Annotated in this window: 99 protein-coding genes, 1 tRNA gene, 3 pseudogenes and 1 riboswitch (2 of these 104 cut by a window edge); of the genes and pseudogenes, 55 read left to right on the top strand and 48 right to left on the bottom strand. The window is 69.3% G+C overall.

Translation table 11 applies throughout. From position 1 onward, the window contains the following. On the bottom strand, positions 1–792 hold the 5' portion of the coding sequence (locus tag NNW99_RS19280) for a triphosphoribosyl-dephospho-CoA synthase (protein WP_215120378.1). It extends 72 nt beyond the left edge of the window; 792 of the gene's 864 nt are visible here — the first part of the coding sequence; it begins with the start codon at positions 790–792; its stop codon lies off the left edge, out of view. 9 nt (positions 793–801) lie between these two features. Further along, the gene (locus NNW99_RS19275) at positions 802–1,746 is read right to left on the bottom strand and encodes an intradiol ring-cleavage dioxygenase (protein WP_215120377.1); all 945 of its coding nucleotides are present in this window, start codon (positions 1,744–1,746) and stop codon (positions 802–804) included. Positions 1,747–1,929: 183 nt separating this feature from the next. On the opposite strand from NNW99_RS19275, the gene NNW99_RS19270 reads away from it, so the two are divergent. Beyond that, positions 1,930–4,923: a glycine--tRNA ligase gene (locus tag NNW99_RS19270; RefSeq protein ID WP_215120376.1), complete on the top strand. Its 2,994-nt coding sequence runs from the start codon at positions 1,930–1,932 to the stop codon at positions 4,921–4,923. An 89-nt stretch (positions 4,924–5,012) separates the two neighbouring features. Here NNW99_RS19270 and NNW99_RS19265 read toward each other — a convergent pair whose 3' ends face one another. Next, the gene (locus NNW99_RS19265) at positions 5,013–5,483 is read right to left on the bottom strand and encodes an ATP-binding protein (RefSeq protein WP_215120375.1); all 471 of its coding nucleotides are present in this window, start codon (positions 5,481–5,483) and stop codon (positions 5,013–5,015) included. Between the two features lie 243 nt (positions 5,484–5,726). Here NNW99_RS19265 and NNW99_RS19260 point away from each other — a divergent pair, with 243 nt between their 5' ends. From NNW99_RS19260 to NNW99_RS19220, 9 genes are all read left to right on the top strand, one after another. Further along, positions 5,727–6,542 carry a hypothetical protein gene (locus tag NNW99_RS19260; protein ID WP_215120374.1) on the top strand — a complete coding sequence of 272 codons (816 nt, stop codon included), beginning with the start codon at positions 5,727–5,729 and terminating at the stop codon, positions 6,540–6,542. Between the two features lie 130 nt (positions 6,543–6,672). Continuing rightward, positions 6,673–7,416, top strand: a complete 744-nt coding sequence (locus NNW99_RS19255) for a YcnI family protein (protein WP_215120373.1) — start codon at positions 6,673–6,675, stop codon at positions 7,414–7,416. Positions 7,417–7,511: 95 nt separating this feature from the next. Beyond that, positions 7,512–8,165, top strand: coding sequence for an SCO family protein (locus NNW99_RS19250; protein ID WP_215120372.1), 654 nt, complete (start codon positions 7,512–7,514; stop codon positions 8,163–8,165). Continuing rightward, complete coding sequence (locus tag NNW99_RS19245) at positions 8,162–8,635, top strand: copper chaperone PCu(A)C (protein WP_215120371.1); 474 nt, start codon at positions 8,162–8,164, stop codon at positions 8,633–8,635. The genes NNW99_RS19250 and NNW99_RS19245 overlap by 4 nt, the downstream gene beginning before the upstream one ends. Positions 8,636–8,648: 13 nt before the next feature. Continuing rightward, entirely contained in the window at positions 8,649–10,679 is a 2,031-nt protein-coding gene (locus tag NNW99_RS19240; protein WP_215120370.1) for a copper resistance CopC/CopD family protein, read from the top strand. 6 nt (positions 10,680–10,685) lie between these two features. Then, positions 10,686–11,975: an iron uptake transporter deferrochelatase/peroxidase subunit gene (gene efeB, locus NNW99_RS19235; RefSeq protein ID WP_215120369.1), complete on the top strand. Its 1,290-nt coding sequence runs from the start codon at positions 10,686–10,688 to the stop codon at positions 11,973–11,975. Between the two features lie 62 nt (positions 11,976–12,037). After that, positions 12,038–12,970, top strand: coding sequence for a prephenate dehydratase (pheA, locus tag NNW99_RS19230; protein WP_215120368.1), 933 nt, complete (start codon positions 12,038–12,040; stop codon positions 12,968–12,970). A 518-nt stretch (positions 12,971–13,488) separates the two neighbouring features. Beyond that, positions 13,489–14,766, top strand: a complete 1,278-nt coding sequence (gene serS / locus NNW99_RS19225; RefSeq protein ID WP_215120367.1) for a serine--tRNA ligase — start codon at positions 13,489–13,491, stop codon at positions 14,764–14,766. Further along, the gene (locus tag NNW99_RS19220; protein WP_215120366.1) at positions 14,763–15,566 is read left to right on the top strand and encodes an HAD family hydrolase; all 804 of its coding nucleotides are present in this window, start codon (positions 14,763–14,765) and stop codon (positions 15,564–15,566) included. The genes serS and NNW99_RS19220 overlap by 4 nt, the downstream gene beginning before the upstream one ends. A gap of 21 nt (positions 15,567–15,587) precedes the next feature. Here the strand turns inward: NNW99_RS19220 and NNW99_RS19215 are convergent. From NNW99_RS19215 to NNW99_RS19190, 6 genes are all read right to left on the bottom strand, one after another. Continuing rightward, positions 15,588–15,693: transfer RNA gene (locus tag NNW99_RS19215), tRNA-OTHER, on the bottom strand. 268 nt (positions 15,694–15,961) lie between these two features. After that, positions 15,962–16,186 (bottom strand): hypothetical protein, encoded by a 225-nt coding sequence (locus tag NNW99_RS19210; protein WP_215120365.1) that lies wholly within the window; start codon positions 16,184–16,186, stop codon positions 15,962–15,964. A gap of 102 nt (positions 16,187–16,288) precedes the next feature. Continuing rightward, complete coding sequence (locus NNW99_RS19205; RefSeq protein WP_215120364.1) at positions 16,289–17,008, bottom strand: ABC transporter permease; 720 nt, start codon at positions 17,006–17,008, stop codon at positions 16,289–16,291. Positions 17,009–17,017: 9 nt separating this feature from the next. Beyond that, a complete protein-coding gene (locus NNW99_RS19200) occupies positions 17,018–17,929 on the bottom strand; it encodes an ABC transporter ATP-binding protein (RefSeq protein ID WP_184593781.1) in 912 nt (303 codons plus the stop codon). After that, the gene (locus tag NNW99_RS19195; protein WP_215120363.1) at positions 17,926–18,843 is read right to left on the bottom strand and encodes an ABC transporter permease; all 918 of its coding nucleotides are present in this window, start codon (positions 18,841–18,843) and stop codon (positions 17,926–17,928) included. Before NNW99_RS19195 ends, NNW99_RS19200 begins: the two co-directional genes overlap by 4 nt. Continuing rightward, complete coding sequence (locus NNW99_RS19190; protein WP_215124355.1) at positions 18,833–19,801, bottom strand: ABC transporter ATP-binding protein; 969 nt, start codon at positions 19,799–19,801, stop codon at positions 18,833–18,835. Before NNW99_RS19190 ends, NNW99_RS19195 begins: the two co-directional genes overlap by 11 nt. 182 nt (positions 19,802–19,983) lie before the next feature. Here NNW99_RS19190 and NNW99_RS19185 point away from each other — a divergent pair, with 182 nt between their 5' ends. The 4 genes from NNW99_RS19185 (at position 19,984) to NNW99_RS19170 (ending at position 24,424) form a co-directional block, all read left to right on the top strand. After that, positions 19,984–21,741, top strand: coding sequence for an SDR family oxidoreductase (locus NNW99_RS19185; protein WP_215120362.1), 1,758 nt, complete (start codon positions 19,984–19,986; stop codon positions 21,739–21,741). Between the two features lie 160 nt (positions 21,742–21,901). After that, positions 21,902–22,450, top strand: coding sequence for an RNA 2'-phosphotransferase (locus NNW99_RS19180; RefSeq protein ID WP_215120361.1), 549 nt, complete (start codon positions 21,902–21,904; stop codon positions 22,448–22,450). A gap of 84 nt (positions 22,451–22,534) precedes the next feature. Further along, positions 22,535–23,437, top strand: coding sequence for an LLM class flavin-dependent oxidoreductase (locus NNW99_RS19175; protein ID WP_215120360.1), 903 nt, complete (start codon positions 22,535–22,537; stop codon positions 23,435–23,437). A gap of 99 nt (positions 23,438–23,536) precedes the next feature. Beyond that, entirely contained in the window at positions 23,537–24,424 is an 888-nt protein-coding gene (locus NNW99_RS19170) for a Cof-type HAD-IIB family hydrolase (RefSeq protein ID WP_215124354.1), read from the top strand. Positions 24,425–24,462: 38 nt separating this feature from the next. Here NNW99_RS19170 and NNW99_RS19165 read toward each other — a convergent pair whose 3' ends face one another. The 4 genes from NNW99_RS19165 to NNW99_RS19150 all read right to left on the bottom strand — a co-directional run bounded on the left by NNW99_RS19165 (position 24,463) and on the right by NNW99_RS19150 (position 31,662). Further along, a complete protein-coding gene (locus NNW99_RS19165) occupies positions 24,463–25,515 on the bottom strand; it encodes a M23 family metallopeptidase (RefSeq protein ID WP_215120359.1) in 1,053 nt (350 codons plus the stop codon). A 103-nt stretch (positions 25,516–25,618) separates the two neighbouring features. Next, the gene (gene cydD, locus NNW99_RS19160) at positions 25,619–29,116 is read right to left on the bottom strand and encodes a thiol reductant ABC exporter subunit CydD (RefSeq protein WP_215120358.1); all 3,498 of its coding nucleotides are present in this window, start codon (positions 29,114–29,116) and stop codon (positions 25,619–25,621) included. A 12-nt stretch (positions 29,117–29,128) separates the two neighbouring features. Then, on the bottom strand, positions 29,129–30,133 hold the full coding sequence (gene cydB / locus NNW99_RS19155; RefSeq protein WP_215120357.1) for a cytochrome d ubiquinol oxidase subunit II: 1,005 nt from the start codon (positions 30,131–30,133) through the stop codon (positions 29,129–29,131). 20 nt (positions 30,134–30,153) lie between these two features. After that, positions 30,154–31,662 (bottom strand): cytochrome ubiquinol oxidase subunit I, encoded by a 1,509-nt coding sequence (locus tag NNW99_RS19150; RefSeq protein WP_215120356.1) that lies wholly within the window; start codon positions 31,660–31,662, stop codon positions 30,154–30,156. 140 nt (positions 31,663–31,802) lie between these two features. Between NNW99_RS19150 and NNW99_RS19145 the strand changes: the two genes are divergently transcribed. Next, complete coding sequence (locus NNW99_RS19145) at positions 31,803–32,189, top strand: cyclophilin-like fold protein (RefSeq protein ID WP_215120355.1); 387 nt, start codon at positions 31,803–31,805, stop codon at positions 32,187–32,189. Between the two features lie 23 nt (positions 32,190–32,212). Here the strand turns inward: NNW99_RS19145 and hisC are convergent, their stop codons facing one another. Further along, a complete protein-coding gene (gene hisC / locus NNW99_RS19140) occupies positions 32,213–33,292 on the bottom strand; it encodes a histidinol-phosphate transaminase (RefSeq protein WP_215120354.1) in 1,080 nt (359 codons plus the stop codon). Positions 33,293–33,723: 431 nt separating this feature from the next. On the opposite strand from hisC, the gene NNW99_RS19135 reads away from it, so the two are divergent. The 3 genes from NNW99_RS19135 (at position 33,724) to NNW99_RS19125 (ending at position 37,289) form a co-directional block, all read left to right on the top strand. Next, positions 33,724–34,836, top strand: coding sequence for a LacI family DNA-binding transcriptional regulator (locus NNW99_RS19135; protein ID WP_215120353.1), 1,113 nt, complete (start codon positions 33,724–33,726; stop codon positions 34,834–34,836). A gap of 311 nt (positions 34,837–35,147) precedes the next feature. Next, positions 35,148–36,239, top strand: a complete 1,092-nt coding sequence (locus NNW99_RS19130; protein ID WP_251057860.1) for a metallophosphoesterase family protein — start codon at positions 35,148–35,150, stop codon at positions 36,237–36,239. Positions 36,240–36,422: 183 nt separating this feature from the next. Further along, complete coding sequence (locus tag NNW99_RS19125; RefSeq protein ID WP_215120351.1) at positions 36,423–37,289, top strand: hypothetical protein; 867 nt, start codon at positions 36,423–36,425, stop codon at positions 37,287–37,289. 174 nt (positions 37,290–37,463) lie between these two features. Here the strand turns inward: NNW99_RS19125 and NNW99_RS19120 are convergent. Continuing rightward, positions 37,464–37,595 (bottom strand): annotated as a pseudogene (locus NNW99_RS19120) (thiamine biosynthesis protein ThiC); the annotation flags it as partial. A gap of 73 nt (positions 37,596–37,668) precedes the next feature. Here NNW99_RS19120 and NNW99_RS19115 point away from each other — a divergent pair. Further along, positions 37,669–39,234 (top strand): recombinase family protein, encoded by a 1,566-nt coding sequence (locus NNW99_RS19115; RefSeq protein ID WP_251057859.1) that lies wholly within the window; start codon positions 37,669–37,671, stop codon positions 39,232–39,234. A gap of 135 nt (positions 39,235–39,369) precedes the next feature. Here the strand turns inward: NNW99_RS19115 and NNW99_RS19110 are convergent, their stop codons facing one another. The 4 genes from NNW99_RS19110 to NNW99_RS19095 all read right to left on the bottom strand — a co-directional run bounded on the left by NNW99_RS19110 (position 39,370) and on the right by NNW99_RS19095 (position 42,576). Continuing rightward, complete coding sequence (locus NNW99_RS19110) at positions 39,370–40,725, bottom strand: replication initiator (RefSeq protein ID WP_215124352.1); 1,356 nt, start codon at positions 40,723–40,725, stop codon at positions 39,370–39,372. A 299-nt stretch (positions 40,726–41,024) separates the two neighbouring features. Next, positions 41,025–41,222 (bottom strand): hypothetical protein, encoded by a 198-nt coding sequence (locus NNW99_RS19105; RefSeq protein WP_215120350.1) that lies wholly within the window; start codon positions 41,220–41,222, stop codon positions 41,025–41,027. Further along, on the bottom strand, positions 41,219–42,229 hold the full coding sequence (locus NNW99_RS19100) for an FtsK/SpoIIIE domain-containing protein (protein WP_215124351.1): 1,011 nt from the start codon (positions 42,227–42,229) through the stop codon (positions 41,219–41,221). Before NNW99_RS19100 ends, NNW99_RS19105 begins: the two co-directional genes overlap by 4 nt. After that, on the bottom strand, positions 42,229–42,576 hold the full coding sequence (locus NNW99_RS19095) for a hypothetical protein (RefSeq protein ID WP_215120349.1): 348 nt from the start codon (positions 42,574–42,576) through the stop codon (positions 42,229–42,231). The genes NNW99_RS19100 and NNW99_RS19095 overlap by 1 nt, the downstream gene beginning before the upstream one ends. 165 nt (positions 42,577–42,741) lie before the next feature. On the opposite strand from NNW99_RS19095, the gene NNW99_RS19090 reads away from it, so the two are divergent. Next, positions 42,742–43,521: a GntR family transcriptional regulator gene (locus NNW99_RS19090; RefSeq protein ID WP_215120348.1), complete on the top strand. Its 780-nt coding sequence runs from the start codon at positions 42,742–42,744 to the stop codon at positions 43,519–43,521. Between the two features lie 410 nt (positions 43,522–43,931). On the opposite strand, the gene NNW99_RS19085 is transcribed toward NNW99_RS19090, so the two are convergent. Next, positions 43,932–44,228: a hypothetical protein gene (locus tag NNW99_RS19085; protein WP_215120347.1), complete on the bottom strand. Its 297-nt coding sequence runs from the start codon at positions 44,226–44,228 to the stop codon at positions 43,932–43,934. A gap of 321 nt (positions 44,229–44,549) precedes the next feature. Next, a complete protein-coding gene (locus tag NNW99_RS19080) occupies positions 44,550–45,107 on the bottom strand; it encodes an ATP-binding protein (RefSeq protein WP_215120346.1) in 558 nt (185 codons plus the stop codon). 209 nt (positions 45,108–45,316) lie between these two features. Here NNW99_RS19080 and NNW99_RS19075 point away from each other — a divergent pair, with 209 nt between their 5' ends. After that, positions 45,317–46,690 carry a sporulation protein gene (locus NNW99_RS19075; protein ID WP_215120345.1) on the top strand — a complete coding sequence of 458 codons (1,374 nt, stop codon included), beginning with the start codon at positions 45,317–45,319 and terminating at the stop codon, positions 46,688–46,690. A 3-nt stretch (positions 46,691–46,693) separates the two neighbouring features. Here NNW99_RS19075 and NNW99_RS19070 read toward each other — a convergent pair whose 3' ends face one another. After that, entirely contained in the window at positions 46,694–47,608 is a 915-nt protein-coding gene (locus NNW99_RS19070; RefSeq protein ID WP_215120344.1) for a phosphotransferase enzyme family protein, read from the bottom strand. 588 nt (positions 47,609–48,196) lie between these two features. Between NNW99_RS19070 and NNW99_RS19065 the strand changes: the two genes are divergently transcribed. After that, the gene (locus NNW99_RS19065; RefSeq protein WP_215120343.1) at positions 48,197–48,655 is read left to right on the top strand and encodes a lactococcin 972 family bacteriocin; all 459 of its coding nucleotides are present in this window, start codon (positions 48,197–48,199) and stop codon (positions 48,653–48,655) included. 913 nt (positions 48,656–49,568) lie between these two features. Here the strand turns inward: NNW99_RS19065 and thiC are convergent. After that, complete coding sequence (thiC, locus tag NNW99_RS19060) at positions 49,569–51,371, bottom strand: phosphomethylpyrimidine synthase ThiC (RefSeq protein WP_251057858.1); 1,803 nt, start codon at positions 51,369–51,371, stop codon at positions 49,569–49,571. Continuing rightward, a riboswitch (TPP riboswitch) is annotated at positions 51,364–51,553 on the bottom strand. (Overlaps the previous gene by 8 nt.) Before the next feature lie 72 nt (positions 51,554–51,625). Between thiC and NNW99_RS19055 the strand changes: the two genes are divergently transcribed. Further along, entirely contained in the window at positions 51,626–53,356 is a 1,731-nt protein-coding gene (locus NNW99_RS19055) for a YibE/F family protein (RefSeq protein ID WP_215120342.1), read from the top strand. 102 nt (positions 53,357–53,458) lie between these two features. On the opposite strand, the gene NNW99_RS19050 is transcribed toward NNW99_RS19055, so the two are convergent. The 4 genes from NNW99_RS19050 to NNW99_RS19035 form a co-directional block, all read right to left on the bottom strand. Further along, the gene (locus tag NNW99_RS19050; RefSeq protein ID WP_184593809.1) at positions 53,459–53,893 is read right to left on the bottom strand and encodes an SsgA family sporulation/cell division regulator; all 435 of its coding nucleotides are present in this window, start codon (positions 53,891–53,893) and stop codon (positions 53,459–53,461) included. A 97-nt stretch (positions 53,894–53,990) separates the two neighbouring features. Next, complete coding sequence (locus NNW99_RS19045; RefSeq protein WP_370869144.1) at positions 53,991–54,857, bottom strand: IclR family transcriptional regulator; 867 nt, start codon at positions 54,855–54,857, stop codon at positions 53,991–53,993. Between the two features lie 204 nt (positions 54,858–55,061). Continuing rightward, a complete protein-coding gene (locus tag NNW99_RS19040) occupies positions 55,062–55,274 on the bottom strand; it encodes a DUF5326 family protein (RefSeq protein ID WP_020271174.1) in 213 nt (70 codons plus the stop codon). Positions 55,275–55,431: 157 nt separating this feature from the next. After that, positions 55,432–55,749, bottom strand: coding sequence for a cupin domain-containing protein (locus NNW99_RS19035; protein WP_184593813.1), 318 nt, complete (start codon positions 55,747–55,749; stop codon positions 55,432–55,434). Between the two features lie 60 nt (positions 55,750–55,809). On the opposite strand from NNW99_RS19035, the gene NNW99_RS19030 reads away from it, so the two are divergent. From NNW99_RS19030 to NNW99_RS19010, 5 genes are all read left to right on the top strand, one after another. Continuing rightward, the gene (locus NNW99_RS19030; RefSeq protein WP_215120340.1) at positions 55,810–56,187 is read left to right on the top strand and encodes a phage holin family protein; all 378 of its coding nucleotides are present in this window, start codon (positions 55,810–55,812) and stop codon (positions 56,185–56,187) included. 6 nt (positions 56,188–56,193) lie between these two features. Continuing rightward, the gene (locus tag NNW99_RS19025) at positions 56,194–56,685 is read left to right on the top strand and encodes a low molecular weight protein-tyrosine-phosphatase (protein ID WP_215120339.1); all 492 of its coding nucleotides are present in this window, start codon (positions 56,194–56,196) and stop codon (positions 56,683–56,685) included. Next, entirely contained in the window at positions 56,682–57,887 is a 1,206-nt protein-coding gene (locus NNW99_RS19020) for a cystathionine gamma-lyase (protein ID WP_215120338.1), read from the top strand. The genes NNW99_RS19025 and NNW99_RS19020 overlap by 4 nt, the downstream gene beginning before the upstream one ends. A gap of 198 nt (positions 57,888–58,085) precedes the next feature. After that, positions 58,086–58,991: a LysR family transcriptional regulator gene (locus NNW99_RS19015; protein WP_215120337.1), complete on the top strand. Its 906-nt coding sequence runs from the start codon at positions 58,086–58,088 to the stop codon at positions 58,989–58,991. Between the two features lie 88 nt (positions 58,992–59,079). Continuing rightward, positions 59,080–59,562, top strand: coding sequence for an NUDIX domain-containing protein (locus tag NNW99_RS19010; protein WP_215120336.1), 483 nt, complete (start codon positions 59,080–59,082; stop codon positions 59,560–59,562). Positions 59,563–59,575: 13 nt separating this feature from the next. Here the strand turns inward: NNW99_RS19010 and NNW99_RS19005 are convergent, their stop codons facing one another. Further along, on the bottom strand, positions 59,576–61,177 hold the full coding sequence (locus NNW99_RS19005; protein ID WP_215120335.1) for a globin domain-containing protein: 1,602 nt from the start codon (positions 61,175–61,177) through the stop codon (positions 59,576–59,578). A gap of 565 nt (positions 61,178–61,742) precedes the next feature. Between NNW99_RS19005 and NNW99_RS19000 the strand changes: the two genes are divergently transcribed. Then, on the top strand, positions 61,743–62,609 hold the full coding sequence (locus NNW99_RS19000; protein WP_215120334.1) for a GNAT family N-acetyltransferase: 867 nt from the start codon (positions 61,743–61,745) through the stop codon (positions 62,607–62,609). A gap of 95 nt (positions 62,610–62,704) precedes the next feature. On the opposite strand, the gene NNW99_RS18995 is transcribed toward NNW99_RS19000, so the two are convergent. Further along, the gene (locus tag NNW99_RS18995; protein ID WP_215120333.1) at positions 62,705–63,127 is read right to left on the bottom strand and encodes a heme-binding protein; all 423 of its coding nucleotides are present in this window, start codon (positions 63,125–63,127) and stop codon (positions 62,705–62,707) included. Between the two features lie 67 nt (positions 63,128–63,194). Then, complete coding sequence (locus tag NNW99_RS18990; protein ID WP_215120332.1) at positions 63,195–64,403, bottom strand: MFS transporter; 1,209 nt, start codon at positions 64,401–64,403, stop codon at positions 63,195–63,197. 142 nt (positions 64,404–64,545) lie between these two features. Between NNW99_RS18990 and NNW99_RS18985 the strand changes: the two genes are divergently transcribed. Beyond that, the gene (locus NNW99_RS18985; protein ID WP_215120331.1) at positions 64,546–65,010 is read left to right on the top strand and encodes a MarR family winged helix-turn-helix transcriptional regulator; all 465 of its coding nucleotides are present in this window, start codon (positions 64,546–64,548) and stop codon (positions 65,008–65,010) included. Between the two features lie 39 nt (positions 65,011–65,049). After that, complete coding sequence (locus tag NNW99_RS18980) at positions 65,050–65,502, top strand: GNAT family N-acetyltransferase (protein ID WP_215120330.1); 453 nt, start codon at positions 65,050–65,052, stop codon at positions 65,500–65,502. A gap of 85 nt (positions 65,503–65,587) precedes the next feature. Here the strand turns inward: NNW99_RS18980 and NNW99_RS18975 are convergent, their stop codons facing one another. Both NNW99_RS18975 and dnaB read right to left on the bottom strand, forming a co-directional pair. Continuing rightward, the gene (locus NNW99_RS18975) at positions 65,588–66,973 is read right to left on the bottom strand and encodes a serine hydrolase (RefSeq protein ID WP_215120329.1); all 1,386 of its coding nucleotides are present in this window, start codon (positions 66,971–66,973) and stop codon (positions 65,588–65,590) included. A 74-nt stretch (positions 66,974–67,047) separates the two neighbouring features. Beyond that, complete coding sequence (gene dnaB / locus NNW99_RS18970) at positions 67,048–68,529, bottom strand: replicative DNA helicase (RefSeq protein ID WP_215120328.1); 1,482 nt, start codon at positions 68,527–68,529, stop codon at positions 67,048–67,050. A 460-nt stretch (positions 68,530–68,989) separates the two neighbouring features. On the opposite strand from dnaB, the gene NNW99_RS18965 reads away from it, so the two are divergent. Then, positions 68,990–70,327, top strand: a complete 1,338-nt coding sequence (locus tag NNW99_RS18965; protein ID WP_215120327.1) for an MATE family efflux transporter — start codon at positions 68,990–68,992, stop codon at positions 70,325–70,327. A gap of 161 nt (positions 70,328–70,488) precedes the next feature. Here NNW99_RS18965 and rplI read toward each other — a convergent pair whose 3' ends face one another. The 4 genes from rplI to rpsF all read right to left on the bottom strand — a co-directional run bounded on the left by rplI (position 70,489) and on the right by rpsF (position 72,195). Continuing rightward, the gene (rplI, locus tag NNW99_RS18960; RefSeq protein ID WP_215120326.1) at positions 70,489–70,935 is read right to left on the bottom strand and encodes a 50S ribosomal protein L9; all 447 of its coding nucleotides are present in this window, start codon (positions 70,933–70,935) and stop codon (positions 70,489–70,491) included. 18 nt (positions 70,936–70,953) lie between these two features. Continuing rightward, entirely contained in the window at positions 70,954–71,190 is a 237-nt protein-coding gene (rpsR, locus tag NNW99_RS18955) for a 30S ribosomal protein S18 (protein WP_003949403.1), read from the bottom strand. 44 nt (positions 71,191–71,234) lie between these two features. Next, a complete protein-coding gene (locus NNW99_RS18950; RefSeq protein ID WP_215120325.1) occupies positions 71,235–71,828 on the bottom strand; it encodes a single-stranded DNA-binding protein in 594 nt (197 codons plus the stop codon). 76 nt (positions 71,829–71,904) lie between these two features. After that, positions 71,905–72,195, bottom strand: coding sequence for a 30S ribosomal protein S6 (gene rpsF, locus NNW99_RS18945; RefSeq protein ID WP_030847098.1), 291 nt, complete (start codon positions 72,193–72,195; stop codon positions 71,905–71,907). A gap of 263 nt (positions 72,196–72,458) precedes the next feature. On the opposite strand from rpsF, the gene NNW99_RS18940 reads away from it, so the two are divergent. From NNW99_RS18940 to NNW99_RS18930, 3 genes are all read left to right on the top strand, one after another. Then, entirely contained in the window at positions 72,459–72,776 is a 318-nt protein-coding gene (locus tag NNW99_RS18940; protein WP_215120324.1) for a hypothetical protein, read from the top strand. Between the two features lie 166 nt (positions 72,777–72,942). Beyond that, the gene (femX, locus tag NNW99_RS18935; protein ID WP_215120323.1) at positions 72,943–74,064 is read left to right on the top strand and encodes a peptidoglycan bridge formation glycyltransferase FemX; all 1,122 of its coding nucleotides are present in this window, start codon (positions 72,943–72,945) and stop codon (positions 74,062–74,064) included. A 61-nt stretch (positions 74,065–74,125) separates the two neighbouring features. After that, positions 74,126–75,157: an alanine racemase gene (locus NNW99_RS18930; RefSeq protein ID WP_215120322.1), complete on the top strand. Its 1,032-nt coding sequence runs from the start codon at positions 74,126–74,128 to the stop codon at positions 75,155–75,157. A 113-nt stretch (positions 75,158–75,270) separates the two neighbouring features. Here the strand turns inward: NNW99_RS18930 and NNW99_RS18925 are convergent, their stop codons facing one another. After that, positions 75,271–76,782, bottom strand: a complete 1,512-nt coding sequence (locus tag NNW99_RS18925; protein ID WP_215124349.1) for a glycosyltransferase family 87 protein — start codon at positions 76,780–76,782, stop codon at positions 75,271–75,273. Positions 76,783–76,903: 121 nt separating this feature from the next. Continuing rightward, positions 76,904–79,165, bottom strand: a complete 2,262-nt coding sequence (locus NNW99_RS18920; RefSeq protein WP_215124348.1) for a transglycosylase domain-containing protein — start codon at positions 79,163–79,165, stop codon at positions 76,904–76,906. Positions 79,166–79,933: 768 nt separating this feature from the next. On the opposite strand from NNW99_RS18920, the gene NNW99_RS18915 reads away from it, so the two are divergent. The 4 genes from NNW99_RS18915 (at position 79,934) to NNW99_RS18900 (ending at position 83,730) form a co-directional block, all read left to right on the top strand. Further along, on the top strand, positions 79,934–80,617 hold the full coding sequence (locus NNW99_RS18915; RefSeq protein WP_215120321.1) for a PadR family transcriptional regulator: 684 nt from the start codon (positions 79,934–79,936) through the stop codon (positions 80,615–80,617). 45 nt (positions 80,618–80,662) lie between these two features. Beyond that, positions 80,663–81,745, top strand: a complete 1,083-nt coding sequence (locus NNW99_RS18910) for an inositol-3-phosphate synthase (RefSeq protein ID WP_184593856.1) — start codon at positions 80,663–80,665, stop codon at positions 81,743–81,745. Positions 81,746–81,834: 89 nt separating this feature from the next. Then, positions 81,835–83,097, top strand: coding sequence for an MFS transporter (locus tag NNW99_RS18905; RefSeq protein WP_215120320.1), 1,263 nt, complete (start codon positions 81,835–81,837; stop codon positions 83,095–83,097). Positions 83,098–83,220: 123 nt separating this feature from the next. Then, positions 83,221–83,730 carry a hypothetical protein gene (locus NNW99_RS18900; protein ID WP_215120319.1) on the top strand — a complete coding sequence of 170 codons (510 nt, stop codon included), beginning with the start codon at positions 83,221–83,223 and terminating at the stop codon, positions 83,728–83,730. 100 nt (positions 83,731–83,830) lie between these two features. On the opposite strand, the gene NNW99_RS18895 is transcribed toward NNW99_RS18900, so the two are convergent. After that, complete coding sequence (locus NNW99_RS18895) at positions 83,831–85,276, bottom strand: CCA tRNA nucleotidyltransferase (protein WP_215120318.1); 1,446 nt, start codon at positions 85,274–85,276, stop codon at positions 83,831–83,833. Between the two features lie 291 nt (positions 85,277–85,567). On the opposite strand from NNW99_RS18895, the gene NNW99_RS18890 reads away from it, so the two are divergent. From NNW99_RS18890 to trxA, 7 genes are all read left to right on the top strand, one after another. Beyond that, entirely contained in the window at positions 85,568–87,979 is a 2,412-nt protein-coding gene (locus NNW99_RS18890) for a DUF6049 family protein (protein WP_215120317.1), read from the top strand. 42 nt (positions 87,980–88,021) lie between these two features. Next, positions 88,022–90,331: a murein biosynthesis integral membrane protein MurJ gene (gene murJ / locus NNW99_RS18885; protein ID WP_215120316.1), complete on the top strand. Its 2,310-nt coding sequence runs from the start codon at positions 88,022–88,024 to the stop codon at positions 90,329–90,331. A 141-nt stretch (positions 90,332–90,472) separates the two neighbouring features. Continuing rightward, positions 90,473–92,164, top strand: coding sequence for a protein kinase family protein (locus NNW99_RS18880; RefSeq protein WP_215120315.1), 1,692 nt, complete (start codon positions 90,473–90,475; stop codon positions 92,162–92,164). A 27-nt stretch (positions 92,165–92,191) separates the two neighbouring features. After that, positions 92,192–92,917, top strand: a complete 726-nt coding sequence (gene sigM, locus NNW99_RS18875; RefSeq protein WP_215120314.1) for an RNA polymerase sigma factor SigM — start codon at positions 92,192–92,194, stop codon at positions 92,915–92,917. Continuing rightward, on the top strand, positions 92,914–93,885 hold the full coding sequence (locus NNW99_RS18870; protein WP_215120313.1) for an anti-sigma factor: 972 nt from the start codon (positions 92,914–92,916) through the stop codon (positions 93,883–93,885). The genes sigM and NNW99_RS18870 overlap by 4 nt, the downstream gene beginning before the upstream one ends. 167 nt (positions 93,886–94,052) lie before the next feature. Further along, positions 94,053–95,021, top strand: a complete 969-nt coding sequence (trxB, locus tag NNW99_RS18865; protein WP_215120312.1) for a thioredoxin-disulfide reductase — start codon at positions 94,053–94,055, stop codon at positions 95,019–95,021. A 46-nt stretch (positions 95,022–95,067) separates the two neighbouring features. Next, on the top strand, positions 95,068–95,400 hold the full coding sequence (trxA, locus tag NNW99_RS18860) for a thioredoxin (protein ID WP_184593875.1): 333 nt from the start codon (positions 95,068–95,070) through the stop codon (positions 95,398–95,400). Between the two features lie 97 nt (positions 95,401–95,497). Here the strand turns inward: trxA and NNW99_RS18855 are convergent, their stop codons facing one another. From NNW99_RS18855 to rpmH, 9 genes are all read right to left on the bottom strand, one after another. Continuing rightward, positions 95,498–96,115 (bottom strand): GNAT family N-acetyltransferase, encoded by a 618-nt coding sequence (locus NNW99_RS18855; RefSeq protein WP_215120311.1) that lies wholly within the window; start codon positions 96,113–96,115, stop codon positions 95,498–95,500. Positions 96,116–96,434: 319 nt separating this feature from the next. Continuing rightward, a complete protein-coding gene (locus tag NNW99_RS18850; protein WP_215120310.1) occupies positions 96,435–97,535 on the bottom strand; it encodes a ParB/RepB/Spo0J family partition protein in 1,101 nt (366 codons plus the stop codon). Beyond that, entirely contained in the window at positions 97,532–98,608 is a 1,077-nt protein-coding gene (locus NNW99_RS18845; RefSeq protein WP_215124347.1) for a ParA family protein, read from the bottom strand. Before NNW99_RS18845 ends, NNW99_RS18850 begins: the two co-directional genes overlap by 4 nt. A gap of 290 nt (positions 98,609–98,898) precedes the next feature. Further along, positions 98,899–99,615: a 16S rRNA (guanine(527)-N(7))-methyltransferase RsmG gene (gene rsmG / locus NNW99_RS18840; protein WP_215120309.1), complete on the bottom strand. Its 717-nt coding sequence runs from the start codon at positions 99,613–99,615 to the stop codon at positions 98,899–98,901. A 125-nt stretch (positions 99,616–99,740) separates the two neighbouring features. Then, positions 99,741–100,250: a R3H domain-containing nucleic acid-binding protein gene (locus NNW99_RS18835; RefSeq protein ID WP_215120308.1), complete on the bottom strand. Its 510-nt coding sequence runs from the start codon at positions 100,248–100,250 to the stop codon at positions 99,741–99,743. A 15-nt stretch (positions 100,251–100,265) separates the two neighbouring features. Next, the gene (gene yidC, locus NNW99_RS18830; protein WP_215120307.1) at positions 100,266–101,540 is read right to left on the bottom strand and encodes a membrane protein insertase YidC; all 1,275 of its coding nucleotides are present in this window, start codon (positions 101,538–101,540) and stop codon (positions 100,266–100,268) included. Between the two features lie 3 nt (positions 101,541–101,543). Beyond that, positions 101,544–101,918, bottom strand: coding sequence for a membrane protein insertion efficiency factor YidD (gene yidD, locus NNW99_RS18825; protein ID WP_215120306.1), 375 nt, complete (start codon positions 101,916–101,918; stop codon positions 101,544–101,546). Then, the gene (gene rnpA / locus NNW99_RS18820) at positions 101,915–102,286 is read right to left on the bottom strand and encodes a ribonuclease P protein component (RefSeq protein WP_215120305.1); all 372 of its coding nucleotides are present in this window, start codon (positions 102,284–102,286) and stop codon (positions 101,915–101,917) included. The genes yidD and rnpA overlap by 4 nt, the downstream gene beginning before the upstream one ends. Positions 102,287–102,307: 21 nt before the next feature. After that, complete coding sequence (gene rpmH / locus NNW99_RS18815; RefSeq protein ID WP_018846094.1) at positions 102,308–102,445, bottom strand: 50S ribosomal protein L34; 138 nt, start codon at positions 102,443–102,445, stop codon at positions 102,308–102,310. Between the two features lie 374 nt (positions 102,446–102,819). Here rpmH and dnaA (NNW99_RS39150) point away from each other — a divergent pair. From dnaA (NNW99_RS39150) to NNW99_RS18775, 9 genes and pseudogenes are all read left to right on the top strand, one after another. Next, positions 102,820–103,434, top strand: a pseudogene (gene dnaA / locus NNW99_RS39150) (chromosomal replication initiator protein DnaA); the annotation flags it as partial. 180 nt (positions 103,435–103,614) lie between these two features. After that, positions 103,615–104,958 (top strand): annotated as a pseudogene (dnaA, locus tag NNW99_RS39145) (chromosomal replication initiator protein DnaA); the annotation flags it as partial. 881 nt (positions 104,959–105,839) lie between these two features. Continuing rightward, complete coding sequence (gene dnaN / locus NNW99_RS18805; RefSeq protein ID WP_215120303.1) at positions 105,840–106,970, top strand: DNA polymerase III subunit beta; 1,131 nt, start codon at positions 105,840–105,842, stop codon at positions 106,968–106,970. Between the two features lie 184 nt (positions 106,971–107,154). After that, positions 107,155–108,030, top strand: a complete 876-nt coding sequence (gene gnd, locus NNW99_RS18800; RefSeq protein ID WP_215120302.1) for a phosphogluconate dehydrogenase (NAD(+)-dependent, decarboxylating) — start codon at positions 107,155–107,157, stop codon at positions 108,028–108,030. Between the two features lie 59 nt (positions 108,031–108,089). After that, positions 108,090–109,211, top strand: a complete 1,122-nt coding sequence (gene recF, locus NNW99_RS18795) for a DNA replication/repair protein RecF (RefSeq protein ID WP_215120301.1) — start codon at positions 108,090–108,092, stop codon at positions 109,209–109,211. Continuing rightward, positions 109,208–109,735 carry a DUF721 domain-containing protein gene (locus NNW99_RS18790; protein WP_215120300.1) on the top strand — a complete coding sequence of 176 codons (528 nt, stop codon included), beginning with the start codon at positions 109,208–109,210 and terminating at the stop codon, positions 109,733–109,735. The genes recF and NNW99_RS18790 overlap by 4 nt, the downstream gene beginning before the upstream one ends. A 399-nt stretch (positions 109,736–110,134) precedes the next feature. Further along, complete coding sequence (gene gyrB, locus NNW99_RS18785; protein WP_215120299.1) at positions 110,135–112,195, top strand: DNA topoisomerase (ATP-hydrolyzing) subunit B; 2,061 nt, start codon at positions 110,135–110,137, stop codon at positions 112,193–112,195. Between the two features lie 42 nt (positions 112,196–112,237). Further along, positions 112,238–114,832, top strand: a complete 2,595-nt coding sequence (gene gyrA, locus NNW99_RS18780; protein ID WP_215120298.1) for a DNA gyrase subunit A — start codon at positions 112,238–112,240, stop codon at positions 114,830–114,832. 18 nt (positions 114,833–114,850) lie between these two features. Then, positions 114,851–115,343, top strand: the 5' portion of a protein-coding gene (locus NNW99_RS18775; RefSeq protein ID WP_215120297.1) for a DUF3566 domain-containing protein. 341 nt of this gene lie beyond the right edge of the window; only the first 493 of its 834 coding nucleotides appear in the window; the start codon lies at positions 114,851–114,853; its stop codon lies off the right edge, out of view.

The raw sequence follows: 115,343 nt of genomic DNA, 5'->3' as shown, positions 1-115,343 counted from the left end.
GAACAGCGTGCCTGCAAGGAGAGGCGCGCTGCCCCTGGGGGTCCAGGCGCGTGTCTGAAGGTCTGTGTCCAGGGCCCGCAGCGCCTCCGTGCCCGGCTCCGTCGCCGTGCCGCCCGCCTCCAGGACACCCCGCGCCCCCGCCTGGACATGGCGCAGGCCGATCGGGCCCGCCGTGTGGAGCAGTTCCGTGTCCTGGAGCGTGGACATCACCGTGAGCAGGGCGTTCAGACGGGCATCGGGCTCGTCGGCGCCCTGGGCGCGGGAGGTGGTGAGGGCCGTCAGGGCGCGGCGGACGTGGGGGAAGCCGGCCTTGGCCTCTCCCCGCGCGCCGGCCGCGCCGTAGCGGGCCGACACCGTGGAGCCGCGTGAGGGGCGGCGCGGGGCGCGGCGGTCCGGGTGGGCGGCGATCCGCTTGGCCAGGGCCGTCGTGTCGGCCGGTCGCGCGCCCGGTTGCAGCGCCGCCGCCGCGACCAGCAGGCCGAGCGTCCACAGGGCGCCCCGGTGGCCGCCGCCCGTCAGACCCACCGTGTGTTCCGTGGAGCGGCCGATCGCGCCCAGGTCCGCGCGGAGCCGGGCGCCGGGCTCGCCCGTGCGGCGGGCGGCGGCGGCCATCGCCGTGAGGCCGGGCAGCAGCGCCCTGGCCGACCAGCGCAGGGCGCTGTGGTCCCGGCGGGTGGCCCGGGCGGTCAGATCGCGCGGGTCGGGCAGGCCCGGCTTGGGGGCCAGGGCCAGTTGGCCGACCAGCGCGTCGACGGCGGCCTGCGCGAGTGCCTCGTCCTCACGGCTGTTCATCGCCGTACCTCAGGCGGAGGGGGAGGACGAAGGGCTGGGGGCGCCCGTCGGCGGTTCGCCCGTGGGGGCGCCGCTCGGGGGTGTGCCGCCTCCGCCACCGCCGCCACCAGCGCCGGTGTTCTCGGCGTCCGGGTCGATGCCCAGGGTGAGGAAGCCCTTGTAGCCCTTGGACGGGTCCTTCTTGTGCACGGCTTTGAGCGTGAGCAGGCCGCTGGAGGCGCCGCCGCCGTCGTAGACCATGTCGTCGGCGAGTTTGGTGTAGCTGCCGGTGTGCTTGCTGTAGGGCTCCAAGGCGAAGATCGACTCGGCGATCTCGTCGTCGAAGAAGAGCTGGCCGGTGTAGTTGACCTTGCCGCCCTCGTAGGTGCCGTCCTCCTTCGCGCCGCCGGTGTGGACCTTCAGATGGATGTGGCAGGTGCGCGGGGTGTACCAGCCCGGCACGATCGTCTCGAACTTGACGACCCCGCCCGCGTTGGCGACCTGGTAGCCGCGCAGATAGGTCTTGTCGTTCGCGGTGGAGCCGTCCTCGCTCTCGGCGGGGGCCGAGCCGCCGGGGTTGGCGGTGGTGTAGCCGGAGTAGTAGCCCCAGGCGTCGCAGTGCCAGATCTCCACGGCCGCGCCGGGGACCGGGGTGCAGCCGTCGGTGGCGTCGACGACGGTCAGGCGCAGGGTCAGCGGGACGCCGCTCTTGCCCTCGGTGATGTTCTTCCGGACCAGCGCGCCGTCGAGGTAGTACGGCCCCTCCGTGACGCTCGACATCAGCTCCATGCAGGTGCCGGAGCTCGCGGAGGAGGTGGCCGTCGCCGCGGTCGTCGCCTTGGCCGTGGACGTCGTCGTGTCCGCGAAGGCCGACTGGTAGCCGGCCGCGGCCAGGCCGCCCGCGGCGACCGTGCCGCCCGCGACCGCGAGGGCGCGGCGCCGGGTGATGGTGGTGTTCTTGTGGTTTCCCGTCATGGACGTGGAACCTAAGGACGCCGGCCGTCAGGTTCGTGAGGCTGGGCTGAGAGCCCGCTGTGAATCGGCCGGAGACATCCGGCCGGCAAGGGCGCAGGTCAAAAAGCAGCAGGTCAGAGGTAGTTGGCTTATGAGATCATGGCCGACCTTGCCGGGCCGACTCGGGGAACAGGCGATTCGATCATGAAGAACGTCCAGACGGCGCTGACCATGCAGGACGCTGTCCTCACCCTGCAGAAGTACTGGAGCGACAACGGCTGCATGATCACGCAGCCGTTGAACACCGAGGTCGGAGCCGGTACGGCCAACCCGGCCACGGCGCTGCGCGTGCTCGGTCCCGAGCCCTGGAGCGTCGCCTATGTGGAGCCGAGCGTGCGGCCGGACGACTCGCGCTACGGCGAGAACCCCAACCGGCTCCAGACCCACACCCAGTTCCAGGTCATCCTCAAGCCCGACCCCGGCAACCCCCAGGAGCTCTATCTGGGCAGCCTGCGGGCGCTCGGCGTCGACCTCGGCGCACACGACGTGCGGTTCGTCGAGGACAACTGGGCCTCACCCGCGCTCGGCGCCTGGGGGCTGGGCTGGGAGGTCTGGCTGGACGGCATGGAGATCACCCAGTTCACCTACTTCCAGCAGGTCGGCGGTGTCGCCCTGGACCCGGTGTCGGTGGAGATCACGTACGGCCTCGAACGCATCCTGATGAACCTTCAGGGCGTGGCCCACTTCAAGGACATCGTCTACGCGCCGGGCATCACCTACGGCGAGGTGTTCGGGCAGAACGAGTACGAGATGAGCCGCTACTACCTCGACGACGCCGATCTCGACACCAACCACCGGCTCTTCGAGTCGTACGCGGCCGAGGCCCGGCGCCTGCTCGACCTGGAGCTGCCGGTTCCCGCGTACATGTACGTGCTCAAGTGCAGCCACACCTTCAACGTGCTCGACGCGCGCGGCGCCATCAGCACCACCGAGCGGGCCAAGGCGTTCTCGCTGATGCGCGGGCTCACCCACGAGTCGGCCAAGCTGTGGGAGCGGCGGCGGGCCGCGCTGGAGTATCCGCTCGGCGTGGCGGCCGCACCGGCCCCGGCGGAGCGGCACGCGCTGCCCAAGGTGCCCGGCGTCGAGACGCTGCTCTTCGAGATCGGCGTGGAGGAACTGCCGTACGCCGATGTGCCCGCCACCACCGAGGCGGTGCGCGAGTCGGTCACCGCCAAGCTGGCCGACACCCGGCTGGGGCACGGCGCGATCAACGTGATGGCCACACCGCGCCGGATCGTGATCACCGTCGACGGTGTGCAGCCGCGGGAACGGGACACCATGCGGACCGTGCGCGGGCCGAAGGTCGCCGCCGCCTTCAAGGACGGCGCCCCCACCCAGGCTCTGCTGGGCTTCGCCCGCAGCCAGGGCGCCGAACCGACGGACGTGCGGATCGTCGATGTCAAGGGGGTCGAGTATGTGGCCCTCACCCGTCACGAGGAGGGGCGCTCGGCCGTCGAGGTGCTCAGCGAGCTGCTGGCCGAGGTCGTGTCGGGGCTGCGGGCCGGGCGCAACATGCGCTGGAGCGACCCGGGGCTGTCGTTCTCGCGTCCCGTGCGCTGGCTGCTCGCGCTGCTGGGGCGCACTCCCCTGCCCGTGGTGGTCTCCTCGCTCTCCGCGGGCGACACGACCCGGGTACAGCGTCAGGCCCCGTATCCGGAAGTCCGCGTGACCGCCGCCGAGGGCTACCCGCACTTCCTGCACATGCACGGCATCCTGCTCGACCGGGAGTCCCGGCGCGGGGCGGTCGTGCGCGGTGCCGTGGAGGCGGCGGCCGAGGTCGGCGGGCGGATCGACGTGGAGGGCCAGGCCGGCCTGATCGACGAGATCACCGACATCCTGGAGTTCCCGTACGCCGTGCGGGGGTCGTTCGACGAGCGCTATCTCGAACTGCCCGCGAGCGTCCTGACCACCGTGATGCGCAAGCACCAGCGCTATCTGCCGGTGCTGGACGGCGAGCGCCTCATGCCGCACTTCGTCACGTTCGCCAACGCCCTGTGCGACGACGACGTGGTGCGGGCGGGCAACGAGGCGGTGCTGCGGGCCCGTTACGAGGACGCCGCGTTCTTCTGGCGGGCGGATCTGAAGGTGCCGCCGGCGGAGTTCCGGAGCCGGCTGGACAAGCTGACCTTCGAGGACCGGCTCGGTACGGTCGCCGACCGCGCCGAGCGTCTCGCCGTCCTCTCCCTCGATCTGGCCGGGCGTGCAGGGCTGGCCCAGGAGGCGGTGGACGTCGTCCGTCGGGCCGGTGCGCTGGCGAAGTTCGACCTGGCGTCCCAGATGGTGATCGAGTTCTCGGGACTGGCCGGGGTGATGGCCGAGGAGTACGCCCGCCGGGCCGGCGAGTCCGCCGAGGTCGCCCGGGCCCTCGCCGAGATGGAGCTGCCGCGCTCCGCCGGCGGCGCCCTTCCTGCCGGGGACGCGGGTGCCGTGCTGTCGCTGGCCGACCGGTTCGACCTGGTGACGGGCATGTTCATCATCGGGGCGGCACCGACCGGGAGTTCCGATCCGTACGGGGTGCGCCGGGCCGCGATCGGGCTGCTCAACGTCTTGCGGAGCCTGCCCGCGGTGGGCGGGCTGCGGGTGAGCGACGGGCTGCGCGCGGCGGCCGTACGGTACGCGGCGCAGGGCGTGGAGGTGCCGGTCGAGCGAGTCGCCGAGGCCGGCGAGCTGATCACCCGGCGCTATGAGCAGCAGCTCACGGACGCCGGGCACGAACACCGGCTGGTCCAGGCCGTCCTGGTGTGGGCCGACCGGCCCGCCCACGGCGACCGGACGCTCGCCACGCTGGAGCGGCACATCGGCACGGAGGCCTTCGAGGCACTCGCCGCCGCGTTCCAGCGGGTCGTGCGCATCCTCCCCGAGGGCGGTGTCGAGGCTGCGGACCCGTCTCTGCTGACCGCGCCCGCCGAACTGCGCCTCGCCGAGAGCGCCGAGGCCGTACACCAGGCGCTGCAGGGTCGCGAGGACGACCTCGGGGCCCTGATCGAGGTCTCCGGGCCGCTGGTCGAGGCGATCAGCGCCTTCTTCGACGAGGTTCTGGTGATGGACCCCGACCCGGCGGTCCGTGCGGCCCGGCTGGCGCTGCTCACGCGGGTGGCGGGGCTGGCGCGGACGACGCTGGACTGGGGTGCGCTGTAGGGGCGGACCTTGCAGCGGACGTTTCACGTGAAACACGGCGGTGGTGGTTCACACGGCGGTGGTGTTTCACGTGAAACACCACCGCGGGGTCACACCGCCATCAGCGGCGCGGCACCCTCGCGCCACTTGAGGACCTTGTCGAAGCTCACCACGGCCCCGCCCCGGCCCGGCTTGTTGCCGAAGTGAACATGGTCGGCGAGCTCCTGGATGAGGCACAGCCCTCTGCCGTCCTCCGCGTCGGACTGCGCGGGCCGGATCGGCGGACGGGACCGGGAGACGGAGGACGCGGGGAAACCCGGGCCCGCGTCGGCGACCTCGATCCGGCACTTCTCGCCGTCGAGGTAGGCCGTGACCCGGTAGGCCTCCGAACCGGGGCCGCCGCGCGCCATGCCCCCGCCGTGCTCCACGGCGTTCGCGCAGGCCTCGCTGAGGGCGACGGAGAGGTCGTAGGAGATGTCGGGGTCGACGCCCGCGGTCTCCATCGTGCCGATCAGCAGGCGCCTGGCGAGAGGCACGCTGGCAGCTTCGCGCCGCAGATGGAGTGACCACCAGATGCTCATGCTCCAGCCTCCTGGCTGCGGCTCGACATACCGTTACGTATTGCCCCGAGCCACCGCATGTAAGCGTGAAGTTGACGTGATGCCGCCCATACGGCGGATGCGCGCTGGTCCTGATCGGTGTATGCAGGAGCGAACATCGGTGCAAGTGGGGGCGGGCGGGCCAGAGGGTGACGTTCCGGTCGTACGGCATCTTGCGGACCTGCCGCACGAGGCCTTCGGGGCCAGTGCGATGATGAGCCCGCCATGACTGCCCCCCACGCGCGCGCGACGCGCTCCGGACACCCGGTTCGGATCCTGCGGGCCGCGGTGTTCGCCGCGGTCTGCGTCGTGCTGGCCGGGGCAGGTCACGCGCTGGCGTCGTGCGAGGGCATTCCGCTGTGGACGCTGGGCGCCGGGTTCCTCGGGGTGGCCGCGGTGGCGGCGCCGCTCGCGGGGCGCGTGCGCTCGCTGCCGGCGATCGCGGCACTGCTCGCGGTCGGCCAGACGGTGCTGCACACCCTGTTCGGACTGGGCCAGCACGGTACGGCCGCCGCCACCAGCTCCTCGGTACCGGCGGGCACGAGTGACGCCGCGCTGGTCCAGCAGGCCGCGCGGCTTCTGTGCGGGACCACGGCGGCGGCGATCAGCCCGGCGCAGGCCCACAAGGTCCTCACCGACGCCCGGCTCCAGCCGACGGGCGGCGCCCACACGCATGTGGCAACGGACGCCGCGCCGGCCTCGCTGTGGCCGTCCCTGCCGATGCTGCTCGGCCATGTCCTCGCGGCGATCGCCGCAGGCTGGCTGCTGCGCCACGGCGACCTGGCGCTGCTGCGGCTCACCGAACTGTCCGCGCAGGGCGTCGCCGAAGGGGCGCCCGCGCGCTCCCTGCGGGCGGCGTTCGCGCTGGTGCGGGCCCTGCGGGCCGGACTCCCGGGAGTGCCTCAGGCACGCCCGTGCCCCGTGCTCGCCGTGCGGCCCGTGCCAAAGATGCCGTCCACGACCGCGCTGCAGCACACGGTGATCCGGCGCGGCCCGCCGGCCGTCCCTGCGCCCGTATCCGCTCTCGCCCTCGCCGCCTGACGCGACGCGACCGCCACTCCGATTCTTCGGGTTCTTCGGATTCGAGGAGGGGCCGCCGTCGTGCGGCACGCGCGTGTGCGTGTATCCCTCTTCCTCATCCCGAACCGACTCACAGCGGAGTGCTCCTTCCATGAAGGTTTCCCGTATCGCCGCGGCCGGTGCCGCCGCCGGTGTCACCGTTCTCGCCCTGTCCGCCCCCGCCTTCGCGCACGTCACCGTGCAGCCGGAAGGGGAGGCCGCCAAGGGCGGCTACGCGGTCGTGGACTTCAAGGTCCCCAACGAGCGCGACGACGCCTCGACCACCAAGCTCGAGGTCAACTTCCCCACCGACCACCCGCTGGCCTCCGTCATGCCGGAGCCGGTGCCCGGATGGGACATCAAGGTCACCAAGTCCAAGCTGGACAAGCCGCTGGAGATGCACGGCGAGAAGATCTCCGAGGCCGTCACCAAGGTCACCTGGACCGCCGACGGCGACGGCATCAAGGCCGGCTTCTTCCAGAAGTTCCCGGTCTCCATCGGCACCCTGCCCGAGGACGCCGACGAACTCGTCTTCAAGGCCCTGCAGACGTACTCCAACAAGGAGGTCGTCCGCTGGATCGAGGTGCCGCAGGACGGCAAGGAGGAGCCCGACAACCCGGCCCCGGTGCTGGAGCTGTCCGCCGCCTCCGAGGACGGGCACCACGGCTCGTCGGGCGACAAGGCCTCCGACTCCGAGCACGCCGAGAAGGCCTCCGCCAAGACCGCCGCCGCCGACACCGCCCACTCCGACGGCACCGACACCACCGCCCGTGTCCTGGGCGTCGTCGGCATCGTGGTGGGCGCGGCGGGCGTCGCCTACGGCGTGCTCGCCGGGCGTCGGCGCTCCAACGCCTGACGACCCTTCCGTTGCACGGCGCGCGCCGGATCCTCGCCCCTCGGGCGGGGAGACCCCGGTGCGCGCCGGGTCACCGACATCTGGGATTCCTTTCTATGCGCACCAAGACCTTCGCCGCGGCCGCTCTGCTCGCCGCCGCCTCGCTGACCCTGACCGCCTGCGGCAGCGGCGGCGACAGCGACCAGCCCGTCGCCGTGGTGTCGGAGGAGGCCGGTACCGAGAAGGCCGCCACCGTCCTCGACAAGCCGTTCGAGAAGCCGGATCTGGTCCTCACCGACACGCAGGGCGAGAAGTACGACCTCCGCAAGGAGACCGAGGGCAAGCCCACCCTGATCTACTTCGGCTACACCCACTGCCCCGACGTCTGCCCGTCGACCATGAGCAACATCGCCGTGGCCAAGAAGCAGCTGCCCAAGGCCGAACAGGACGATCTGCGCGTCGTGTTCGTCACCACCGACCCGGACCGCGACAACCCGGCCGAGCTCGGCAAGTGGCTCAAGGGCATCGACCCCCAGTTCATCGGCCTCACCGGCGACTTCGCGACCATCCAGGCCGGCGCCCGTACCCTCGGCATCTCCCTGGACGCGCCGCGGAAGGACAAGAACGGCAAGATCATCTCCGAGCACGGCACCCAGGTCATCGCGTTCTCGCCGAAGACCGACGGCGGCTATGTGCTCTACGGCGAGGACGCCTCCGTCGACGACTACACCAAGGACCTCCCCGCGCTCGTCAAGGGAGCGAACCCGTGAGGCGTCGACTCGGCCCACCGGCCCTCGTCCTGGCCGGGGCGCTGGCCCTGGCGGGCTGCGGCGGCTCGGACTCCGGCAGCGGCTCCGCGGACGGGAAGGCGGAACTCTCCGTCGGCTCCGCGTACATGCCGCAGCCGGTCTCCGACGAGATGGCGGCCGGCTTCTTCACCGTCACCAACAAGGGCGGTGCCGCCGACGAGCTGACCTCGGTCACGAGCGATGTCGCCGGTCAGGTCACCGTGCACGAGACCGTCGGCGGAGCCATGCAGGAGGTCAAGGACCTCAAGGTCCCCGCCCACGGTGAACTGGTGCTCAAGAGCGGCGGCGACCACCTGATGTTCGAGCAGCTGAAGCGCAAGCCGAAGGAAGGCCAGACGGTCACCCTTGAGCTCCGCTTCGCCGACTCCGGCCCCGTCAAGGTCGAGATGCCGGTGAAGTCGGCGACCTACAGCCCGAAGACCGGACACTGAGGGAGGGATCCCCGTGACTCAGACCATCGCCCCCCGCGTCCGGACCCTGGTGCTGCTGCTCCTGGCCGCGGCCTGCGCACTCCTCGCGGGAGCCGGCCCGGCCTCCGCGCACGCCGCGGTCACCGGCAGCGACCCCGGGCAGGGGGCGGTGGTCCAGGAGGCCCCGGCCCGGATCTCGCTCACCTTCTCCGAGCAGGTCGCGCTGTCCGACGACTCACTGCGCGTGCTCGACCCCGACGGCAAGCGCGTCGACACGGCCGAGCCGTCCAACGTCAGCGGGACGACGTACGCCGTGGGGCTGAAGCCGGGTCTGCCCGACGGCACGTACACGGTGGCCTACCAGGTCGTCTCCGCCGACAGCCATCCCGTCGCCGGCGCCTACACCTTCTCCATCGGCGCCCCCTCCAAGACCTCCGCGACGGTCTCCCAGCAGGCGACCGACGACGGGCTCGTCGGCTGGCTGTACGGCTTCGGGCGGTATGTGTCGTACGCCGGGTTCATCGTGATGGCCGGTGGTGCCGCCTTCGTCCTCGCCTGCTGGCGACGCGGCTCCGGGGTACGTCCGGTGCAGCGGTTCGTCGTCTCCGGGTGGCTCGCGCTCACCGCCGCGACCCTCGCCCTGCTCCTGCTGCGCGGCTCCTACACCGGCTCCGGGAAGGTCGCCGACGTCTTCGACCTGTCCCTGCTCGGGCAGGTGCTGGAGACCAAGACCGGCGCGGCCCTGGTGTCCCGGCTGCTGCTGCTCGCCGCGGCGGCCCTGTTCATCTCCGTGCTGTTCGGGGCGTACGACAAGCGTGAGGACCCCCAGGAGAGGCGCGACCTGACCTTCGGTCTCGCCATCGGCGGCGTCGTCGTGGCGGCCGGGCTCGCCGCGAGCTGGGCGATGTCCGAGCACGCCTCGGTCGGGCTCCAGGCCGGCATCTCCATGCCGGTCGACGTCGTCCATCTGCTGGCCGTCGCCGCGTGGCTCGGCGGGCTCGGCGCGCTCCTGGTCGCCCTGTACCGGGCCCCCGCCGACACACCCGTGGACGCGTCGGCCGTACGCGACTTCTCCCGGGTCGCCTTCGGCAGCGTGCTCGCGCTGATCGCGACCGGGACGTACCAGTCCTGGCGCCAGCTCGGCTCCTGGTCGGCCTTCACCGACACCCGGTACGGGCAACTGCTCCTGGCGAAGATCGCCCTCGTGGTCGTACTGGTCGGCGTCGCGTGGATCTCGCGGCGCTGGACGGGGCGGCTGGTGGAGGCGGTGCCTGCATCGGCGGAGCGGGAGTTGACGCGCGTGGGTGCGGGGGCCGGCGCCTCCGGCGACACGGACGCCGACGTCACCGGCGATGACCGGACCGGCACGAGCACCGGCCGTGACGCCGACGAGCAGTCCGACCCCGAGCCCGACAGCCCTGGGCCTGACGACACGGAGTCCGACGAAGCCGAGCCCGCCGACACCGACCCCGCCGACACCGAGCGCGCCGCGCAGCTCGCCCGGCAGCGGGCCGCTCGGGACACCGCCCGGCGCAAGCAGCTCCGGGACGCCGATCCCAACCGCTTCGGGCTGCGCCGCTCCGTGCTGGCCGAGGCCGGCATCGCGGTCGTCCTGCTCGCCGTCACCACCGTGCTGACGCAGACCGAGCCGGGCCGTACGGAGCAGGAGGCCAAGGCGGCCGCCTCGTCCTCCGCAGCCGCCTCCGCCGACGCCGGGGCGTCCGGGGCGCTGACCCTGAACATGCCGTTCGACACCGGCGGCGAGGACGGCAAGGGCATCGTCACGGTCGACCTCGATCCCGCGCGCGTGGGCGACAACGAGATGCACGTCTACGTGGAGCGGCCCAACGGCCGGGCCTTCGACATCCCCGAGGTCAAGGTCGACTTCACCTTGAAAGCCAAGAACATCGGGCCCCTGCCCGTCACCCCGGACCACCTCGCTACCGGACACTGGTCGGCGAACGGAGTGCAGATCCCCATGGCCGGCGACTGGAAGGTCGACGTGACCGTGCGGACCTCCGACATCGACGAGGTGACCGTCTCCAAGAACGCGCAGATCGGCTGAACGACCATGGTTGACCAGTCCACTCCGGAGACCCGTACTCCCGGCACCGCCCCGGGGGAGACCGAAGCGGCCTCCGCCCGGGAGGGCATCTCACGGCGCCGGATGCTCGGCACCGCCGGTGCCACCGGGCTCGTGCTCGGTACGGCGGGCGCGGCCGGGGGATACGCCGCCGCCCCCTCCGAGGCAGCCGCGCCGCTCACCTCGCTCGGCACCGACCGGGCGATGTTTCACGGGAAACATCAGCCCGGCATCACCGAGGCCCTCCAGGCCCGCGGCCACGTCGTCGCCTTCGACCTGGCGGCGGGCGCCGGCCGCAAGGAGGCCGCCGCCCTGCTGCGCCGCTGGTCGGAGACGGCCCGGCGGCTGATGGCGGGCGAGCCGAGCGGGCACGACGACACCGACGTGGCCCGGGACGCCGGACCCTCGTCGCTGACGATCACCTTCGGCTTCGGCCACAGCTTCTTCGCCAGGACGGGCCTGGAGAAGCAGCGCCCGGCCTCCCTCGACCCGCTGCCCGAGTTCTCCTCGGACCAGCTCGACAAGAACCGCAGCAACGGTGACCTGTGGGTGCAGATCGGAGCCAACGACTCCCTGGTCGCCTTCCACGCCCTGCGCGCGATCCAGAAGGACACCGGCTCGGCGGCCCGCGTCCGCTGGCAGATGAACGGCTTCAACCGCTCGCCGGGCGCCACCGCCCACCCCATGACGGCCCGCAACCTGATGGGCCAGATCGACGGCACCCGCAACCCGAAGCCGGCCGAGTCCGACTTCGACCAGCGGATCTTCGTGCCGGAGAAGGGCGAACCGGCCTGGATGGCGAACGGCTCCTACGCTGTCGTACGCCGGATCCGGATGCTCCTCGACGACTGGGAGAAGCTCTCCGGGAAGGCGCAGGAGGACGTGATCGGGCGCCGCAAGTCCGACGGGGCGGCCCTGTCCGGGGGCACCGAGACGACCGCGATGGACCTGGAGAAGACGGACGCCAAGGGCAACCTGGTCGTCCCGATCAACGCCCACGCCCGCATCACCCGGCCCGACCAGAACGGCGGCGCGGCGATGCTCCGCCGCCCGTTCTCCTTCCACGACGGCATCGACACCGACGGGGTGCCCGACGCGGGTCTGCTCTTCATCTGCTGGCAGGCCGATCCGCTGCGCGGCTTCGTGCCGGTGCAGCGCAAGCTCGACCGCGGCGACGCCCTGTCGCAGTACATCCGGCACGAGTCGAGCGGGCTGTTCGCGGTGCCGGGCGGGGCCGCCAAGGGCGAGTACGTGGGGCAGAAGTTGCTGGAGGGGTGAGAGTCCGCCTCTGGGCGGTCTTGTGGGGGATGTCGATTCCACGGGCCCATTAGGGTGAGGTCATGCCAGCGAGCTATGCGTATCTCGGCCCTGAGGGCACCTTCACCGAAGTCGCCCTGCGCACGCTTCCCGAGGCCGCCACCCGGGAACTCACCCCCTACGTCTCCGTCCAGTCCGCGCTCGACGCGGTACGAACCGGCGAGGCCGAGGCCGCGTTCGTGCCGATCGAGAACTCCGTCGAGGGCGGCATCACCACCACCCTCGACGAGCTGGTCGCCGGCGCCCCGCTGATGATCTACCGCGAGGTGCTGCTGTCGATCACCTTCGCGCTGCTGGTCCGCCCGGGCACGAAGCTGTCGGACATCAAGACGGTCTCCGCCCACCCGGCCGCCCAGCCGCAGGTGCGCAACTGGCTGAAGAAGCACCTCCCGGACGCGCACTGGGAGTCGGCCGCCTCGAACGCGGACGCCGCCCGGCTGGTCCAGGAGGGCCAGTACGACGCCGCCTTCGCCGGTGAGTTCGCGGCCGCCCGCTACGGCCTGGAGGCCCTGGAGACCGGGATCCACGACGCGGAGAACGCCCAGACACGGTTCGTGCTGGTCGGCCGGCCCGCCCGGCCCGCGGCGCCGACCGGCGCGGACAAGACGTCCATCGTGCTGTGGCAGCGCGACGACCACCCCGGCGGTCTGCGCGACCTGCTGGGCGAGTTCGCCACGCGCGGCATCAACCTGATGCTGCTCCAGTCCCGGCCCACCGGTGCCGGCATCGGCAACTACTGCTTCTGCATCGACGCCGAGGGCCATATCTCCGACCGCCGGATGGCCGACGCCCTGAAGGGCCTGAAGCGGATCTGCCTCCAGGTGCGCTACCTCGGCTCCTATCCGCGCGCGGACGTGCGGCCCGGGGATGTCCAGCCGCCGCGGCTCGGGACGTCGGACGAGGAGTTCGTGGAGGCGGCGGACTGGGTGGCGCGGTGCCAGGACGGCCGGTTCTAGGCCGGTCGTACCTGGTGATTTTCGTTATCCACAGGAGTTATCCACAGGTCCGCTTCTCGACCTGGGGACAAGTCGACAACGCAGCGCGATTCAGTCGACAAATCGCCCTACAAGGCCCGGATGGGTCCATCAGCAGGCAGGACGCCCTTCGTCTACCGTTTTCCCTTGCGTAACTCTTCAGGGGGACCCAATTGCACTCGAAAGTGAGGACGGGGCAGGTTTGCACCGGGAATTCCGAGGGGCGCCCAGCCTTCCGGAGTGATCAATTCCGAAGTCCACAGATCTTCCACACAGCCTGTGGATAACTCTTCGGAGGGTGTGGATCCCTGTGGACAACCAGACCCCAAGTCCCGTTCCGCACAAGGAAATCGAGTCAATGCGGCGCCTCACAGATGCCCCGTTCCGGGGGAGGAGCGCTTTTTTATTGACACCGACCGCAATTCGGCCATAACGGTACGTAATACACGACCCCAATAGTGAGTCGTGAGCGGTCACCCCACACCGGTAGCCTTGGGCGCGTGATTGACCTTCGCCTGCTCCGTGAGGACCCCGACCGTGTGCGCGCGTCCCAGCGCGCCCGTGGAGAGGACGTCGCGCTCGTCGACGCCCTCCTGTCTGCCGACGAGCGGCGCAGGTCGTCCGGCGTCCGCTTCGACGAGCTGCGCGCCGAGCAGAAGGCGCTCGGCAAGCTCATCCCCAAGGCGGCCGGGGACGAGAAGGCCGAGCTGCTGAAGAAGGCCGGCCAGCTCTCCGCCGACGTCAAGGCGGCCGACGCGGACCGCGACGCGGCCGACAGCGAGACCCAGGAGCTGCTCCAGAGGCTCGGCAACCTCGTCCACCCGGACGTGCCCGTGGGCGGCGAGGAGGACTTCGTCACGCTGGAGACGCACGGCTCGATCCGCGACTTCGCCGCCGAGGGCTTCGAGCCCAAGGACCACCTGGAGCTCGGCCAGATCCTCGGCGCGATCGACGTCGAGCGCGGCGCCAAGGTCTCCGGCTCGCGCTTCTACTTCCTGACGGGCGTGGGCGCGCTCCTGGAGCTCGCCCTGGTGAACGCGGCGATGGCCCAGGCCACCGCGGCCGGCTTCACCCCGATGCTCACCCCGGCCCTGGTCCGCTCCCAGTCCATGGCGGGCACGGGCTTCCTCGGCCAGGCCTCCCAGGACGTCTACCACCTCGCCGACGACGACCTCTACCTGGTCGGCACGTCCGAGGTGGCGCTGGCGGCGTACCACATGGACGAGATCCTCGACGCCGACCGCCTCCCCCTGCGCTACGCGGGCTTCTCGCCCTGCTTCCGCCGCGAGGCCGGTTCGCACGGCAAGGACACCCGGGGCATCTTCCGCGTGCACCAGTTCGACAAGGTCGAGATGTTCTCCTACGTGGCCCCGGAGGACTCGCAGGCCGAGCACCAGCGGCTGCTGGAGTGGGAGAAGCAGTGGCTGACCTCCCTGGAGCTGCCGTACCGCGTGATCGACGTGGCCAGCGCCGACCTGGGTGCCTCGGCCTCCCGCAAGTTCGACTGCGAGGCGTGGATCCCGACCCAGGGCAAGTACCGCGAGCTGACCTCGACCTCGGACTGCACCGAGTTCCAGTCCCGCCGGCTGTCGATCCGCTTCCGTGACGGCAAGCAGGTCAAGCCGCTGGCCACGCTCAACGGCACCCTGTGCGCCGTACCGCGCACGATCGTGGCGATCCTGGAGAACCACCAGCAGCCCGACGGCTCGGTGCGCGTGCCCGAGGTGCTGCGTCCGTACCTGGGCGGCCGGGAGGTCCTGGAGCCGGTGTCCAAGTGACCACCGGTTTCCCCTACAAGCTGATCGCCACCGACCTCGACGGGACGCTGCTGCGCTCCGACGAGTCGGTGTCGCCCCGCACCCGTGACGCGCTCGCGGCGGCCACCGCCGCGGGCGCCGCGCACATCGTCGTCACCGGCCGCGCGGTCCCCTGGACCCGGCACATCCTCGACGACCTCGGCTACCAGGGCCTGGCCGTCTGCGGCCAGGGCGCGCAGGTGTACGACGCCGGCGCCCACCGCCTGCTGACGTCGGTGACGCTGGACCGGCAGCTCGCCGGGGTGGCGCTGGCCAAGATCGAGGCGGAGGTCGGCCCGCTGTACCTGGCCGCGAGCCGCGACGGTCTGGACGGAGAGGTGCTGGTCGGCCCCGGCTACGCGGTCCAGGGCACCCTCCCCGCGACGCCCTTCACGGACGCGTCGGACCTGTGGAGCGCGCCGCTGAACAAGATGTACATCCAGCACCCGACGCTGTCGGACGACGAGCTGTGCGAGGTCGCCACGCGCACCGCCGGCGGCTTCGTCAGCGTCGTCATGGCGGGCGAGGGCATCGTCGAGCTCCTCCCCCTGGGCCTGTCCAAGGCGACCGGTCTGTCGCTGGCGGCCCGCCGGCTCAAGGTGAAGGCGGCCGACACGATCGCCTTCGGCGACATGCCCAACGACATACCGATGTTCGCCTGGTCCTCCTACGGTGTCGCCATGGCGGACGCCCACGAGGAGCTGAAGGCCGTGGCGGACGAGGTGACGTCCTCGAACGAGGAGGACGGGATCGCCGTGGTGCTGGAGCGGTTGCTGGGCTGAGCCCTCGGGGCTTGCGTGCGGCGGAGGATGCACGGATCGAACGTGCGCGGGCTGTTGAAGCCCGACCGCGACTCGCTTCTGATCAAAAACAGAGCAAGCCAGTGCCTTACCACTCGGCCAATCCTCCGGGTGGGCGGCCCACGCGAGTGCGATTCGCGTGCTCGAAGCGGCCGCCCCGGGCAGCTCCCCGTATGGGGCGAGTTCTACGGAGTGGGGTAGCGACTACTCCGGAGCCCGCCGCGGGCTGCCCTGAAGGGAGCTGGACGTACTGCCGTGCATGGGCATCGTCCCGCTCCTCTCCCAGAACTCGACGCCGGACTTCCTTGCCCGGCGGGGTGAACACAACCACTCTGCCCGCCGGGCGAATTGGACGCCACCGAATAAATCGCCCGGCGTCAGCGCCTGCGCCATCCGCGCCGCCGGACCTTGCTGAAGAACCAGCCCGCGGGCGGCTCGTCGGAGCGCCAGGGCTGCGGCTCCGGCTCCTCACGGCGCCAGCGCTCGGCGAGCATCCGGGCCCGGGCGGACGGCTCGGAGGTCTCGGCGGAGCGTATGAAGTCGTCGTCCAGAACGAGGTCGTCCCAAGCGTCGTCCTCATGCTGAGCCTTGTCGCCCGCCATCCCGGTCTCCTCCCAGCCGTCCAACTCCCGTGTGGTGCCCCTACATCCCGTTTGCCCAGTGTGCCCCGACCGAGGTGATGCCCCCGTCAAGGCCGGGGCACCTCACTCCTCGCCGGCGAGGGTCAGTGAGCGCAGCTTCTGACCGGCGTACCAGGTGGCGAGGACCGTGACGCCGACCAGCAGCACCGTCGCCGTCGTCAGGCCGACGTCCGAGGTCACCATGTCTCCGCCGGACACCTTCTGGGCGACGGCCAGCGACCACTGCTGGACGCTCAGCGTGCGGGCACCCGGCACCAGGGAGCCGAACAGGGCCTCCCAGACCAGCGCGTAGACGAGGCCGAACACCACCGCGTGCCGGGAGACCGTGCCGAGCAGCAGGAACATCGCCGCGTACGCGATGGAGGCGACCAGGGCCGCGATCGTGTAGGCCACGGCGATCTGCTGGCCGTTGCCGTTCAGGATGAACCCGGCGATGAGCGTCGGCACCGCGGAGAACACCATCGTCACGGCGACGGCGACGATCAGCTTGGTGAAGATGATGGTCGGCCGTTTGATCGGCTTGGACAGCAGATACACCACCGAGCCGTCGTCGATCTCCGGCCCGATCGCGCCCGTTCCGGCAATGACGCCGATCAGCGGCACCATCGTGGCGAGGGCGAGCCCGCCCAGCAGGTCCGAGGCCGTCTGGTCGTCCGCGCCGGTGAGACCGCGCACCGCCACGGCGATGACGATCAGCAGCAGGGGCAGGGCACCGAGGATGAGGGCCCGGCGCCGGCCGAGCAGGGCCCGGTAGGTGAGCCGGGCGACTGTGGGGTCATACATCAGGGCCTCCTACGCCGCGACCAGGTACGAGAAGACGGACTCGAGGGACTCGTCGGACGGCGAGACCGTGAGCAGGCGGATGCCGTGCTCGCGCGCCACACGCGGCAGCAGAGCCGTGAAGCGGCCGAAGTCGACGGCCTGGATGCGCAGCGCGCCCTCGGCGTGGTCGACCTCGATCCCGGACGTCGACGGGTCGGCGATCAGCGCGGCCGCGAGGGCGCGGTCGTCGCTGGAACGCACCAGGTAGCGGTGCGGCCGGTCGGTCATCAGGCGCCGGATCTTGCGGAAGTCACCGCTGGCGGCATGCCGGCCGGCGACGACGACCTCGATGTGCCAGGCGAGTTGCTCGACCTCTTCGAGGATGTGGGACGAGAACAGCACCGTGCGGCCCTCGTCGCCCATGCGGCGCAGCAGGTCCATCAGCTGCATGCGCTGGCGCGGGTCCATGCCGTTGAAGGGTTCGTCCAGCAGGAGCAGGGACGGGTCGTGGACCAGGGCGGAGGCCATCTTCACGCGCTGGCGCATGCCCTTGGAGTACGTCTGGATCTTGCGGTCCTGCGCGTACTCCATCTCGACCGTGGCCAGCGCCTTCTGGGCCGCCTTGGCGCCCAGGCCGTGCAGTTCGGCGTTGGCCAGGACGAACTCCTTCCCGGTGAGGAAGTCGTACATCGCCTCGCGCTCGGGGACGACACCGATGTGCCGGTAGATCTGCTCGTTGCGCCACACGGGCTGCCCGTCGAGCGTGACCGTGCCGGTGGAGGGGGCGAGGAAGCCGCCCATCATGTTGATGAGGGTGGACTTTCCGGCGCCGTTGGGGCCGAGGAGGCCCGTGACGCCGGGGCCGATGGTCATGGTGATGTCGTTGACGGCGACCACGTTGCCGAACCAGCGGGAGACATGGTCGATGGAGAGCGTGGTCACAGTCCCACCTTCTTGTAGCGGCGCATCAGGAGGCCGTAGCTCGCCGCGATCAGGCCCAGGGCGACGAGGACGAAGACGACGCCCTCGGCGTTGCTCGGGCCCACCCCGCCGGGGAAGGCGGAGGTCGCGCCGAGGAACGCGGACTGCACCCCGTCGACGAGCGTGATCGGCGAGAACAGCCCGATCAGCGGCACGGCGTCGCTGCTGCCCTGGACGTCGGCGATGGCCTGCAGGGTGGAGACCGCGCCGTAGGTGATGGTCAGCACGGCGATCACGGCCGCGATGCCGAAGCCGCGGCGCGGGGTGAAGGACGCGATGACCAGGCCGATACCGGCGAACAGCAGTGAGAGCAGTGCCACGGAGACGAGTCCCTGTGCGAATCCCTTGGTCTGGTCGGCGAAGTCGAGCTCGGCCAGCAGCGCGCCCACGTAGAGCACGAGCAGGGGAGCGGCCGTGAGGACGAACAGCGCCGAGGCCAGCGCCGCGAACTTGGCGAGGACGTAGTCGGCGGTCTCGATGGGCCGCGAGAAGTACAGCGGCACCGTCTTGAAGCGCAGGTCCCGCGAGACGGACTGGGGTGCCTGCGAGGCGACGTACAGGCTGATGACGGCCTGCATGACGATCGCGTAGCGCGTGTAGTCCACGGGCAGGGCGCCCGCCTTGGTGGCGACCGCGACGGCGACCATGATGGCCGCGGGCACGCACATCACCACGAACAGCAGCATCGGCAGCACCTTGGACTTCACCGAGCGGCCGAGGCCGTAGGAGCCGCGCAGGGACTGCGAGTACAGGGAGCGGCGGGCGTAGGCGCGGCCGAGGCGCGGGCCGTCGTAGCTGCGGTAGCCGATGTTGTGGATGCGGGTCTGGTCACCCGGTGCCGGGGCCGATGTCCCCGTGGAGTGCTCAACCGCCATGGCCGACCGCCTCCTTCCGCTGCTCGCGCTCGTCGCTGTTCGTGAAGACCTCGGAGATGTGGTGCCGGCGCTGCTCCATGCGCACCAGGCCGAGTCCGAGGTCGGCGATCACGTCCCGGACCAGGTCGTACGTCTCCTCGCCCTGGGCGGTGAGCAGCAGCACGTGGCCGGCGCCCGGCAGGCCGCTGCCGTCCTCGACGCTCACCCCGCGCGCGTCCAGCGCGTCGCGCACCGCGCGGGTGCCGTCGGGGTGCTCGTCGGTGTCGGTGACCTCGATGGCGAGGGTCGTGGTGGTCTGGGTGAAGTCCGTGGTGGAGCTGGAGCGCAGGAGCTTGCCGCCGTCGATGACGACGACGTGGTCGCAGGTGCGCTCCAGTTCGCCCAGCAGGTGCGAGGTGACCAGGACGGAGATGCCGAAGTCGGTGTGGATCCGGCGGATCAGGCCGAGCATCTCGTCGCGGCCGACCGGGTCGAGGCCGTTGGTCGGCTCGTCCAGGAAGACCAGCTGGGGGTCGTGCACCAGGGCCTGGGCGAGCTTGACGCGCTGCTTCATGCCGGTCGAGTAGCCGCCGATGGGGCGGTAGCGCTCCTCGTACAGGCCGACGTGGCGCAGGGTGTCGGCCGTGCGTTCGCGCGCGGCGGTGGGCGGCAGGCCGGACATGCGCGCCATGTGGACGACGAACTCGGTGGCCGAGACGTCCGGCGGCAGGCAGTCGTGCTCGGGCATGTAGCCGACCCGCTCGCGGATGTCGGCGCCCCTGGTGGCGACATCGAGGCCGAGCACGTCGGCGCGGCCCTCGGTGGCGGGGGACAGACCCAGCAGGATCTTGATCAGTGTGGACTTGCCGGCCCCGTTGGCTCCGACGAGTCCGGTCACACCGGGCCCGACGTCCACGGAGAGCCGGTCAAGCGCGGTCACCCTCGGGAACCGCTTGCTCAGGCTTTCGGTCGCGATCACAGTCACCCTTCGAAGGTAGGGGCCACGGGCGTGGTGGTCGTCACTCCGCAGAGCTGTATCCGGGTCACCCTGGAGTAGTACGGGCCCTTAGGGGACCTGCTGCCTGAGAGTTACCACGACCGGGGAAGCAGCCCGACCCGCGCGCTATTGACGATTTCTCTAACAACTGCCAGATTCGCCGGATGACGTTGCTCACGGGCGCGCGGGAGCGCTGGGTACGGACCGGCGAAGTCGAGCTGTGCGTGGCCGAGCTGGGCGATCCGAGTCGCCCTACGGTCGTCCTCGTGCACGGCTACCCCGACAGCAAGGAAGTGTGGTCCGAGGTCGCCGCGCGGCTCGCCGGGCGGTTCCACGTGGTGGCGTACGACGTCCGCGGCCACGGCCGGTCGACGGCGCCGCGGCCGCTGCGGGGCGGGTTCACGCTGGAGAAGCTGACGGACGACTTCCTGGCCGTCGCGGACGCGGTCAGTCCGGACCGGCCCGTGCACCTGGTCGGGCACGACTGGGGCTCGGTGCAGGCCTGGGAGTTCACCACCGTCCGGCGCACCGAGGGCCGTATCGCCTCCTTCACCTCGATGTCCGGGCCGTCCCTGGACCACTTCGGCCACTGGATCGACCGGCGCGTGAAGCGGCCCACCCCGCGCCGGGTCGGCCAGCTCCTCGGGCAGGGCGCGAAGTCCTGGTACGTGTACCTGCTGCACACGCCCGTGCTGCCCGAGCTGGCCTGGCGCGGCCCGCTCGGCAAACGCTGGCCGAAGGTCCTGGAGCGGGTGGAGAAGGTGCCGCGCGACGGCTACCCGACCTCGTCCCTGCCGTCGGACGCGGCGCACGGCGCCTGGCTGTACCGGGACAACGTGCGGCCCCGGCTGCGCAGGCCGCGCCCGGACGCGCACGCCCACGCACCCGTGCAGCTCATCACGCCCCTGGGGGACCGGTTCCTGTCGGAGCGCCTCTACGACGAGCTGGAGCGGTGGGTTCCGAAGCTGACCCGCAGGACGCTCCCGGCGGGGCACTGGATCCCGCGCACCCGTCCGGATCAGCTCGCTTCGTGGATCGGGGATTTCGTGAGGTCAGTCGAGGACGGCCGGTCCCCGGCGGCGTCGGGCGGCAGGCACGCCGAGCGGTTCTCGGGGCAGCTCGTGCTGGTCACCGGGGCGGGCAGCGGCATCGGGCGGGCGACCGCGCTGGCGTACGCGAAGGCCGGCGCACGCGTGGTCGCCGTCGACCGGGACGGGGAGGCGGCGGCCCGCACCGCCGAGTCGTCCCGTCTCCTGGGCGCCTCGGCGGCCTGGGCGGAGACGGCCGATGTCTCCGACGAGCAGGCCATGGAGAAGCTCGCCGAGAAGGTCAGCCTCGAGTACGGGGTGGTGGACGTCCTGGTCAACAACGCCGGGATCGGGCTGTCCGGGTCCTTCTTCGACACCACGCCGGAGGACTGGAAGAAGGTCCTCGACGTCAATCTGTGGGGCGTGATCCACGGCTGCCGGCTCTTCGGCCGGCGGATGGCCGAGCGCGGGCAGGGCGGCCACATCGTCAACGTGGCCTCTGCGGCGGCGTATCTGCCGTCCCGGGCCCTGCCCGCCTACAGCACCTCCAAGGCGGCCGTGCTGATGCTCAGCGAGTGCCTGCGCGCGGAGCTCGCCGGGCAGGGGATCGGCGTGACGGCGGTCTGCCCCGGCATCGTCAACACCGCCATCACGTCGACGGCGCACTTCGCCGGGGCCGACGCCCAGGAGGAGACGAGGCTCCAGCAGCGCGCCGCCCGTCTGTACGGGCTGCGGAACTACCCGCCGGAGAAGGTGGCCGCCGCGATCCTGCGCGCGGTGGAGCGCGACGAGGCGGTCGTTCCGGTCACGCCGGAGGCGCGGGGTGCGCGGGTGCTGTCGCGGCTGGCACCGGGGATGCTGCGGAGGATCGCGCGGATGAAGCCGCCGATGTGACGGCCCGTGCGGCGGCGGGGCGGGCCCAAGCCCCCGGTTTCGAGGGCTAGTTGTCCACAGAACCGTCAATTCCCCTGTGGATAACAGTACTTGGCTGTGGATCAAACCTCGGAAGCAATACTCGATCGCGTGATTCGCGTCTCTCCCGCACTCTGGTGGGATGGACGAAAGACGCACCGTGAAGGTGTCCAAGTATCTCTCGAAGCATCTGCGCCACCAGCCCGAGCGGATCGGTCTGGCGCTCGAGGAGGGCGGCTGGGTGGAGATCGACACACTGATCGCCGCGGCCGCCGCGCACGGCTTCCGCTTCACCCGCGACGAACTGGACCATGTCGTCCTCACCAACGACAAGCGCCGGTTCGCCGTCGAGGGCACCCGGATCCGCGCCAGCCAGGGCCACAGTGTCGAGGTCGACCTCGGGCTGCCGGCGGCGACCCCGCCCGCGCACCTCTACCACGGCACCGTCGCCCGTCACCTGGACGCGATCCGGGTCGAGGGCCTCAGGCCGATGAACCGGCACGACGTGCATCTCTCCCCCGACCGCGAGACGGCGACCCGTGTCGGTGCCCGCCGAGGCCGGCCGGTCGTCCTGACGGTGGACACGGCCGCCATGCACCGCGATGGCCATGTCTTCCGCGTGAGCGCGAACGGCGTGTGGCTGACCGAGGCCGTACCGCCGGGATATCTCCGCTTCCCCGGACCCCGCTGACCCGCTGAGCGTGACCAGCCGATGACGGTGACTTGTTTCACGTGAAACACGGGCCACCCGCGGGGCTCCTTTAGTCTCGATGCCATGAGTCTGCGTCTGAGCACCGTGATCCTCCCGTACCGCCGCTGGAACGAAGGCGGCCGTACGGCCTGGACACGCGCCGAGCAGCTCGGCTTCCACACCGCGTACACCTACGACCATCTGTCCTGGCGCAGCTTCCGGGACGGCCCGTGGTTCGGCGCCGTGCCGACCCTCACCGCCGCCGCGGCCGTCACCGAGCGGCTTCGGCTCGGCACGCTGGTGACCTCGCCGAACTTCCGGCACCCGGTGACCCTCGCCAAGGAGCTGATCTCCCTGGACGACATCTCCGGCGGGCGGATCACGCTGGGCATCGGCGCGGGCGGCTCCGGTTTCGACGCCACCGCGCTCGGCCAGGACCCGTGGACACCGCGCGAGCGCGCCGACCGCTTCGCCGAGTTCGTCCCGCTGCTCGACCGGCTCCTCAGCGAGGACACGGTGTCGTACGAGGGCGACTTCTACTCGGCTCACGAGGCGCGGAACATCCCCGGCTGTGTGCAGCGCCCCAGGCTGCCGTTCGCGGTCGCCGCGACCGGCCCGCGCGGGATGCGGCTCGCCGCCCGGCACGGCCAGGCCTGGGTGACCACCGGCGACCCCAAGCTGTACGAGAACGGCACCCCTGAGCAGTCGGTCCAGGCCCTGCGCGGGCAGGCCGAGAGGCTGGCCGACACCTGCGCCGAGGTCGGCCGGGACATGACCGGCCTCGACCGGGTCCTGCTCACCGGGTTCACGCCGGACCGTACCGGCCCGCTCCAGTCGCTGGACGCCTTCGTCGACTTCGCCGGCCGGCACGCGGAACTGGGCTTCACGGAGCTGGTGATCCACTGGCCGATCCCGGACTCGCCCTTCGCGGCGGACGAGAAGGTCTTCGAGCAGATCGCCATGGAGGCACCGGCGCAGTTGCGCTGAGGCCTCTGAGGGCTCCCTCCTGGGCTCATTCCTCAGGAAAGCCCTGGTGGGAGCGGCATCCACTCACCTGTGCGGAGCCCCGCACGCCCGTGCGGGCATCTGCGGGACAATGACCCGGTGACCTCAGCGACCCGACAGCCCGATACCGCGGCCGAGACCCTCCCGCCGCGGCTGATCGCCACCGACCTCGACGGCACCCTGCTGCGCGACGACAAGTCGGTGTCCCCCCGCACGGTGGCCGCGCTGGCCGCTGCCGAGGAGGCGGGCATCGAGGTCTTCTTCGTCACCGGCCGCCCGGCCCGCTGGATGGACGTCGTCAGCGACCATGTGCACGGCCACGGACTGGCGATCTGCGGCAACGGCGCCGCCGTGGTCGACCTGCACGGCGGCCCCGGCACCCACAAGTTCGTGAAGGTCCGGGAGCTGGAGCGGGAGAACGCGCTGGACGCCGTACGGCTGCTGCGCGACGCGGCGCCGGGCACGGTGTACGCGGTGGAGCAGACCTACGGCTTCTACCAGGAGCCGGCGTACCCGAAGCTGCACATGGAGATCCCCGACAGCCTCGCCCCGGCGGAGGAGCTGCTGGGCCCTGATCACCGGGCAGCCGGGGAGCCGGTGCTGAAGATCCTGGCCTTCCACCCGGAGATCGACCCCGACGCCTTCCTGACCCTGGCCCGGCTCGCGATCGGCGACCGCGCCAGTGTGACCCGCTCCAGCCCCAGCGCCCTGCTGGAGATCAGCGGCCCCGAGGTGTCCAAGGCCAGCACGCTCGCCCTGTGCTGCGCCGAGCGCGGCATCTCGCACGAGGAGGTCGTCGCCTTCGGCGACATGCCGAACGACGTCGAGATGCTGACCTGGGCCGGCCGGTCGTACGCGATGGGCAACGCCCACCCGGACGTGATCGCCGCGGCCTCGGGACGGACGGTGGCGAACAACGAGGACGGGGTCGCCGTCGTGATCGAGCAGCTGGTGGCCGAACGGCTGTAGGTGCCGCCCGCTCTCACGAACGCGGTCGAGCCGCTCCGTCAGAGCGACACCCCGCGCTCCTCCAGCCACGACACCGGGTTCACCGCCGAACCCATCTCCGGTGTGACCCGGGTCTCGAAGTGCAGGTGCGGTCCGGTGGAGTTGCCCGTGGTGCCCGACTGGCCGATCCACTGGCCGGGGCCGACCTCCTCCCCCTGGTCGACCGCGACGGACGCGAGATGGGCGTACTGCGTGTAGTAGCCGCCCGCGTGCTTCAGCACGATCTCGATGCCGAAGGGGCCGCCGCAGGACACCCTCACCACCCGGCCCGTCCCCACGGACCGCACGGGCGTGCCGATCGGCACCGCGAAGTCCTGCCCGGTGTGCCGGCTCGACCACCGCGCCCCGCCGCTGCCGTAGGAAGCGGACAGCTCGTACGTCTCCACGGGCGCGACCCACGCACTCGTGAACCCCGACTCCGGCTGGTCGAGCCGGACGGCACCGCGGCACGCCCCGGCGGCGACCGAGGCGTCCGCCTGGCCCTGGAGCTGTGAGCGGGCCGCTTCGAGCTTCTGCTCGATGCCCGACTTCAGCTCGGCCAGCTGGACGTTCCGCTTCTCCAGCGCCTGCCATTCGGCAGCGGCCCTGGCCTCGTCCGCGGTGAGCCGTGCCTCGGCCCGGCGGCTCTTGGAGATCGCGTTGTTCACGGCGAGATTCGTCTGCGAGAAGGCGTGCTGACCTCGCATCAGGTCGTCGGGGCTGTCGGCGAGGAGCATCTGCACGGCCACCGGCAGACCCCCGCTGCCCCGGTACTGGGCACGGGCGATCCGGCCCAGGTCCTCGTTCAGACCCGCGATGTGCCGCCGCTGAGTGTCCAGGAGAGCCTCCGCCCGCTGCGCCTTGGCCCGCTGCACGTCGGCCTCCTTGCGGCCGGCCTCGTACAGCTGCGTCGCCGCCGCGGCGTCCTCGTAGAGCCGCGCCACCTCGGCGCTGATGCCCGTGTCCCCGCCGCCCCCGGGCTCCTTGTCCGCCGCCGTCGGCCGGGCCGCGAGGGCCGCCAGCGCGCACAGCAGAGCCGGAACGAGCAGGCGATAGCGGCGATATGAGCGCATGTCAGCGATCCTCGCCCAGCTCCGCGGGCCCGGTCCTGTTCGGGTCGTACGGCTGGGGGACCGGCTGCTCCGAATGGATCAGTGCGCGCGGCCCCGTCAGGGATCACGCCTCCACCGCGCTCCCGACCAGTTCCTCCGACGCCGCCTCCCGCTCCGCCATCTCCCGCAGCGGCCCGTCCACCGCCACCAGCTCCGGGTACGACCCGCGCTGCACCACCCGTCCCCGATCCAGCACGAGCACCTCGTCGACCGCCTCCAGGCCCGCCAGCCGGTGCGTGATGAGCAGAGTCGTACGGCCCTCGGTGGCGGCCAGCAGATCGGCGGTCAGCGCGTCCGCCGTCGGCAGGTCGAGATGCTCGGCGGGCTCGTCGAGCACCAGGACGGGGAAGTCCGCGAGCAGCGCGCGGGCCAGCGCCAGCCGCTGCCGCTGCCCTCCGGACAGCCGCGCCCCGTGCTCGCCGACGAGCGTGTCGAGCCCGTCGGGCAGGCCCTCGGCCCAGTCCAGCAGCCGGGCCCGGCCGAGCGCGGCACGCAGTTCGTCCTCGGTGGCGTCCTTCTTGGCGAGCAGCAGGTTCTCGCGCAGCGAGCTGTCGAAGAGATGCGCGTCCTGCGCGCACAGCCCGACGAGCTTCCGTACGTCGTCGCTGTGCAGCGCGTAGGCGTCCACGCCCGCCAGCGTGTACGCACCCGACCCTGCGTCCAGGAACCGCAGCAGCAGTTGCGCCAGCGTCGTCTTGCCGGAGCCGGACGGTCCGACCACGGCGACACGGCGGCCCTCCTCGAGGGTCAGATCGAGCCCGGCGACCGCGTCCCGGTCCTGCCCCTCGTACCGCGCGGTCAGCCCCTTGACGGCCACCGGGAACGGCGACGCGGGCGCCTGCCGGGGCCGCTCCGGCTCCCCCACGGGCTCCGGGGCATCCAGCACCTCGTACACCCGCTCGGCGCTCCTGCGCACCCGCTGCCGGTACTGCGCGGCGAGCGGCAGCCCGAGCACGGCCTCGAAGGCGGCCAGAGGGGTGAGGACGACGACGGCCATGGTCACGCCGTCCAGCCGCCCGGCCGCGACCGCCTGAGCGCCGACCAGGGCGGCGGCCGTGACGGTCAGGCCGGAGATCAGCGCGGTGAGTCCGTCGCCGAGGGCCGTGGCGGTGGCGGCGCGCGAGGCGATCCGGGTGAGCGCCCCGTCGGCCTCGCGTGCCCGGGCGGTCCGCGCGGGCAAGGCACCGGCGACGGTCAGCTCCGCGGTGCCGGTGAGCAGATCGGTGACCCGGGTCGCCAGTACGCCGCGAGCGGGGGCCAGCCGGTGCTCGGCCCGCCGCGCCACGGCACCGGTGATCAGCGGCACTCCCACGCCCGCCGCCAGCAGCCCGGCCGCGAGCACGGCCCCGGCCTCCGGCAGCAGCCACGCCGTGAAGCCCACGGACGCGGCCGACACCACGACGGCCGCCCCGGCCGGCAGCAGCCACCGCAGCCAGTAGTCCTGCAGCGCGTCCACGTCGGCGACGAGCCGGGAGAGCAGATCTCCCCGGCGGGTCCGGCGCAGCCCGGCGGGCGCCAGCCGCTCCAGCCGACGGAAGACCGCGACCCTGGTGTCCGCCAGCATCCGCAGCACGGCGTCGTGCGAGACGAGCCGCTCGGCGTACCGGAACACGGCTCGCCCGATCCCGAAGGCCCGTGTCGCCGTGACGGCCATCATCAGATAGAGCACGGGCGGCTGCTGCGAGGCCCGCGAGATCAGCCACCCGGAGGTGGCCATGAGCCCCACGGCGCTCCCGAGCGCGAGACTGCCGAGCAGCAGCGCGAGGACCAGCCGCCCGCGCCGGGCACCGGACATGGCACGAACACGTGTGAGGACAGGGCCCGAAGCGGATTCCCCATGAGGCTCGGTCACGTCGACCGGGGCGGTCAGCTCGCCCGCCACCGAACCCCGCTGGTGAACCGGGGCGGGCGCGACCGGCGCAGCGGCCGTCTCGGGCTCGGCCAGGCGCACCACCCGGTCCGCCACCCCCAGCAGCGCCGGCCGGTGCACCACCAGCAGCACCGTCCGCCCGGCCGCCAGCCGCCGTACCGCGGCCACGACCTCGGCCTCGGTGGCCCCGTCCAGCGCGGCCGTCGGCTCATCGAGCAGCAGCACGGGCCGGTCCGCGAGGAACGCCCGGGCCAGCGCGAGCCGCTGCCGCTGCCCGGCCGACAGCCCGGTCCCGTCCTCGCCGAGCACGGTCTCCGCGCCTTCCGGCAGGGCGTCCACGAACTCCAGCGCCCCGGCGTCCCGCAGCGCCCGCTGTACGGCGTCGTCATCGGCGTCGGGCCGCGCCAGCCGTACGTTCTCGGCGATCGTCCCGGCGTACAGATGCGGCCGCTGCGGCACCCACGCGATCCGGGAGCGCCACTGCTCCAGGTCGGCGTCGGCGAGGTCGACTCCCCCGGCCTTCACCCGCCCCTCGGCCGGCCGCACGAACCCCAGCAGCACACCGAGCAGCGTCGACTTCCCGGCCCCGCTCGACCCGACGAGAGCGACCGTCTCCCCGGGCTCGACGGTGAAGGAGACGTCCGACACGGCGTCCGCCGAGCGCCCCGGGTACCGGACCGTCACGCCCTCGAACGCCAGCGCACCCTCGGGCACGGCCTCGGACCCGGACGCGGGAACGGGCGTCTCCAGGACCTCGAAGATCTCCTCAGCGGCGGCGAGCCCCTCAGCCGCCGCGTGGTACTGCGCCCCGACCTGCCGCAACGGCAGATACGCCTCGGGCGCCAGGATCAGGATGACCAGGCCGATGTACAGGTCCATCTCGCCGTGCACCAGCCGCATACCGATCGTCACGGCGACCAGCGCCACCGAGATCGTCGCGAGCAGCTCCAGCGCGAAGGAGGAGATGAAGGCGATCCGCAGCGTCCGCATGGTCGCCCGCCGGTACTCGCCGGTGATCCGCCGGATCGACTCGGCCTGCGCCTTGGCACGGCCGAAGACCTTCAGCGTGGGCAGCCCGGCGACGACGTCCAGGAAGTGCCCGGACAGCCGGGACAGCAGCCGCCACTGACGGTCCATCCGGGACTGCGTGGCCCAGCCGATCAGGACCATGAAGACCGGGATGAGCGGCAGGGTGCCCACGATGATGGCCGCGGAGACCCAGTCCTCGGTGACGATCCGCGCCAGCACCGCCACCGGCACGACCACCGCGAGACCCAACTGCGGCAGATACCGCGAGAAGTAGTCGTCGAGGGCGTCGACTCCCCGAGTGGCCAGGGCGACCAGCGAACCGGTCCGCTGCCCGCTCAGCCACCCGGGCCCGAGCCGCACGGATCGCTCCAGCAGCCGCCCCCGCAGCTCGGACTTCACCGCCGCGCTCGCCCGGTGCGCTGCCAGCTCGGTGAGCCAGCCGACCAGCGCCCGGCCGACCGCGACGACGGCCAACAGCAGCAGGGGAGTGCCGAGTTCCGACACCGGCATGCGGTGCTGGAAGGCGCCGACCACCACCTCGGCGATGAGCATCGCCTGCGCGATGACCAACCCCGCCCCGACGGCACCCAGGGCGACGACCGCCCCCAGGAAGACCCGGGTGGCACGGGCGTACCGGAGCAGACGCGGATCGATTGGTTTCACGTGAAACACACCTCAGTGCGCGGGGTCGGCGATGTGCTGCGTACCGATTCGCTTGCGGAACACCCAGTAGGTCCAGCCCTGGTAGAGCAGGACGATCGGGGTGGCGATCCCGGCACACCAGGTCATGATCTTCAGGGTGTACGGGCTGGACGAGGCGTTGGTGACCGTCAGGCTCCACTCCGGGTTGAGCGTCGACGGCATGACGTTCGGGAACAGCGTCAGGAAGAGCATCGCCACCGTGGCCACGATGGTGAGCCCCGACAGGGCGAACGCCCAGCCCTCACGCCCGGCCCGCGCCGCGACCAGCGCCACGAGAAGGGACGCGACGGCCACGACCACCGCGACGAGCGACGCCGTGTCGCCCCGCTCGGCCTGCGTCCACAGCAGGAAGGCGAGGGCCAGCAGGGCGGTCACCAGCCCGACGCGCAGCGCCAGCTTCCGCGCCCGCTCCCGGATCTCCCCGACGGTCTTGAGACCGACGAACACCGTCCCGTGGAAGGTGAACAGCGCCAGGGTGACCAGACCGCCCAGCAGCGCGTACGGGTTGAGCAGATCCAGGACGCCGCCGGCGTAGTTGAAGTCCTGGTCGATCTGCACGCCCCGCACGATGTTGCCGAAGGCCACACCCCACAGGAACGCGGGGAGCAGCGAGGTCCAGAAGATCGCCGTCTCCCAGTTGCGCTGCCAGCTCTCCTCGGGCCGCTTGACGCGGTACTCGAAGGCCACGCCCCGGACGATCAGGCAGACCAGGATGAGCAGCAGGGGCAGGTAGAAGCCGGAGAAGAGCGTCGCGTACCACTCGGGGAAGGCGGCGAAGGTGGCACCGCCCGCCGAGAGCAGCCAGACCTCGTTGCCGTCCCAGACGGGCCCGATGGTGTTGATCAGCACCCGCTTCTCGGGCCGGTTGCGGGCGAGCAGCTTCGTGAGCACACCGACCCCGAAGTCGAAGCCCTCCAGGAAGAAGTAGCCGGTCCACAGGACGGCGATCAGGACGAACCAGACGTCGTGCAGTTCCATGACTGTGCAGCTCCCTCGGCCTAGTACGAGAAGGCCATCGGCTTGTCGGCGTCACGGGAGTCGCCGCCGATCTTCGTGGGCGGGTTGAGGTCGGCCTCGGTGAGCTCGGGCGGGCCCGCCTTGACGTACTTGACCAGCAGCTTGACCTCGATGACGGCGAGGATCGCGTACAGCGTGGTGAAGACGACCATCGAGGTGATGACCTCGGCCTGGGAGACACCGGGGGAGACCGCGTCACGCGTCTGGAACAGGCCGTAGACGACCCACGGCTGGCGTCCCATCTCGGTGAAGATCCAGCCCCAGGAGCTGGCGATCAGCGGGAAGCCCAGGGTGAGGATCGCCATGCGCCAGTACCACTTGGTGAGGGTCGGGCCGAGCGCCTTCTTCGGCAGGAGCACGAGATGCGGCACCTCGTCCTCACCCACCCTCAAGTGCTGTGGCAACAGGAACTTCTTCCGGGTCAGCCATAGTCCGGCCAGGCCGATGGCGAACGACGTCATGCCGAAGCCGATCATCCAGCGGAAGCCCCAGTAGGCGACCGGGATGTTGGGCCGGTAGTCGCCGGGGCCGTACTTCTCCTGCTCGGCCTTGTTGACGTCGTTGATGCCGGGGACGTACGAGGTGAAGTCGTCCTTGGCGAGGAAGGACAGCAGGCCGGGGATCTCGATGGCGACCTTGTTGTGCCCCTTGTCGACGTCACCGACGGCGAAGATCGAGAAGGGCGCGGGCTTCTCGCCGTCCCAGAGGGCCTCGGCCGCTGCCATCTTCATCGGCTGCTGCTCGTACATGATCTTGCCGAGGACATCGCCGCTGATCGCGGTGAGCATGCCGCCGATGACGACGGTGACCAGGCCCAGCCGCAGCGAGGTCTTCATCACCGGCACATGCTTCCTCCGGACCAGGTGGAAGGCGGCGATGCCGACCATGAAGGCGCCGCCGGTCAGGAAGGCCGCGGTGAGCGTGTGGAAGACCTGGGCGAGCGCGGTGTTCTGCGTCAGCACCAGCCAGAAGTCGGTGAGCTCGGCGCGCCCCTTCGCCTCGTTGATCCGGTAGCCGACCGGGTGCTGCATCCAGGAGTTGGCCGCGAGGATGAAGTACGCCGACAGGATCGTGCCGATCGAGACCATCCAGATGCAGGCCAGGTGGATCTTCTTGGGCAACTTGTCCCAGCCGAAGATCCACAGGCCGATGAAGGTGGACTCGAAGAAGAAGGCGATCAGCGCCTCGAAGGCGAGCGGCGCACCGAAGACGTCACCCACGAAGCGCGAGTAGTCGGACCAGTTCATGCCGAACTGGAACTCCTGCACGATGCCGGTGACCACGCCCATCGCGATGTTGATCAGGAAGAGCTTGCCCCAGAACTTCGTCGCCCGGAGGTACTTCTCCTTCTCCGTCCGCACCCAGGCGGTCTGCAGCCCGGCCGTGAGAGCGGCCAGCGAGATCGTCAGGGGGACGAACAGAAAGTGATAGACGGTGGTGATGCCGAACTGCCATCGCGCCAGGGTCTCCGGCGCCAAAGCCAGGTCCACGTCGCCGCTCCTTACATACGCTTGTGAAAGCGTTCACATTCACAAGCCATTATGCAGCACGGACTTTCGAGCCCCAAAGGGGGCCCCTGCCGGAACCGAACCCCTTGGCGCGAACTTCAACATATTGTTGAATCGACGCCATGCAGACACCGCTACAGATACGGATCTCATGGCCCGCGGGGCACCTCACCGCGACCCTCGACGACACCCCGACCGCCCAGTCCCTCGCCCAGGCACTGCCCCTCGTCTCCACCGCCCGCACCTGGGGCGAGGAGGTGTACTTCGACACAGGACTGTCGGTTTCACGTGAAACGGACGCCCGGCAGGTCGTAGAGCCGGGCACGGTCGCCTTCTGGGCCGACGGCGACGCGCTCGCCCTCCCCTACGGGCCCACGCCGATCTCACAGGGCGAGGAGTGCCGCCTCGCAAGCCCGTGCAACGTCCTGGGCCGCATCGACGGCGACCCCGGCCTGCTCGCGACCGTGCGGGGCGGCGACCCCGTGCGCGTGGAACTCGTGGACGCCTGACTCAAAGCCCGGCTCACGGAGCACTACAGCTCCTTGCGAAACCCTTCCGCCACCTTCAGGAAGATGTCGTTCGCCTCGGTCTCCCCGACCGTGACCCGCACACCCTCACCCGGGAACGGCCGGATCACCACGCCCGCCTGCTCACACGCCTGCGCGAAGGCGACCGTGCGCTCCCCCAGCCGCAGCCACACGAAGTTGGCCTGGGTCTCGGGCACCGTCCAGCCCTGGGCGCGCAGCCCGTCGACCACGCGCGTGCGCTCACCCACCAGCGAGCCGACCCGGCCGAACAGTTCGTCCTCGGCACGCATCGAGGCGATCGCCGCCTCCTGCGCCAGCTGGCTCACCCCGAACGGCACGGCCGTCTTGCGCAGCGCCGCCGCCACCGGCTCATGGGCGATGGCGAACCCGACGCGCAGACCGGCCAGGCCGTACGCCTTGGAGAAGGTCCGCAGGACGCAGACATTGGGCCGGTCGCGGTAGAGCTCGACACCGTCCGGCACCTCGGGGTCGCGGATGAACTCGCGGTAGGCCTCGTCGAGGACCACCAGCACGTCTCCCGGCACCCGGTCGAGGAAGCGCTCCAGCTCCGCCCGCCGCACGACCGTGCCGGTCGGGTTGTTGGGGTTGCAGACGAAGATCAGCCGGGTCCGGTCGGTGATCGCGTCGGCCATCGCGTCGAGGTCGTGGACGTCATCGGCGGTCAGTGGCACCTGAACTGAGGTCGCGCCGCTGACCTGCGTGATGATCGGGTACGCCTCGAAGGACCGCCAGGCGTAGATCACCTCGTCGCCGGGGCCGGAGGTGGCCTGGATCAGCTGCTGGGCGACACCGACCGACCCGGTGCCGGTGGCCAGGTGGGTGAGGGGAACGCCGAACCGCTCGGACAGCTCGTTCATCAGCCCGGTACAGGCCATGTCCGGGTAGCGGTTGAAGTTGCCGGCCGCCGCCGTCACGGTCTCCATCACGCCCGGCAGCGGCGGGTACGGGTTCTCGTTGGAGGACAGCTTGTAGGCCACCGGCCCGCCTGCCGCAGCGGGCTTGCCCGGCTTGTAGGTGGGGATTCCCTCCAGCTCGCCGCGCAGCTTGGGGCTCGTCTCGCTCACCGCAGTCCTCCTCGCGAAGACCGGCGGCCCATGACCGCCGCCGACATCCAATACTCCTCACCTTATGAGGATTCGGCGCCGCTGCGTACACCCCAGGCGGAGCGCTGAGTGCCGGCCTCCCACGTCCCACCGGCATCAGGGGCATCGCCGCCCGAAGGCGTACGAATCCGGGGGCGCGCCTCACATATATCTACGCGCCGGTGGTGCACGCCGTGGCGCGCATCCCCCGTGCAGGTGAGTTGAGACCTCTTCGCAACCTCGCCCCCTTGGCAGGCTCGTGCGGGCCGACAAGTCACGTCCTGGCATGAGAGCGCTTAACTCCCTTGGCTTCCCAGGCAATTGAACTGAAATGATCATGCAGAAACGTGCCTGTCAACGTCTGCATATGCGTCCGCACTACCCCACCGCATGAGCCCTACTATCGGCTCGCCATGACAGCAGCAGGGAAGCACCAGGTGAGCCGCGCGGAAACCTCCCGTCGAGGCAGTCGGCCGAGTCGGGCGGGTATCAGAGACGTGGCCGCCGCCGCCGGAGTCTCCATCACGACCGTCTCCGACGCCCTCAACGGCAAGGGCCGGCTTCCGGACGCCACCCGGCGCCATGTCCGCGAGGTGGCCGACCGGCTGGGCTACCGGCCCTCGGCCGCCGCCCGGACCCTCCGTACCGGCAAGTCGGGACTCATCGGCCTGACCGTGACGACGTACGGGGATGAACCTTTCACCTTCACGGAGTTCGCGTACTTCGCCGAGATGGCGCGAGCCGCCACCTCCGCCGCGCTCGCCCGCGGCTACGCCCTCGTCATCCTGCCCGCGACCTCCCGCCACGACGTGTGGTCGAACGTCGCCCTGGACGGCACGGTCGTCATCGACCCCTCCGACCAGGACCCGGTCGTCAGCGAACTCGTCCGGCAGGGTCTGCCGGTCGTCTCCGACGGCCGCCCGGCCGGCTCCCTGCCGGTCACGGCCTGGGTCGACAACGACCACGAGGCCGCCGTCCTCGGCATCCTCGACCACCTGGCCGACGCCGGCGCCCGCCGCATCGGCCTGCTGACCGGCACGACGACGGACACCTACACCCACCTGTCGACCACCGCGTACCTGCGCTGGTGCGAGCGCGTCGGCCAGGATCCGGTGTACGAGGCCTATCCGGCGCACGATCCGTGCGCGGGCGCCGTCGCCGCCGACCGGCTCCTGGCCCGCCCCGACCGGCCCGACGCGGTCTACGGGCTGTTCGACCCGAACGGCACCGACCTGCTCGCCGCCGCCCGCCGCTACGGCCTGCGCGTACCGGACGACCTGCTGCTGGTCTGCTGCAGCGAGTCCACCGTGTACGCCAACACCGAGCCCCCCATCACCACGCTCTCCCTGAAACCGCGCCGCATCGGCACGGCGGTGGTACAGCTCCTCATCGACGCCATCGAGGGAGTGGAATCCGACCGTCCGGTGGAGCAGGTGATACCGACGGAGCTGATCGTGCGCACGTCGTCCCAGCGACGCCCGCCGCGCACGACGGTCAGCCCGCCGCGGTCCCCCGAAGGGGCGTAGTTCCCCGGTACCGGGGAACCCCGGGTCCGGTACCTCGGACCCGGGGCGAGGGGAAAGTCCCATGCCTGGGGAGAAACAGGGCCGGTCCCCCGGAGAGAAGGGATCGTTCTCGCGAAGAGCAAGAAAGCGAGGACGGTCACACGGTGGTCAAAGCCCGGCCCAATCGGGGCGAAAGCCGCGGTGAACTGGACTCTTGCTCTGATTCACCACCCCTGGGTCATCACATGGCGCGATCGGCATTCCTATGATGGGCCCACGACACCGGCGGGCCGCTACGACCAGGCAGTCCGATGCGGTGCAGATGCGGCTTGATGGTGGAGGGGTCGATGACTCAGGGGGCCGGTCAGGGACCCGAGGTGGAGCGCACGGCGACGTTGCGCGACTTCCGGGTGCCCGCGTACGTCCACGAGACCGGTCCGTACGTCCAGAGCATGAGCTCCGGCGAGGTCGCTCCGCCGCCCGAGGAGACCTATCCCGAGGGATACACGCCGACCCAGCGCGACCTTCCCGTGGTCAACCGGGGTGACACTGTCCAGGTGACCGTCGACCCGGAAACCTCCGCGGCCCCGCCCCCGAACACCGGACAGGGCCCGCTGTACGTCGTGGGCGACGTCCACGGCTATCTCGACCAGCTGGTGGCCGCTCTGCAGGAGAAGGGCCTCCTCGACGCCGAAGGCAACTGGTGCGCGGGCACCGCCCGGCTGTGGTTCCTCGGTGACTTCACCGACCGCGGCCCGGACGGCATCGGCGTCATCGACCTCGTGATGCGGCTGTCCGCGGAGGCCGCGGCGGCCGGCGGCTACTGCAAGGCGCTGATGGGCAACCACGAGCTGCTGCTGCTCGGCGCCAAGCGGTTCGGCGACACGCCCGTCAACTCCGGCGCGGGCACCGCCACCTTCCAGGCGGCCTGGCTGCTCAACGGCGGCCAGAAGACCGACATGGACCGCCTCCAGGACCACCACCTGCAGTGGATGTCCCGTCTCGACGCCGTCGAGGAGGTCGACGGCCATCTGCTCGTCCACTCCGACACCACCGCCTACCTCGACTACGGCCGTTCCATCGAAGAGGTCAACGACACCGTCCGCGAGACGATCACGCGCAACGACGCGGACGAGGTCTGGGACCTGTTCCGCAAGTTCACCAAGCGGTTCTCCTTCCGCGACGAGGGCGGCGCGGACGCCGTGCGCTCCCTGCTCGATACGTACGGCGGCACCCGCATCGTTCACGGGCACAGCCCGATTCCGTATCTGCTGGGCGAGGTCGGCTCCGAGGAGGACGAGGACAGCGGCGACCCGGTGATCGAGGGACCGCATGTCTACGCCGACGGACTCGCCATCGCGATGGACGGCGGCGTGACCATGGCCGGAAAGCTGCTGGTCCAGCAACTGCCCTTGGCTACGTGAGCGTTCACCGGGCAGGCGTTTCCCGTCACAGGACCGGACGGGTGAAGGGCCAATTTCGGTAAACCCCCTGTCACCGCCCACCTCCACGGCTCTACCATCGGCTTATCCGTAGCAGGCTCCCCTCCGTTTCTGCCCGACGGCTCGTCAGCATGCCGAGCCCCAAGCCCTACGGAGCATCGGGGGATGCACATGAACAGCGTTCCGCAGCACCTGCTGAGCGAGGACCGCCAGGAATACGAGCGGATCCTCGATGAGGTGCTGCGCTCCGCCCCACACCGTCCGGAACTTGCCGCTGTCGGACAGCGGCTGAACTCGGAACAACTGCGCACCATGGCGCTGAACGCCACCGCGCTCATCACGGCGGCCGCGTCGACCGAATACCAGCACTACGTCAAGGTCCGTGAGGAACTGCGCCAGCCGTCGTCGTCGAGCGCGCCGACGGTCCGCGAGTCCGGCTCTTCCGAATCGGGCACGGGCCCGGCGGGGCTCGCCGCCGCCATGGGCGAGGTCGCCGAGACCGCCGGCGCGGGCGCCGTCGCCGTCGTCGCCGTCCTGGCACCGGTCCTGGCCGGGACCGCCGCCGCGATCTTCCTGCTCGTTGGCTACATCCTGCAGATGCTCGACCCCGAGCAGGCGTTCGCGCGGACCATGCTCACGACGGGCTGGGTGTTCGGCGCCGTGACCGCGGTGGCGATCCTCGTCGCCGCGGCGGGGCTGCTGCTCACCGCCCTGCGCAACAAGCCGACGGCCGAAGGCGGGCCGTACGACGAACTGCAGGGGGAGGTGGCCCTGGCCAGGGACGCCTGGCACGAGGCCCTGCTGGAGCGGGGCATCCTGCCGTTCCTGCGCGAGGCGCTCGTCAGCCCGGACGCGACCGCCGCACTGCATCACACCTCCTCGTCCACGCCGATCAGCCGCATCCCGCACCTCGGCTACGACCGCCCGGGTTTCACCAGCCCGGACGAAGGCCACCGCGGCTCACGGCCGAGCTACAGCAGCCCGGACTACACCAGCCCGGACTACGGAGGACCGGAACACCAGCCGGAGTAAAGCCGGTTCGGCTCCGCGTACCCATCCGCAGGCCAAGGGGCCGTGCCCGGAGGCCAGGGCCAGGGCCAGGGACCATGTGTCCCCAGCCCTCGGCCCTCGCGGCCCGTGCCCAGTCGGCCGCTTGCCGGCCTCACGGCCTGCCGACGGCCGGATCAGGCGCGCATCAGGCGCGGATCAGTCCGCGATCGGCAGGTACACCCGGTTCCCGCTCGCCGCGAACTCCTTCGACTTCTGCGCCATGCCCTCCTCGATCTCGGTCCGTGTGCCGCCGTGTTCACGGCGGATGTCCTGCGAGATCTTCATGCTGTAGAGCATTACTGAAACCCACACATGCGCTACGGTCGTTCCAGCAGCCCAGACATGGACCGAGGGGGAACACGTGGGCAAGCGCGAGGAGTTGGTCAGCAAGCTGCGAGGTACGCCCGAGGGACTGCCGTCCGTCGAGGAAGTGCGCGCCATGCTGGCTTCCGACCCGGAGTTGAAGTGCGTCGTCTGCTACGCACGGATCTCGTTCGACGGCCGGGTGAAGGATGCCCACGGCGTCGAAGACCAGCACCGGGACATGACCGAGGCCGCCCGAAGGTTCGGATGGCTCGTCGTCTTCCGCTATACGGACAACGACAAGAGCGCGAGCAAGGAGAACATCGTTCGCGATGACTTCGAGCAGCTGCTCGCCGATCTTGCTGCCGGGACGACGCCGGACGGGTACCCGATCCACGGCGTCATGGCAGTCAACGACGACCGGCTGTACCGGCGCCCGAGTGACTGGGAGCGGTACCTGAAGGCGTTCACCACGCAGGAAGGACGCGTCTACCACGACTCGAACGGCATCCAGGACCTCTACGCCGAAGGCTTCGAGATCAAAGGGCTTCTGGGGGTCGCCATGTCCCTCAGCGAGACGAGGAAGAAGGAGCGTCGGAGCAGGAACAGCCACCGCAGCCGGGCGATCCGCGGGCAGTCGGTAGCGGCGTGGCGCCCCTTTGGATGGGAGGACGACAAGGTCTCGTTGCGCCCGGACGAGGCTGAAGCCATCCGTCAGGCGGTGAAGGACGTGATCGCGGGTGCCTCCATTTCCGAGATCACGCGCCGGTGGAAGGAGGCCGGCTTCATCACGAGTCGCGGGAACGCCTTCCAGTACCAGACCGTCAAGCAGGTCCTGGTGAACGCGCGGCTGTGTGGATATCGCGAGATCAAGGGCGAGCTTGTACGTGACGGCGACGATCAGCCCATCGTGGGCGAGTGGGAGTCGATCATCACTCCTAAGGAGTGGTTCGCGGTCACGGCCAAGGTCAGGGAGCGTGGCCGCGGAACCGGGATGCCGCGCGGTGGCCTGGTCCACAAGTACCTGCTGACCGGCATCCTGCGATGCGGCCAGGTGCTGGAGGACGGCACGGTCTGCAACAACAAGATGATCGGGATCAAGGCGAACGACTGGCTCAAGTATCGGCACGCCTACATGTGCAAGAAGACCGTGGACGGCGGCTGCAACAAGACCTACAAGCGGGGCGACAAGACAGACAAGGCCATCGAGGAACTGGTCATCGCCAAGTTGGAGCGCGATGCGGCAAGCAAGGCCCAGGACGTACCGGACTGGGACAAGGCCGATGCCCTGGAGCGAGCCGTCAGGAGCCGCAACGAGCTGGAGCGGCGTTGGCACGACGACGAGGACACGGACATCGATGATGAGACGTTCTTCCGCAATCTCCCGGTCCTCGAACGGCGGATCAAGGAGCTTCGTGCGGATCAGCGGGCGCACGAAGCTCTGAAGGCGGAGGCCGAGGAAGCCAAGGAAGACGTCAGGAACTCGTGGGGGTCGAAGACGCTCACACAGAAGCGTGAGGCGATCAAGAAGGTGCTGAGCGCCGTGATCGCAGTGCCGGGTGGCAAGGGCAACAGGACATTCGACCCGGAGCTTCTCAAGCCTGTGTGGCGGACTTCCGAGTGAGCTGAAGTCCGAGGATCTCCCCCACGCTCCGCAATTGGTCATCGGAGAGTGGGGGAGAGTCCCGTAGCTGCCGCTCGATCCACGCTCGTACTGCTGCTTCCTCGCGCTCAACGCTGGCCTTCGCCGAAGTCGTGCTCAGTTGGCATCACCGCCAGCTCGGAGAGCTTCCCGCGCGACGGCGCGGTTCTCAGCGATGTCATCTGCGATTCCGGCGGCGATGAGCGCAGCGCCCGAGGTATGGCCGGAGCCGACGTAGCGCCAGTGCCTATCCGTGACCGCCCCAGGGACGTCGACACCGCCTACGTGCTGGGCGCGTTCGGCCCGCAGTGCCGCGAAGGTGGTGGAGTAGGCGCGAGACTTCGTGAGGATGTGGCCCCGGTAGCCGAGCGTGTGAGCCCACGTGCGCAGGTTCAGGGGTTCGAACTCGGGCAGGCCGCCCAGGCGCCAGCAGGTCCGCATGAGAGTGCGAACGTGTGCGCTCACGGACGCAGCCTCGATGTCATCCCAGGTGGTGACCCTGTAGTCGATGCCGGCGCCTGTCTCGCTCGCTCCCTTGGTGACGTACTTGGCCACATAGGCGGCGATGGCATCATCGTCAGGCCCGTCACCCTCGGCGTGCAGCGGGCGCACGTCGACCTGGGCGCCCCAACGCAGAGCCAACTCACCCACCGCGGGGCTGTACGGCGTACGGACCAGGACACGGGAAGCGGAGGACCGCACGGCGGCGATGAGCCGGTGCGCGGCCCAAGGGGGAGGTTCGTCCGCCGGTCCGTTCGGGCCGTCGAGGCGGACGACTGCGTGCACGTGGACGGCCGCCCGCTTCTGGTACTCGGCGACGCGTGCGAAGGACAGCCGGGCATGGTCCCGAAAGTGGGACTGTACGAGGCCGACCGAGGAGGCGAGCCGCCGTCGGACGTCGATGACGAACCGATCCCACAGCTTCGACGCATGCGCGTGCCACAGCACGTGGCCGGTGTAGTCGTAGCAGTCAGCGCACAGGGGCTTGCCGACGGAGGGGTCATCGGGACCGTGGACAGCGCCGCAGCTCCGAGGACGGTCGTGTTCGCACGTCCCACGGTCACGGCGGGGGCGGCACAGCTCCCCGGCGCGGTGCACGTGACCGAAGGACGGGGCAGTCAGGGTGACGAAGAGCCGGGGCCGGTGGCGGACTGCGGCAGGGACGTTCTTCCCGCCGAGGAGGCCCGCGCGGACGAGGTGGAAGGTGTCGCCCGCGTGGAGGCGTGAGCATGCGGGGCAGACGGTTGCCCGGCGGTTGCGGCAGCGTACGAGAAGGCGTTCACCGGGTTCGTTGCCGGTGTCGTAGTGGCGGAGGACTTCGCCGGTTGCGCCGTCCAGGGCGGTGGTGGAGCCGGAGAGGTGGACGGGGTGCGAGCAGCCACCGGTGGCAGTGATCTGCTCCAACAGGCGGGGAAACGCCGGGTCCTGGGCTAGTTCGATTGCGTCGCGGTCTGCTTCGGACAGCTGACGCAGGCGCGCCGCGCGGTTGAGGACGGCGCGCCTGTCAGCCGGGGTGAGCTCCGGTGTGATGGTGGGGACCTTCCAGGGTGGGCCGCCCTAGCGGCACGGTGGGTGGGTGGCGGCGCGTTGTCGGTCATGGGGATCACCTTCCTTGTGGGGTCGGGCGGGGTGACGTTCAGCGGATGGTTCCGGTGCCCCGACAGACGCGGCAGCGCCTCTGCCGTCCAGTCCAGGTCCTGCGGGCTCCGTCGCCCTTGCAGTGGGGGCACCTCACGCGGGGCATGGGCATGCCGTTCCGTTCCCTTCTCTGGTCAGGTGTGGGAGAAGCCGTTGATCAGCCACGTGACGAGGCCGTGGACGGTGTAGATCACCGGGGTCTGGCCGAGGTAGAGGCCGAAGAGGCCGACGCAGACCGCTTCCCAGGCGCGCACGTCGCGGGAGCGGACGAGGAGGACGGTGATGATCCCGAAGACCATCGCGAACGTGAACGCCGTACCTTCGCTGATCACTTGTCGTCTCCTTCAGGCGCCGCAAGGGCACGGTTGAGGGCGGGCAGGTCCGGGGTGAGTGCTGCGTGCTTCCGAGCCGTCGAGACGGCCTCTTCCGTGGGCGTGAGGTGGGAACGGGCGCGGCTCCAACTGCCGTCCGGGCCGGTGCACACGGCCACGCCCCGTTCCTCTGCCGTGATGGCTTGCGCGACAGCCACGGCGTCCTTGTTCAGGTCGCCCAGGGTCATCTCTGCCGTGCCGGGATCGTTCACCCGGTGGCAGATCCGGCCGCCGAGCTGAGCCCGCAGGGCGGTGACGCCGGGCCCCAGATCGGAGCCGACCCGCTGTCCGGCCACCACCAGGTGGACGCCGAGTGCTGCTCCGAGCTGGGCCAGGCGCAGCAGCAGCGTGGAGCACTGCTCGGTTTCGGCTTTGCTCTCGCGGCGGCCGTCGGACAAGTACAGCTCTGCGATCTCGTCAACGATCACGACGACCGGCACCGGCCGGAGCTTGTCGGGCAGCTCCCATATGGAGCGCACGCCGGCCGACCGGCACACGCTCATTCGTTCCTGCATGAATCCGGGCCGCTGTAGCGGATCACTGACCATCGCCGTCAGCAGGACCAGCCCGCGTTCCGGCGAGGTCACGCGCACTGCGTGAACCTTCCAGGCATGGACGAACGCGTCTGCCGCCTTCAGGTAGGTCGCCGGAGTCTGACCCGCGTGCAGCCGCACACTCACGGTCAAGCCCATGCGGGTAGCCCGGGGGAACGAGATCCGTGGAGCCGTCGGCCGGACCGGGTCCCCCTTGACCAGCAGGTGCCCGATGAGCGTTCGCGCCGGGAGGCGGGATACGGACAGGTCGTTGAGCAAGGCAACCCTGCGCCAGGTGAACACCACCCGGGACGCAGTCACGGGGTAGCCGATCACGTACCAGTGCCAGGCCGGACGGTGGCGCCGAACCAGGTCACCGACGACCAGCACCCAGGCCAGTACCGCCAGGGCGAGCGCGAGCAGGGTCGGCCCAATCACGCGTCACCGCCCTTGCCCTGCGCCGCCGGTCCGTGCGCGGGCGTGATCGTGTCGGCGCGGAAGCTGACGCCGCTGCGGTCGCCCATCGACCAGACGAACGCCGTCAGCCCGGTGACCTTGACGACCTGGCCCGCTTCCAGCCCCTTGGGCTCACCGCTCACGGCGATCTCGATCACGGAGATACGCCGTCCGTCCGGCCGCACGGTGACGGCCACGCTGTAGACCGGGTTGCCGTCCCGGTCCTTCTTCACCTCCTGTGTTTCGGAGTTGCTGAACTTCACTTCAGGCGCGTTGGCACACCGCAGTACGCCGAGTCGCGCCGTGTCCACGGGAATGGACTGCATTGGATTTGGCCTCCCTGGCCAGTCGGGACGCCAGTGAGATACTGACGTCACTTGTCCTTACGAGTTACGACTATGGAGTGCTGTACGGCGAGGGTGCAACTACTTATGCTGACGAGTGATGTCGCGCGTGCGACGTACCTACGACCTCACCCGGAGATTGCCGAGATGACGGAGATCCAGCGCCCCGGAGCCCTCTACCAGCAAGTCGCCGCCGCCATCCGCGCAGCGATCCTGTCGGGCGAGTTCGCCCCTGACTCCCTGCTTCCGTCGGAAGCCCAGCTCATGGCCCGCTACAGCGTCTCCCGCCCCACGGTTCGCAACGCCATCGCCGCACTCCGGGCGGAAGGTCTCATCGACGTGCGCCACGGCAAAGGCAGCTTCGTACGCTCCAGCGGCCAGCCCACACTCACCCTCGAACGCCGCATCAACCGCACCACCGACAGCAAGTTCGTCATGCCCAACGGCGACGCCTGGCAGGAGGCCGAGGAGCCGAGCAGCTACCGCACCCGGACCACGAAAGCCACAGGTCGACTGCTGGGACTCAGTGAGGAAGAGGCCGTGTTCGGCTGCGACCGGCTCTTGATCGACACGGCTACGGGTGCCCGCGCAATGCACCGCATGCTGATTCCGTTCGAAGTCGCCGAGGCGGTTCCAGTGCTCGCTGAGGAGCCGTGCCAGCCCCCGGCAGCGATCTACGGAGTGCTCGCCCAGGACGGACACAAGCTGTGGTGGTCGGAGACGGTCCGCGCCCGAATGCCGCTGCCCGACGAGCGGAGCACCCTCCAGCTCCCCGACGCGACCCCGATCCTTCACGTCGCCCGCGTCGCACACGGCGCCGACGATCGCCCACTGACCCTCGAAGAACTCAGCATCGGCGCGGACCGTGCCGAACTCGCCTACCGGATCACCGCCGAGAAGCAGTCCGCGCGACGCACCCGCACCTGAGCGACAACCAGCATCGGTCGAAACAGCCTCTACTTCCTCAAGGGCGCGCCTGCGGCGCGCCGGGCCGCCCGGCCGCCCCGGCCGGGCGTGCGGCGTGGACGCCGGTCCCGGCCGGTCGCCGGGCGCCCCCGCCCACAGCACGCCCAAGGAGTCATGGCGTCGACCCGCTGTCACGGGCAGGGGCGTGGCGGGCTGGGGGTCGACGGCCTCCGAGACTTTAGGCAGCCACCACGGGGCGAGCCTCGAAGAACAGGGGGCCAATCGGGCACTACAACGGGCAGGGCAACTGCCTGCCCGATTCGCCGGGCCAGCGTAAGGCCCCCTGTTCACTCGCCCCATGGCAGCTCCAGCCCAAAGTCTCTGCGGCCGGCGACGTGCCCAAGTGCCCCGCTCACCAGCGAAAAGGCGCCTCATGCTGCACCACCGTCGCCGTCCGAGCGCACCCCCAGGAGCTGAGCGAGGCGATCCACAGCGTCCGGCCAGCCCGCCAGCCGCACCACACCGCGTCCATCCTCGTTCGTCGAGGCGACGGCCCGTACGGTGGACAGCTCGAAACCCACGCTCAGGAGCGCCCGGTTCAGTCGATCGGCCGCCACTCGTGCCTCACGCCATCCCGCGATGTAGTCGACGCCGGACACCCAGAGCCCGGAGTCCGCGCCCGTCACGTTCAGACCGTCGCTCAGCCAGTCCTCACCCGAGCCAGTCACGTTTGCCACCTCTGCCCTGATCTAGTAACGGATCGTCAACTTCCTTGGACCAGGGCGCAAACGCAGCACGGCGGCCCCGGTACCATCAGGCACCGGGAACCGCCGCGTTCCCAGCCGGGCCACCCTTCGCTTTCCAGGGCTGATGGGGTGGCCCGGTCTCGGTTTGTGGTTGTCAGGCGCGGCCCTCCGGTGTGGAGGGGAGCTCCCAGAAGCCCGGAGGAGCCGCGCCCTGGCCGAAGGGGTCAGACTTCGGCCGGTTACCGGGCCGCCGCTCGCTCCTGATCGCGAAAGAGCGACACGAGGACGGCAGCCCGGAGATCATCAGTGCGGTACCGGCTCCACCTCGTCGTTCAGATCGAAGCGACACCAGACCGTCTTTCCGCCGCGCTCTTCCGGCGTCCACCAGATCGCCGCCGTCAGACGCTGAAGGATGAGGAGTCCCCGACCGGTGTCGGGCAGCACCGCCTCAGACAGGTCTCCGAGCAACCCCGGAGAGAACACCTCCCCCGTCGGAAGCAGCGGAGGGGTCGAGTCCTCATCAGCGACACCGATGAAGAGCCACTTCGGGAACATCTTGAAGATCACGTCGATGCGTCGGCAGGCACCGGGGGAGGACAGGTGCCGGTCCGGCACGGCATGGTTCACCACGTTCCCGACCAGTTCGGAGACCACCAACTGGGCGTCACCCACGATGGCATCGGCACCAGCGCCCCGGAGGAACACAGCCGTCATGTCGCGAGCGACGCGCGCTGTGTCACCGAACTCGGCGAAGAGCGTCAACGTCAGGAAGTGCCCGTCGAAGGACGGCTCCGGTCGCACGAACCAGTGCGCGTACGCGTCAAGCTCACCCGCCAACCGTTCAGTCTTCCCCGCATCCATCACTTCCCCTTCCGAGGCCCCGCGGCTCTCACGGCACCGCTTGCTTCACGCAAGCCAGTACACGGCGAGAAGGGCGTGACCGGGAGCGTTCACCAGGGGGTTCACGTGAACACCGGCAAAGGCAAAGGGGGTTCATCAATGAACCCCCAAGGCTGATACTGCTGTGACACGATGAACACTCGCCGTCATTCTCGGGTTGGCAGGGGAGCATGAGCCGAGAGCCGAACGCGCAGTTAATCGCCGTCATGGACGAGGCGAAGGTCTCGAACAAGGGCCTGGCGAAGCGCATGAAGGACGCCGCCGCTCAGCGCGGCATCAGTCTTGGAACAACGCACGTATCAGTACAGCGATGGCGGGACGGCGCGGGCATCCAGCCTCAGACAGCGGCACTCATGGCCGACGTACTGAGCGCCAAACTCGGCCGCCGCATCGCTCCCGGTGATCTCGGCTTCTTCGATCACACACGGCCGGCCACTCCAGAACCGCTCGGTTATCCCAGTACGGTCCCCGACGTGCTGTCGATGCTGGATGGACTCGCCCAGGAACGGGCCGACACCGTCACATCCGAGCAACTGATCGTCTCGGACTCAGATCTCAGCTCCGCCGTCCTGTCCTGGATGATCGCGCGCCCGGACGGCATCCAGACCGACAAGCCCGCTCAGCAGCGAGTCGGCATGCGCGACGTCCGGGCAATCAGGGACGCCGCCGCCACCTTCATGCAACTCGACTTCAAGTACGGCGGAGGCCACGGCCACAAGGCACTGCGTCACTACTTCCGCCATGAGGTCTTGCCTCTGCTCAGCGCCAGCTACAGCGAGAAGGTAGGCACGGCCTTGTTCGGCGCCGCCGCCGAGGTCTCCCAGTTGCTCGCGTGGACCGCATACGACTCCGGCAACCACCCACTCGCCCACCGCTATCTCACGTCGACTCTGCGACTGTCCCAGGTCATCGACGACCGCATGTTCGGCGCCCGCATCCTCGGCAACCTCAGCCACCAGGCGAACTATCTCGGCAACCACGCCCAGGCCATCCAGCTAGCCCGCGCAGCAGTCGAGGGCGCCAAGGGCCGAGCGACCCCGCGTGCCATGGCGAATTACTGGGCCATGGAAGCCCGAGCGCTCTCCAACGCGGGTGATCTCACCGGGGCGTCACTCGCCATGAACCAATCTGAGCGCCACTTCGAGCGCGCTGACGGTGCCGAGGACCCACTGTGGTTGAGCTACTTCGACGACGCGGAACTCTTGGGCGAGTTCTGCCACTGCTTCCGCGATCTGAGGATGCGCCGTGAAGCGGTCGAGCACGCACAGCGCGCTGTGGACAGCACTGACCCGCAGTACGCCCGCACCCTCGGTTTCTGTCGCATGGTGCTCGCACAGAGCCAGCTCCTGAACGGAGAGTTGGAAGCCGCCGTCACCACAGCCAGCCTTGCCGTGGACGGCGGCGACTCCCTCCAGTCCTCCCGCTTCCAGCGCTACGTATCCGACTTTCGGGCGGAGGTCAGTGCGTACGCGGCCAACCCCGCCGTCGTGGCCTTCAATGAGCAGGTGAACGAAGCGCTCGCCCGTCTGGACGAGGACGAGTAACAGCTAACAGGGACGCCAGTCGCGCGGCGCATCATCGTTCCGCAAGGCTGCGATGCGCCGGCGGTACTCGGCCGCCGTCCCCTCGTTCTCCTGCACGTTCTGCATCAGCCACGTGGTCATGCCGAACTCTTGGAGCCGCCGGAGCGTGTCGTAGCCGTGCCAGTCGTGCAGGTCGCGCCCGTACGCCCTCACGAAGTCGGCGTACTGCTCGTCGGTCTGCCACCCCAGACTGTGGTGCTCCGTGGCCGTAACCATTAGGTCCCACTCAGGGCGATCGAAGCAGAATGCCTCGAAGTCGATCAGGATGACTTCCCCCCGGTCGTTCACCATGAGGTTCTGCACGTGAGCATCACCGTGGACCGGCCCCTTGGGCGTCTCGAACCGCAAGCCCTCGAACTGGTCACGCAGCTCACTCCACCGCTTGCGGAGGAAAACCCTGTCATCTTCCGGGATCGCTGCCTGGCTGATCCGCAGTTCCTGCTTGTCGAAGGGGTTGAACGAGGGCAGCTCCAGGCCAACGGGCAACGTCATGGAGTGCAGGTCCCGCAAGATGCCGCCGAGTTCCCCATACGTGGCCTTACGGCTGTCCTCGACGATGAGCCGCCAGAAGGTCACCGGGTGGCCATCGATCAGAAACGGCTGCTCCAGCCCGTCGACCAGGCGCGCGGCAGGAAACCCTTCCTCGGCCAACCACTGTGACACCGCAACCTCAACGCGTGCCTTGGGCAGCCACGGTTCTCCCCGCGCCACTCGCACGATCACTGGCTCTGCGTCCAGGCGGAAGAGCGCGTTCTCTCCCAGCCGGATCAGCTCTGCCCCTCTGTCGTCCAACCCGGCCGCCAGGCAGGCCGCGCTCATCACCTGCGCGGCCCTCGTCGAAGTGAACCCCTCTTGCGATCGAGCAGCGTCAAGCGCCATGCCCGTACCAGCTCCCCTAGTCGCGCGCGATCAACTGGCGCATGCCTACGGGTGACCAACCCGACGTGCGCCAGACACGACCACGACCGTACCGAAGGCGCAGAGGCTCATGCGATAGGCGATGGCAGGTACAACATCCCCGACCACGCCTACTACTCACCAGCATCTTCAATGGGATGAGTTGATATGCCACAGCGCGGTGGCTGATGGGGGCGCCGGCTCGTACGCGCACATGTACACCTCGATCAGGTAGCCGACTGGAGGAGGCGCTTGAGGCGTTCCCTGACGTAGCCGGCATAGATCGTCCTGCCCGGGATGGCGAATCGGCCTACGGTACGCCTCCGACCTCACTGCCCGCCCTGCTCACGGATGGAGCGGGGCGGCACCAGTCCAGCATGCCGGACATTACACACTCAAACGACCATTACGAGGAAGCGGAACTAACCATCGAGTGGGTATGCAAATCTCACACATCCATCGTCGGCGCTTTTTGGCCAAGTGTTTTAGCGTCTCTTTACCAGGATGTGCGGGTTGGGGGAAGATCCATCCGCAGCCCCCGCGACGGGGGCATCACGGGAGGGGAATCACATGAAGGCATCCGGTAGGTCCATAGCTTTTGCTATTGCGGGTGGGTTCCTGGCTGCGGGCACCCTTGCCGGCCCGGCCACTGCGGACAGCGTCCAGGCGCCGACCGCTGGCGCGGTCACCGTCACTGCCCACACCAGGGGTGACGGCACCCAGCCGCCTGCCGCGCTGGGAGACCCCAAGGAATGGGGCGTAGTGGAGTTCACGGCTGGCTCCACGGGAGGCATCCGGCCGAAGACCGTCCTCGAAATTGGTGGCGGAACTTGGAGCTACGGGAAGAACCTCACCGGCGATGGCCAGTACTGCTACTCGAATTACTACCACTCCAAGGTGATGCATGGGTCGACCGTGGAGCTGGCTGGGGGGTCGAACAAGGCTGTGGAGGCCAAGGGCAAGTGGTCTTACGCCAATATGACCGCGGGCGCAGCGTACACGTGCAAGACCTACTACGCTAAGTACTAATTCCGTCCGCTCCCGGCGGCCACCGCCGGGGGCGGATTTTCTCAGCGTGAGAAATTGCCACAGAGTAGGGTCATGAAAATCCCACAATTTACGCCTTGTCGCATCGCTCGTATTGCGACAGTTCTCGTGGCAGGTGCGCTCCTCGGCGCTGTCGGCCCATTCGCGAGCAAATTCGACAACCCGGTCTGCCAGGCCGTAGGCGTCGTATTTTCTGTGGGATGGTCGTGGGCATGCTTCGCCTTCCTGATCGGTTACTCCCGGCGGTCAAGAGTCGAGGCATCATTGCTGGCGTCCTCGGCATTGGCAGTAGGCGTAGCCGTATATTATCTTTTCAAGTTTCTGATCCCCGCGGTTCCGGCCGGGGGACACGTCATCTCTGGTGCGGGCGATGGCCTCCCCTCCAGGGCCGTGTTCTGGGGGGTAGCGGCTTTCGCCTTCGGTGCGCCCGTTGGGCTCCTGGGGAGTATGGCCAGAATGCCCGGCATCGGCGGTCTAGGGTTCCGCCTGCTTGTCCCGTTGATCGCCTTCTTTGAGGCCTCCCAGCGGCTGGCAGCAGAGGTGGGCGACTCGCAGGGCCGAGTCGCCGAAATAGTGTGGGCTTCGGTTCGCGTGCTCTCGGCCGTGGCCGTCGTGCTTCTCGTGGGTCATACAGTGTGGAGCTGGTGGCATGGCCGGGGTGCGCGGCAGCCTGCCCCAGCGAAGCGCCTCTGAGGCCTCACCGGTACACCGGCCGGGCAGCCGGTCAACGGCGACGCCCGTCAGACCTCCGCCCACGCCAAACCAGTCAGGGCAGCGCTGCACATGCGGCCAGTGGTACATGGTGTCAGCGCGGGCCGGACCCAAGCTGCGGTTCCGGCCCGTCGCTTCGCAGTAGTCGCACTTCCCGCGAGCCGTTGACTCCAGCGCTTCAGGCTCAGTCGGCGATCGGCAGGTACACCCGATTGCCTGCCTCGGCGAACTCCTTCGACTTCTGGAGCATCCCCTCAGCGATCTCCTCGGACGAGGCTCCCTCAGCCGCCGCGCCACCGAACCGCTCTGTGATGCTTTGGCTAATCTTCATGCTGCAGAACTTGGGACCGCACATCGAGCAGAAGTGAGCCGTCTTGGCGGGCTCGGCCGGCAGGGTCTCGTCGTGGAACTCCCGTGCCGTGTCCGGGTCGAGGGCCAGGTTGAACTGGTCCTCCCAGCGGAACTCGAAGCGGGCGTCGGACAGCGCGTCGTCCCACTCCTGGGCGCCCGGGTGCCCCTTGGCGACATCGGCCGCGTGGGCGGCGATCTTGTAGGTGATGACACCGGTCTTGACGTCGTCACGGTTCGGCAGGCCCAAGTGCTCCTTGGGGGTGACGTAGCACAGCATGGCCGTGCCCCACCAGGCGATCATCGCAGCACCGATGCCGGAGGTGATGTGGTCGTACGCCGGCGCGACGTCCGTGGTCAGCGGGCCGAGCGTATAGAACGGAGCTTCATCGCAGATCTCCTGCTGAAGGTCGATGTTCTCCTTGATCTTGTGCATCGGGACATGGCCCGGGCCTTCGATCATGGTCTGTACGTTGAAACGCTTGGCGATCCGGTTGAGTTCCCCGAGAGTGCGCAACTCCGCGAACTGCGCCTCGTCGTTGGCGTCCGCGATCGAGCCGGGCCGCAGGCCGTCGCCGAGCGAGTACGTGACGTCGTAGGCGGCGAGGATCTCGCAGAGCTCCTCGAAGTGCTCGTACAGGAACGACTCCCGGTGGTGCGCGAGGCACCAGGCGGCCATGATCGAGCCGCCGCGGGAGACGATGCCCGTCTTGCGGTTGGCCGTCAGCGGCACATAGGCCAGGCGCACGCCCGCGTGGACCGTCATGTAGTCCACGCCCTGCTCGGCCTGTTCGATGACCGTGTCCTTGTAGACCTCCCAGGTCAGGTCCTCGGCGCGGCCGTCGACCTTCTCCAGGGCCTGGTAGAGCGGCACGGTGCCGATGGGGACGGGGGAGTTGCGCAGCACCCACTCACGCGTGGTGTGGATGTTGCGGCCGGTGGAGAGGTCCATGACCGTGTCGGCGCCCCAGCGGGTCGCCCAGGTCATCTTCTCGACCTCCTCCTCGATGGAGGAGGTCACCGCGGAGTTGCCGATGTTGGCGTTGACCTTCACCAGGAACCTCTTGCCGATGATCATCGGCTCGATCTCCGGGTGGTTGACGTTGGCCGGCAACACGGCCCGGCCCGCGGCGATCTCGTCGCGGACCACCTCGGGCGAGACGTTCTCCCGGATGGCCACGTACTCCATCTCGGGTGTGATCTCGCCGCGTCGGGCGTACGCGAGCTGCGTGACCGCCTGGCCGTCCCTGCTGCGACGCGGCTGGCGCGGGCGGCCGGGGAAGACGGCGTCGAGGTTGCGGAGGCCGCCGCGGGGCGAGGTGTGCTTGATGCCGTCGTCCTCGGGGCGGACGGGGCGGCCCGCGTACTCCTCGGTGTCGCCGCGGGAGATGATCCAGTTCTCGCGCAGCGGCGGCAGGCCCCTGCGGACGTCGGTGTCGACGAGTGGATCGGTGTACGGGCCGGAGGTGTCGTACAGCGTGACGGCCTGGCCGTTGGTGAGATGCACCTGACGAACCGGCACGCGCAGGTCGGGGCGGGTGCCCTCGACATACGCCTTGTGCCAGCCGATGGACTTCCCGGCCTCCTCGGACTGTGCGTCCTGAACGGAGGCAGGCGTGCGTGCGTCCTTGTCGGTCATGAGACCTACTCCCTACGCCGGCATTACCCGGTAACAGGTTCGGCGGTCGACGCAGCGGCTTCCGTCTGCCGACGTTCCGTGTGAAACATCACTCGACTTCGGTGATGTTTCATGTGAAACATCGCTGGGACGGAGGTCAGCGCCCTCTCAGCCCGGTGCTCCGAGCTCCCGCGTGTACAAAAGGTGCCTCCACGCTAGCGGCAATTCTGGCGCGGTGAACAGAGGGCCCCCCTCGTTCTTGCGATGATCGGTCGGTGACCACGACGCAGCGTCCCCCTTACCCACCGCCCGAGCCGCCTCGCGGATCCGGTGCCGGAAGCGGCAACGGCCGGGGAGACGGCCACGATTTCGCCTCCGGGGCCGGGTATGGGCCTGGGACGGGATTCGGGCCCGGTGCTCGTGCAGGTGCCGGTGGTGAGCGTGGTTCCGGCTCGGCCGGGGGATACGGACCCGGCAACGGCCAGGGTGGCGGCTCAGCCGGTGGGCATGGAGTCGGCCCCGGCGACGGGCGGGGCCCGGGCTCCGGAAGCGGGCACGGACACGGTTCCGGAACCGGCGGAGGAGACGGCCACGGACACGGACACGGCTCCGGGACCGGTGGCGGCGGCGATGGTCACGGGCACGGCTCCGGGACCGGCGGTGGCGACGGCCACGGGCACGGCCCCGGTTCCGCGCCAGGGGGCGGGCACGGGCACTCACACAGTCACAGCCACGGTCCGGCCACGCCCGTCTCCATGCATCTGCGCAAGATCATCGCGGCGATCCTGATCCCGTTCGGCGCGGCCGTGCTGGTCGGTCTCGTCGTGCTGTGGCCGGGCGGCGCCCCGGGGCACGAGCGCACCGGCGTCGGCTTCGACCGGCAGACCGAACAAGCCTCGGTCACCAAGGTCGTGGAGATCAGCTGCAAGGAGGCCGGCGCCTCGGGGGTCCCGCCGACCGGCGACACCTCCACCGCCGAGGGCTCCTCCGCCGTGCAGCAGGAGAAGGGCACCTGCAAGCGGGCGACGGTCCGGGTCGACAGCGGCAAGGACAAGGGCCGCACCTTCACCGAGATCATCCAGCCGGACCAGTCCCGCCAGCTGCACGAGGGCCAGAAGGTCGTGGTCGCCTACGAGCCCTCCGCGCCGAAGGATCTGCAGTACTCGGTCACCGACGTCAACCGCCGTCTGCCCCTGGCCCTGCTGGCCGGCATCTTCGCACTCGCCGTCGTGGTCGTCGGGCGGCTGCGCGGGGTCATGGCCCTCGTCGCACTGACCATCAGCTTCCTGGTGCTGACCTTCTTCATCCTGCCCGCGATCCTGCAGGGCTCGAACCCGCTGGTCGTGGCGGTGGTGGGCGCGAGTGCCATCATGCTCATCGCCCTGTACATGTGTCATGGACTGTCCGCACGGACCTCGGTGGCGGTGCTCGGCACCCTCATCTCCCTGCTGCTGATCGGCCTTCTCGGCTCGCTGTTCAACAGCTGGGCCGCGCTCACCGGCAACACCGACGACAACACCGGCCTGATCCACGGTCTCTATCCGACGATCGACATGAGCGGTCTGCTGCTCGCCGGCATCATCATCGGTTCGCTCGGTGTGCTCGACGATGTGACGGTCACGCAGACCTCGGCGGTCTGGGAGCTGCACGAGGCCAATCCGTCGATGGGCTGGCGCGGGCTCTACCGCGCGGGCATCCGGATCGGCCGCGACCACATCGCCTCGGTCGTCAACACGCTCGTCCTCGCCTACGCCGGTGCCGCCCTGCCGTTGCTTCTGTTGTTCTCCATCGCGCAGAGCGGCGTGGGGACGGTCGCCAACAGCGAGCTGGTCGCGGAGGAGATCGTGCGCACGCTGGTCGGTTCGATCGGCCTGGTGGCCTCGGTGCCGGTCACCACCGCTCTGGCCGCGCTCGTGGTCTCGGCCGACCGCCCCGGGGAGGAGCGCGCCGTGGAGACCGCCGCGGTACCGGCACGCGGGGGGCGGGGCCGGCGCCGTAAGCGCTGACGTCTCTGAGCCAGACGTCCCAGCGCCACGACGACGAAGCGTTCCCGCAGGGTCGGCGGCATCCGGTGAAGCGTTACTCCACGACGCCGACCGACGGGTGGCTCACCCGGCGCCCTGTTCCGCCAGGATGCGGTCCAGCGCCTCGTCGAGGTGGGCGTCGAAGTCGGCGAGCGAGCCTTCCTGGCCGAGCGGCACCAGCTTGTCGGTGCGGTCGAGGAAGGCGACGAGCGGTGCCGTGGAGGAACGGAACAACGCCTGGTCGCTGCCCACCTGAAGCCTGATCAGCACCTCGCCCAGCGTGTCCGGTTCGACGGGGGTGACCCGCACATCGCCCTCGCCGCACGGCCGGCCGACGCCGTCGATCAGCAGCTCCCGGCCGAAAGCCCACGTCACGGGCGCGTCACCGGGCAGGTGGAACGTCAGCCGGACGGCATAGGGATCACTGGTCTCATAGCGCAGCTCCACCGGAATGCGGAAGGAGAGCTCCTCGGACACAAGGAAGCTCATCATGACCTCTGCTTGTACGGACTCGCGCATCGCTAACCCCGTCATTCGCCGTGACTGGCCGGGAACGAACCTCTGACACTGATGGAATCTTGCTGAACGTACACAGCAGATCACAAGGAGTGAGTTTTCACATACTGATAGAGAGCGCCAGCGACCCGAGTCGCCGCCCGATCTCGTACTGCAACTGCCGGGCCGCGGGCAGCAGCCGGTCCTCCTGATGGGCGGGCAGGGAGATGGCCATCGTCGCCGCCGTGGTGCCCAGAGTCAGCGGGATCGCCGCGCAGACCGCGCCCAGGGCGTACTCCTGACGCTCGGTCACCGGTTCCATCCGCCGCATCCGCTCCAGACGCCGGAGCAGACTGTGGTTGTCCCGCACCGTGTACGGCGTGAGGGGCTGCACCGGGTAGCGGTCGAGGTGGTCGCGACGGGCCTCGGCGTCCAGTTGGGACAGCAGGCACTGCCCGATGGCGTGCGCGTGCCCGGTCTCCCGGAAGTCGGCCCACTCCTCGACCGCCGGGGCGCCCGGGCTCTCGGAGACGCACATGACCTCGATCTCGCCCTCGCGGTACGCCGCGTAGTAGACGGGGACGCCGAGGAGGTCTCGCCACTGCGCGAGCGTGTCGACCACCGTGCTGCGACGTTTCTGCCGCGCCCCGCTGCTGCTCAGCCGCTCGGCGGCCTCGCCGAGGAAGAACAGGCCCTTGTCCCGGCGCAGATAGCCCTCGTGCACGAGGGTGCGCAGCAGGTGGTACGTCGTGGGCAGCGCCAGCCCGGTCTCGCGGGCCAGTTGCTTGGCGGGGGCGCCGTAGACATGCCCGGCGACGGTTTCCAGCAGGCGCATGGCGCGCTGCACGGACCCGATGAGGGTCGCCGGAGGCGGGGATCCGGCGGGAGGCGGTGGTGTGGGGGGCGGTAGTGACTCGGAGGGTGCCGCCGAGCGCGGTTGCGCGGGAACGCTGCGCAGGTGGGCCGGTGCGGTGTCAGCCGGGGCCAAGGGTCACTCCCGAAACGCGAGGGGCCGACCCGTGCGGAGGAACACGGGTGGGGGTGTATGCCGCTCGCGGGGAAGTCCCCGCGTCGAGCCGGACTCTATTCGCCTGCCACCGCACGCAGACGGCCCGGCCGGGAAACTTCCCCCGCCCGAGGGAACGGGTGATTCCCCGCGTTCCCCGCTACCCCCACCGGTTTCCCACCGGCCTCACCAGTCGCTGCGGGACGAGGAGCTCGACGTGAACTTCCGTACGACGTAGATCAGTCCGCCGACCAGCGCCACGAAGACCAGCACCTTGAAGAGCAGTCCGATGACGAAGCCGACCACACTGGCGATCAGCCCACCGAACACGACCAGGGCGATGACCGGCACCGCGATCCACTTCACCCACCACGGCAGTCCCGTGAAGATCTCTCGCATCGCCCTCGTCCTTGTCTCTCCACCCGTTCGAGTGCCGGGTCCTGTTCGGTCTTCTGACGTTCCGCACTCGATGCTAGGTCCGGAAGGGGGTCCGGCGGGGGCCTCGCACCCCTTGTCCTCCCCTGACCGAACCCCTAGGGAACCCCGAGGCGGTCCGTCAGCTCTCGGGCGGAGAGAACACCACCAGCACCCTGAGGTCCTCGGTGATGTGGTGGAACTTGTGGGCGACACCCGCCGGCACATAGACCACGCTGCCGCGCGCCACCTGGGTCGTCTCCAGGCCGACGGTGATCGCGGCCCGGCCGCTCACAACGAAGTAGACCTCGTCCTGATTGTGCGGCTTCTGTGGATCCTGCTCGCCCGCGTCGAGGGCGTACAGACCGACCGACATGTTCTGCGCCCGCAGAAACTGCAGGTAGGCGCCCTCGTTGGCGGCGCGCTCCGCCTCCAGTTCGTCCAGCCGGAATGCCTTCATCGCCTAGTCCGCCCCTGCCTCTTGTGCCCGTGCCCGATCAGGTCTGCCACGATCAGACACATGAAGAATTTCGTAGTCAAGACGATCGCCAACGCCGGTGCCCTGGCGGTCGCCGTATGGCTGCTCGACAAGATCACCCTGACCGGTGACAGCACGGGCATGAAGATCGGCACCCTGATCATCGTCGCGCTGATCTTCGGCCTGGTGAACTTCCTGGTCAAGCCGCTCGTCAAGCTGCTCAGCCTCCCGCTGCTGATATTGACGCTCGGCCTGTTCACCCTGGTCGTCAACGCGCTGATGCTGCTGCTCACCTCGTGGCTGGCCGACCAGTTCGACCTGAGCTTCCAGGTGGACGGGTTCTGGACGGCCGTCCTGGGCGGCCTGATCATCTCTGTCGTCTCCTGGGCGCTGAACGTCGTCCTGCCCGACGGGGACTGAGCGCGTATGACGTACCGAGTCTGCTTCGTCTGCACGGGCAACATCTGCCGTTCCCCGATGGCGGAGGTCGTCTTCCGGGCCCGCGTGGCGGAGGCCGGACTCGACGGCCTGGTCGAGGTCGACAGCGCCGGCACGGGCGGCTGGCACGAGGGCGACGGCGCCGACCCGCGCACGGTGGCCGTCCTGGAGGAGAACGGCTACGACACCGGCCACACGGCCCGGCAGTTCCAGCCGTCGTGGTTCTCCCGACTGGACCTGGTCGTCGCCCTCGACGCCGGTCACCTCCGCGACCTGCGCCGCCTCGCGCCCACGGAAGAGGACGCGCGCAAGGTGCGGCTGCTCCGCTCGTACGACCCCGCCGCGGGCGACGACCTCGACGTGCCGGACCCCTACTACGGGGGCGCGGACGGTTTCGAGGAGTGCCTTGAGATGGTGGAGGCGGCGAGCACCGGTCTGCTCGCCGCAGTGCGTGCGGACGTGGAGGGACGAGTGGCATGAGTGAATCCGCGACGGGTGACCAGGGCGGATCGACGGGCGGGACGGCCCGGACATCGGGCGACGCGGCCCAGGTCGCCGCCGACGCCGGTGACGGCACGCGGGCGGTACGGGCCGGGCTGCCCGAGCCGGTCAAGCACGAGCCCACCCTGCCCGGACCGGTGTTCGCCGCCCACTTCCATCTGCCGGGCGACCCGACCGGCCCGTACACCTACGGCCGTGACGAGAACCCGACCTGGACGCTGCTGGAGCGCGCAGTCGGCGAGCTGGAGGCGCCCGGCCGGGACGACGCCGAGACGCTCGTCTTCGCGTCGGGCATGGCCGCGACCTCGGCGGTGCTCTTCTCCCAGCTGCGCGCCGGTGATGTGTGCGTCCTGCCTGACGACGGCTATCAGGCACTGCCCCTGGTCCGCGCCCAGCTGGAGACCTACGGCATCGAGGTACGCACCGCGCCGACCCGCGGCGACGCCCAGCTCGACGTCCTGGACGGCGCGAAGCTGCTGTGGATCGAGACGCCGTCGAACCCCGGGCTCGACGTGTGCGACATCAGGCGGCTCGCCGACGCGGCACACGCGCGTGGTGCCCTGGTGGCCGTCGACAACACCCTCGCGACACCGCTCGGCCAGCGCCCCCTGGAGCTCGGCGCCGACTTCGCGGTGGCCAGCGGCACCAAGCAGCTCACGGGGCACGGCGACATCCTCCTGGGCTATGTCGTCGGCCGTGACGCCGAGGCCATGGCCTCGGTGCGCCGCTGGCGCAAGATCGCCGGAGCGATTCCCGGGCCCATGGAGGCCTGGCTCGCGCACCGTTCGATCGCGACGTTGCAGCTGCGGGTCGACCGGCAGGGCACGACCGCCCTCGCGGTCGCAGAAGCGCTGCGCGCGCGTCCCGAGGTGACCGGACTGCGCTATCCCGGACTTCCCGACGACCCCGCGCACAAGATCGCGGCTCAGCAGATGCGGCGCTTCGGGTGCGTGGTGTCGTTCACCCTGCCCACGCGCGAGCGGGCCGACCGTTTCCTCGACGCGCTGCGGCTCGTGGACGACGCGACGAGCTTCGGCGGGGTACGGTCCACGGCCGAACGGCGCGGCCGCTGGGGCGGCGACGCTGTCCCGGAGGGCTTCATCCGCCTGTCGGTCGGCGCCGAGGACCCCGAGGACCTGATGGCGGACGTACTGCGGGCACTGGACACGTCGGCGGCCTGACCATCCCCCACGGACGGTCCGAGCCTCCCCCCTCGTGGCTCGGACCGTCCCCCGGTTCCGCGCGCAAGAACCGCGCGACCAAGGCTAGTTGACTCTCTGTCAGTGTCCAATCACAGTAGCGACAGAGACCTATCGACTTATTTATAGTTGAGCGGGGCCGGAGGGCCGGGAGCGGGGCCGAAGAGGGGAGAGTCTGCGGTGGATCTGGCCTTGCTGCGGACCTTCGTGACCGTGCACCGGGCCGGCTCCTTCACCCGCGCCGCCGCCCTGCTGGGCCTCTCCCAGCCCGCCGTCACCTCGCAGATACGGACCCTGGAACGGCAGCTGGGCCGCCCCCTGTTCCTGCGGCAGGCCCGTGGCGTGACCCCGACGAGCATCGGCGACGAACTCGCCCACAAGGCCGCACCGCATCTCGACGCTCTGGTGGAGATAACGGAGACCGGCCTCGACGACGACTCCTCCTTACGGACACTGCACCTCGCCGGGCCTGCGGAGTTCACCGCCGAACGAGCTCTGCCCGCGCTCACTGAGCTGATCGGCGAGGACGGTCAGGGCTTCGCCCTGCGCGCCTCCTTCGGAAACGCCGAGGAGACGCTGGAAGGGCTCTCCGCCGGGCATCACGATCTGGCCATCAGCACGGCCCAGCCACGGGGCGCCCTGCTCACGGCGACTGCTCTCTGCGACGAGGAGCACGTCCTGGTCGCCGCCCCGCGCTGGGCCGAACAGATCGGCGCCGGGCAGCCGGACCGCAAGCCGGAACCGTCCCTGGAGCAGGTGCCCGTGGTGGAGGTGCACGAGTCGCTGCCCTTCGTCTCCCGCTACTGGGCCTCCGTCTTCGACTCGCGCCCCGCCGCCCCGGGCACGGTCATCGTTCCCGACCTGCGCGCGGTCCTGGCCTGTGCGGTCGCTGGGGCGGGCCTGGCGGTGCTCCCGCGCTATCTGTGTGCGGCCGCGCTGGAACGGGGTGACGTCGTCGCCCTGCACGAGCCGGCGGTGCCGCCGCTGCGGACCTACTTCCTGGTGGTCCGCACCGGGACGCTCGCGATGCCCCATATAGCGCGGGCCCACGAGTGGTTGCAGCGCGCCTCGACCGACTGGTGCTGAGGCGCCCGGGACCGTGCCTCACTCTGAGAGCTCGGCCGGTGACGATTCGCGATGTTTCACGTGGAACCAGCCGGGCCACATTTCACTCATGACCGTCCGACCTGTGGTCAAGCGCACCGCCCGTGCCATTCTGCTGGACGGTGACGACCTGATCCTGATCAAGCGCACCAAGCCGGGCGTGGATCCCTACTGGCTCACTCCCGGCGGCGGGGTCGAGCCCGACGACTCGACCGTCGTCGACGCCCTGCACCGAGAGGTGTACGAGGAGCTCGGCGCCAAGATCATCGATGTGGTGCCCTGCTTCGTGGACACCATGGAGCACATCGGGGAGGACGGCGGCGCGACCGGTGTGAAGGTGCAGCACTTCTTCGTCTGCCACCTGGAGTCCATGGACCCGTCCCTCCGCCACGGCCCCGAGGTGGACGAACCCGTCGGCGAGTACGAGATCGTGCGTGTGCCCTTCACCCGCGTCGGGATCGCCTCCGTGCACCTGGTGCCGCTGTCGCTGCGGCACTACCTGGACGGCAACATCGAGGGCGTACGGGCCATGCACGCCCCCGACCTGGGCTGACACCGGCAGCGGTTCAGGGCCCGGCCGCGACCAGTTCCTCCACGGAGTCGTGCCGAATACGGTCCGACGGGATACCGACGTCCCTCAGGGCGTCCACACCGCTGCGGATCATCCCGGGCGGGCCCGAGAGATAGGCGTCGAACTCGTCCCATGGCCCGTAGGCGCGGATCGCGTCCGGGAGCTGCTGGTGTGCCTGCTGGTCGATGATCGCGCGGACCGAGAGCCAGGGGTGGCTCTGCTGGAGGCGGAGCATGGTGTCGATGTCGTACAGGTCGTGATCGGTGCGGGCCCCGTAGAAGACCTCGACCGACCGGCGGTCCCCGTGCTCGGCGACGTCTTCGACCAGTGCCTTGATGGGCGCGATGCCCGTGCCGCCGCCCACGCAGAGCAGACCGCTCTCGGTGGTGTGGTCCACGGTCATGGCGCCGGCGGGCGGGCCGAGCCGGATGATGTCGCCGGGGCGGGCACGGTGCACCAGGGCGTTGGAGACCCAGCCGGCCGGGACGGCCTTCACATGGAACGACAGCAGGCCGTCGGAGCGGGGCGCCGCGGCGAAGGAGTAGTGCCGCCAGATCCGGGGCCACCAGGGTGTCTCCACGCTCGTGTACTGCCCGGCGAGGAAGGGGTACGGCTGGTCGGGGCGGACGGTGATGACCGCGACGTCCGGAGTTCTGAGGTCGTGCGTGACGACCTCGGCGTACCACCAGGCCGGGGCACGCAATTCGTCCGTGGCCGCCGCGTCGATCATGACCTGGGAGATGGTGGTGTAGGTCCGGATCCAGGCCGCCTCCATCTCCTCGTTCCAGACCCCGGCGGCGTACTTGCTCAGCGCGCCGATGAGGCATTCGCCGACGGCCGGGTAGTGCTCGGCCCGCGTTCCGTACTTGCGGTGGCCCCGGCCGAGGTTCTGCAGGTAGTCGACCAGGACCTCTTTGTTGTCGATGTGCTCGGCGGCCGTGAGCAGCGCCTTGAGCAGACGGTCCCGCTGCGTGTCCATCGCGGGCGGGAACATCGGCCGCAGGTCCGGGTAGCGGACGAAGAGCAGGGCGTAGAAGTACGACGTGACCTTCTCGGCCACGGGTGCGACCTCGGCCATGGCACGGCGGACGAGGACGGCGTCCGGGGACGCTTCCTGGGCCGGTGCGGAGGCGGCTTGGCCCGGGTGCGACGCGGGGGTGGGCCGCTGGGTGGGAACCCACGTCTCGTCGGGGCCGGGTGCGGAGGGAGCGGTGGAGGCGAACGGCGCCGGTGTGAGCGTCGTGGGCGCGGGACCCGCTGACGAGGCAGCGGCGACGCTTGCCGCGGCGGGAGCCGAGGCGTGCTGTGCGGCCAGGGGACTGGGCGCGGGTATCGCTTCCTGAGGCGCACGCGCCTGTTCGGGCTCACCGGTACTCGCGCCGCTGGTCGTCGGAGCGGGCGGCACCGCCGTGCCGTCGGCCGGAGTCTCCGGAGCGGGCCCTGGCCTGCCCACGGGGCGTATCGCGGCCGGGCGGCGCCCCTCCGGCGCAGCGGGTTCGCTGTCCGGTGTCGTCGTCGGCTTCTTGCGGGGCGTGAACCAGCCGCCTCCGCCGCCGGAAGTGCCGTTGTCGGCCGACGTGGTGGTCGGAGCGTCCATGGTGTGCCTCGCCTCGAGCATCTTTCGGTCGGTCTGCGCACTTCCCTATTCGGAAGGTGCCTGCTTTCCCCCGTGGACGGTCTGCGTTCCCATCCATGTCGTGGCCAATGCGGCCACATTCAACCCGTATTTCGGCTCCGTACGGACAAGTAGGCAAGAGTGTGACATTGCCCGCAGTGCTCTCACCCGAGCTTCCCACTCGTCTGGACGGCTCAGTCGCGTAACCGAAAACGCGGGTCTTCGATCTCTCCGTCCCATTAGGCTGCATTGCCCTCTGTCCGGCCCGCACGGAACGGGTCACCCGCCCCGAATGCGAACCGGAGTCGACCCTACCGGCCACCGCCGTGCACACAAGTCCCCCCTTCCCTCATCACGAATGAGGGCACCGCGCGAATCATCAGTACTGCCAACTACTGGACATCGCGCCTGTGTTTCACGTGAAACGTCCAGCGTCTGACCGCTCCCTGACCGCTCTCTGTGCAGACGGCTACAACTGGCCAAAAGCTCGTATGGGTCCGGGGAAAGCGGTGGACGTCAGGGGCCCCTGTCGGACAGCCTGACCTGCGTGCCGACTCCTTCCCTTGCCTCATTGCCCATCCGCCGTCTGACGCTCCGCGATCTCGCCGCCTGCGCCGACTTGTCTCAGGACCGGGGGTGGCCACGGGAGGAGCACAAGTGGGGCTTCCTCCTCACGGCTGGGAAGGGCTACGGCATCGATGACCCCGACGGCGGCCTCGTGAGCGCCTGCGTCGTCACCGAGTACGGACCGCAGGAGCACCCCGCCCTCGCGGCAATCGGCATGGTTCTGGTCGCCGATCGGTATGCCCGACAGGGTGTGGGACGCCGACTGATGCACCATGTCGTCTCGGCGATGGGCCCCACCCCCCTCACCCTGCACGCGACACCGAACGGCCGCCCCCTCTACGAGGAACTCGGCTTCAAGGTCACCGGGCGAGCGGAGATGGTGCGCGGCCACTTCACTCCCGGCGGACCGGATCCCGAGGTCGCCACCCGTGCCGCGACCGCCGAGGACCTTTCCGCCATCCTCCGGCTCGACGAGCAGGCGTTCGGGACCGACCGCACGCACATCGTCACGCGACTGCCCGCCTTCGCCGACCAGTTGCGCGTGGCCGAGGAGGGCGGGCGGATCATCGGGTACGCGGCCGCCTGGCCCAACATGGACACCCATGTCGTCGGCCCGCTCATCGCACGCGACACGGCGGTCGCCCAGGCGCTCCTCGCCTCCCTCGCGGCCCACACCGACCGTCCTCTGCGCACCGATATCGACGTGCGGCACGAGGAGCTCCTGGCGTGGGTGAAGGAGCGCGGCCTGGCCTCCATCGCCTTCAACTCGGTGATGACGTACGGAATCACCGAGCTGCCCGGAGACTGGACCCGCCGGTTCGCGCCGGTCACGGTCGCGGCGGGCTGAGGAGCGCGGACACCCGGGCTGAAGGCCCCCGGATACGACTACGCCTGCTCCCCGGGGATCGGGGAGCAGGCGTAGTCGCGTGTGCCGGGTCCGGGTCAGGCGAGGGTCTCCACGGCGGTCGTGGCGAAGCCGTGGTCCTGCTCCGGGGCGCCACCGCCGACGCCGATCGCGCCGATCAGGCGGCCGTCGCGGTGCACCGGCACGCCGCCCGCGATGAACAGCAGCGGCCGGTCGAGCGCGGTCGGCAGCGTGTGGAAGGGCCCTCCGGGCTGCACGGCGTCGACGAGGTCGGCGGTGGGCGCGTTCAGCTGGAGAGCGGTGTAGGCCTTGCGGGTGCTGGTCTCGCCGGAGATCAGCACGGCACGGTCGTCACGCCGGAAGGCGAGCAGATGACCACCCGCGTCCAGGACGGTGACACTGACGGTCACACCTGCGGCCTCGGCGGCACGACGGGCGGCGGTGACGAGGGCGTCGGCGTCCTGGGTGGTCAGCGGGGCGACGGCTGTGGTGGTGCTCATGAGGGGGTTCTCCTAGGGACTTTCTGGTTGGTTCTGGTCTGGCTCCGGGCCGAGGCGTCCCGGTGGCTCAGTGGTGGACGGCGGTCCGCTGCTCGGCCGGCGCGGCTCCCGTGACGGCGGTGCCGCGGGCACCGTCGCGGCGCTCCAGAGCGGCCGAGAGGAAGGCCAGGAGCAGGGCGCCCGCCGCCAGGGCGGCACCGACCCAGTTGGGGGCGGTGTAGCCGAGGCCCGCCGCGATCACGAGGCCGCCGAGCCACGCGGAGAGGGCGTTGCCCAGGTTGAAGGCGCCGATGTTCACGGCGGAGGCCAGAGTCGGGGCACCGTGCGCCTGGTCGAGGACCCGCTTCTGGAGCGGCGGGACGGTGGCGAAGCCCAGGGCGCCGATCAGCGCGATCGTGACGGCCGACAGCAGCTTGTCGTGCGCGGTGAGGGTGAACAGCGCCAGCACGACGGCCAGGGCGCCCAGGGAGACGTACAGCATGGGCATCAGGGCGCGGTCGGCGAACTTGCCGCCGACGAGGTTGCCGCCGACCATGCCGAGGCCGAAGAGGACCAGCAGCCAGGTGACGGAGCCCTCGGCGAAGCCGGTGACGTGGGTCATCATCGGCGCGATGTAGGTGATGGCCGCGAAGACACCGCCGAAGCCGAGGACGGTCATCGCCATCGCGAGCAGCACCTGCACGTTCTTGAAGGCGGCCAGCTCGTGCTTCAGGTGCACGCCCTCCGGCTTGGGCATATCGGGGACGAGCCGGGCGATGCCGGCCAGGCCGATGACACCGAGGGCGGCGACGACGGCGAAGGTCACACGCCAGCCGAGGGACTGTCCGACGAGCGTGCCCAGCGGGACGCCGACGACGTTGGCGACGGTCAGCCCGGTGAACATCATCGAGATGGCTCCGGCCTTCTTGTCCGGGGCCACCAGTTCGGCCGCGACGACCGCGCCGATACCGAAGAAGGCGCCATGGGCGAGCGAGGCGACGATCCGGCCGATCAGCATGACGGAGAAGGCGGGGGCGAGAGCCGAGAGCAGATTGCCGACGATGAACAGGCCCATCAGCACCATCAGCATCCGCTTGCGGGAGACCTTGGTGCCGAGGACGGTCATCAGCGGGGCGCCGAACATGACACCGAGCGCATAGCCGGTCACCAGGTACCCGGCGGTGGGGATGGAGACCCCGTAGTCGCCCGCGACCTGGGGCAGCAAGCCCATGATCACGAATTCCGTCGTTCCGATCCCGAAGGCCCCGATCGCGAGGGCCAGAAGCGCGAGAGGCATGGAGGGGTTACCTTCCCAGAAGATTGCAGGAGCGCTTTGCGTGCGTCCACAATAGTTGCACACGCGGGCTATAGGCAAACGACGTCAATTGCAGGGCTGCTCTATCCTGGGTGTCAGCCGCTCCGGGACGGAGGAAACGCCAATGACAGCGACGGACCCCGCGCTCACCGCGCTCGCCCAGGGCTGGTGCGCCCTTTCCCTGCTGCACGGGAGGATCGAGGGCCACATCGAGCGCGCCCTGCAGGCCCAGCACGACCTGAGCGCGCGGGAGTACTCCCTGCTGGACGTGCTCAGCCGACAGCACGACGGGGACGGGGGCCATCTGCAGATGAAGCAGGTCGCCGACGCGGTCGTGCTCAGCCAGAGCGCCACCACCCGTCTGGTCACCCGCCTCGAGGACCGCGGGCTCCTGGAGCGCTATCTGTGCCCCACCGACCGCCGGGGCATCTACACGAACGTCACCGAGGCGGGCCTCGAGCTGCTGGAAGCGGCACGGCCGACCAATGACGCCGCCCTGCGTGAGGCCCTGGACGAGGCGGCGAAGAACCCCGAGCTGGCCCCGCTGGTCCGGGTGGTCGAGACGCTGAAGGCCCCGGTGCCCGCATAGGACGCTGCCGCGCCGGGCACCTCTGCGTAGGCTGCGCCCATGGGAGATCTTGAGATACGTGCCGCCGTCACCGACGACGTCCCGGCGATCGTCGGAATGCTCGCGGACGACCCCCTGGGCGCACAGCGCGAGTCACCGGACGACCTCGCCCCGTACCTGACCGCGCTGGAGCGGCTCAGCAGCGACCCCAACCAGCGACTGGTCGTGGCGGTGCGGGAGGGCCGGGTCGTCGGCACGCTCCAGCTCACGATCATTCCCGGGCTGTCCCGACGCGGTGCGACCAGGTCGATCATCGAAGGCGTGCGCATCCACGCCGACGAACGCGGCAGCGGCCTGGGGACACAGCTCATCGAGTGGGCGATCAGCGAATCCCGCGACTCGGGCTGCCAGTTGGTCCAGCTGACCTCCGACACCTCGCGCACCGACGCCCACCGCTTCTACGAGCGGCTCGGCTTCACGGCCTCCCACACGGGCTTCAAGCTCTCGCTGTGATCGGCATGCGAGAGGCGCTCTGTTTCACGTGAAACAGACTCACGTGAAGCGAAGCGCCCCTCGTCGTCACTGCCTGCCGAACTGCCTAGCCGATCCCGCGCCACCCCTCCGGGTCGACCCCACCCGGCACAGGAGCCCCCTCGTCGTACGGCTGACGCGTGAACACGAACGAGCCGAGGTCCAGATGGCTCACGGTTCCGTCCGGCCGCCGTACGGCCTTCAGGAGCTCGCCGGCGTAGTAGCCCTCAAGCCCGGTCCATGTGCCGTCGCCGTTCGGGCGGAACCGCGACCGCCGGCCGCCGCCGGACAGCGGCCCCAGCGAGACGAACCCGTCGGCGGTCAGCCGCAGCGCGTGGGTGTGCGTCCCCCAGTACCACTGGCCCGTCAGCTCCAGCGTCGACGGATCGACATCGCTCAGTGGCTTCCACGGGGAGGGGATGCGTGGTTCCGCCTCGGCCACGATGCCGACCAGGTCGGCGGCAACGGAGAACAGCGGCGGGCCCGAGGTGCAGTTGGCCAGGACCACCGCCGCAACGTCCTCCTCGACGTCGATCATGAGGCACGCGAGGAACCCGGGTAGCGAACCGGTGTGTCCGACGAGGGACCGCCCGTTCCACCGGCGGATCTCCATCCCCAGACAGTAGGCGTAGCCGCTCGCCACGTCCGCCGCGTCGTGGGGCGCCGCCGGTGTCCGCATCTCCCGAAGAGACTCGGCGCTCAGCACCCGCTCGTCGCCGTTGACCAGGAAGGCGGCGAAGCGCGCCAAGTCACGCGTGGTCGACCACAGTTGGCCTGCCGGGGCCATGCGCCCCAGGTCCTCGGTGGGCTCGGGGAGCATCACGTCGGCCCAGGGATGCACCGCCCAGCCACCCGCGTGCGGCGCCTGGGGCCGCACGCTCGTGCGGTGCAACTCCAGGGGTTCGAGCACTTCGCGCCGAAGGACCGCCTCCCAGGAGGCGCCGCGCAGCTTCTCGATGAGCGCGCCGAGCAGCGCGTAGCCCGGGTTCGAGTAGTGGAACCGGCGGCCGGGCGGAGACAGCAGCGGCCGCTCGCCCAGCACGTCGGCGAGTTCGGGCCGCAGAGAACCGGGGCTCCGCTCCCACCACGGTCCCGGTGTCTCGGCCGCCAGTCCTCCGGCGTGCGCGAGCAGTTCGGCGACGGTCGCCTCCCCCACGCCGGTGCCCGGCAGGTGCTTCTCCAACGGATCCCCGAGGTCCAGCGCTCCCTCGTCGCGCAGCCGCAGGACGAGAACCGCCGTGAAGGTCTTGGTGATCGAGCCGATCCGGTACTGCACGTTCTCGTCCGGCGCATGCCCCTCCACCGAGGTCCGCGCGCCTGTCCACACCGGCTTGCCGTCCCGCACGACGGCCGCGACGAGCGACGGCGCCCGTCCTTCGGCCTGGGCGACGGCGATCCGGTGCAGCAGTGCGCGACGCGTGCCGGGAAGCAGCTCTCCCTGAGATGTCGTCATGGGTCCCAGTCCACCCGCCCCGGCGGCGCCGCGTCGAGCACATTCCGGACCGGTGTCGCCGGAGCTCGGTCAGGTCAGGTCTGCGCCATGTCCACGAACCGTGAGTAGTGGCCCTGGAAGGCGACCGTGATCGTCGCCGTCGGGCCGTTACGGTGCTTGGCCACGATCAGGTCGGCCTCGCCCGCGCGCGGCGACTCCTTCTCATAGGCGTCCTCGCGGTGCAGCAGGATGACCATGTCGGCGTCCTGCTCGATGGAGCCGGACTCACGCAGGTCGGAGACCATCGGCTTCTTGTCCGTACGCTGCTCGGGGCCACGGTTGAGCTGGGAGAGCGCGATGACCGGGAGCTCCAGCTCCTTGGCGAGGAGCTTGAGGTTACGGGACATGTCCGAGACCTCCTGCTGACGGTTCTCGGCACGCTTGGAGCCACCGGACTGCATCAACTGGAGGTAGTCGATGACGACCAGCCTGATGTCGTTGCGCTGCTTCAGGCGGCGGCACTTGGCGCGGATCTCCATCATCGACAGGTTGGGCGAGTCGTCGATGAAGAGCGGTGCGGCCGAGACGTCCGGCATACGCCGGGCCAGGCGCGTCCAGTCCTCGTCCGTCATCGTGCCGGACCTCATGTGGTGCAGGGCGACCCGGGCTTCGGCGGACAGCAGACGCATCGCGATCTCGTTGCGGCCCATTTCGAGCGAGAAGATCACGCTCGGCAGGTTGTTCTTGATCGAGCAGGCTCGCGCGAAGTCCAGCGCGAGCGTGGACTTACCCATGGCGGGCCGGGCGGCGATGACGATCATCTGGCCCGGGTGCAGACCGTTGGTGAGGGAGTCGAAGTCCGTGAACCCCGTGGGCACACCGGTCATCTCACCGCTGCGCGAGCCGATCGCCTCGATCTCGTCGAGCGCGCCCTCCATGATGTCGCCGAGCGGCAGGTAGTCCTCGCTGGTGCGCTGCTCGGTGACCGCGTAGACCTCTGCCTGGGCGCGGTTGACGATCTCGTCGACGTCGTCGTCGGCCGCGTATCCCATCTGGGTGATGCGCGTACCGGCCTCGACCAGGCGCCGCAGGACGGCACGCTCGTGGACGATCTCCGCGTAGTAGGCGGCGTTCGCCGCTGTGGGCACCGTCTGGACGAGGGTGTGCAGATACGACGCCCCGCCGACCTTGTTGATCTCGCCGCGCTTGGTGAGTTCGGCGGCGATGGTGATGGGGTCGGCCGGCTCGCCCTTGGCGTAGACGTCGAGGACGGCCTGATAGATCGTCTCGTGGGCCGGCTTGTAGAAGTCGTGGCCCTTGAGGATCTCGACGACGTCGGCGATGGCGTCCTTGGACAGGAGCATGCCGCCGAGGACGGACTGCTCGGCCTCGATGTCCTGCGGCGGTACCCGTTCGAACGAGGTGCCTCCGCCGCCGTCCCACTCGCCGTTGTCCCGGCCGCGCTCGTGCTGCTCGTCGCGGCCTCGGGCGCCGTCACCACGACGGCGGGAAGAGGGCAGACGATCACTGGGCCCGCTGTCGGCCCACGGGTCGTCCAAGGGCTCGGAAATGCTCACCGAGCCACCTCCTCCCGTCCGCCGCAGCAGACCTCGCCGTGCCCCTCTTTTCTACGGCACGGCACTGACAAATGAGAGGCCCAACTCCGGTTACTGGACGCCGGTTTTGTGACGTTTCGAAAACCGACGGACGGAGCGGGCGCCGGACTACCGTAGGCCCGTCGGCACCGTCAGCCAATCTGGTTATCCACAGGCCATGTGGACGACGGCCCAGATGCTGTGGAGAACTCGGCGAAACCTGTGCACGACCCGGTGGACAGGCCTGTGAACAAGCTTCCACTCATCACAAGGAAGCCACCCTGACCTGCAACTTTGCCATCCACTGGCTGTGCAGAAGAAAAACTTCCCCAACCGGCCCAAGATCGCTTCGAAAGGTGCACAGCAGTGCGCACCTCTGGACGAATGGTAAGGGTCACAAAAGCTTTGCATCTCTTACCTGTGGACGATTAGATTAGTGCACATGACACAGGCCCCCGCGCGCCCTCGAGTCGGCCGGAGACAGCACGACCGAGAGATCGTCGCACTCGCCGTGCCGGCCTTCGGCGCGCTCGTCGCCGAGCCTCTCTTCCTCATGACCGACACCGCCATCGTCGGCCATCTGGGCACAGCCCAACTCGCCGGTCTCGGCGTCGCCTCGGCCCTGCTGATGACCGCCGTCAGCGTCTTCGTCTTCCTCGCCTACGCCACGACAGCGGCGGTCGCCCGTCGCGTCGGCGCGGGTGATCTCCCGGCCGCCATCCGTCAGGGCATGGACGGCATCTGGCTGGCTCTGCTCCTCGGCGCCGGCGTCGTCGCCGTCGCCCTGCCGACAGCGCCCCATCTCGTGGAGCTCTTCGGCACCTCGGACGCCGCAGCCCCCTACGCGATCACGTATCTGCGCATCTCCGTGCTCGGCATACCGGCGATGCTCGTCGTCCTCGCCGCGACCGGCCTCCTGCGCGGCCTCCAGGACACCAAGACCCCCCTCTATGTCGCCGTCATCGGCTTCGTGGCCAACGGCGCTCTCAACGCGGGGCTCGTGTACGGGGCAGGACTGGGGATCGCCGGCTCCGCCTGGGGCACCGTCATCGCCCAGTGCGGCATGGCCGCGGTCTACCTCGCGGTGGTTCTGCGTGGAGCGCGGAAGCATGGCGCCTCCCTGCGCCCGGACGCCGCCGGGATCAGGGCGTCCGCTCAGGCCGGTGTGCCCCTGCTGGTCCGCACCCTCTCCCTGCGGGCGATCCTGATGATCGCCACGGCGGTTGCCGCCCGGCTCGGGGATGCCGACATCGCCGCACACCAGATCATCCTGTCCCTGTGGAGCCTGCTCGCCTTCGCTCTCGACGCCATCGCCATCGCGGGGCAGGCCATCATCGGGCGCTACCTAGGAGCCGGTGACACAGAGGGCGCCCGCGCGGTATGCCGTCGGATGGTGGAGTGGGGTATCGCCGTCGGAGTCGTCCTCGGAGCCCTGGTCGTCCTCGCCCGACCGGCGTTCCTGCCCCTGTTCACCAGTGACTCGGCGGTCAAGGACGCGGCCCTGCCCGCCCTGGTCATCGTCGCTCTCTCGCAGCCGATCTCCGGCATCGTCTTCGTCCTGGACGGAGTCCTGATGGGCGCCGGCGACGGTCCCTACCTCGCCTGGGCGATGGTGCTCACCCTGGCGGTCTTCACCCCGGTCGCCCTGCTGGTTCCGGTACTGGGCGGTGGACTCACCGCTCTCTGGGCCGCCATGACGCTGATGATGACCATGCGGATGCTGACTCTGTGGCTCCGAAGCCGCTCAGGGCGGTGGATGGTCACGGGCGCGACCCGCTGACGACCGGGCTCGGCCGACGGACTGTTTCACGTGAAACACGGTGTTTCACGTGAAACCAGATACCGCGCCGACGGATACGACGAGATGGGCCCGGATACGACGATGGGGCCGCACCCCGAAGGGTGCGGCCCCATCGCTCACTGCATCAGCGAGCGCGGCACTCAGGCCGCGACGACCTCGATGCTGACCTTGGCGTCAACCTCGGGGTGCAGACGCACGGACGACTGGTGAGCGCCGAGCGACTTGATCGGCGAACCGATCTCGATGCGGCGCTTGTCGACCTCGGGGCCACCGGCAGCCTTGATCGCCGAGGCGATGTCGGCCGGGGTGACGGAACCGAAGAGGCGGCCGGCGTCGCCGGCACGGACGGCCAGACGGACCTTGACGCCCTCGAGCTGGGCCTTCACCTGGTTGGCCTGCTCGATGGTCTGGATCTCGTGGATCTTGCGAGCACGACGGATCTGCTCGACGTCCTTCTCGCCACCCTTGGTCCAGCGGATAGCGAACTTCCGCGGGATCAGGTAGTTGCGAGCGTAACCGTCCTTGACGTCGACGACGTCGCCCGCGGCGCCGAGGCCGGAGACCTCGTGGGTGAGGATGATCTTCATGTGTCGGTCACCCTTCCCTTATCGCGCGGTGGAGGTGTAGGGCAGCAGCGCCATCTCACGGCTGTTCTTCACGGCCGTGGCGACGTCACGCTGGTGCTGCGTGCAGTTGCCGGTCACGCGGCGGGCACGGATCTTGCCGCGGTCGGAAATGAACTTCCGCAGCATGTTCGTGTCCTTGTAGTCCACGTACGTGACCTTGTCCTTGCAGAATGCGCAGACCTTCTTCTTCGGCTTGCGCACAGGCGGCTTCGCCATGGTGATTCTCCTGTGTGATCAAGAAGTTTGGGTGCGAACCCGCCCTAGAAGGGGGGCTCGTCCGAGTAGCCGCCGCCACCGCCGCCGCCGGAGTTTCCACCCCAGCCGCCGCCACCGCCCTGGTTGCCACCGGCGGGAGCGCCGGTCGCCCACGGGTCGTCAGCGGGAGCGCCGCCGCCCTGCTGGCCGCCACCGGGGCCGCCGCCCCAGCCGCCGCCACCCTGGCCGCCACCGCCACCGCTGCCGCCGCCGTAGCCGCCCTGGCCACCGCGGCCGGTGGTCTTGGTGACCTTGGCCGTGGCGTTGCGCAGGCTGGCGCCGACTTCCTCGACGTCCAGCTCGTAGACCGTGCGCTTGACGCCCTCCCGGTCCTCGTAGGACCGCTGCTTCAGCCGGCCCTGCACGATGACGCGCATGCCTCGCTGGAGCGACTCGGCGACGTTCTCAGCCGCCTGGCGCCAGACCGAGCAGGTCAGGAAGAGGCTCTCGCCGTCCTTCCACTCGTTCGTCTGGCGGTCGAAGGTGCGGGGAGTGGACGCGACACGGAACTTCGCGACGGCCGCACCGGAGGGGGTGAAGCGCAGCTCGGGGTCGTCGACAAGATTGCCGACCACCGTGATGACGGTCTCGCCTGCCATGGGGAACCTCTCGGCGGGTTTGCTGCTGGCTGCTTGTGCTGCTACTCGAATCCCGGGATCAGCTGAGCGGGAGAGCTCAGTGGGTCTCGGGGCGGAGGACCTTGGTCCGGAGGACCGACTCGTTCAGGTTCATCTGGCGGTCGAGCTCCTTGACGACCGCAGGCTCGGCCTGCAGGTCGATGACCGAGTAGATGCCCTCGGGCTTCTTCTTGATCTCGTACGCGAGACGACGACGACCCCAGGTGTCGACCTTCTCGACCTTTCCGCCGCCGTCACGGACGACAGAGAGGAAGTTCTCGATCAACGGAGAGACAGCGCGCTCCTCGACCTCGGGGTCGAGGATGACCATCACCTCGTAGTGACGCATGTGGAACCCACCTCCTTTGGACTCAGCGGCCACGGTCGATCCGTGGCAGGAGGGTTGTGATGCGTATCCGACGGTATCGGCCACCACTGACAGTCGGGGTTCTGTCGAGAACCCCCTGCCGTGATGTGGGCAGACACCGGTGCGGACGGTACAGAGTACCCGCACAGCGGCTTGCGGTTGAAATCCGGCCGCCAGGGCAGCCAATCTGTACACATCGGGTGTGTATGGCGCTACGATGCGCCGACTCTCGCAGGAGGTGCCCTATGGCACAGGCAATGCGACCCAACACCGCCGGCGGCCTCTTCGCCACGGACGGCAAGCCCCATCCCCTCCAGGACACCCTGCTCGCGGTGACCCTGGTGCTGGGCCTCACGTCGTTCGTCGTGGCACTCGTCGACGATGACCTGCACCTGCTCAGCTCCTGGGCGGGCCTCGTGGGCATTCTCACCGGCGCGTACGGCCAGTGGATCTCGGAGACGACCCGTGAGCGCTTCGGCCTGATCCTGGGCCTGGGAGCCTCGGCTGTCGGGTTCTTCCTGGGCATGGCGCACGGCGGGTTGTTCGGCGGTCTCATCGACTGACGCCAGGCACACCCCAGCTGAACATCGTGTGACGCCCCGGCCGCATACGGGCCGGGGCGAAGGTGGCGTACGCCCAACCGGCGCGCTCCCAAGGCGCAGTAGGCTTCGCGCGAGAGCCGGAGCCCCTGAACCCATGGGGACACACCAGCCCGAGGAGCGCCCCGAAATGAGCCTGACCCTGAGGACCATCAGCCGCGAGCAGCATCTGGCATACATCCAGAGCCTGCCGTCGGCGAGCCACATGCAGGTCCCGGCCTGGGCTGACGTCAAGGCGGAGTGGCGCTCCGAGCACCTCGGGTGGTTCGACGACAGGACCGGCGAGCTCGTCGGTGCCGGCCTGGTCCTCTACCGGCAGCTCCCCAAGATCAAGCGCTACCTCGCCTACCTGCCCGAGGGCCCGGTCATCAACTGGTTCTCGCCGAATCTGCAGGAATGGATCGAGCCGATGCTGGCTCATCTGAAGCAGCAGGGCGCCTTCTCCGTGAAGATGGGCCCGCCGGTGATCATCCGGCGCTGGGAGGCCGCCTCCATCAAGCAGGGCATCCAGAACCCTGACGTGAAGCGGCTGCGCGACATCGAGGCCGACCACATCGAGCCGCGCGCCTTCGAGGTCGCCGACAAGCTGCGCCGCATGGGCTGGCAGCAGGGCGAGGACGGCGGCGCCGGCTTCGGCGACGTCCAGCCCCGGTACGTCTACCAGGTGCCGCTGGCCAACCGCTCCCTGGAAGAGGTCCACAAGAACTTCAACCAGCTGTGGCGCCGCAACATCAAGAAGGCCGAGAAGGCCGGCGTCGAGGTCGTCCAGGGCGGCTACCAGGACCTCGAGGAATGGCAGCGGCTGTACGAGATCACGGCCGTGCGCGACCACTTCCGGCCGCGCCCGCTGTCGTACTTCCAGCGCATGTGGACGGCCCTCAACACCGAGGACCCCAACCGCATGCGGCTGTACTTCGCCCGGCACAACGGCGTGAACCTGTCGGCGGCGACGATGCTGATCGTCGGCGGTCACGTCTGGTACTCCTACGGCGCCTCCGACAACATCGGCCGTGAGGTCCGGCCGTCGAACGCGATGCAGTGGCGGATGCTGCGCGACGCCTACGCGCTCGGCGCCACCGTCTACGACCTGCGCGGCATCTCCGACTCGCTGGACGAGACCGACCACCTCTTCGGCCTGATCCAGTTCAAGGTGGGTACGGGCGGCCAGGCGGCCGAATACCTCGGCGAGTGGGACTTCCCGCTGAACAAGCTGCTGCACAAGGCGCTCGACATCTACATGTCGCGCCGCTGACCCCGCACTCACCCCTCATCCCGCACCTCTGACAGCCACGAGAAAGGTTCCAGGTCCGGCCATGGCGCTCACGCTCTACGTCGACACCGCGCGCTGGCGTGCGCACCACAAGCACGTGCAGGATCAGTTCCCCGGCCTCGTCCCGGTCTGCAAGGGCAATGGTTACGGCTTCGGGCACGAGCGACTGGCGGAGGAGGCCACCCGGCTGGGGTCGGACATCCTCGCCGTCGGCACGACGTACGAGGCCGCGCGGATCAAGGACTTCTTCGGCGGCGACCTGCTGGTGCTGACGCCGTACCGGCGCGGCGAGGAACCGGTTCCGCTGCCGGACCGGGTCATCCGCTCGGTCTCGTCGATAGACGGCGTCTACGGCCTGGTCGGTGCGCGTGTGGTGATCGAGGTGATGTCCTCGATGAAGCGGCACGGCATCAGCGAGCAGGACCTCGCCCAGCTGCACGCCGCCATCGAGAACGTCCGCCTGGAGGGCTTCGCCATCCATCTGCCGCTGGACCGCACCGACGGCTCGGACGCGGTCGAGGAGGTCATCGGCTGGATGGACCGGCTGCGTGCGGCCCGGCTGCCCCTGCACACCATGTTCGTCAGCCACCTCAAGGCCGACGAACTCGCCCGTCTCCAGCAGCAGTTCCCGCAGACCCGGTTCCGTGCCCGCATCGGCACGCGGCTGTGGCTGGGGGACCACGAGGCCACCGAGTACCGCGGCGCGGTCCTGGACGTCACGCGCGTCGCCAAGGGCGAGCGCTTCGGCTACCGGCAGCAGAAGGCGGCCTCGGACGGCTTCCTGGTGGTCGTGGCGGGCGGTACGTCGCACGGGGTGGGCCTGGAGGCCCCCAAGGCGCTGCACGGCGTCATGCCGCGCGCCAAGGGCGTCGCCCGCGCCGGCCTAGCGACGGTCAACCGGAACCTCTCACCGTTCGTCTGGGGCGGCAAGCAGCGCTGGTTCGCCGAGCCGCCGCACATGCAGGTCTCGATCCTGTTCGTGCCCTCGGACGCGCCGGAGCCGAAGGTCGGCGAGGAGCTGGTGGCCCATCTGCGGCACACCACCACGCAGTTCGACCGGATCATGGACCGCTGACCGGCGTGGTGCACTGAGGTCGCACAGCTCAGCGAGAAGGCCGTACACGGGCTCCCCGTGTACGGCCTTCTCGCTGTACGGCCCTTCGCTGTACGGCCCTTCGCGCCGTTCGCTCAGAGCGAACCGCCGGTCGCGTCCCGTTTGCCCCACTGGACCTGAGCCCCGTCGAACCGAGCGGTCGTGTGCCGGGCGGGACGGGCCGCCCGACCGAGGACGAAGACGTCCTCGGCTCCGTCGAGCACTCCACCCGAGGGGTCGTCGTCGCCGGACCGGCGCACCGGATCCCGCTCCGGCATGAAGATGTCGCGCACGATCATGGCGCACAGATACAGCGTCCCCAGCAGATGCAGGGCGATGGCCCAGTGGTAGCCGTCGGTCGGCAGGCCCTTGTGGGCGTCTCCGCTGGTCGTGTACGCGAGGTAGAGCCAGATCCCCAGAAAGTACGCCACCTCGCAGGTCTGCCAGATCAGGAAGTCCCGCCACTTCGGCCGGGCGAGGGCCGCCAGGGGCACCAGCCACAGGACGTACTGCGGCGAGTAGACCTTGTTGGTGAGGATGAACGCCGCGACGATCAGGAAGGCGAGCTGGGCGAACCGCGGGCGGCGCGGGGCGGTCAGGGCGAGCGCCGCGACAGCCGCGCAGCACACCAGCATCAGCAGCGTGGCGAGCGTGTTGACGGTGTCGATGCCGAGCGGGTCGTCCGAGTTCTGGGCCATGATCAGCCAGAAGGAGCCGAAGTCGACGCCTCGTTCCTGGCTGAACGTGTAGAACTTCGACCAGCCGTCGAACGCGAAGAGCATCACCGGCCCGTTCACCACGGCCCAGGCGACGACCGCGCCCCCCAGAGCCGTCCCGAACGCACGCCACTTGCCCGCGCGCCAGCACAGCACCAGCAGCGGCCCGAGGATCAGGAAGGGATAGAGCTTGGCGGCCGTGGCGAGCCCCAGCAGGACGCCGAAGGCGAGGGAGCGGCCGCGTGACCACATCAGCATCGCCGCGGCCGTCAGAGCCACCGCCAGCAGGTCCCAGTTGATGGTCGCCGTCAGCGCGAAGGCGGGCGCCAGGGCAACCAGCAGCCCGTCCCAGGGACGCCGGGCATGCGTACGGGTCACGCAGACGGCGATGACCGACGCGCACACCATGAGCATCCCGGCGTTGACCATCCAGTACCACTGCTCCTGGTACTGGATGGTGCCGCTGCCGGGGGTGAGCCAGGAGGCGACCTCCATGAAGACACCGGTCAGTACCGGGTACTCCAGGTACTGCATGTCCCCGGGGAGCCGGTCGAAGTACGGCACGAGCCCGTCGGCGAAGCCACGCCCCTGGTAGAGGTGCGGGATGTCCGAGTAGCAGGCGTGCGTGTACTGGGAGCTGGCTCCGACGAACCAGGCTCCGTTGAAGCAAGGCGCCTTCTGGACCAGGCCGAGAGCGAACATGCCGATCGCCACCAGCGCGATCACCCGCACGGGAGTCCACCGGGACGTCCCGAGCAGGGCACGCCGCCCCAACGGGCCGCCGATCAGCTCACTGCCGGCCGCGGCGACCTCGTCCTCCTTGGTCGGCCGCACCGGGTCCGGCTCGTGGACGCTCGCTGGCGTCGATTCTGCACTGGGCATGCCGCACATCCTGCCGTACGTGTCTGTCGAAACGCCGAGGGCCGCCGTACCCGAGGGGTACGGCGGCCCATGTTTCACGTGAAACAGCTTCGCGTTTCACGTGAAACACCCAAGCCGGGCGTTCGGTCAGCTACCCCTCGGGGCCTCCGAAGATGCCTCCGTTGCCGTTTCCTCTGCTGTTACCGCCGTTCTCACTCGTATCCGTTGGCGAGGGCGAGGTGCTCGGCTCTCCGCCCGTGCCGCCGTTCTCCGTTCCACCGTCTTCCTCATCGCAGCCGAAGAAGCCACAGGTGTCGGTGGGCGAGGGCGACGGCAGCGTAGGCGACTCGCTGGGCGTGGCGCTCGGGGACTCGGTGGCGGTCTCGCTGGGCTCGACACTGGGAGTCGGCGTCGGTGTCGGAGCGCCCACCGCGTCCTGGATGTCGCCGATCTTCTCGGGCTCCGGGAAGCCGAGGTCGGTCGCGCCCTTCAAGGCGGCCTTCATGTACTCGGTCCACACCAGCGTGGGGACGTCACCACCGTGGATGGACACCTCGCCCGCCGTGCCGTTCATGGAGAGCAGCTTGGCGCTCTTGGGGTCCTCACGGAACATCGCGACCGAGGTCGAGAGCTGCTGGGTGTAGCCGACGAACCAAGCCGACTTGTTCTCGTCCGTCGTACCGGTCTTGCCGGCCGCCGTACGGCCCAGGGACAGCGCGTTCTTGCCCGTACCGTTCTGGATGACGTTCTCCAGAACGTTCGTGACGTTGTTCGCCACGTTCTCGGGCATCGCCTGCGTGATCCTCGGCTTCTCGAAGCCGGGAACTTCCTCCCCGTTGGACTTGACGCTCGTCACCGAGTACGGAGCGGCCTGCTTACCGGAGGCGGCGAACGTCGCGTAGGAGTCGGCCATGCGGATCGCGCTGGGAGTCGACGTGCCGAGCGCGAACGACGCGTTGAGACCGGCGAAGCTGCTGTCCAGGATGCCGGCCTTCTCGGCCAGGTCGGCCACGTTCTTCATCCCCACGTCCATGCCGAGCTGCACGAACGGGGTGTTGACGGACTGCTCCATCGCCTTGCGCAGGGAGATGTAACCCCACGGGCGATCGCTCTCGTTCTCCTGGAAGAAGGGCGTGTTGTCCTTCTTCATGACGTAGGTGCCGTCGTTGTTCCTGATCTTGAGATGGTCGTTGCCGTTGTACTTGCTGAGCGGCGAGAGACCGACGCCGTCGCTCCGGTAGGTGCCGCGCTCCATGGCGGCGGCGAGCACGAACGGCTTCCACGTCGAACCGACGGGGACACCCGAGGTGTCCGCGTTGTTGTTGAAGTGGCCGTTCTCGTACCCCGCGCCACCGTAGAGCGCGACGATCGCGCCGTCCTTGGGCTTCACCGACGCCGCGCCGAACTGGACGTGCTTGTCCAGCTCACGCTTTTCCGGGTCGAGCTTTTCCTTCTCGACCTTCTTCACGGCCTTGGTCAGTGCTTCGACCTTGGCCTTGTCGAAGGTCGTCTTGATCTGGTAGCCGCCCTGGTCGAACTGCTTCTCCGTGATGTTGGAGTGGTTCAGGACGTACTTCTTGGCCGTGTCCGCCAGGTAGCCGATCTGACCGCTCATGCCCTTGGCCGCCTTGCGCGGATCGGGCATGGGGTACTTGCTGATCGCCTTCTTGTAGTCGGCGTCGGAGAGCTTGTTGTCGTTGTGCATCTGCTGGAGGATCCAGCCCCAGCGCTCCTTGGACCGCTTGGTGTTGTCCTTCTTGTTCGCCGCCGGATCGAGGCCGTCGTTACCCGCAGGGTCGTAGTACGTCGGGCCCTTGAGCAGGGCGGCAAGGAAGGCGCATTCGCTCGGCTCGAGCTTGACCGCGTCCTTGCCGTAGTACGTCTGGGCGGCGGCCTGGATGCCGTACGCGCCGCGGCCGTAGTACGAGGTGTTGAGGTACCCCTGGAGGATCTCGTCCTTGGTGAGCTTCGTGCCCACCTTGATCGAGATGAACATCTCCTTGAACTTACGGGTGACCGTCTGGTCCTGGCTCAGGTAGGTGTTCTTGACGAACTGCTGCGTGATGGTCGAACCACCCTGCGTGTCGCCGCCCCGGGCCATGTTCGCCAGTGCTCGGGCGATGCCCATGGGGTCGACGCCCGAGTCCTGGTAGAAGCTCTTGTTCTCGGCAGAGATCACCGCCTGCTGCATGGCCTTGGGGATCTTGTCGATCGTGACGTTCTGCCGGTTCTGGCCACTGCCGGTCGCGATCATCTGATTGCCGTTGGACCAGTAGTAGACGTTGTTCTGCGACCGAGCGGCTGCGTTCTCCTCGGTGGGGACGCCCACCATCGCGTACCCGATGCCCGCCACGGCCACCAGGCTTCCGAAGAAGCCGATGCACAGGCCTGAGACGAGCTTCCAGGACGGCATCCAGCGCTGCCAGCCGTACTTGCCGGCCCGCGGATAGTCGATCATCCGCTTCTTGTCGTACATGGCCGGGCGCCCTCTGCCCCGGCCGGGCCCGGTCGGCCCGCCGGGAGCGGCGCGCCGGCCGCCTCGTGTCGGTTCGGCCGCTCTGCGGCGGCCGCCCCCACTTCTCTGCGCCGCACGCCGGGCATCCGCACGGCCGCCGTACTGGCGCTCCTCACCCCCCGAGTCGTAGGAGTCCGACCCATAGGAGTCGGACGGAGACCCGGTGGCGCCTCGCGGTGCCGCGCGGCGGCCGGAGGACGAGCCGGACTGGCCGCGTCGGGTCGCGGCACGTCCGCCTCCCTGCGGCTGCGGCGGTTTGCGACGGTGCTCGCTCATCGAACGACTACTCCTCGGGCAGGCGCACCCCTGCGCGCCTGGAAACGGCAGCTTGTTTCCGGTCCCCCCGAAGTACGGATGCGGTGGGCTCCGCATTCATCGGTCCCGTATGCACCCGTACTACACCGAAGACGAGGACGCCCTCAGGCGTCCCACGGTTCCCGGTGATGTGCATGGCGCACAGACTACGCACCGTCAAAACCTGCCGAGGACCGAAGTTCACCTCAAATCAGGCAACTCGCGTCTGACGAATCGGTGATGTGACCCCGTTCACCACACCCCCTCTTGTCGCATCCGCAAGGCCGTTCTATCGTCGTGATGTATCGAGTCGATACATCAGCGCGACACATCGGACCGAGACATGGGTACCGCGGGAGAGAGGAGGCGACGATGAGCCGGCGTTCCGGGATCCTCGAGTTCGCCGTACTCGGCCTGCTCCGCGAATCTCCGATGCACGGCTATGAGCTGCGCAAACGACTCAACACATCACTGGGTGTGTTCCGTGCGTTCAGCTACGGGACGCTGTATCCCTGCCTCAAGACGCTGGTCGCCAACGGCTGGTTGATCGAGGAGCCGGGGAACACCACCGAGGACGCCCTCGCCGCCCCCCTCACAGGGCGGCGCGCCAAGATCGTCTACCGGTTGACGGCGGAGGGCAAAGAGCACTTCGAACAGCTGCTCTCCCAGACCGGGCCCGACGCGTACGAGGACGAGCACTTCGCCGCCCGTTTCGCCTTCTTCGGGCAAACCTCACGTGATGTACGCATGCGCGTGCTGGAAGGCCGCCGCAGCCGGCTGGAGGAGCGCCTCGAGAAGATGCGCGTCTCCCTGGCCCGGACCCGGGAACGTCTCGACGATTACACGCTTGAGCTTCAGCGCCACGGGATGGAGTCCGTGGAGCGCGAGGTGCGCTGGCTGAACGAGCTCATCGAGAGCGAGCGGGCGGGGCGGGACCTCAACGGTTCCTCCTCAGGGGAGCCCGCTTCGCGTGACACCACATCTGGAGCGTCGGGCGGCCTGCCCCGGCCAGGGGGCGACCCCCGGCCGGATACGCCCGACGACACCGCCACGTGAGAGCCCCTTGAAGGGCCTCACTCATACACACAGGGAGCAACCGGAATGGGTTCGGTTCGCGTAGCCATCGTCGGCGTGGGCAACTGCGCCGCCTCGCTGGTACAGGGAGTCGAGTACTACAAGGACGCCGACCCGGCGTCCAAGGTGCCGGGCCTGATGCACGTCCAGTTCGGCGAGTACCACGTCCGCGACGTCGAGTTCGTCGCCGCGTTCGACGTGGACGCCAAGAAGGTCGGTCTCGACCTCGCGGACGCCATCGGCGCCTCCGAGAACAACACCATCAAGATCTGCGACGTGCCCAGCACCGGCGTGACGGTCCAGCGCGGCCACACCCTCGACGGCCTCGGCCGGTACTACCGCGAGACGATCGAGGAGTCCGCCGAGGAGCCGGTCGACGTCGTCCAGATCCTCAAGGACAAGCAGATCGACGTCCTCGTCTGCTACCTGCCCGTCGGCTCCGAGGACGCGGCGAAGTTCTACGCCCAGTGCGCCATCGACGCCAAGGTCGCCTTCGTCAACGCCCTTCCGGTCTTCATCGCCGGCACCAAGGAGTGGGCGGACAAGTTCACCGAGGCGGGCGTCCCGATCGTCGGCGACGACATCAAGTCGCAGGTCGGCGCCACCATCACGCACCGCGTCATGGCGAAGCTGTTCGAGGACCGGGGTGTCGTCCTGGACCGCACGATGCAGCTGAACGTCGGCGGCAACATGGACTTCAAGAACATGCTCGAGCGCGACCGCCTCGAGTCGAAGAAGATCTCCAAGACGCAGGCCGTCACCTCCCAGATCCGCGACCGCGAGCTGGGCGAGGGCAACGTCCACATCGGCCCGTCCGACTACGTCGCCTGGCTGGACGACCGCAAGTGGGCCTATGTCCGCCTCGAGGGCCGTGCCTTCGGTGACGTCCCGCTGAACCTGGAGTACAAGCTCGAGGTCTGGGACTCCCCGAACTCCGCCGGCGTCATCATCGACGCCCTGCGCGCCGCGAAGATCGCCAAGGACCGGGGCATCGGCGGCCCGATCCTCTCCGCGTCGAGCTACTTCATGAAGTCCCCGCCCGTGCAGTACTTCGACGACGAGGCCCGCGAGAACGTCGAGAAGTTCATCAAGGGTGAGGTCGAGCGCTGACGCGCCGCCACAAGTCGCTCCTGCCAGGGCTGTGAGGGTCCCCGGGTCGTACGACCCGGGGACCCTCCCCGTATGTGAGGCTGTGCCTCATGGCCGTCGTCCGTGACCTGCGCGTCCTGTTGCGCTTCCAGGGCTTCCGGCGTCTGCTCGCCGTGCGCCTGCTCTCCCAGGGCGCCGACGGCGTGTACCAGGTCGCGCTCGCCGCGTACGTCGTCTTCTCTCCGGAGAGGCAGACCTCGGCCGCGGCGGTGGCCTCCGCGATGGCGGTGCTGCTGCTCCCGTACTCCCTCGTCGGCCCGTTCGCCGGTGTGCTGCTGGACCGCTGGCGGCGCCGCCAGGTCCTGCTGTACGGCAGCCTGCTGCGCGCCCTGCTGGCCTCGGCGACGGCCTTGCTGATACTCAGCCCGGCTCCCGACTGGCTCTTCTACGTCTCCGCCCTGTGTGTCACCGCGGTCAACCGGTTCGTTCTCTCGGGCCTGTCCGCCTCGCTGCCGCGGGTGGTCGACGCCGAGCGCCTGGTCATCGCCAACTCCCTCTCCCCGACCGCCGGAACGCTGGCGGCGACCGCGGGCGGTGGCCTGGCCTTCGCCGTACGCCTGGTGGTCGCGGACTCCGACGCCGCCGTGGTGCTCGTGGCGGCCGGGCTGTATCTCTGCGCGGCTGTGGCGTCGCTGAGCATGGCGCGGGAACTGCTCGGCCCCGACCGGACCTTGGTACGCGAGCGGTTCGGGCTCGCTGTCACGGGCACCGCCCGCGATCTGGTGGCCGGCGTACGTCACCTGGCCGCGCCGGAGCGCAGGGAGGCCGCCTGGGCGCTGGCGGCGATGTCGCTGATGCGGTTCTGCTACGGCGCCCTGCTGGTCATGCTGCTGATGCTCTGCCGGTACGCGCTCACCTCGACCACGGACGACGGGCTCGCCCTGCTGGGACTGGCGTTGGGCGTCTCGGGGGCGGGGTTCTTCGCGGCGGCCGTGGTGACACCCTGGGCCGCGGGGCGGCTGGGGCCGGGCCGCTGGATCGTCGTGTGCGCGGGGGCCGCCGCGCTGCTGGAGCCCGCTCTGGGGCTGCCGTTCGCGACCACCCCGCTGATGGTCGCGGCCTTCGTCCTGGGGCTGACCACCCAGGGCGCGAAGATCGCCACGGACACCATCGTCCAGTCGTCCGTGGAGGACGGTTTCCGTGGCCGGATCTTTTCCGTCTACGACGTCCTCTTCAACGCTTTCTTCGTCGGCGCCGCCGCCGTGGCCGCCCTGATGCTGCCGCCGGACGGCCGATCCGCGCCGCTGGTGATCACGATCGCCGTCATCTACGCGGCAGTAGCGGCTGCTATGGCCCGGTTTGGCCACCAGTAAGTGTCACATCAATGACACAGAGCCACTCCTGACTACTGGGTTGTCAGTGGGGCCCGATAACTTACGTGCGTCTTATCTCGCGACATGTTCGCGTCATTCACCATGCACTAGGGGGACCCCCGAATGACCACTCCGCCGCCCCAGGGCAACCCGTTCGCCCAGAACCAGCCCGCGGGTCCGCCCCAGGCTCCCTACCCGCCGCAGGGCGGCTACCCCCAGCAGCCCGGCCAGCCCGGCTTCCCGCCCCAGGGCGCTCCGTACGCCCCGGTCCCGCCGCAGCCGTCCGGCCGCAAGCTCAGCTTCAAGACCATCAAGAACATCGTGATCGTCATCGCGGTGGCGAGCGTGGCCATCGGCGGCTGGATAACCAGCCGGGACGACGCCAACACGGCGGCCGTCGGCGACTGCATGCACCGCGGCAGCACCAGCGACAACAACCCCGACCTCGAGGTCGTCAAGTGCAGCGACGCGAAGGCTCAGTACATCGTGCTGGCCAAGATCGAGGGCGCGTACCTCACGGACACGCTGGCGTCGAGCAAGTGCCGGTCCGAGGCCAAGGACTTCCAGTACTCGTACACCGAGAGCGGTGACGGCAAGGACTTCCTGCTCTGCCTGAAGGACTACAAGAAGTAAGGCAGACACAGAGAGGGGCGGTGTTTCACGTGAAACACCGCCCCTCGGCTGTCACCTGCGGGGTCATGTTTCACGTGAAACATGACCCCGTTTCACAGCCTCAGCCCTCCTGCTCGGCCCACCACTCCTTGAGCGCGGCCAGCGCGACCTCGTGCTCCATCGGGCCGTTCTCCAGCCGCAGCTCCAGCATGTGCTTGTAAGCGCGGCCGATGACCGGGCCGGGAGCGACGCCGAGGATCTCCATGATCTGGTTGCCGTCGAGGTCAGGGCGGATGGAGTCCAGCTCCTCCTGCTCCTGAAGGCTGGCGATCCGATCCTCGAGACCGTCGTACGCACGCGACAGGGCCGTCGCCTTGCGCTTGTTGCGCGTGGTGCAGTCCGAGCGGGTCAGCTTGTGGAGGCGATCGAGGAGCGGGCCGGCGTCACGGACGTAGCGGCGGACCGCGGAGTCCGTCCACTCGCCGGTGCCGTAGCCATGGAAGCGCAGGTGGAGCTCGACCAGACGTGAGACGTCTTTCACCAGCTCGTTGGAGTACTTGAGGGCCGTCATGCGCTTCTTGGTCATCTTCGCCCCGACCACCTCGTGGTGGTGGAACGAGACCCGGCCGTCCGTCTCGAAGCGACGGGTGCGCGGCTTGCCGATGTCATGGAGCAGGGCGGCCAGGCGGAGCGTCAGGTCGGGACCGTCGTCCTCCAGCGCCATCGCCTGCTCCAGGACGATCAGCGTGTGGTCGTAGACGTCCTTGTGCCGGTGGTGCTCATCACGCTCCAGGCGCAGGGCGGGCAGCTCGGGCAGCACACGCTCGGCGAGGCCGGTCTCGACAAGCAGCGTCAGGCCCTTGCGCGGGTGACGCGACAGGACCAGCTTGTTCAGCTCGTCCCGCACCCGCTCGGCCGAGACGATGTCGAGACGCCCGGCCATCTCCGTCATCGCCGTGATGACCTCGGGGGCGACCTCGAAGTCGAGCTGAGCCGCGAAGCGCGCGGCCCGCATCATCCGCAGCGGGTCGTCCGAGAAGGACTCCTCCGGGGTGCCAGGAGTGCGCAGCACACGCGCCGCGAGATCCTCGAGCCCACCGTGCGGGTCGACGAACTCCTTCTCCGGCAACGCGACGGCCATCGCGTTCACGGTGAAGTCACGACGGACGAGGTCCTCCTCGATGGAGTCGCCGTACGACACCTCGGGCTTGCGCGAGGTGCGGTCGTAGGCCTCCGAACGGTAGGTGGTGACCTCGATCTGGTAGCCGTCCTTCTGGGCGCCGACGGTGCCGAAGGCGATCCCGACCTCCCAGACGGCGTCGGCCCACGGGCGCACGATCTTGAGTACGTCCTGGGGACGGGCGTCGGTCGTGAAGTCCAGGTCGTTGCCGAGCCGGCCCAGCAGCGCGTCCCGGACCGAGCCGCCGACCAGGGCGAGTGAGAACCCGGCCTCCCGGAATCGGCGGGCGAGGTCATCGGCGACAGGAGCGACCCGCAGCAGTTCACTCACCGCACGGTGCTGCACCTGGCTGAGGGCACTGGACGTTTCTTCGTTGGCGTTCGGCACAACAGAAGAGGGTACGTGGCCCGGGCGGCCATGAGCTCCCCCTATTACGCGTGCAGACTCGTCATGCGGACTCGTCATTACGCGTGCGGACTCGTCCGTGAATAGACGCACAAGACCCGCCCTGGAGATGTAAAGAGCCGCTCCCTTCTATACGGTCACATACCGGGCAGGCCGGTGTCGGCCCGCGATCTTGTGGAACGGACCGCGGCACTTCCCCTCAGCGCGCATCGTTACCATGCGTGGACGCACATTCCGACGACCACTGACGACGACAAGGGACGGGCGAAGCGCGTGGCCGACGCGGCAGACTTCCAGGGGACCAGTGCCTCACCTGCCCGCCGGTGGCTGCGGCGCACCGGGGCACTGCTCGCCGGTGCGCCCCTGCTGGCCGGGCTGCTCCAGCTGCCCGCCGCGGCCCCGGCGGACGCGGCCGGACAGGAGGCCCCGCAGGCGACCGGCGGCGCGGGCTCGGTGGCCGTCGCTGTCGACTCGCTCACCCCCACCGCCCCCAGCGACGGGGACACGGTGACGGTGCAGGGCACGGTCACCAACAACGGCAGGCAAGCGGTCACCGACGCCCACGTCGATCTGCGGGTGGGTCCCTCACTCGACACCCGCTCCTCCATCGACGCCCTCGCCAAGAAGAGCAACGACGTCCAGGGCCCCGCCGGCAAGGCGGTCGGCGGCAAGTACAGCGAGAAGTTCTCCAAGCTCACCCCCGGCGTGGCCGAGCCCTTCAACATCTCCGTGCCGGCCGACGAGCTGGACCTCGGCCCGGACGGCGTCTACCAGCTGGCCGTCGCGCTCTCCGGGGAGACCTCCGCGCAGCCCTGGGACCAGGTCCTGGGGGTCCAGCGCACCTTCCTGCCGTGGCAGCCCGAGGAAGCCGGCACCAAGACGAAGACCACGTTCATGTGGCCGCTCACCTCCACCGTCCATATGACGGCGGAGACGGGGTCGAACGAGCAGCAGACACCGGTCTTCCGCAACGACGACCTCGCCGAGGAGATCGCCCCCGGCGGCCGCCTCGACCAGATGGTGTCGCTGGGCAAGGGCCTCGACATCACCTGGGTGATCGACCCTGACCTGCTGGCATCCGTCGACGCGATGACGCGGAACTACGAGGTCAGAGGCGAGGACGGCACCACCACCGCCGGCCGTAACCAGGCGGTCGCCAAGCGGTGGCTCGCCGAGCTCCAGCAGGCCGTCACGGGCAAGGAGGTCGTCGCCCTGCCCTTCGGCGACCCGGATCTGGCCTCCCTCGCCCACAACGGCACGAACGTCACGGGCTCGCTGAGCCACCTCAAGGAGGCCACCGACGTCGTCGAGGACACGGTGGAGACGATCCTCCACGTGAAGCCGTCCACCGACTTCGCCTGGCCCGCGGACGGGGCCGTCGATCCGTCGATCGTGAAGGTCGCCACCTCGGCGGGCGCCGACAAGGTGATCGCCCGCAGTGACAGCCTCCAGGACAACCTGTCGTACACGCCCTCCGCGGCCCGGCCCGTCGGCGGCGGCACCACGGCGGTCGTCGCGGACGCCAGGCTGTCCACGGCGTTCCAGGGCAACCTGACGAAGGCTTCCGCGTCCACCCTCGCCGTGCAGCGCTTCCTGGCCCAGAGCCTGGCGCTCGGCCAGCAGAGCGGCAAGCAGCGCAGTGTCGTCGTCGCCCCGCAGCGCATGCCCTCCGTGAGCCAGGCGCAGGCCATGGCCGAGGCTCTGGGGACCCTCCAGAGCGGGAACTGGGCCGAGTCGCAGGACCTCACGGACGCCGCCAAGGCCAAGCCGGACCCGGCGGCCAACACCAAGGTGCCGTCGGCCTCGGCCTACCCGTCCTCGCTGCGCAACCAGGAGCTGCTGCGGGCCGGCTTCGAGCAGATCGCGAGGACGCAGGGCAAGCTCGACAGCTTCAAGGTGATCCTCACCGACCAGTCCCGGGTGGTGACCCCCTTCGGGCGGGCGATGAACCGCGAGATGTCCACGTCGTGGCGTGGCCGGGGCGTCGCGGCAGTGGGATACCGCGACGGCGTCGAGTCGTACCTCGACGGGCTCACCGACGGGGTCAAGCTGATCGAGAAGTCGGAGACCAAGCTCTCCGGCCGCAGCGCCACCATCCCCGTGACCGTCCAGAACAACCTGGTCCAGGGCGTCGAGCACCTGCAGCTGCGGCTCACGTCGAAGAACCCGACGCGCCTGAAGATCGGCGACGACGCCTACGAGGAACAGCGCGTCACCGTGAACGGCGGCCACAGCCAGTCGGTGAAGTTCACCACGTCCGCCAACGCCAACGGCCGGGCGGAGGTCGTCGCCCAGCTCTACACGGAGGACGGCCAGAAGTACGGCGCTCCCGTCACCTTCGACGTGAAGGTCACCGAGGTCACGGCCACCGTGATGCTGGTCATCGGCGGCGGTGTCCTGCTCCTGGTCCTCGCGGGCTTCCGTATGTACACCCAGCGCAAGCGCGCCGCCGCCCGCGAAGCGGACACGGACGAGGACGGCCCCGCCGAGCCGGACGACGACGCCGACAGCCCGCAGGGCCCGGCCGGCGCTGCGCAGAACCCCGAGGCCCCCGGCGACCGTCTCCAGCAGAAGACGGAGGCCGGATCGCGGGCTGAGGGCCCGGAGCAGCCGAGTGACCCGGCCCCGGACACCGCAGCGGAAAGCGCCGACCCGTCCGGCACGGGTGAGAGAGTGGACCGTTAGATGTCGTGGCCGGTGGGCCGGGGACGATGAGGTGGGGTAACCATGAACGCGCCGTACGACGGTGACCGCGGCCGTGCCGCGGGCAGCTCGGGCTACCCCGAGTCGGGTGGGCCCGAGGGCCCGCCGGCCGAGCACGGCCAGGTACCGCCGCAGCCCCCCGCGGACATGTACCTCCAGGACGCCTACGACCAGGACCCCTACCGGGCACAGGACCTCTCCGCCCAGGACCCGGTCGCCGAGGCGCTCTACGACCGCGCCGCACACCCACCGCCCCCTGCCGGCACGTACCAGCCGCAGCAGATGTACGCCCAGCCGCCGCAGTCGCCCTACGCGCCCGACCCTCAGGTGTGGGCCCAGACGCCCGCGCCGGAGCCGGAGGGCCCGACACGGCACCTGCCGTACGGCGACGACCCCAGGACCACCCAGTTCGTGGGAGTGGACGATCTGGTCTCCCAGGCGGGCGAGCCGCGCCAGGAACCGGACGCCTTCGCACACCTCTACAGGGACCAGCAGCAGAACAGCGGTCACCCGTCGTACGAGCAGCCCTCGGTCCCCGGACCGTCCCAGGCCCCCGGACAGATGGCCCAGGGCCAGTACACGGCACAGGGCCAGTACGGGGCGCAGGGTCCGTACGGCGCGCCCGGCCAGACCGCACCGGCCCCGCCCCTCGTGGACGAACCGCCCGCCCCGGAGCCCGCTGCCTCGCCGGCTCCCAAGAAGGGCGGTCGCGCCGCAGGGCTGATGAAGTCCAGCGCCGTGATGGCGGCCGGCACGATGGTCTCCCGCCTCACCGGCTTCATCCGCTCCGCGCTGATCGTGTCGGCCATCGGCGTCGGCTTCCTCGGCGACACCTTCCAGGTCGCCTACCAGCTGCCGACGATGCTCTACATCCTCACGGTCGGCGGCGGTCTCAACTCCGTCTTCGTGCCGCAGCTCGTGCGCGCCATGAAGGACGACGAGGACGGGGGCGAGGCGTACGCCAACCGCCTGCTGACCCTCGTCATGGTGGCGCTCGGCGGGCTCACCGCGCTCGCGATCTTCGCTGCGCCGCTCCTGATCCGCCTGATGTCCCCCTCGATCGCCAGCGATCCCGCGGCGAATCAGGTCGCGATCACCTTCGTCCAGTACTTCCTGCCCTCGATCTTCTTCATGGGCATCCATGTGGTGATGGGCCAGATCCTCAACGCGCGCGGGAAGTTCGGCGCGATGATGTGGACCCCGGTCCTGAACAACATCGTCATCATCGTGACGCTGGGCATGTTCATCTTCGTCTACGGCACAGCGGCCGACTCCGGGATGAAGGTCACGACCATCCCGCCGGAGGGCCAGCGGCTCCTCGGCATCGGTGTCCTGCTCGGCCTCGTGGTCCAGGCGCTGGCGATGATCCCCTACCTGCGCGAGACCGGCTTCCGGCTGCGGCTGCGCTTCGACTGGAAGGGCCATGGCCTCGGCAAGGCCATGACGCTCGCCAAGTGGACGATCCTGTTCGTCCTCGCCAACCAGGCGGGCGCCATGGTCGTCGTCTGGCTGTCCACCGCGGCGGGCAAGGCCTCGCCCATGGACGGCACCGGTTTCTCCGCCTACGCCAACGCGCAGCTCATCTGGGGCCTTCCGCAGGCGATCATCACGGTCTCCCTGATGGCCGCGCTGCTGCCGCGTCTGTCGCGGTCGGCGGCCGAGGGCGACGCGGGCGCCGTCCGCGACGACATCTCCCAGGGCCTGCGCACCACGGCGGTCGCGATCGTGCCGATCGCGTTCGGTTTCCTCTCGCTCGGCATCCCCATGTGCACGCTGATGTTCGGCTCCTCGGGCACCAGCGCGGCCACCAACATGGGCTTCATGCTGATGGCGTTCGGTCTCGGCCTGATCCCGTACTCGGTGCAGTACGTCGTCCTGCGCGCCTTCTACGCCTACGAGGACACCCGAACCCCCTTCTACAACACAGTCATCGTGGCCGCGGTCAACGCGGGCGCGTCGGCGGTCTGCTACTTCGTCGTCCCGGCCCGCTGGGCCGTGGTCGGCATGGCCGCCTCGTACGGCCTGGCGTACGCGATCGGTGTCGGCGTCGCCTGGAGCCGGCTGCGCAAGCGGCTGGGCGGGGACCTCGACGGCGCCCGTGTCCTGCGGACTTACGCCCGGCTGTGCATCGCGTCGATCCCGGCCGCACTGCTCAGCGGCGCGGCCTGCTACGGCATCGGCCAGACCATCGGCCAGGGCGTCTTGGGCTCGCTCGCCGGGGTACTGGCCGGCGGTGCCGTGCTTCTCGGGATCTTCTTCGTCGCCGCCCGCCGCATGCGCATCGAGGAACTCAACTCGCTGGTCGGCATGGTCCGCGGACGCCTGGGACGCTGAGTCGGGGGGTAGGCGCACAACCATCGTCAGCCGCCGCGTGTCGTGCATAGCGGCGGACTGTGGGCACAATTGGTTTCGGCGTCGGACGGCGCGCAACGGATGCCGGCCGGCGCGCACATGGATGGGGAGGCAGGAACGACGGTGGCGGAACGTAGTACGGCTGCCGTCGACGTGGCAGACAACAGCGACGACACGTCGCTGACCGCCAAGGCGGACCAGTCCACGGCCGACGGGGTGGCCAAGAACCGGGAGCGGGACACGGACAGCGACGAGGTACAGGAGAGCACCCGGACCGACGGGCCCGGAACGACCTCGCCGCCGGAACTGCACAGCGGGCACAAACTCGCCAGACGCTACCGCCTCGAGGAGTGCGTCACCCGTCTGGACGGTTTCAGCAGCTGGCGTGCCGTGGACGAGAAGCTCCGCCGTGCCGTCGGCGTGCACATCCTGCCCGCCGACCACTCACGGGCCCGCTCGGTCCTGGCCGCCGCACGCTCATCCGCGCTTCTCGGCGACCCCCGCTTCGTCCAGGTGCTGGACGCGGTGGAGGAGAACGACCTCGTCTACGTCGTCCACGAGTGGCTTCCCGACGCGACGGAGCTGACCCCGCTCCTCGCCTCCGGGCCGCTGGAGCCGTACGACGCCTACCAGATGGTCAGTCAGATCTCCTCGGCCATGGCCGCCGCGCACCGTGAGGGTCTCGCCCATCTGCGGCTGAACCCCAACGCCGTGCTGCGCACCTCGACCGGTCAGTGGCGCATCCGCGGGCTCGCCGTGAACGCCGCCCTGCGCGGCGTCACGACCGAGACCCCGCAGCGCACCGACACCGAGGCCATCGGTGCCCTGCTGTACGCGGCGCTCACCCAGCGCTGGCCGTACGAGAGCGACGCCTACGGCCTGGCGGGGCTGCCGAAGGACATCGGCCTGATCGCACCCGACCAGGTGCGTGCCGGTGTGCACCGCGGGCTGTCCGAGCTGTCCATGCGCGCGCTCGTCAACGACGGTGCCACCGCCTCGCGGCACGAGTCGCCGTGCACGACGCCCGAGGAACTGGTGAAGGCGATCGGCGAGATGCCCCGCATCCGTCCGCCGGAGCCGGCGTTCACGGCCCCGCCCGAGTACCAGCGCACGACGTACCAGCAGGGCACGTACGGCCGCCAGGCCCCGCGTCTCGGCGCCACCCAGCCGGTCCCGACCCCGCCGCCCCCGCTGCAGAGCCGCACGGGCAAGGCCCTGAAGTGGGCCGTGTCCGCGCTCCTGATCGCCGCACTGGGCCTCGGAAGCTGGCAGCTCGCGGACGCGCTCATGGACCAGGGCGGCAAGACGGACGAACCCAACCAGACGCAGACACCGGGCGGCGGCGAGAAGAACCAGAAGAGGCCGGTCAGCAAGCCGATCACCATCGAGGGCGCCCAGGACTTCGACCCGTTCGGCAACGACGGATCCGAGAATCCGGACGAGATAGACCAGCTCTACGACACCGCTCCTGGCACCTACTGGGAAACGAGCTTCTACACGAGTGCCGACTTCGGTCGGCTGAAGTCCGGTGTGGGCGTCATCCTCGACCTCGGCAAGGTCCAACAGGTAGGAAAGGTGACTGTGTCCTTCAAGGGGGACACCTCCGCTGAGCTCCGCGCGGCCGGGGACTCGGGTACACAGCCCCAGTCCTTCGACGGCTACACCAAGGTCGCCGACGGCTCAGGTACGACTGTTGCCCTCAAGCCCGATAAGTCGCTCAGCACGCGGTACCTCCTGGTGTGGCTGACCAAGCTGCCACTGACGGAGCAAGGCAACTACCGCGCCCGAGTCGTGGACATCAAGGTGACCAGCTGACGGCATCTGCCTCGAGGAAGGAGGCCGATGGCAGACGGCACCGGGTACGACGGAGTAAGCGATCAGGATCTGCTCGCCCGCCATGTCGAAGGCGACCCCGACGCCTTCGGCGAGATCGTGCGGCGGCATCGCGATCGTCTCTGGGCCGTCGCCCTGCGGACGCTGGGAGACCGCGAGGAGGCCGCTGACGCGGTGCAGGACGCCCTCGTGTCCGCCTACCGGGCCGCCCACACCTTCCGGGGCCAGTCGGCCGTCACAACCTGGCTGCACAGGATCACGGTGAACGCCTGCCTGGACCGCGCCCGCAAGGTCGCCTCCCGGAAGACCTCTCCCGTCGACGACACCGAGCGTCTCGAGCAGCTGCTGGAGCCGCACGAGTCGGCCTCCGCGCCCGCCGAGCGCAATGATCTCCATCGGCAGCTGATCGAAGCCCTGGGGACCCTGCCTGCCGATCAGCGCGCGGCGCTCGTCCTGGTGGACATGCAGGGCTGCCCGGTCGCGGAGGCGGCCCGCATCCTCGACGTGCCGACCGGCACGGTGAAGAGCCGGTGCGCACGCGGCAGAGCCAGACTCCTGCCGCTGCTCACCCATCTGCGGCCCAACAGCGGCGGCGAGGGCAAGAACCCCGGCGGGGAACGGAACCGGACGCAAGAGCCAACCGTCCCACCCGCAGCGGGACCACGCCGAACGGGACCGCCGGACACAGGACCGAGCGACTCAGCCGCAGTGAAGGGCGGAGGTGGACGAGCGTGACGTCGACGACAGACATGGCAGGGCACCCGGACGTCGCGGAGATCTCCGACCTCTCCGAGGGCATCCTCCCTGCGCCCCGGAGCAGCGACGTGCGTCGCCATCTGGACGGCTGTGAGCTCTGCGCGGACGTCTATGCCTCCCTGGAGGAGATCCGCGGCCTGCTCGGCACGCTGCCGGGCCCCCCGCGCATGCCCGCCGAGGTCGCAGGCCGCATCGATGCCGCACTCGCCGCCGAGGCTCTGCTGCACGCCACGGAGCCCGAGGCCGCAGAGGGGCCGGCGCCGGCAAGCGCTCCCCGTTCCGCTTCCGAGCGCGACAGTTCCCGGCACGCCAATTCCGGACGCGACAGTTCCGAGCCCGACAGCGGTGCGCATGTTTCACGTGAAACATCGACACCCGCCGACCGGCCCGCCGGGCGCCCCCGCTCTTCCACCACCGGACCGGGCCGCAAGGGGCGCACACGCAACGGGCGTCGCAGGATTGCCGTTCTGGGGACCGTCTTCACGGTGGCAGCCCTGGGGCTGGGCTCCGTCCTGCTGTCGTCACTCGGCGACAACAAGCCGACCCACGACACAGCGGGCGATCGGCAGACCACCGCTGCGGACACCTTCTCCGAGGGCAAGCTGCAGAAGCAGGTCACCGATCTCCTGGCCAAGAACCAGAGCGAGGAGGGCGGCAGCTCCCGCACCCCGCTCGGTGCGGCGACCGCCCCCGGCACCAATAACCCCAGGGTCCTCAGGGAACCCACCGTGCCCGGCTGCGTCCGTGACGGCATCGGGCGCAAGGACGCGGCCCTGGCTGTCGAGAACGGCACGTATCAGGGGAAGAAGGCCATGCTCGTGCTGCTGCCCAGCGCCTCCGATGCCACCCGGGTCACCGCCTATGTCGTCGACGCGACCTGTGTGGATCACCAGGCGTCCACGGCTGAGGGCAAGGTCCTCCTGGAGCGCTCCTACCCGTCCTCCTGAGCGAGTGCATCGTCTGTGCCCTGCGTGGTATCCAGCACAGTGCCGCATCTCCGTGTGCCCGGACACAGCGGGAATGCGCGCCCCTTAGGATCCGTTGGGTGGTGTGAGAGTCCTGAGGGAAGCTCCCACCGGTCGAACGACGCAGTCCAGAGACGAGGAAACAAGCCGTGAGCGACGTCCGTAACGTGATCATCATCGGCTCCGGGCCCGCCGGCTACACGGCGGCGCTCTACACCGCGCGCGCGTCGCTGAAGCCGCTGGTGTTCGAGGGCGCCGTCACCGCCGGCGGCGCGCTCATGAACACCACCGACGTCGAGAACTTCCCTGGCTTCCAGGACGGCATCATGGGCCCCGAGCTCATGGACAACATGCGTGCCCAGGCGGAGCGCTTCGGAGCGGAGCTCGTCCCGGACGACATCGTGGCCGTCGATCTCTCCGGTGAGATCAAGACCGTCACGGACACCGCCGGCACCGTCCACCGGGCGAAGGCCGTCATCGTCTCGACCGGCTCGCAGCACCGCAAGCTCGGTCTGCCGAACGAGGACGCCCTCTCCGGCCGTGGAGTGTCCTGGTGCGCCACCTGTGACGGGTTCTTCTTCAAGGACCAGGACATCGCCGTGATCGGTGGTGGCGACACCGCCATGGAGGAGGCCACCTTCCTCTCGCGGTTCGCCAAGTCCGTGACCGTCGTCCACCGCCGCGACACCCTGCGCGCGTCCAAGGCCATGCAGGAGCGCGCCTTCGCCGACCCGAAGATCAAGTTCGTGTGGGACAGCGAGGTCGCCGAGATCCAGGGCGACCCGAAGCTCTCGGGCCTGAAGCTGCGCAACCTCAAGACCGGTGAGCTCTCCGACCTGCCGGTGACCGGCCTGTTCATCGCCATCGGCCACGACCCGCGCACCGAGCTCTTCAAGGGTCAGCTCGACCTGGACGAAGAGGGCTACCTGAAGGTGGAGGCGCCGTCGACGCGCACCAACCTGACCGGTGTCTTCGGTGCCGGCGACGTCGTCGACCACACCTACCGCCAGGCGATCACCGCGGCCGGGACCGGCTGCTCCGCTGCGCTCGACGCCGAGCGCTTCCTCGCCGCCCTCGCGGACGAGGAGCAGCCCGAGCCCGAGAAGACCCCTGCCTGAACCCCTCCCTACCCGCCCCACGCACCAACCAGTTAAGGAGCCCGCCGTGGCCGGCACCCTGAAGAATGTGACCGACGACTCCTTCGAGCAGGACGTCCTCAAGAGCGACAAGCCTGTCCTGGTGGACTTCTGGGCCGCCTGGTGCGGTCCTTGCCGCCAGATCGCGCCATCCCTCGAGGCGATCGCCTCCGAGTACGGCGAGAAGATCGAGGTCGTCAAGCTGAACATCGACGAGAACCCGGGTACGGCCGCCAAGTACGGCGTCATGTCCATCCCGACCCTGAACGTCTACCAGGGTGGCGAGGTCGCCAAGACCATCGTGGGCGCGAAGCCGAAGGCCGCGATCGTTCGCGACCTTGAGGAGTTCATCGCCGAGTGAATCGGCTGAGCCCGTCGTAGCGACGGTGCATGTTTCACGTGAAACACGAATGGGCCAACCCGGAAGGGTTGGCCCATTCGTTTGACTGCCGCCTTCTCTACAGCGGCCGCAGCGCCGGTTCCTTCTGTACGGCACCCAGGAGCCGGTCCAGCGCCATCTCGACGTCTTCCTTCCAGGAGAGCGTCGATCTCAGGTCCAGTCTCAGCCGGGGACTGGTGGGGTGCTGCCTGACCGTCTTGAAGCCGACCGCCAGGAGATGGTCGGCGGGCAGCAGACAGGCCGGCTCCTTCCAGCGCACATCTCCGAACGCCTCGATCGCCTTGAAGTCGCGGCGCAGCAGATCCTTGGCGACCGTCTGGACCATCACCCGGCCCAGCCCTTGACCCTGGTAGCCCGGCACGATGAACCCGGTCATCAACTGCACCGCGTCAGGGGAGATGGGACTCGTGGGGAAGGCCGTGGAGCGGGGGACATAGGCGGGAGGGGCGTAGAGCACAAAGCCCACCGGGACATCGTCGACGTACACGACCCGACCGCAGGATCCCCAGTCCAGCAGAACAGCCGAGATCCAGGACTCCTTCTCCAGAGCGGGTGTGCCCGCCTTTACCGCGGCCTCACCGCTGACTGGGTCGAGCTCCCAGAAGACACACGAGCGGCAGCGCTTGGGAAGGTCCTGAAGGTTGTCCAGCGTGAGCGGTACGAGCCGACGCCCCATGAAGGCTGTTCCTCGCTTCCTTCGCCCGCCGCATCGCGGGCGGCTGTCAGAGCGCTCCGTTCCTTGAGGAGACTGCCGATGAACCCACCGACCGCCCCCAGCCCCAAACCGGCGCCCACCAGTCCGGTGCGGCTCATCGTTCCCATGGCCCTGCCTTCCTTTCAGAAGTGCTACCGGTTGATCGCGCCGTATCCCAACGCATCGTATCCACGATGCGATTCCATCGATACCGCCAGAAAGGAAAGAGCGGGCCACGTTCCGGTACACACCGGACACGGCCCGCTCTGTCGGATGCACAGCGGAGAGTCCTGGCGGAGGCTCAGGACTCGCTCTCCTCGGAGTCACTCTCCGAGAGGCTCTTCTGCAGGACCGGCCCCTCCCCGGGAGCGAGGGAACCGAGGATCCGCTCCAGGTCCTCCATGGAGGCGAACTCGACGGTGATCTTGCCCTTCTTCTGACCCAGGTCCACCTTCACCCGCGTCTCGAAGCGGTCCGACAGCCTCGTGGCGAGGTCGGACAGCGCGGGAGAGACCAGGGCACCGGCGCGCGGGCCCTTGGGCCGCTGAGCCTTCTGAGGCCGTGAGCCCATCAGGGTCACGATCTCCTCCACAGCCCGCACCGAGAGCCCCTCGGCCACGATGCGATGAGCCAGCCTGTCCTGCTCCTCCGAGTCCTCGACGGACAGCAGTGCCCGTGCGTGGCCGGCCGAGAGCACCCCGGCGGCAACGCGGCGCTGCACAGCCGGAGAGAGCTTCAGCAGGCGCAGGGTGTTGGAGACCTGCGGGCGGGACCGGCCGATCCGATCCGCCAGCTGGTCGTGCGTGCAGTTGAAGTCCCTCAGCAACTGGTCGTAGGCGGCTGCCTCTTCCAGCGGGTTCAGCTGGGCGCGGTGCAGGTTCTCCAGCAAGGCGTCCAGGAGGAGCTTCTCGTCCTCCGTGGCCCGCACGATCGCCGGGATCGCCTCCAGTCCTGCCTCGCGGCAGGCACGCCAGCGGCGCTCGCCCATGATGAGCTCGTAGCGGGCGGGGCCCACCTGCCGTACGACGACCGGCTGGAGGAGCCCGACCTCCTTGATGGAGGTGATGAGCTCGGCCAGCGCGTCATCGTCGAAGACCTCACGCGGCTGCCGCGGGTTCGGCGTGATGTCGTCGAGGGGGATCTCGGCGAAGTGCGCACCGATGGGCGCCGCAGGCAGGGCGGGAGCGCTGGGCTGAACCGGCTCCTCTGTTTCACGTGAAACAGCCGGCAGCGTCGCTACCTTCGCTGCCGCCACCCCACGGTCGTTCGGCAGTGCGGGCACTGCCGTGGGGGAGGCGGAAGCAGCTCCCCCTGCCGCCGCCTGGGCCACCGATTTCTCCGTGGGGGCAGCAGGGATCAGCGCGCCGAGTCCACGGCCCAGTCCCCTCCGTCGATCGCTCACTGGATGCCCTCCACCATGCTCGGGTCGTTCTGCTGTACGCCGATGTGGGCGTGCGTGGCTTCATAGCTGATGCCGACGCCCTTCAGCGCGATCTCTCGTGCCGCCTCAAGGTAAGAGAGGGCACCACTCGATCCTGGATCGTATGTCAGTACCGTCTGCCCATAGCTCGGCGCCTCGGAGATACGGACGGAGCGGGGGATGCTCGTCCGCAGTACCTCGTCGCCGAAGTGGGTGCGCACCTCGTCCGCGACCTGGGAAGCGAGGCGCGTCCGGCCGTCGTACATGGTGAGCAGGATGGTCGACACGTGCAGGGCGGGGTTGAGGTGCCCGCGCACGAGGTCGACGTTGCGCAAGAGCTGCCCCAGGCCCTCCAGCGCGTAGTACTCGCACTGGATGGGGATCAGGACTTCTTGGCCCGCCACCAACGCATTGACCGTCAGGAGGCCGAGTGAGGGCGGGCAGTCGATGAGGATGTAGTCCAGCGGCTGCTCGTACGCCTGGATGGCGCGCTGCAGCCTGCTCTCCCTGGCCACCAGGGACACCAGCTCGATCTCAGCACCGGCGAGATCGATCGTGGCAGGGGCGCAGAAGAGACCCTCGACATCGGGGACCGGTTGGACGACCTCGGAGAGCGGCTTGCTCTCCACCAACACGTCGTAGATGGACGGAACTTCCGCGTGATGGTCGATGCCCAGCGCCGTGGACGCATTGCCCTGTGGGTCGAGGTCGACCACCAAGACGCGGCCGCCGTGCAGGGCCAGCGATGCGGCAAGGTTGACGGTCGTCGTCGTCTTGCCCACACCGCCCTTCTGGTTGGCGACCACCATGATTCGGGTCTGCTCGGGCCGTGGCAGGCCCTCGCCGGCGCGGCCCAGTGCCTCCACCGCCAGTTGGGCAGCACGACCGATGGGAGTGTCGTCCATCGGAGGCGGTGTTTCACGTGAAACATCCGCCCCCATCGACTCGGTACGGGGACCGGGGACCGGATCGGTCATCGGTCCCGCGATGTTGGCGTCGGACCGCAAGGATTCACTCTCCTCGACTTCAGGCTCGCAATGAACAGAGCCTCCCATGCCTTCGGGGTCGTGAACCAGTGAGGCCTGGCGTTCTGTGGAGAAATCCACCTCTGTGGACAACTCGGTTCCCTCATCGAGTGAACCGAGAGGCTTACGGTCGCGGGGTTCGGCCGCAGCGCGGCCACGACTGATGATGCCGTGCAGCAGTGAGCGACGTTTCACGTGAAACACGATGCACAGCAGCCGTGGCCGAACTGCCGCGACACTCCGGCATGCATCGGTTTGGCAGCTTGTGTGGAGTACGTCTCGTCCTCAGGACGGATCAGCGCAGTCGGAACGGGATCCGCTCAGCGACGCCGACGGGCCCGACCCGTGCGAGCCGCTTTGGCTCGCTTCGCGGCGAAGCGCACACCGCCGGGGCTCTCCCCGACCTCGACCCGTACGACAGTGGACATCGGGTCCACCACGCCCTCACCCACATGCAGGATGGACGTCTCCACGGCACCCAGCTTGCTCAGTGCCGCGGACGCGCTCTTCAGCTCCTCCTCGGCGGCATCGCCCTTGAGCGCGAGCATCTCGCCGTAGGGGCGCAGCAGGGGGACGCCCCAGGTGGCGAGACGGTCGAGGGGTGCGACGGCTCGGGCGGTCACGACGTGGACGGGCTGGATCTTCCCCATGACCTCTTCGGCCCGGCCGCGTACGACCGTCACGTGATCGAGGCCGAGCAGCTCCACGACCTCGGTGAGGAAGTTGGTGCGCCGCAGCAGCGGCTCCAGCAGCGTGATCTTCAGGTCCTCCCGGACGAGTGCCAGGGGAATGCCGGGCAGGCCGGCGCCCGAGCCGACGTCGCACACGGTCACGCCCTCGGGCACGACCTCCGAGAGCACCGCGCAGTTCAGCAGGTGCCGCTCCCACAGGCGGGGCACTTCTCGCGGGCCGATGAGACCGCGCTGTACGCCCGCATGAGCGAGCAGCTCGGCGTACCGCACCGCATCCGCGAAGCGATCACCGAACACCTCGCGCGCCTGCTCGGGCGCGGGGGGAAGCGCCGCTGCCTCCGTCACGGGGGACCGTCCTTCCGTACCGCGTCGGCGCGCCCAGCGCCGACGCCAGAACCACCAGAACTATCAGGCTGACAAAGTTCGGCCCCGCCTGCGCAACAGACGGGGCCGAGGAAACGTAGGGCCGATCAGGCGGGCAGCACGACGACGAAGCGCTGCGGCTCCTCGCCCTCGGACTCGCTGCGCAGGCCCGCGGCCTTGACCGCGTCGTGCACGACCTTGCGCTCGAACGGCGTCATCGGGTCCATCTTCACGGCCTCACCGCTGCTCTTGGCCTCGGCCGCGGCCTTGGCGCCCAGCTCGGACAGCTCGGAGCGCTTCTGGGCGCGGTATCCCGCGATGTCGAGCATCAGACGGCTGCGGTCGCCGGTCTCCCGGTGCACCGCCAGACGGGTGAGCTCCTGGAGCGCCTCCAGCACCTCACCCTCGCGGCCGACCAGCTTCTGCAGGTCGCGGCCCGCGTCGCTGATGATCGAGACGGAGGCACGGTCGGCCTCGACGTCCATGTCGATGTCGCCGTCGAGGTCGGCGATGTCGAGCAGACCCTCCAGGTAGTCCGCAGCGATCTCGCCCTCCTGCTCCAGGCGGGAGAGGGTGTCTGCACCCTCGGCAGCGGCGGAGGTGGTGCCTTCCGTCACGGGATGGACTCCTTCTTACTTCTTGGACGGGGACTTGGGCCGCTGCGGGCCCTTGCGCTGTCCGGACTGGGCCTTGCTGCGGGCACCACTGCCGGACTTCGCGCCGCCCTTCTGGGCAGCGGCGGCGGGCTTGGCGTCGTCGGGCTCGTCGGACTTGCTCAGCGACGTCTTCGGCTCGCCCTCACCGGCCGCCTTCGCAGTACCGGACTGGCGCTGGGACTTGCTCTGGCGCTTGGGCTGCTGACGCTTGGGGGCGGCCGTGGTCGACGTACCGTCCTCGTTCTCGACAGCGGCAGTGGTGTCGCCCTTGATCACGGTGCCGTCGGCCTGGGCGACGAGTCCGGCCTTGGTGAGGCCGTTGATGAACTTGCGCTCGAACTCGTTGCGGTCGCGTCCCTTGGCGACGATCGCCTTGACGACGGCCCGGTCGCGGCGCCGGCCGACCTTGCTGTGCTGCGCGACGTGCTTGTTCAGACGCTCGAGGTACGAGGCCTGGGCCTTGGAACCCGGGGTCGGGTTGTTGTGGATGACGTACATCTGCTGGCCCATGGTCCACACGTTGGTGGTCAGCCAGTAGACGAGGACACCGACGGGGAAGTTGATGCCGAAGACGGCGAACATGACCGGGAAGACGTACATCAGCATCTTCTGCTGCTGCATGAACGGCGTCTTCACCGTGGTGTCGACGTTCTTCGTCATCAGCTGGCGCTGAGTGAAGAACTGCGACGCCGACATCAGGACGATCATGATGGCGGTGACCACACGGACGTCGGTGAGGGAGGCACCGAGTGCTTCCACCTTCGCCGAGCTGTCGGTGAACTTCGCCGCGAGCGGCGCACCGGCGATGTGGGCCTTCTGCGCGCTCTGCAGCAGGCTCTGGTTGATGACACCGATGGTGTCGCCCGTCGCGATGCTGTTGAGCACGTGGTACAGGGCGAAGAAGAACGGCGACTGCGCCAGGATGGGAAGGCACGAGGAGAGCGGGTTGGTGCCCGTCTCCTTGTACAGCTTCATCATCTCTTCGGACTGACGCTGCTTGTCGTTCTTGTAGCGCTCCTGGATCTTCTTCATCTCGGGCTGGAGCGTCTGCATCGCCCGGGTCGCCTTGATCTGCTTCACGAAGAGCGGGATCAGGCAGATACGGATCAGGATCACCAGGGACACGATCGACAGGCCCCAGGCCCAGCCGGTGTCAGGGCCGAAGAGGGCGCCGTACACCGAGTGGAACTGGACGATGACCCAGGAGACGGGTGTGGTGATGAAGCTGAAGAGGCTGGCAATCGTGTCCACTAATCATGCTCCTTGGGCATGGGACGGTGTCTCTGCGGCCGGGCTCGAAGGAGTCGACTGACTTGTGGGAGAAGTCTGTCCCTCGATGGCCGGGTCGGCGGCGGAGGGCCCGCCCTTGCGTGCACGCCACGCGGTACGCAGCATTTCGTGCCACCGCGGGCGCTTGCGCGGCGGGACATGGTCCACACCACCCAGCGACCACGGATTGCACCGCAGGATGCGCCAGGCCGTGAGTGCCGTTCCCTTGATGGCACCGTGCCGGTCGATGGCCGTGTAGCCGTAGCGGGAGCACGACGGGTAGTACTTGCAGACCGGCCCGAGCAGCGGACTGATCGTCCACTGGTAGAGCTTGATCAGAGCCAGCAGCGGGTACTTCATCGCGCGCCCCCTCCCAGCAACCGCTGGAGAGCGGCATCCAGGTCTCGGGCCAGCTGTGCATGGTCGGCGTCACCCGATCCGGGCAGCGCTCGTACGACTACCAGGCTACCGGGGGGCAGCAGGGCGACTCGCTCGCGCATCAGATGGCGAAGCCTGCGCTTCACCTTGTTGCGCACGACCGCGCCACCCACGGCTTTGCTCACGACGAAACCCGCACGCGTCGGGGGAGCGCTCTCCCCAGGCGCATGCGGGTCCGTGGCACCGCTTCGAAGGTGGACGACGAGGTGCGGGCGTCCTGCCCGGCGTCCTCGCCGTACCGCGGTCGCGAAGTCTTCGCGCCGCCTCAGCCGATGCTCGGTAGGCAGCACGACGTCATGACCTGATCGGGATCAGGCGGACAGGTTGGCGCGACCCTTGCTGCGGCGGTTCGCGAGAATCGCGCGGCCGGCACGGGTACGCATCCGCAGGCGGAAGCCGTGGGTCTTCGCGCGACGACGGTTGTTCGGCTGGAAGGTGCGCTTGCTCACTCGGGGGCTCCAGAAGAAATCGGTAGATGCGGGGTGCCGTCCTGGCTGTCACCGTGCGCCCACGAGTAGCTCGCAGTTACGCCCGAGTGCACCGCTGACCGATCACCCAAATGACCTGTGCCCATCGGAGGCAGGCGGCAGCAGCCATCGACAACTCGACCTGGTTACGGTACGCGCGGCTACGCCATCCGGTCAAACCAGGAGTCGCCGGGAGACACTTGTCCACAGGCTGGGGACAACAACTTGAACCGTACCGGCCGCCCTGACTACCGTGACGGAACTCCGATTCGTTCCTTTATCCCTGCCCCACTCGATTTACATCCCGAGCCGTCCCAGAACCACACGTTCGTGGGACCTGTGAGAGAGCGTGCCCTGTGGCTGACGTACCTGCCGATCTTGCCGCAGTGTGGCCACGCGTATTGGAGCAGCTCCTCGGGGAGGGTCGCGGTCAGGGGGTCGAGACCAAGGACGAGCACTGGATCCGGCGCTGCCAGCCGCTCGCGCTGGTCGCGGACACCGCGCTGCTCGCCGTACCGAACGAATTCGCGAAGGGCGTACTCGAGGGCCGGCTGGCGCCGATCGTCAGCGAGACGCTGAGCCGCGAGTGCGGCCGCCCGATCCGGATCGCGATCACCGTCGACGACTCCGCGGGCGAGGCCCCCGCCCCGCCGGCGCCCCCGGCCCGCCCCCAGCAGTCGCGCTACGAGGAGCCCGAGCTCCCCGCCGCGCGCCAGGAACGCGACGGATACGAGGGGTACGGCCGCCACCGCGCCGACCAGATGCCGGGAGGGGCGGGCGATCAGCTTCCGCCTACGCGCGGAGATCAACTGCCCAGCCCGCGCCCCGCGTACCCGTCCGAGTACCAGCGCCCCGAGCCCGGCGCCTGGCCGCGGCCCACGCAGGACGAGTACGGCTGGCAGCAGCAGCGCCTCGGCTTCCCCGAGCGTGACCCGTACGCGTCACCGGGGCAGGACTCCTACGGCTCGCAGGACCAGTACGGCAACAAGGACCAGTACGGCGGCGGCCAGGACCAGTACGGCGGCGGCGCCCAGGACTCGTACAGCTCGCAGGACTCCTACGGATCCCAGGACTCCTACAAATCCCACGGGTCCCAGGACTCGTACGGATCCCACGGCTCCCCTGGAGCTCACGGATCGCATGGATCCCACAGCTCACAGGACTCCTACGGCTCTCACGGCTCCCGCGGCTCCCACGGATCACAGGACTCCTACGGCTCGTCCGCCCAGGACTACCGCCCGCAGTCGATGGAGCGCCCCTCCTACGAGCAGCCGCGCTCCGACTACGACACCGCGCGCCCCGAGTACGACCAGCGCGACGCGGTCCGCCGGGAGCTGCCCGAGCCGCCCGCCGGCTCGGGGCATGTGCATCGTGGCGGCCCCGTCGGCCCGAACCTGCCGACGACCGGTGCGCCCGGCCCGCTGGCCGCGCAGCCCGCGCCGGCGACCGGCCCCGGTGAGCCCACCGCGCGTCTGAACCCCAAGTACCTCTTCGACACGTTCGTCATCGGCGCCTCCAACCGCTTCGCGCACGCGGCCGCGGTCGCTGTCGCCGAGGCGCCGGCCAAGGCGTACAACCCGTTGTTCATCTATGGGGAGTCCGGGCTCGGCAAGACGCACCTGCTGCACGCGATCGGGCACTACGCCCGCAGCCTCTACCCGGGGACCCGGGTGCGGTACGTGAGCTCGGAGGAGTTCACCAACGAGTTCATCAACTCCATCCGCGACGGCAAGGGCGACAGCTTCCGCAAGCGGTACCGCGAGATGGACATCCTGCTCGTCGACGACATCCAGTTCCTGGCGGACAAGGAGTCGACGCAGGAGGAGTTCTTCCACACCTTCAACACGCTCCACAACGCGAACAAGCAGATCGTGCTGTCCAGCGACCGGCCGCCGAAGCAGCTGGTCACGCTGGAGGACCGGCTGCGGAACCGGTTCGAGTGGGGCCTGATCACCGACGTCCAGCCGCCCGAGCTGGAGACGCGTATCGCGATCCTCCGCAAGAAGGCGGTCCAGGAGCAGCTGAACGCGCCGCCGGAGGTGCTGGAGTTCATCGCGTCCCGGATCTCGCGCAACATCCGCGAGCTGGAGGGCGCGCTGATCCGGGTCACGGCGTTCGCCTCGCTCAACCGGCAGCCGGTGGATCTGGGCCTGACGGAGATCGTCCTCAAGGACCTCATCCCCGGCGGCGAGGACTCGGCCCCCGAGATCACGTCGACGGCGATCATGAGCGCGACGGCGGACTACTTCGGGCTGACCGTCGAGGACCTGTGCGGCACCTCCCGGGGCCGCGCGCTGGTCACGGCCCGGCAGATCGCCATGTACCTGTGCCGTGAGCTGACGGACCTGTCGCTGCCGAAGATCGGCGCTCTGTTCGGCGGCCGCGACCACACGACGGTCATGCACGCGGACCGCAAGATCCGCAATCTGATGGCCGAGCGCCGCTCCATCTACAACCAGGTCACCGAGCTGACCAACCGCATCAAGAACGGCTGACGCACCGCGGCAGACCGCCCAGGGCGCTCCCGGAGGAGGTTTCCGGGGGCGCCCTTCGTCATGTCGCGGTCCCCGGCTTCGTCATGTCACGGTCCTCGACTGTTCGATTACCTGCGGGGTTACGGCCACCCTCCACAGATTCAGTGACTTTTTCCCGTCCACATCCTGGGGACCGGGAAGTTGTCCAGACTGTGTCCACAGGGGCCCCTGCTGAGGGGCCATCAGGGCAGGTCACCCGCATGTGGATTCGTGGACGAAGGATCTCCACAGACTGTGGACAGCGAGGGGATCCACAGGCTGTGCATCGAGTTTTCCACCGACAACCCACAGGCTGGGGCCAGTTGTCCCCAGCGATCACCGGCTTCTCCACATCGCTGTCCACTGTTCGGCAACACGACGCGCCTCCTCACTGGGTCGAGTGAAAGGCGTCACACAAAGCTGCCGGGTTGGGCTGTGGGAAACGTGGGTAAAGCTGGGGACGGCGCTGGGGAGAACTCGCCTCTCCCTGTGCACGGTGTGTGCAGAACTTTCTGTTCTCCACAGAGACACCAGGTTGTCCACTGCCGTCACCCACAGGACCGGTGGACAAAATTCCTGCTCTGAGCTGGGAAAACGGGGTTATCCACGGTATCCACAGCCCCTACTACTACTCCCAACTAGAGAGAGCTGGGAATTCGTTTCGAAGCGGGTCCTGTGCACAACTCGCTCTTCGGAGCCCGACCGCCCCTCGTCACGACTTGACCCCGAGAGGCACCTACTGTCAGTGCGGTGCGTCAGACTGGTCCCCGGTGTCCTCCCCGTCCTGGGGACCGTCGACACCGCGACAGACGACGAAGGCCAGGCAGAGCGAGAAGCGCCGGCAACAGCAGGAGGCGGCAACAGTGAAGATCCGGGTGGAACGCGACGTACTCGCGGAGGCAGTGGCCTGGGCAGCGCGCAGCCTCCCGGCCCGTCCGCCGGCCCCTGTCCTCGCCGGCCTGCTGCTGAAGGCCGAGGAAGGCCAGCTCAGCCTCTCCAGCTTCGACTACGAGGTCTCCGCGCGGGTCTCGGTGGAGACGGAGGTCGACGAGGAGGGCACGGTCCTGGTCTCGGGCCGTCTGCTCGCCGACATCTGCCGCGCGCTCCCCAACCGGCCGGTGGAGATCTCCACAGACGGTGTACGGGCGACGGTGGTCTGCGGCTCCTCCCGGTTCACACTCCACACCCTGCCTGTGGAGGAGTACCCGGCCCTGCCGCAGATGCCGAACGCGACGGGCACGGTCCCCGGCGAGGTCTTCGCCTCCGCCGCCGCCCAGGTGGCCATCGCGGCCGGCCGTGACGACACGCTGCCCGTCCTGACGGGTGTGCGCATCGAGATCGAGGGCGACACCGTCACGCTGGCGTCCACCGACCGCTACCGCTTCGCGGTCCGCGAGTTCCTGTGGAAGCCGGAGAACCCGGAGGCCTCCGCGGTCGCCCTGGTGCCCGCCAAGACGCTCCTGGACACCGCCAAGGCCCTGACCAGCGGCGACCAGGTGATCCTGGCGCTGTCCGGCTCGGGCTCGGGCGAGGGCCTGATCGGCTTCGAGGGCGCGGGGCGTCGTACGACGACCCGTCTGCTGGAGGGCGACCTCCCGAAGTACCGCACGCTGTTCCCGACGGAGTTCAACAGCGTCGCCGTCATCGAGACCGCGCCCTTCGTGGAGGCCGTCAAGCGCGTCGCCCTGGTCGCCGAGCGGAACACCCCGGTGCGGCTCAGCTTCGAGCAGGGCGTGCTCATCCTGGAGGCCGGCTCCAGCGACGACGCACAGGCTGTGGAGAGGGTCGACGCGCAGCTCGAGGGCGACGACATCTCGATCGCCTTCAACCCGACGTTCCTGCTCGACGGCCTGAGCGCGATCGACTCCCCGGTCGCCCAGCTGTCCTTCACGACGTCCACGAAGCCCGCGCTGCTCAGCGGCAAGCCGGCGCTGGACGCCGAGGCGGACGACGCCTACAAGTACCTGATCATGCCGGTGCGGCTGAGCGGCTGAGTGTCCCTGCCCCTCGGAAGCCGTCCGTGGTTGTCCACAGGCTGGGGGCAAAGCCGCAGGTGAGGGCCTACGACTGAGCGCGTATGCCCACAGATGTGCGCGAGCGTCCGGGTTTAGGCTCGGACGCGGCACGCGAGTGCCGCAACGCCACGTCGGACACCTGTACACCTAAGGAAAACAACTGATGGAGCTCGGTCTCGTCGGCCTCGGCAAGATGGGCGGCAACATGCGCGAGCGGATCCGCCGCGCAGGCCACACCGTCCTCGGATACGACCGCAACGCGGATCTCGCCGATGTCCACAGCCTGGAGGAGCTTGTGGGCAAGCTCAGCGGCCCGCGCGTGGTCTGGGTCATGGTCCCGGCGGGCGAGGCCACACAGTCCACGATCGACGAGCTCGCCGACCTGCTGGAGCCCGGCGACGTCGTCGTGGACGGCGGCAACTCCCGCTGGACCGACGACGAGAAGCACGCCGAGGAGCTGGCGGCCAAGGGCATCGGCTTCGTCGACTGCGGAGTCTCCGGCGGCGTCTGGGGCCTGGAGAACGGCTACGCGCTGATGTACGGCGGCGACAAGGACAACGTCGCCAAGGTGCGGCCGGTCTTCGACGCCCTCAAGCCGGAGGGCGACTTCGGCGCGGTGCACGCGGGCAAGGTCGGCGCCGGCCACTTCGCGAAGATGGTCCACAACGGCATCGAGTACGCGATGATGCAGGCCTACGCCGAGGGCTGGGAGCTCCTGGAGAAGGTCGACTCCGTGACCGACGTCCGGGACGTCTTCCGCTCCTGGCAGGAGGGCACGGTCATCCGCTCCTGGCTGCTGGACCTCGCGGTCAACGCGCTCGACGAGGACGAGCACCTGGACGGGCTCCGGGGTTATGCACAGGACTCCGGCGAGGGACGCTGGACTGTGGAGGCCGCGATCGACCACGCGGTGCCGCTGCCGGCGATCACCGCGTCGCTGTTCGCGCGGTTCGCCTCCCGCCAGGAGGACTCGCCCCAGATGAAGATGATCGCGGCGCTGCGGAACCAGTTCGGCGGCCACGCGGTCGAGAAGAAGTAGCACGCGACCGAGAGCACGTAAGTCAACACCCGAGCGCCTGGGAGGTCGGCGAAACGACCATGCACGTCACGCATCTGTCGCTGGCCGACTTCCGCTCCTATCCCCGGGTCGAGGTCCCGCTCGACCCGGGGGTGACGGCCTTCGTCGGGCCGAACGGGCAGGGCAAGACCAACCTCGTCGAGGCCGTCGGCTATCTCGCCACCCTCGGCAGCCACCGGGTCTCCTCCGACGCCCCCCTGGTCCGCATGGGCGCCGAGCGCGCGATCATCCGGGCCCAGGTCCGGCAGGGCGAGCGGCAGCAGCTGGTCGAGCTGGAGCTGAACCCGGGGCGTGCCAACCGCGCCCGTATCAACAGGTCCTCGCAGGTCAAGCCGCGTGACGTGCTGGGGATCGTACGGACCGTCCTCTTCGCGCCCGAGGATCTCGCCCTGGTCAAGGGCGACCCCGGGGAGCGGCGCCGCTTCCTCGACGAGCTGATCACCGCACGCTCCCCGCGCATGGCCGGGGTGCGCTCCGACTACGACCGGGTCCTCAAGCAGCGCAACACCCTGCTGAAGTCGGCCGCGCTGGCCCGTCGCCACGGCGGCCGCAAAATGGACATGTCAACGCTGGACATCTGGGACCAGCACCTCGCGCGCGCGGGCGCCGAGCTGCTCGCCCAGCGGCTGGATCTGATCGCCGCCGTCCAGCCGCTCGCCGACAAGGCCTATGAGCAGCTCGCCCCCGGCGGCGGTCCCGTCGCCCTGGAGTACAAGCCGTCCGCGCCGGGCGAGGCGCACACCCGCGAGGGCCTCTTCGAACAGCTGATGGCCGCGCTCGCCGAGGCCCGCAAGCAGGAGATCGAACGCGGCGTCACCCTGGTCGGCCCGCACCGGGACGACCTCCAGCTCAAGCTCGGCCAGCTCCCCGCCAAGGGCTACGCCTCGCACGGCGAGTCCTGGTCCTACGCGCTGGCCCTGCGCCTGGCCTCGTACGACCTGCTGCGCGCCGAGGGCAATGAGCCGGTGCTGGTGCTCGACGACGTCTTCGCCGAGCTGGACACCCGCCGCCGTGAGCGCCTCGCCGAGCTGGTCGCGCCCGGCGAGCAGGTCCTGGTGACGGCCGCCGTCGACGACGACGTACCGCATGTGCTGTCCGGGACGCGGTTCGCCGTGTCCGAGGGGGCGGTGGAGCGCGTATGAGCGCACAGGAGCCGCAGAACACCCCCGAGCCCTCCGGCGTCGACCTCGCGCGCGTGGCGCTCCGCGCGGCGAAGGAGGCCGCACGCGCGCGTGGGGACGCGGCGCAGCAGAAGAAGCAGGCGCGCCGCGGCGGGCTGCGCTCCGGCGCGCGTGCCGACGGCCGCGATCCGATGGCGCTCGGCTCGGCGATCAACCGGCTGATCACCGAGCGCGGCTGGGAGGCCCCGGCCGCGGTGGGCGGGGTGATGGGCCGCTGGCCGCAGATCGTCGGCGAGGACGTGGCCAACCACTGCGTGCCCGAGAAGTACGACGAGGACGAGCGCGTCCTGGTCGTGCGCTGCGACTCGACGGCCTGGGCGACGAACCTGCGGCTGCTCGCCCCGACCCTGGTCGCCCGTCTCAACGAGGACCTTGGGCACGGCACCGTGCGGCAGATCAAGGTCCTGGGCCCCAGCGCCCCCACCCGCCGCTACGGCCCCCTGCGCGCCCCGGGCAGCAGTGGACCGGGCGATACCTACAGGTGACTTACGTCACGTCTCATCGGGCCGGCGCGGCCCTGGCACAGCCGTTCCGAGCACCCTTTTCCGCCACCGCACACGGTTGCGAACGGCGACCTGACTCCGAAGTAGCCAAGGGTTGACGGCCGAAAGCGCTGAGTGCCTCCGTGAGCCTCTTGGAGCCCCCATCCGCATATCGGGAGTCGGGGAAGACCCGTCGAGGGCGGCACATGCGGACTCAGGTACCGGCAAACCCCCATCAGTGTCAGTGCTACCGGTAGACTGGAAGCAATCCCGCCCCACTCGCTGGGGACCGTCCGGGAAAAGCTGAGCAACGCTGATCAAGGCTTACCAACGCAACATGCCGCAGCCGCTCCGGCAACCCGCCGACGAGCCCGGCTCGTGCTGTGCCAGAAAGGGCGCTTCGTGGCCGATTCCGGCAACCCCAACGAGAACATCCCGTCCACCGACGAAGGCGTGAACAGCGAGGCGATCACCTCGGGCGGCGAGGTCACCGCCTCGTACGACGCCAGTGCCATCACCGTCCTCGAGGGTCTGGACGCGGTCCGCAAGCGGCCCGGCATGTACATCGGCTCGACCGGTGAGCGCGGTCTGCACCACCTGGTGCAGGAGGTCGTCGACAACTCCGTCGACGAGGCGCTGGCCGGGCACGCGGACACGATCGACGTCACGATCCTCGCCGACGGCGGTGTGCGGGTCGTCGACAACGGCCGAGGCATCCCGGTGGGCATCGTGCCGACCGAGGGCAAGCCGGCCGTCGAGGTCGTGCTGACCGTGCTGCACGCGGGCGGCAAGTTCGGCGGCGGCGGCTACGCGGTCTCCGGTGGTCTGCACGGCGTCGGCGTCTCCGTGGTGAACGCCCTGTCGACCAAGGTCGCCGTCGAGGTCAAGACCGACGGCTACCGCTGGACGCAGGACTACAAGCTGGGCGTCCCGACGGCCCCGCTCGCCCAGCACGAGGCCACCGAGGAGCACGGCACCACGGTCACCTTCTGGGCCGACCCGGACATCTTCGAGACCACGAACTACTCCTTCGAGACGCTGTCGCGGCGCTTCCAGGAGATGGCGTTCCTCAACAAGGGTCTGCGCATCAACCTCGCCGACGAGCGCGAGTCGGCGAAGGCCACGGCCGGTGCGGACGAGGCCGGTGAGGACGAGAAGCACGAGGTCAAGGCCGTCTCGTACCACTACGAGGGCGGCATCGTCGACTTCGTGACGTACCTCAACTCCCGCAAGGGAGACGTGGTGCACCCCACCGTGATCGACCTGGAGGCCGAGGACAAGGACAAGCACCTGTCCCTCGAGGTCGCCATGCAGTGGAACGGCGGCTACACCGAGGGTGTGTACTCCTTCGCCAACATCATCCACACGCACGAGGGCGGTACGCACGAAGAGGGCTTCCGGTCCGCGCTGACCTCGCTGATCAACAAGTACGCGCGCGACAAGCGGCTGCTGCGCGAGAAGGACGACAACCTCACCGGTGACGACATCCGCGAGGGCCTGACCGCGATCATCTCGGTCAAGCTGAGCGAGCCGCAGTTCGAGGGCCAGACGAAGACCAAGCTGGGCAACACCGAGGTCAAGACCTTCGTCCAGCGCGTCGTCTACGAGCACCTGGCCGACTGGCTGGACCGCAACCCCAACGAGGCCGCGGACATCATCCGCAAGGGCATCCAGGCGGCCACCGCGCGCGTGGCGGCCCGCAAGGCGCGCGACCTGACGCGCCGCAAGGGCCTGCTGGAGACGGCCTCCCTCCCGGGCAAGCTGAGCGACTGCCAGTCGAACGACCCCACCAAGTGCGAGATCTTCATCGTCGAGGGTGACTCCGCCGGCGGCTCGGCCAAGTCCGGCCGCAACCCCGAGTACCAGGCGATCCTCCCGATCCGAGGCAAGATCCTCAACGTCGAGAAGGCGCGGATCGACAAGATCCTGCAGAACCAGGAGATCCAGGCGCTGATCTCCGCCTTCGGCACCGGGGTCCACGAGGACTTCGACATCGAGAAGCTCCGCTATCACAAGATCATCCTGATGGCGGACGCCGACGTCGACGGCCAGCACATCAACACCCTGCTGCTGACCTTCCTGTTCCGCTTCATGCGGCCGCTGGTCGAGGCCGGGCACGTGTACCTCTCCCGTCCGCCGCTCTACAAGATCAAGTGGGGCAAGGACGACTTCGAGTACGCGTACTCCGACCGCGAGCGCGACGCCCTCATCGAGATGGGCCGCAACGCCGGCAAGCGCATCAAGGACGACTCGGTGCAGCGCTTCAAGGGTCTCGGTGAGATGAACGCCGAGGAGCTGCGCATCACGACCATGGACCAGGAGCACCGCGTCCTCGGCCAGGTCACCCTCGACGACGCCGCCCAGGCCGACGACCTGTTCTCGGTCCTCATGGGCGAGGACGTCGAGGCCCGCCGCGCGTTCATCCAGCGCAACGCCAAGGACGTCCGCTTCCTCGACATCTGAGTCGGTCTCAGCTGACCGCACCAGGAAGGACCTTCACCAGCAATGACCGACGAGAACACTCCCGTGACGACGCCCGAGGGCGACGCACTGGCCATGCGCGTCGAGCCCGTCGGGCTCGAGACGGAGATGCAGCGCTCCTACCTCGACTACGCGATGTCCGTCATCGTCTCGCGTGCGCTGCCGGACGTCCGCGACGGCCTCAAGCCCGTCCACCGCCGTGTGCTGTACGCCATGTACGACGGCGGCTACCGCCCCGAGCGCGGCTTCTACAAGTGCGCCCGTGTCGTCGGCGACGTCATGGGCAACTACCACCCGCACGGCGACTCCTCCATCTACGACGCGCTCGTGCGCCTCGCCCAGCCCTGGTCGATGCGCATGCCGCTCGTCGACTCCAACGGCAACTTCGGCTCTCCGGGCAACGACCCGGCGGCGGCCATGCGCTACACCGAGTGCAAGATGGCGCCGCTGTCGATGGAGATGGTCCGTGACATCGACGAGGAGACCGTCGACTTCACGGACAACTACGACGGCCGCTCCCAGGAGCCGACCGTCCTGCCGGCCCGCTTCCCGAACCTGCTGATCAACGGCTCGGCCGGTATCGCGGTCGGCATGGCGACCAACATCCCGCCGCACAACCTGCGCGAGGTCGCCGCCGGCGCCCAGTGGTACCTGGAGAACCCCGAGGCCTCGCACGAGGACCTCCTGGACGCGCTGATCGAGCGCATCAAGGGCCCCGACTTCCCGACCGGCGCGCTCGTCGTCGGCCGCAAGGGCATCGAGGAGGCGTACCGCACCGGCCGCGGCTCCATCACCATGCGCGCGGTCATCGAGGTCGAGGAGATCCAGAACCGCCAGTGCCTGGTGGTGACGGAGCTGCCGTACCAGGTGAACCCGGACAACCTCGCGCAGAAGATCGCCGACCTGGTGAAGGACGGCAAGATCGGCGGCATCGCCGACGTCCGCGACGAGACGTCCTCGCGCACGGGCCAGCGCCTGGTCATCGTGCTGAAGCGGGACGCGGTCGCCAAGGTCGTCCTGAACAACCTGTACAAGCACACCGACCTGCAGACGAACTTCGGCGCCAACATGCTGGCGCTGGTCGACGGCGTGCCGCGCACGCTCTCGCTCGACGCGTTCATCCGCCACTGGGTGACGCACCAGATCGAGGTCATCGTCCGCCGTACGCGCTTCCGGCTGCGCAAGGCCGAGGAGCGGGCGCACATCCTGCGCGGTCTGCTGAAGGCCCTGGACGCCATCGACGAGGTCATCGCGCTGATCCGGCGCAGCGACACCGTCGAGATCGCGCGCCACGGCCTAATGGACCTCCTGGAGATCGACGAGATCCAGGCCAACGCCATCCTCGAGATGCAGCTGCGCCGGCTCGCCGCCCTGGAGCGCCAGAAGATCGTCCAGGAGCACGACGAGCTCCAGGCGAAGATCAACGAGTACAACGAGATCCTCGCCAGCCCGGTCCGTCAGCGCCAGATCGTCAGCGAGGAGCTGGCCGCGATCGTCGACAAGTACGGCGACGACCGCAAGACGAAGCTGATCCCGTACGAGGGCGACATGTCCATCGAGGACCTGATCGCCGAGGAGGACATCGTCGTCACGGTCACCCGGGGCGGCTACATCAAGCGCACCAAGACCGACGACTACCGGGCCCAGAAGCGCGGCGGCAAGGGCGTGCGCGGCACGAAGCTCAAGGAAGACGACATCGTCGACCACTTCTTCGTCTCCACCACGCACCACTGGCTGCTGTTCTTCACCAACAAGGGCCGTGTCTATCGCGTCAAGGGCTACGAGCTGCCCGACGCCGGCCGGGACGCGCGCGGTCAGCACGTCGCGAACCTGCTCGCCTTCCAGCCGGACGAGGCGATCGCCGAGATCCTGGCGATCCGCAATTACGAGGCGGTTCCCTACCTCGTCCTCGCCACCAAGGCCGGACTGGTGAAGAAGACGCCTCTGAAGGATTACGATTCGCCCCGTTCCGGCGGTGTGATCGCCATCAACCTCCGTGAGCAGGAGGACGGTTCGGACGATGAACTGATCGGAGCCGAGCTGGTCTCGTCCGACGACGATCTGCTTCTGATCAGCAAGAAGGCCCAATCGATCAGGTTCACCGCGTCGGACGAAACACTGCGACCCATGGGCCGTGCCACCTCGGGTGTCAAGGGCATGAGCTTCCGCGAGAGCGACGAGCTGCTCTCGATGAATGTTGTTCGACCCGGTACGTTCGTGTTCACTGCCACAGACGGCGGGTACGCGAAGCGGACCAACGTCGACGAGTACCGCGTCCAGGGTCGCGGCGGCCTCGGTATCAAGGCCGCCAAGATCGTCGAGGACCGGGGCTCCCTCGTCGGCGCGCTGGTGGTCGAGGAGACCGACGAGATCCTCGCCATCACGCTGTCGGGCGGTGTGATTCGTACGCGAGTCAACGAGATCAGGGAAACCGGCCGTGACACCATGGGCGTCCAACTGATCAATCTGGGCAAGCGCGATGCCGTGGTCGGCATCGCTCGCAACGCCGAGGCGGGACGCGAGGCGGAAGAGGTCGACGGCGACATCGTCGTCGACGAGACCGCCGAAGGCGCCGCGGCCACCGGCACGGACGAGGGTGAGGCGCCCTCGTCTGAGTAGCACGAGGAGTGAGTCAGCGTGAGCGGAGCCACGGGCGCCGGACCGAGCGGTACCTCGACGGGTACGGACACGGACGACGGCGGTCGTGGCTCCGCCGCACGTGCGGCGGACCCGCACACGACCAACCTGAAGGCGGTCAAGCCGGCCGACAAGGACGACTCGCCCTCGACTGACAAGCAGGGATCCCAGGGGGGAACCGTGACCGACACCCGAGGTCCGGGGACCCAGCAGCACAGCGCCGGCGCGGGCCCGGCCGCGTCCGGCGCCCAGCCGCAACCGCAGGCGCAGCCGCAGCCGCAGCCCAAGGGGGCCGAGACGGCTTCTCCGCTGCCCGGGGAACGGCAGGCACAGCAGCAGGCCGGGCCGTACCACCCGCCGCAGGCCTATCCGGCGCAGCAGGCGGCGGCCGGTGGCGGCGCGGGTGCGGGGGCTTCCGCCGGTGCCGCACGGCGCCCCCGTCCGGGAACGCGCACGGTGCCCCGCGTCCGCAAGGCGCGGCTGCGGGTGTCCA

The organism is Streptomyces sp. CRCS-T-1 (genome assembly GCF_024442335.1).
GTDB classification, from domain to species: domain Bacteria; phylum Actinomycetota; class Actinomycetes; order Streptomycetales; family Streptomycetaceae; genus Streptomyces; species Streptomyces koelreuteriae.
This window is presented reverse-complemented; position numbering and strand designations above follow the sequence as displayed.

Coding starts and splice junctions, on each gene's coding strand:
- NNW99_RS19030 (WP_215120340.1), top strand. CDS start 55,810: ATGAAGAATTTCGTAGTCAAGACGATCGCCAACGCCGGTGCCCTGGCG.
- NNW99_RS19260 (WP_215120374.1), top strand. CDS start 5,727: ATGACTGCCCCCCACGCGCGCGCGACGCGCTCCGGACACCCGGTTCGG.
- NNW99_RS19180 (WP_215120361.1), top strand. CDS start 21,902: ATGGACGAAAGACGCACCGTGAAGGTGTCCAAGTATCTCTCGAAGCAT.
- NNW99_RS18985 (WP_215120331.1), top strand. CDS start 64,546: ATGACAGCGACGGACCCCGCGCTCACCGCGCTCGCCCAGGGCTGGTGC.
- NNW99_RS19275 (WP_215120377.1), bottom strand. CDS start 1,746: ATGACGGGAAACCACAAGAACACCACCATCACCCGGCGCCGCGCCCTC.
- NNW99_RS19130 (WP_251057860.1), top strand. CDS start 35,148: ATGGTGGAGGGGTCGATGACTCAGGGGGCCGGTCAGGGACCCGAGGTG.
- NNW99_RS19005 (WP_215120335.1), bottom strand. CDS start 61,177: ATGGACGCTCCGACCACCACGTCGGCCGACAACGGCACTTCCGGCGGC.
- NNW99_RS18940 (WP_215120324.1), top strand. CDS start 72,459: ATGGCACAGGCAATGCGACCCAACACCGCCGGCGGCCTCTTCGCCACG.
- cydB (WP_215120357.1), bottom strand. CDS start 30,133: ATGGAACTGCACGACGTCTGGTTCGTCCTGATCGCCGTCCTGTGGACC.
- murJ (WP_215120316.1), top strand. CDS start 88,022: ATGAACGCGCCGTACGACGGTGACCGCGGCCGTGCCGCGGGCAGCTCG.
- NNW99_RS18900 (WP_215120319.1), top strand. CDS start 83,221: ATGACCACTCCGCCGCCCCAGGGCAACCCGTTCGCCCAGAACCAGCCC.
- NNW99_RS19010 (WP_215120336.1), top strand. CDS start 59,080: ATGACCGTCCGACCTGTGGTCAAGCGCACCGCCCGTGCCATTCTGCTG.
- NNW99_RS19125 (WP_215120351.1), top strand. CDS start 36,423: ATGCACATGAACAGCGTTCCGCAGCACCTGCTGAGCGAGGACCGCCAG.
- NNW99_RS19090 (WP_215120348.1), top strand. CDS start 42,742: ATGACGGAGATCCAGCGCCCCGGAGCCCTCTACCAGCAAGTCGCCGCC.
- NNW99_RS19070 (WP_215120344.1), bottom strand. CDS start 47,608: ATGGCGCTTGACGCTGCTCGATCGCAAGAGGGGTTCACTTCGACGAGG.
- NNW99_RS19040 (WP_020271174.1), bottom strand. CDS start 55,274: ATGCGAGAGATCTTCACGGGACTGCCGTGGTGGGTGAAGTGGATCGCG.
- NNW99_RS18915 (WP_215120321.1), top strand. CDS start 79,934: ATGAGCCGGCGTTCCGGGATCCTCGAGTTCGCCGTACTCGGCCTGCTC.
- NNW99_RS18930 (WP_215120322.1), top strand. CDS start 74,126: ATGGCGCTCACGCTCTACGTCGACACCGCGCGCTGGCGTGCGCACCAC.
- thiC (WP_251057858.1), bottom strand. CDS start 51,371: ATGACCGACAAGGACGCACGCACGCCTGCCTCCGTTCAGGACGCACAG.
- rpsF (WP_030847098.1), bottom strand. CDS start 72,195: ATGCGTCACTACGAGGTGATGGTCATCCTCGACCCCGAGGTCGAGGAG.
- NNW99_RS19035 (WP_184593813.1), bottom strand. CDS start 55,749: ATGAAGGCATTCCGGCTGGACGAACTGGAGGCGGAGCGCGCCGCCAAC.
- NNW99_RS19195 (WP_215120363.1), bottom strand. CDS start 18,843: ATGGCGGTTGAGCACTCCACGGGGACATCGGCCCCGGCACCGGGTGAC.
- NNW99_RS18920 (WP_215124348.1), bottom strand. CDS start 79,165: ATGCCGTCCTGGAAGCTCGTCTCAGGCCTGTGCATCGGCTTCTTCGGA.
- NNW99_RS19050 (WP_184593809.1), bottom strand. CDS start 53,893: ATGCGCGAGTCCGTACAAGCAGAGGTCATGATGAGCTTCCTTGTGTCC.
- NNW99_RS18975 (WP_215120329.1), bottom strand. CDS start 66,973: ATGACGACATCTCAGGGAGAGCTGCTTCCCGGCACGCGTCGCGCACTG.
- NNW99_RS18790 (WP_215120300.1), top strand. CDS start 109,208: ATGAGCGCACAGGAGCCGCAGAACACCCCCGAGCCCTCCGGCGTCGAC.
- gyrA (WP_215120298.1), top strand. CDS start 112,238: ATGACCGACGAGAACACTCCCGTGACGACGCCCGAGGGCGACGCACTG.
- sigM (WP_215120314.1), top strand. CDS start 92,192: ATGGCAGACGGCACCGGGTACGACGGAGTAAGCGATCAGGATCTGCTC.
- NNW99_RS19020 (WP_215120338.1), top strand. CDS start 56,682: ATGAGTGAATCCGCGACGGGTGACCAGGGCGGATCGACGGGCGGGACG.
- NNW99_RS19065 (WP_215120343.1), top strand. CDS start 48,197: ATGAAGGCATCCGGTAGGTCCATAGCTTTTGCTATTGCGGGTGGGTTC.
- rplI (WP_215120326.1), bottom strand. CDS start 70,935: ATGAAGATCATCCTCACCCACGAGGTCTCCGGCCTCGGCGCCGCGGGC.
- efeB (WP_215120369.1), top strand. CDS start 10,686: ATGGTTGACCAGTCCACTCCGGAGACCCGTACTCCCGGCACCGCCCCG.
- NNW99_RS19175 (WP_215120360.1), top strand. CDS start 22,535: ATGAGTCTGCGTCTGAGCACCGTGATCCTCCCGTACCGCCGCTGGAAC.
- NNW99_RS19080 (WP_215120346.1), bottom strand. CDS start 45,107: ATGGATGCGGGGAAGACTGAACGGTTGGCGGGTGAGCTTGACGCGTAC.
- NNW99_RS19270 (WP_215120376.1), top strand. CDS start 1,930: ATGAAGAACGTCCAGACGGCGCTGACCATGCAGGACGCTGTCCTCACC.
- NNW99_RS19255 (WP_215120373.1), top strand. CDS start 6,673: ATGAAGGTTTCCCGTATCGCCGCGGCCGGTGCCGCCGCCGGTGTCACC.
- NNW99_RS19250 (WP_215120372.1), top strand. CDS start 7,512: ATGCGCACCAAGACCTTCGCCGCGGCCGCTCTGCTCGCCGCCGCCTCG.
- NNW99_RS19265 (WP_215120375.1), bottom strand. CDS start 5,483: ATGAGCATCTGGTGGTCACTCCATCTGCGGCGCGAAGCTGCCAGCGTG.
- NNW99_RS18845 (WP_215124347.1), bottom strand. CDS start 98,608: ATGGGAGGCTCTGTTCATTGCGAGCCTGAAGTCGAGGAGAGTGAATCC.
- NNW99_RS18905 (WP_215120320.1), top strand. CDS start 81,835: ATGGCCGTCGTCCGTGACCTGCGCGTCCTGTTGCGCTTCCAGGGCTTC.
- pheA (WP_215120368.1), top strand. CDS start 12,038: ATGCCAGCGAGCTATGCGTATCTCGGCCCTGAGGGCACCTTCACCGAA.
- NNW99_RS18965 (WP_215120327.1), top strand. CDS start 68,990: ATGACACAGGCCCCCGCGCGCCCTCGAGTCGGCCGGAGACAGCACGAC.
- NNW99_RS18980 (WP_215120330.1), top strand. CDS start 65,050: ATGGGAGATCTTGAGATACGTGCCGCCGTCACCGACGACGTCCCGGCG.
- yidD (WP_215120306.1), bottom strand. CDS start 101,918: ATGAAGTACCCGCTGCTGGCTCTGATCAAGCTCTACCAGTGGACGATC.
- NNW99_RS18995 (WP_215120333.1), bottom strand. CDS start 63,127: ATGAGCACCACCACAGCCGTCGCCCCGCTGACCACCCAGGACGCCGAC.
- NNW99_RS18950 (WP_215120325.1), bottom strand. CDS start 71,828: ATGGCAGGCGAGACCGTCATCACGGTGGTCGGCAATCTTGTCGACGAC.
- NNW99_RS19145 (WP_215120355.1), top strand. CDS start 31,803: ATGCAGACACCGCTACAGATACGGATCTCATGGCCCGCGGGGCACCTC.
- NNW99_RS18855 (WP_215120311.1), bottom strand. CDS start 96,115: ATGGGGCGTCGGCTCGTACCGCTCACGCTGGACAACCTTCAGGACCTT.
- rpsR (WP_003949403.1), bottom strand. CDS start 71,190: ATGGCGAAGCCGCCTGTGCGCAAGCCGAAGAAGAAGGTCTGCGCATTC.
- recF (WP_215120301.1), top strand. CDS start 108,090: ATGCACGTCACGCATCTGTCGCTGGCCGACTTCCGCTCCTATCCCCGG.
- NNW99_RS19205 (WP_215120364.1), bottom strand. CDS start 17,008: ATGTATGACCCCACAGTCGCCCGGCTCACCTACCGGGCCCTGCTCGGC.
- NNW99_RS19135 (WP_215120353.1), top strand. CDS start 33,724: ATGACAGCAGCAGGGAAGCACCAGGTGAGCCGCGCGGAAACCTCCCGT.
- NNW99_RS19210 (WP_215120365.1), bottom strand. CDS start 16,186: ATGGCGGGCGACAAGGCTCAGCATGAGGACGACGCTTGGGACGACCTC.
- gnd (WP_215120302.1), top strand. CDS start 107,155: ATGGAGCTCGGTCTCGTCGGCCTCGGCAAGATGGGCGGCAACATGCGC.
- NNW99_RS19165 (WP_215120359.1), bottom strand. CDS start 25,515: ATGCGCTCATATCGCCGCTATCGCCTGCTCGTTCCGGCTCTGCTGTGC.
- NNW99_RS18910 (WP_184593856.1), top strand. CDS start 80,663: ATGGGTTCGGTTCGCGTAGCCATCGTCGGCGTGGGCAACTGCGCCGCC.
- NNW99_RS19025 (WP_215120339.1), top strand. CDS start 56,194: ATGACGTACCGAGTCTGCTTCGTCTGCACGGGCAACATCTGCCGTTCC.
- NNW99_RS19095 (WP_215120349.1), bottom strand. CDS start 42,576: ATGCAGTCCATTCCCGTGGACACGGCGCGACTCGGCGTACTGCGGTGT.
- NNW99_RS19075 (WP_215120345.1), top strand. CDS start 45,317: ATGAGCCGAGAGCCGAACGCGCAGTTAATCGCCGTCATGGACGAGGCG.
- NNW99_RS18925 (WP_215124349.1), bottom strand. CDS start 76,782: ATGTGCGGCATGCCCAGTGCAGAATCGACGCCAGCGAGCGTCCACGAG.
- NNW99_RS18990 (WP_215120332.1), bottom strand. CDS start 64,403: ATGCCTCTCGCGCTTCTGGCCCTCGCGATCGGGGCCTTCGGGATCGGA.
- NNW99_RS19185 (WP_215120362.1), top strand. CDS start 19,984: ATGACGTTGCTCACGGGCGCGCGGGAGCGCTGGGTACGGACCGGCGAA.
- femX (WP_215120323.1), top strand. CDS start 72,943: ATGAGCCTGACCCTGAGGACCATCAGCCGCGAGCAGCATCTGGCATAC.